Here is a 90,013-nt window from a genome sequence, read left to right on the forward strand (position 1 = left end):
GCCAGGTCGGTGGGGGTGAAATCCAGATCCATGGACTCGGTCCGTTATTGGAGTATATCTACAATAGAAGAAGCCGCAGGCCGCTAGGTCAAGCGCCAAGGAGGATTTGATGCCCAATAGCGAGCCCTTCCGCCTGTCCGAGACCGACGGCGTCCTCAGCGGCCCGGTGCGCCGGCCGGCCAATGCGTCGAAGCTGGCGGCCGGCTCCATCCACGACGACGCCACAGCCCAGCGCCTCGGCTTTCGCGGCGGCACGGTGGCCGCCAACATCCACTTCGAACAGTTCCCGCCGTTGCTCGAGGCGGCCCTGGGCGCAGCCTTCGCCCGCACCGGCGGCCTGTCTCTCTACTTCCTGACCCCCACCACGGATGGCGAGCCGGTCCAGGCCTTCGCCCGCCTGGAGGCGCCCGGCCGCGCCGAGGTCTGGATGCAGAACGCAGACGGCGGACGGGTCTGCGAAGGCACAGCCGTCCTGGCCGGGCCTGACGAGTTCTCGGCCCTGCGCGGGCGCCTGAAGGGCGTGCGACCGGCTCAAGACCTGCGCATTCTGGCCGGCGTGAGCGTCGGGGATGAGGTGCGTGATGTCCCGGCCCGGGTGGACAGCGCGCGCGGCGCGCCCCGCCTGGCCATGATCACCGAGGATCTGCCTCGCTATCACGGCGGCGAAGGCTTCGCAGGTCGCGTGGCCCCGCCCGCAACCGCCATCGACGCCCTACGCGCCGTCGAAGGCCCGCTGTTCGCCAAGGTGCAGGACTTCGTCGGCATGTTCGGCGCGATCGAACTGCAGATGCTGAACGGCCCCATCCTGGCCGACCATGACTACCTGGCCTCAGGCCGGGTCCTGGCCCTGTCGGAGTCGCCGAAGACCGAGATCGTCTGGTACGAAGCCTCGCTGACCGACCCGAAGACCGGTCAGAGGGTCGCCCAGATGATCCTGATGTCCCGGGTGCTGAAGGCGTCCTCGCCCCTCTGGGCTTGAGGCCGTCCGCGCATCACGGCAACCATGGCGGCCGGAGGTGGCCATGCTCAGGCTCGACGGCGGCGGACAGACCCTGCTCATCTGGCTGGACGCCGGACGGCCAAAGCTCGCCTATTGGGGACCGGGCCTGCCACCCGACCTCGACGACAGCGCCGTCGAGGTCCTGGCCCAGGCGACCCTGCCCTCAGGCGGCGTGCTGGACGCCGGCGAGGCCCTCGACCTGTTCCCGGAGGCCGGCAACGGCTTCACTGGCCATCCGGCCCTGATCGCCCACCGCGCGGGCGGCGGCTTCGTCAGCCAGATGCGCGCCGCCGGCTATGAACTTACCGCGGACGGGCTCAGCATCGAGCTTGCGGATCCTGCGGCGGGTCTGGCGGTGCGGCTCAGCCTGTCGCTCGACCCCGCCACCGGCGTCGCCGCCTTCCGCGCCCGCCTGACCAACACCGGCGACGACGCCCTGGCGCTCGATTGGATGAGCCCTTGCGCCCTGCCGTTCGCGGCGGGGGAACTGATGATGTTCGACGGCCGCTGGGCCCGCGAGTTCCAGACCGTGCGCCAGGCCCTGCCCACCGGCCTGGTGCTCAAGGACAACCGCACCGGCCGCACCTCGCACCACGCCCCGCCCTACATGCTGGTGGGGGAGGCGGGCTTCAGCCAGGCGACGGGCGAGGTCACCGGCGCCCACCTGGCCTGGAGCGGCGACGCCCGCATGCTGGCCGAACGCCTGCGCGATGGCCGTATCCAACTCCAGGGCGGCGAACTCTTCCTGCCCGGCGAGGTCAGCCTGGCGCCCGGCGAGACCTATGACACCCCGATCCTCTACGCCGCGCGCTCCGGCGCCGGCCTGAACGGCCTGTCGGACCGCTTCCATCCCTTTGTCCGCGAGGTGATCCTGGGCGGGCGGCTGAAGGCCAAGCCCCGGCCGGTGCACTTCAACACCTGGGAGGCGGTCTACTTCCGCCACGACCTCACTGAGCTCAAGGCCCTGGCCGATCTCGCCGCCGAGGTGGGGGCCGAGCGCTTCATCCTCGACGACGGCTGGTTCAAGGGCCGCAATGACGACACCACCAGCCTGGGCGACTGGATCCCCGACGCCGCCAAGTATCCCGACGGCCTGACGTCCCTGATCGATCACGTCCGCGGCCTCGGCCTGGAGTTCGGCCTGTGGGTCGAGCCGGAAATGGCCAATCTCGACAGCGACCTCGTCCGCGCCCATCCCGACTGGCTTTTGCATGTGGACGACCGCGCCCAGCCCGTGGGCCGGGGCCAGTATGTGCTGGACCTCACCCGTCCGGAGGTCGCCGACCACCTGTTCGCCCGGCTCGACGCCCTCTTGGCCCAGCACGAGATCGGCTACCTCAAATGGGACATGAACCGGGACCTGACCCATGCGGCCAGCCGCGGACGTCCCGCCAGCCGTCGCCAGACCCTGGCCGTCTACGCCCTGATCGACCGGCTGCGCGCCGCCCATCCGGACGTCGAGATCGAAAGCTGCGCCTCCGGCGGCGGCCGCGCCGATTTCGAGATCCTGAAGCGCACGGATCGCATCTGGACCTCGGACTGTAATGATCCGGTCGAGCGCCAGACCATCCAGCAGGGCTTCTCGATCTTCTTTCCGCCCGAGGTCATGGGCGCCCATGTGGGGCCGGCCGCCAGCCACACCACGGCGCGGCGCACCAGCCTGATGCTGCGCGCCTACACCGCCCTGTTCGGCCACATGGGGATCGAGGCCGACGTCCGCGACTTCCCGGACAAGGACCGGACGCGCCTGGCTGAGGCGATCGCTCTGCACAAGCGCCTGCGACCCCTGCTGCACGGTGGCCGGGTCCTGCGTCAGGACCCGGCCGACCCCGGCGCGGTCGCCGGGCTGGTCGTGGCTGAGGACCAGGCCCTGGCCAGCTACGCCCAGCTGGAGACGTCCCCGCACGCGACCTCTGCGCCCCTGCGGTTGACCGGCCTTGAGCCTAAGCAGACCTACGAGGTGACGCTGCTCAATCAGCGTCCCGCCCCGCCCAATCGCTTCACCCCGGACCTCCTTAAAGGGCAGGCGGTGCGCACGACCGGCGACCTGATCCAGGCCTTGGGACTGCCGCTGCCCGTCCTGCGAGCCGGCGAGATCGCGGTCTTCCAGCTGACGAGGGTCTAGCGGCGCTTGATCTCCGCCACGCCGGCGCTGATCGCGCCGAGGATCATGCCGATGGTCAGGGGCTCGATCTTGACCCGCGTCGCGGTCCCCGCCGCGATCCGGGCGCCGGCCGCCGCCGTAATCCCCATGCACAGCTCGACAATCGCCTCGGCCTCGGCCTCCACGATGTCATGCGCGCGGGCCAGTCGCCGGGACAGAAAGCGCACCGCCGCCCGGCGGTCGGCGCGGTTCTCGACCTCGAAGGCCGCCACCACGCCCGGATCGCTCATCAGCCGCTCGATCAGCAGCCCCCGCTCCTCGGACTGGCGTAGGGACAAGGCCGTCATGCGGCGCACCATGTCCTCGAAGTCCGCAGACGCCGTATTCTCGATCGCCTGGGCCGCGTGCAGCCGCTCGTACTCCCGCCGCAGCACCGCCTGCAGCAGGTCGAGCCGGCTTGGGAAGTAGTGATAGAGCAGGGCGGGGCTGACCTCAGCGCGCGCCGCCACGCCCTCCATGGTCAGGCCGGACAGGCCCTGGTCGATCACCAGGCCCGCGGCCTGGTCCAGGATCGCGTTGCGCCGATCTTCCGGCGCCAGACGCGTCCGACGCTTTGGAGCCGCCGCCATCTAGCTGATCCGATAGGGCACGACGGTGCGCTCGTCGCCGGGCACCCAGATCGGCCGGTCCACCGGCGGGAAGGCGCGCTGTGGACAGTCGTTGCGCTCGCAGATCCGGCACGAGACCCCGATCCGCGCGGGCCGACCATTGATGTCCACCCCTTCGGAATAGACCAGGGCGTCGGCGTACTGAAGCTCGCAGCCGAAGCCGAGCACATAGCGCCGGTCCGGCTCCAGGAAGGCGCCTGAGCGCTTCACCACGCTGCGCGCCACGCAAAGATAGCGCGCGCCGTCCGGCATTTCCGCCACCTGCACCAGGAACCGGTCCGGATGGCCGATGGCGTCGTGGACGTTCCACATCGGACACGCCCCGCCGAAGCGGGCGAACTGGAAGCGCGTGGCGCTGTGCCGCTTGGTGATGTTGCCGGCGTGGTCCAGGCGCACGAAGTAAAAGGGTATGCCCCGCGCGCCCGGCCGCTGCAGGGTCGAGAGCCGGTGACAGACCTGTTCCAGGCTGGACTGGAACCGCCGCGCCAGCTGCTCGACATCGTGCCGCAGCTCCCGCGCCGCTCCGGCGAACCGGCGATAGGGCAGGACCAGGGCGCCCGCCGCATAGTTCCGCAGCCCCACTCGGCAGACATCGCGCGCCGCCTGGCTGTGCAGGCCGGACGCCGCCAACTCGGCGTCGACCAGCCCGCCCAGCTCCGCCGAGACGATGTGGAAGGCCATCTGGAAACAGCGTGTCGCCGCCGGCTGGGCGGCGTTCAGCACCAGGGTCTTGGTCGCGGCGTCATAGCGGCGCATCAGGTCGCCAGAACCGTCGCGGACCACGGTCAGGCCCATGGTCTCGCGCAGATAGGTGTCCAGCACCGCTTCCAGATGGACGCCCGCGCCCCCCAGGTTCAGCCGCTCGGCCAGGGCCTCGGCGGCCAGGTCCAGCTCATGCAGATAGTTGTTCTTGTAGTGGAAGAAGTCCCGCACCTCCTCATAGGGCAGGAGGGACGAGGCCGCCGCCGTCTCGTCGACCGCCACGGCGGCGTCAGCCTGGCGCAGCCGGTCCTCGAGCCGCGCATAGGCCCGGTGCAGTTCCAGGAACCGGTGGGCGAAGACGGGCGCGGTGGCCGCCACATGCTTCAGCTCGGTGAAGGACAGGGCGCCTGGCGCATCGTTCAGGCCCGCCGTGGCCTCCCGCAGGTCGGCGATCAGGCGCTGGTCATCGTCGGCGTCCAGGGCCGAGGCGTCCACCTCGAAGGCCTTGATCATGGCCAGCAGCACGCGGGCCGAAACCGGGCGCTGGTTGGCCTCGATCTGCGACAGGTAACTGATCGACAGGCCCAAGAGACCGCTGGCCGCGTCGAGGGTCCAGCCGCGCTCCTGGCGCAGCCGCTTGACCTTCGGGCCGATGAAGAGCTTGTCCGCCATCAGTTTCGCAATTTTGCAGTTTCACAAGTTGCGCTGCGAGCGCGTTCACACCTTGGCCCATTTCCGCGGGCCATGCAGCAGGAAATTGCTGACTTTTTTGCCGTGCCGGTGCGTAAGGTGTTTCGCAGCTTCACACGGCAAGCGAAATTTCGCGGCCGCATCGAGACGGGAGATTTCTATGGCGACGGCGACCCGGTCCATGGCGACCATCACCCAACTTTCCGAACTCTACGGCCTGACCCCGCGCGCCATCCGCTTCTACGAGGAGCGTGGCCTGGTCGAGAGCGGTCGCGACATGTTCAACCGCCGCCTCTACGACATGGACGCCCGCGAGCGCCTGCGCGCCATCGCTGAGCTGCGCCGCGCCGGCCTGGGCCTGGAAGAGATCGAAACCATCCTGAGCCTGGAAGACGGCGAAGCGCGCCACGCTCAGATCCTGGACGCCCTGGACCGCCGTCGCGCCCAACTGGAAGGCGACCTGAACGTCCTGCGCGTCGCCATCGACCGCTACCAAGGCCAGACCCAGCGGGTCGCCGCCTAAAAACGGGCCGGCAGGGGCTGGAGATCCGGCGAGACCCAGCCCCGCCGCGCTTCGACCGAGAACAGTCGGTCCTTGCTCCAGTAGGTGAGCAGCCAGCCCGAACCGCCGAGTTCGGTCTCCATCAGCCTATCGACCACCTCGTGCAGCGGCCTGTCCCCCCAGGCCGCCAGCACCGCTTGCGCCGCATGGATCGAGGCCAGGGTGATGGTCTCGTGATAGCCGGAGCTGTCGCTGTTCTCGACGCCGGTTGCGGTGTTGTAGGCCCGGATCATGTCCGGCATGGCGGCCGGCAGGTCGAGATCCGGCCGCGCCCGCAAAAGCCAGAGCGCGGCGGCGAAATGACCCGCATGGGTCCATTCAGCCTTGGGCAGGCTGCGGTCGCTGAATCGCAGGCCCAGATGGGCCACGGCGTCGTCATCGGGGTAGAACTTGGTCATCGGGTGTTCCTTGGTTGGAAGAGGACCCCGGACAGCGGACACGAAAAACCCCGCCGGCCGGGCGGGGTGGCGGGTTCGGATCCTGTGCTGAAAATCTAGGCCAGGACCTGCGCGCGCGCCAACGCCGCCGAAGACGGGCGTTGCTGCTGCTGATTTCTGCGCGCGGCGTGAACCATGGCCCAGGTTTGCCGTTCTGCGCCCCGGTCGTCAATGCGGTCCCGGTCCAGGTAGGCGACATGTCCAGGCCGCAACCCGGCGCCACCTTCGCGACAAGGGCGCGCAATACGCTCGCAACACGAAGCGCCGAGAGGTGAGTCCGTTCGCTTCGGCGCAGTAAGAGGTTCCGCTTGAAATTCTCCCCGACCCCTCCGCCGTTCTCCGCCAGCCTGCGTCAGCTGCTGATGGCGGGCGTTGTCGCCCTGGCGGCCTCGCCGGCCCTGGCCCAGACCACACCCGCCGCACAGGCCAAGACCCCTGTCGAGGCCGATGACGTCACCGAGGTTGAGGGCATCACCGTCACGGCGTCCGGTCGGCTGCCCGGCGCGGTGGTCGGCGACATTCCGGCCGAAGTGACCCTGACGCCGCGCGAGATCCGGGCCTATGGCGCGGCCAATGTCACCGAGCTGATCGCCGCCCTGGCGCCCCAGACCACCACCTCGCGCGGCGGCGCGGCCGGCGGACGGCCCGTGGTCCTGGTCAATGGCGCGCGGGTCTCCAGCTTCCGCGAGATCCACGACATCCCGACCGAGGCCATCGTTCGGGTCGACATCCTGCCGGAGGAGGTCGCGCTCAAATACGGCTACCGGGCCGACCAGAAGGTCGTGAACCTGGTCCTGCGTCGCCGCTTCAACGCCCTGACCGCCCAGGCCGGCTACAAGTTCGGCACGGCCAGCGGCGGCGCCGACGTGTCCGATATCGACCTGAACCAACTCACCATCCGCGACGGCTCGCGGCTGATGATCGACGCCAAGGCGAGCGACCAGAACCGGCTCTTGGAGACCGACCGCAACCTGGCGGCGCCCCGGTCCGACGCCGCCTATCGCACCCTGATCCCGGACCAGCAGACCTGGGCGCTCAACACGGTGCTGACCAAGCCTCTCTGGGAAGGCGGCGCGGGGACGGTCAATCTCAGCCTGGAGTCCGCCGACACCACCAGCCTGCTGGGCCTGAACACCGTGGCCTCAGGGCCGCTCACCCGCGACGGCTCCGTCGTCACTGGGCATCTCGGCGGGGCGCTGAACGGCGGCTTCCAAGGCTGGCGCTGGTCCGCCACCGCCAATCTCGACCGCACCGAGACGGACAGTGCGACCCAGCGGATCCTGTCCGGCGTGGGCTATCGCGACACCTCGAACTCGGTCTCCACCAGCTTCGACAGCCAGGCGGACATCAGCGGCTCGCCCTTCCGGCTGCCGGCCGGGGCGGTGAACACCATCCTGACCGTGGGCTACGAGTCCACCAAGCTGGAGAGCGACTCGGTGCGCGCCGGCGTCGCCCGCTCCGGCGAGCTGTCCCGCGACACGGCCAGCGCCAAGTTGAACGTCGACCTGCCCCTGGCCAGCGTCCGCAACGACGTCCTCGCCGGGCTCGGCGACCTGACGGTCAACCTCAACCTGGCCAGCGACCAGCTCTCCGACTTCGGCAATCTGTCCACGGTGGGCTATGGCCTCAACTGGTCGCCGGTGAAGCCCGTCCGCCTCATCGCCTCGGTGACCCGCGACCAGGGCGCGCCCACCCTGCAGCAGATCGGCGACCCGGAGCAGGTGACGCCCGGCGTCCAGGTCTATGACTTCCGCACCGGCCAGACGGTGGTGATCTCCCGCCTCGACGGTGGCAATCGCGCCCTGGACGCCCAGGAGGGCAGGGTGATGAAGCTGGGCCTCAACCTCACGCCCTGGTCCAAGGTCAACCTGACCTTCAGCGCCGACTATATCGACAGCCGGACCGACAACCTGATCTCCAGCTTCCCCAGCGCCTCGACCCAGGTGGAGGCGGCCTTCCCGGACCGGTTCATCCGCAGCGCGGCGGGCCAGTTGATCCAGATCGACGCCCGGCCGGTGAACTTCGACCGGCGCGACACCTCGGAATTGCGCACCGGCTTCAACTACCGCCGCAGCTTCGGGCCTCAGCCGAACTTCCCCCGCGGCCCGATGGGCGGCGCCGGTGGCGATGGGCCGCCGCCGGGAGGTCCCCCTCCGGGCGGTGGCCACGGATTCGGCGGACCGGGATTTGGCGGGGGCGGCTTCGGTGGTCCGGGCGGCTTCACCCCACCGCGCGGCATGGGCATGTTCCAGATCGGCCTCTATCACACGGTCAAGTTCACGGATGAGATCACCATCCGGCCGGGCCTGCCCAAGCTCGACCTGCTGGACGGCGCCGCCATCGGCTCGGGCGGCGGCACGCCAAAGAACCAGGTCGATCTCCAGGCCAACCTGACCCGCAACGGCCTGGGCGCCTCGCTGCAGGCGCACTGGGACGAGGGAACCCGGGTCGTGGGGTCCGGCGCCATCGGCGCCCAGGACCTCAGCTTCTCGGACCTGACGACGGTCAATCTGCGTCTGTTCGCCGACCTGGGCTTCCAGCCGGCCCTGCAGAAGCACCCCTTCTTCCGGCGCTCGCGGCTGGTGGTCTCCATCGACAACCTGTTCGACGAAAAGCAGACCGTCACGGCCAGCGATGGCACGACCCCGGTCACCTACCAGGCCGACTATCTCGACCCTCGGGGGCGAACGGTGAAGGTGTCCTTCCGCAAGCTGTTCTAGGCGCCTGCGCTCGGGGTCGCTTGCAATACGATACTGACTATGCGAGCTCTGTGGCTAACCAGAAAATAGGGAGAGCCGCCTTGCGTCCGAGTCCGCCCGAGCGTGTCGCCGAGTATCGCCGTCTAGGCTGGTGGCGAGGGGAGACGGTGGACGCCCTGTTCCGCCGCGGCGTGGCTGTCCAACGCGGCGCCGAGGCCCTGGCGGACGCACCTAACCGCGAGGCGTTGGTGGGCTCTGCGCCCCGCCGCCTGACCTGGGACCAGGCGGACGCCGCCGTCGACGCCCTGTGCCATGCCCTTGCGGGGCTGGGCGTGGGCCGCGGCGACGTGGTGGCGACCCAGCTTCCTAATCTGGTGGAGGGCGTGCTCGCCTTCCTGGCCTGCGCGCGGATGGGGGCGATCCTCAGCCCGGTCGCCATGGCCTATCGCGGCCACGAACTGCGCCAGATCCTGCCGGTGGTGGAGCCCAAGGTCTATCTGACGGTCGGCGCCTTCCATGGCTGCGACCACGCCGCGATGCTGACCGAGCTGAAGCGGGAAGGGGTGACCGCCGCCGAGATCATCACTCTGGCCGATGAGGCGCCGGATGGCGCCCATCGCCTGTCGGACCTGATCGCCCAGGCGTCCACCGCGCCCTATCCGACCACGGCCGACCTCGACGCCGCCGAGGGCCTGACCATCTGCTGGACCTCCGGCACCGAGGCCATGCCCAAGGGCGTGCCGCGGCACCACGACCACTGGGTGGTCAATGGCGAAGCCCTGGTGGAGGCGGCCGGCCTGATGCCCGGCGACACGGTCCTGAACCCGTTCCCGCTGATCAATATCGCGGCCATCGGCGGCATGCTGATGACCTGGCTGCAGTGCCAGGGCCGGCTGGTCCAGCACCATCCCTTCGACCTGCCGATCTTCCTGCGCCAGATGCAGGAGGAGAAGGTCGCCTACACCGTCGCCCCGCCAGCCGTGCTCAACATGCTGCTGCAGAACGAAGCCCTGCTGTCGGCCACCAACCTGTCGGCCTTGCGCTGCCTGGGCTCGGGCTCGGCGCCCCTGTCGCCCTGGATGGTCAAGGGCTGGCAGGAACGCCACGGCGTCACGGTCATGAACGTGTTCGGCTCCAACGAGGGCTGCTCGCTGTTCTCCACCGGCGAGGCCATTCCGGACGCCGAGCAACGCGCCCGGTTCTTCCCGAGGTTTGGCGCGCAGGGCGTTGAATGGCCTGCGCAATTCCCGGCCAAGATCCGCACGCGCCTGGTCGATCTGGCCACGGGGCAGGAGATCACCCAGCCGGGGATCGAGGGCGAGCTGCGCATCAGCGGCGCCATGACCTTCGACGGCTACTACAAGGCCCCAGACCTGACCCGCGCCGCCTTCGACGACCAGGGTTTCTTCCGCACCGGCGACCTGTTCGAAATCGCTCCGGACGGCGGCGGCCGCTTCTATCGCTTCGTCGGCCGCTGCAAGGAGATCATCATCCGCGGCGGCCAGAACATCTCGCCGGCCGAGCTGGACGTCCTGGTGGAAAGCCACCCCAAGGTCCGCGAGGGCGCCTGCGTCGCCTATCCCGACGAGCGCCTGGGCGAGCGGGTCTGCGCGGTGGTGGCCCTGAAGCCCGGCGTTGAGGCCCTGACCCTGGACGAGTTGAACGCCCACCTGAAGGCCCACGACATCGCCACCTTCAAGCTGCCAGAAAAGCTGCGAATCGTAGAGGCCCTGCCGCGCAATCCCCTGAACAAGGTTCTGCGGCGGGATTTGGGGGGCGTGGCTGCGTCCTGAGCGGACAATTGATCCAAAGCAACTTGGCTGGCGGCGAATGCAGCTTGCGCAAGCGGACTCGTTCCGCGACTTTCAGGCCCCGATATTGAAAGGGCTCTGACGAGACGCGATGGCCGCTCCGAAGTTCATTCGCACCTGTTCGATCTGGCGGGCGCTGGAGGTTGTCGGCGACACCTCGGTCCTCTTGATCCTTGAGGCGAGCTGGATCGGCGCCCGTCGGTTCGATGAGTTCCGGGCCCGCACCGGCCTGCTGCAGACCCTGCTCAGTGATCGCCTCAAGCGGCTGGTGGCCGCCGGCGTGCTGGAAAAGGCCCTCTACAGCGAGGCGCCGCCCCGCTTTGAATACAGGATGACCGCCAAGGGGCGCGACCTCTACTGGCCGGCCCTGATGATGCTGCGCTGGGAGCGCCGCTGGGCGCCCCAGGAGGGCAAGCTGCAGCTGCGCCTGCGCCACCGCACCTGTGGCCACGTCTTCGAGCCGGTGCCCACCTGCCTGAAGTGCGGCGACGAGATCAGCGCCCGCGACGTGGACTGGACCGAAGGCCCCGGCGTCGGCTGGATGGCCGCCCGCTACAGCCGCCGCCGCCAGCAGCGCCATGCCGCCGAGGGCGCCTCGGGCATGATGGTCGACGTGGCCCAGATCACCGGCGACCGTTGGGCGAGCCTGGTCCTGCGCTCAATCTTCACCGGCCTGCGCCGGTTCGACGAGATTCACCGCGACACCGCCATGGCCACGAACATCCTGTCGGAGCGCCTGTCCTGGCTGACGGCCCAGGGTGTGATCCGGGTGCACGAGCTTGGCGGCCGCCGGTTCGAGTACCGGCTGACCGAGAAGGGCGTCGACTACTATCCCGTCCTGCTCATGCTGATGCGCTGGGGCGATCAGTACTATGTCTCCCCAGAAGGCCCGCCGCTGCTCCTGCGCCACAAGGCCGACGGCCACGACCTCGAGCCGGCCGTCACCTGCTCCTGCTGCAGCCAGCCGGTCGAACCCCACGACGTGACCTTCGAGGTGGTCGAGGCGGCGCGGGTGCTGGAGCCGGCCGAGTGACCCAAGGTGTCATCCCGGTTTCGGCGTAGCCGAAGACCGGGACCCATAGACACCGATCTATCCGGAAAGCCCCGCGCATCTGGGTCCCGCACTTCCGCGGCTCCGCCGCTCCATGCGGGATGACACGTGGGAGCGCGCTCTAGTCACTTTCATAACGATACGAAGTCCGCTAGACCTCCGCCCAAGGGAGGACAGGCATGACCTATCGAGTCGTCCAATGGGCCACCGGGGCCATGGGGAAGAACTGCCTGCGGGCGGTGATCGACCATCCGGCGATGCAGCTGGTCGGCCTCTACGTCTATGGCGACGACAAGGCCGGCCGGGACGCGGGCGACATCGCGCGTCGCCCGCCCACCGGCGTCATCGCCACCCGCGACATCGACGAGATCCTGGCCCTCGACGCCGACGTGGTGATCCACTGCGCGCGCCTGGCGCCGCCCTATGGCAGCCATGACGCCGAGATCCTGAAGCTGCTGGCTTCGGGCAAGAACGTCATCAGTATCAATGGCTACTCCAAGCCTTCTCATGCTGAGCCGCAGCGCCTGGCGGCCCTGGAGGCGGCCTGCCGGCAGGGCGGCTCGACCCTGATGGCGGCAGGCCTGAACCCCGGGTTCGCGGGTGAGCAGCTGGCCGTGGTCGCCTCGGGCGTCTGCCAGCAGCTGGACCATATCGAGGTGGTCGAGAGCGTCGACTGCCGCCCGGTCCGCAATCCGGATTATGTATTCAAGATCCTGGGCTTCGGCTCAGATCCTCAAACGGTGAACCCCAATGATCCGGCCTGGGGGCCGGCCAGCTCGCTGAACGGCATGTACACCGAGGTGCTCGCCGCCATGGCCGAGCACCTGAACCTGCCCCTGGAGCGGGTGGAGACCGACCATCGCGTCTTCCCGGCCACCGAGCCTCTGAGCATCGCCGCCGGCGCGATCGCTGAAGGCGCTATCAGCCACATCAACTGGCGCTGGCGCGGGATCGTCGCCGGTCAGACCCGCCTGACCATGTCCATCCAGTGGTACATGGAGACCGCCCATCTGCCCGACCCGCACCCGTCGCTCTGGACCATCCACATCGAGGGCCAGCCCGGCGTGCGCCTCGCCGTCGAGCTGGAGAAGCGGAAGGGCGACACCAGCCCGACCTCCGCCGAGCAGATCGCTGTCGCCGGTTCGGTGCTGAACGCCATCCCCGTCGTCACCGCGGCGGCGCCTGGCCTGCTGACCCGACCCCTGGCGACGCCGTTTCGCGGCGACCTCCTCTAGGTCGCTTGCATAACGAAACGATCCGTGGATGATCAGCTTCGGAGGACGCGCATGACGGACAGGATCGCGGAGAGCGCCAGGCTGGATGGCCGGGCGGTGATCGTAACCGGAGCAGGGAAGGGGCTGGGCCGCGCCTACGCCCTGGACCTCGCGGCCCGTGGCGCCATGCTGGTCGTCAACAACCGCTGGGTCGACCGGACCCAGCCCTCCAGCGCCGACGCCGTGGTGGATGAAATCCACGCGGCCGGCGGCCAGGCCGTCGCCAACTACGAGCCCGCCGAGGCGCCCGACACCGGCGAGGCCCTGGTCGCCCAGGCCCTGGCCGAGTACGGCCGGCTGGACGCCGTGGTCTCCAACGCCGGCGTGCCGGAGACCCAGCGCCTGCACCGCCAGACCCGCGAAGGGTTCCAGCGCATCTTCGACATCAACTTCTTCGGCGCCTTCCATCTGGTTCAGGCCGCATGGGGGGAGCTCTCCAAGGCGCCCGCCGGCCGCATCGTGGTCAGCGCCTCGTCCGCCGGCCTGCATGGCGGCGACGGCATGGCCGCCTACGCCTCGTCCAAGGCCGCCCTGATCGGGCTGGTGAAGGGCCTGGCGGTGGAGGGCCGCCCCCGCAACCTGATGATCAACGCCATCGCCCCCTATGCGGTGACCGCGATGACCGAGCAGCACCTCGCGCCTGGCCTGGCCGAGCGCATGGACCCCGCCGACGTCGCGCCCCTGGTCGCCTGGCTGGTCAGCGAGGCCTGCGATGTCAGCGGACAGACCCTGGTCAGCGGCGGCGGCCGGGTCCGCGCGGCCTTCTCGGTCGAGGGCCAGCCGGTGCAGTTCTCGGAGGGCCAGGTCGGCGGCGCCGTGCGCACCGCGCTTCAGGCCGGGCCGCGCGAAACCTATCCGGACGCCCACCAGGCGTTCGCGGCCTTCATGGACGGCCGGGCGGCCTTGGCCCCCGACCCGACGCTTGTATAGTCGAACCCACAATCAGATTGGGCCGCGCGGGCGGCCGGGCGAGGAAACCATGGTCTACATTCTGGGCGGCTGGCAGAGCGATTTCGCCAACAACTGGGCCCGCCAGGGCATGGAGATGGCCGACGCATTCTCGGAGGTCGTGGGCGAGGGCCTGAACGCCGTCGGCCTGGACGCCAAGGACGTGGAGACCGGCCACGTGGGCAACTTCGTCGGCGATCTGTTCGCCGGCCAGGGGCTGCTGGGCGGCTTCTTCGGCCTGGTGCACCCGGACTTCGACGGCCTGCCCACCGCCCGGCACGAGGCCGCCTGCGCCTCGGGCAGCGTCGCCATCCTGGCCGCCGCCTCCGAGATCGAGGCTGGCCGCTACGACCTGGCGTGTGTCCTCGGCATGGAGCAGATGCGCAACGTCTCCGGCCAGAAAGCGGCCGAGAACCTGGGCGCCGCCGCCTGGGCCGGCCACGAATATCTCGACGCCAAGTTTCCCTGGCCCAAGGCCTTTTCCGACCTGGCCGAGGAATATGACCGCCGCTACGGGCTCAAGTACGAGCACCTGATGCGCATCGCCGAGGTCAACTTCACCAACGCCAAGCGCAACCCCAACGCCCAGACCCGCAGCTGGCAGTTCAACGAGAAGAGCTTCACCGCGGACGACGAGGCCAACCCCGTGGTCGAGGGCCTGACCCGCAAGCAGGACTGCGGCCAGGTCACCGACGGCGCCGCCGTGGTCTTCCTCGCCTCGCCAAAGCGCGCCGCCGAATACGCCGCCCAGCACGGGATCCCGCTGGAAAGCCTCCCGCGCATCAAGGGCTGGGGCCACCGTTCCGCGCCCATCTCCTATGAGGCCAAGATCCGCGCCAGCCAGGGCCAGGACTATGTGTTCCCGCAGGTCCGTCGCGCCATCCTCGACGCCCGCACCCGCGCCGGGGTCACCGACATTGACCAGATCGACGTGGTTGAGACCCACGACTGCTTCACCACCACCGAATACATGGCCATCGACCACCTGGGCCTGACGGCGCCCGGCGAAAGCTGGAAGGCCATCGAGGCCGGCGACATCGAGATCGGCGGCCGCCTGCCGATCAATCCCTCCGGCGGCCTGATCGGCCTGGGTCACCCCGTGGGCGCCACCGGCGTGCGCATGGCGCTGGACGCCTTCAAGCAGGTCACCGGCCAGGCCGGCGACTACCAGGTCGAGGGCGCCAAGACCTGCCAGACCCTGAACATCGGCGGCTCGACCACCACCACGGTCAGCCTGGTCGTGGGGGTCTGATCGTGGCCGATGGGATGAACCCGGCGAATGCGCCGTTCCGCGAGGCGAACCTCCTGCCGGTGGACCTCGACATCGAGCGTCGCGCCGACGGGACCATCCTGATCCGCTCGAAGGTCCCGCTGAAGGCCTACGACGCCAACATCCCGGCGGCGTTCGCCAAGCGGGTCGAGATCAGCGGCGACAAGCCGGCCCTGGCTCAGCGAGGCGTCGACGGCGAGTGGGTGTTCACCAGCTTCGCCCAGCTGAAGCGCGACATGGACGCGGCCACCCAGTGGCTGATGAATGTCGAGCAGGCAGGGCCGGTGCTGATCCTGGCCGGCAACACCCCGGCCTTCGCGGTGATGAGCTTCGCGGCCCAGGCCAGCGGCCGCGCCGCCTGTCCGGTCAGCGTCACCTATGCGGCCCTGGGCGGCGACTATGGGCGCCTCGCCCACGTCATCGCCAAGGTGAAGCCCGCCGTGGTCTTCGCCGAGGACAGCAACCTGGCCAAGGGCGCGCTGGAGACCCTGGACCTCAGCGGCGCGCGCATCGTCACCACCGACCCCTCCAAGATCGCCAAGCCGGCCACGGCCTATGCCGACCTGCTGGCCACTCCGGTCACGCCGGCCGTCGCCGCCTCCATCGCGCGCCTGAAGCCCGACGACCGCGCGGCTTTGATGCTGACCTCCGGCTCCACCGGCCTGCCCAAGGTCGTGCCGATCACCTTCGACAACCTGGTCGCCAACGCGGTGCAGTGTCAGCAGACCATCGGCGAGGCGGCGGGCTGGCATGAGAACATGCTCGACTGGCTGCCCTGGCACCACGCCGCCGGGGCCTTCGTCCTGCGCACCACCCTGATGGAGGGCGGGACCCTCTATATCGACGACGGCAAGCCGGCGCCGGGCCTGTTTGAGACCTCCATCCGTAATCTGCGCGACGTCTCGGTCAGCTATTTCAACAACGTGCCCCTCGGCTACACCATGCTGGTGGACGCCCTGGAGCAGGACCCGGTCCTGCGCGCCAATTTCTTCAAGAAGATGCGGCTGATGCTCTATGGCGGCGCGGGCCTCAGCCAAGCCGTCTATGACCGGCTGCAGGCCGCCGCTGTGGCCGAGACCGGCCACCGCATCATGATGACCAGCGGTTACGGCATGACCGAAACCGTCTCGGCCTTCATGGTCATCCACTTTCCGACCGACAAGGTGGGCATCGGCCTTCCGGCCCCCGGCGCGACCCTGAAACTGGCCCCCGTCGGCGACCGCTATGAGGTCCGCGCCGCCGGCCCCATGGTCACCGCAGGCTATCTGGACGAGCCGGAAAAGACCGCCGCGGCCTTCGATGAGGAAGGCTTCTACCGTACCGGCGACCTCGCCGTGTTCCATGACCCGGAAGATCCCGGCCAGGGCCTGGCCTTCGCGGGCCGCGCGGCCGAGGAGTTCAAGCTCTCCAGCGGGACCTGGGTCTATGGCGGGGGCCTGCGCGACGGCCTGATCAAGGCCCTGTCGCCCCTGGTCCTCGACCTGGTGCTCTGCGACGACGGCCGGCCCTATCTTGGCCTGATGCTGTGGCCCACGGCCGGCGCCGATCCCGCCGAGATCGAGGCCCGCCTGCGCGCCTTCAACGGCGCCCAGCACGGCGGCGCGGCCCGCATCAAGCGCGCCCTGCTGCTCAAGGACCCGCCTAGCGCCAACGCCCACGAAATCTCCGACAAGGGCACCATCAACCGCCGCGCCGTCATCGACCGCCGCGCCTCAGAGGTCGACCGCCTCTACGCCGATGCGCCGGACGCTGGGGTGATGCAGCTCTAGACCGACCCAGGGCGGGCCCTAGCGCGCGGCGAGTTCCTCGCGCACCTGGGACGCATAGACGTCAGGCATGGCGTTCAGCGACATGATCATGAACAGGACTGCGGTGCGCCCGTCGGCCTCTGACATCGGGACCACGATATCGGCCTGGTCCTTCACGGAGGTGACACCGGATTGGCGGTAGGACAGCCGGCCCACCAGCTTGCCGTTTCGCATGACGTTGTAACCCTGGACCACGCGGCGCGTCATGGGACGGTCCAGACCGAAGCCGGTGGGCAGGGCCTCGTAGGCCTGTCCCTCATAGATGAGGCGCGCCCTCAGAATTGACTGGTCGACGGCGTCCGGCGTGTTGCGGCTGATTGTGATGGACAAGGGCCCCCCGCCGAGATGGGCCTCGGCGAACGCCGGCAGCGCCACTTCCATCGCAAACTGGTTGTCGGGCTTGCCCTGGAACTCGCAGCCATAGACCTGGGCCTTGTTCTGCGAGAAGTCGATGTTGAACATCGAGCGCCCTTCCATCCGGATGACGCACTTGCCGGTGAGCAACGGGGTCGTGTCGCCAGCCAGATACTTGAAGCTGTTGGTCAGGCGCGTCTTGGTTTTGCCCAGGACCTGGAGGCTTGCGGTGCTGCTGCGCACGAGAAGGGAGCGATCCGCGGCGGCCGAGCCGGTCTCCATGAAGCCGGCCTTTGCGCCGCCGAGCTTCAGAGCCTCCACTTGGGTTGAGAATTCGGACGCCGCCGCCATCGCAGCGCTGGTCCAGGTCGCGACGGCCAGCACGCCGCCAATGACCGATACGGTCTGAGCAAGAACTTTCATCCCCAGCCTTCCTCCCGAACGCCTGGAAGGAAGGTCTTGCATGCGGGACGGATCTTGTCACCGAGCCTTGCAGGTGCGGTGGGTCGAGCGCCGCGCAGGCGTCGGGCGTCGGGCGTCGGGCGCCGGGCGTCGGGGGCGCTCCCCGTCTACTCCGTCGCCGGCGGCGGAACCTGCCGGTACCAGGACAGCTGCTCACTCGTCGCCAGCAGCTTGCCGCCCCGCGACCAGTAGCTCGACCGCTCGTCCGAGGCGCCGCCGCCGCCGACCCGGCCCTCGTATTCAACCAGGATGAAGTCGTCCTTCAGCGCCGCCAGCTCCTCGGTCGTGGCGTGCAGATACACGGTCAGGGACAGGGTCGTGGTCATGACCCGCTCCAGCGCATACATCGACCGGGGCGGGGAGTTGTCGGTGACCATGGCCAGCAGGGCCTTGTCCCAATGCCCCTGCCGGGGACGCACCCAGGCCAGGGACCGGCTGTCGGGACCGGGCTTGGGCGGAAAGCCCTCATGGGTCCGCCGCTCGAAGGCCCGCGCGCCGAAATGGATCATGCCGCCCGGATGCACCGGCGCGGGCAGGCTCTCGGGCTCCGGCGCCTCGGGCAACTTGGCGAAGGCGAAGGGCGGGGTCTGCGGCCGGCGGGCCATCGTCACCATGCCGTGCACGCCGACGCTCTCCTCGCCGACCCCGCGCATCTCGACCTCCCAGACCCCGATAGAGCCCCCCTGGCGCAGACAGCGCGTCCGCACCTCCAGGTCGCCCGAGGGCAGCCGCGCGGCATAGGTCAGGGTCATGGACAGCGGCTCGCCCACCGCGCCGGCCTCTGCCGCCAGGGTGCGCACGCACAGCCCCAGCGCATACCCGCCCCAGAGCCCACCCCCCGGATTGCGCCAGGACTCCGCCGCATGGGTGATCCATCGGCCGGGCTCTTGAGGCTCAAGCGTGATGTCATAGGCGGGGTTGGTCGATGCGAGCTCAGACATGGCGCAGGGTTTTAGCCGGGGAGGGCGGGGAGGCAAGGAAATGCGGCCAATCCTTCCCACGGTGGTGCTTGGTCTGACGTCCGAAAGTCTGACCACGAAAAACACGAAAAACACGAACGCGCTGCCGCTCCCGCCCGCGCACCCCGGCGAAAGCCGGGGCCCAGGTCGTAGGGCGCGGAGGTCGTCACCTGGTTCCCGGCCTTCGCCGGGATGAGCGAAGTAGGGCTCCCGTTCGTGTTTTTCGTGTCGTTCGTGGTTCGAGAATGGGGCTTTGCCGGAAGGCGCCGCGCGCCAAGGTCCGGCTCAGCTTGGATCCCCGCCTGCGCGGGGATGAGCGGTGGGAGGAGGGACGCGCTTTGTGTCCTTTGCTGTCTTTGTGGTCTTCGTGTCCTTCTGAACGGCGGTTCCGCGTCCAAGGCGGCCGAAGTCCAGCGCATCTGGGTCCCGGGCTTCGGCTGCGCCGAACCCGGGATGACACCCCAAGAATCCTAAGTCATTGAATCTATTATTTGCACCACCCGCGGAACCCGTTCGTCCATGTTGACGTCAAACGCCCGGTGCGATTTCGGTCGCGGATTCGGCGCACCCGTGAGACCCTGAACCCTCGGCACAGCGCCCGCCTGCCGGGTCGCACCGCGCCCTTGCCCCTTCGCCATCGCTTGCATAGAAAGACCCACAAGCCGCCCTGCATGAGGGCGAATCCTTGGGGGGAGACCAATGCCTGATTTCGCCATTGTGCTGGCGGTGAACGCCGGCGTCATCCTGGCCCTGTTCGTCCTGGCCTGGGCGATCTGCGTGGCCATGAAGGATGTGACGCCCGTCGACAGCCTGTGGGGCCTGGGCATGGGCGTGGTGGCGGTCTCCACCTTCATCCAGACCGGCGGCGACACCCAGCGCGGGATCGTCATGACCGCCATCGCCGTGGCCTGGTCCCTGCGCCTGGGCGGCTACATGCTCTGGCGCTGGCGCGATCACGGCCCCGATGGCCGCTATGTCCGCATGCTCGATAAGGCCAAGGCCGAGCGCGGCTGGGGCTATGGCTACGCCGCCTTCCGCCTGGTGTTCATGCTGCAGATGCCGCTGCTGTGGCTGGTGTGCCTGCCGGTCCAGCTGGGCCAGATCCCCAACGAGCCGGCGACCCTCGGCGCCCTGGGCGTCGCGGGCGAGGTCCTGGCCATCTTCGGCATCCTCTATGAGACCCTGGCCGACTGGCAGCTGGTCCAGTTCAAGAAGAACCCGGAGAACGCCGGCAAGGTCATGGACAAGGGCCTGTGGCGCTACAGCCGGCACCCGAACTATTTCGGTGACGCTTGTGTCTGGTGGGGCCTGTGGCTGATCGCGGCCGAGACCAATCTGGGCCTGTTCTCCATCGTCGGCCCGATCTACCTCGTCTACACCCTGACCCGCTGGAGCGGCATGCCCACGGTCGAGGGCCGGATGCGCCGCCGCAAGCCGGACTACGAGGACTACGCCCGTCGCACCTCGGCCTTCATCCCCTGGCCTCCGAAGCCGGAGTAAGCGCCGATGCTGCCCGCCCATATCGCCGAGCGCCTGCGCCTGCCGGCCATGGCCGCGCCCATGTTCCTGGTCTCTGGACCCGACATGGTGCTGGCCGCCTGCAGGGCAGGCATCATCGGGACCTTCCCGGCCAACAACGCCCGCACCCTGGACGAGCTCGACCAGTGGCTGGGGACGATCAAGGCGACCCTGCCGGCCGACGCGCCGCCCTGGGCCATGAACATCATGGTCCATCGCTCCTACGCCCGCTGGGAAGAGGAGCTGGAGCTGGTCATGAAGCACCAGCCCCCCATCGTCATCACCGCCCTGGGCAGCCCCAAGGCCGTGGTCGAGGGCATTCAGTCCTATGGCGGTCTGGTGTGGGCCGATGTGAATAGCCTGACCTACGCCCAGAAGGCGGCCAGTGTCGGCGTTGACGGCCTGGTCCTGGTCGCCGCCGGCGCCGGCGGCCATACCGGCCCGATTTCTGGCTTCGCCCTGGCGCCCGCGGTCCGCGAGGTGTTCGGCGGGACCATCATCCTGGGCGGCGGCATCGGCACCGGCCGGGCCATCCGGGCGGCGCGGATGCTGGGGGCGGATCTGGCCAATCTCGGCACCCGGCTGATCGCCTGCGAGGAATCCATGGCCGTGCCGGACTACAAACAGATGCTGATCGAGGCGACGGCTGAGGACATCGTCCTGTCCGCGGCCCTGACCGGCGTGCCCGCCAACTGGCTGAAGAAGAGCCTGATGGCCGCCGGCTACGACGCCGAGGGCCTGAAGACCAAGGCCGAGATCAACCTCGGCCGTCCCGAGGACACCGCCAAGCGCTGGCGCGACGTCTGGTCGGCGGGGCAGGGGGCCGGCGAGGTCCGGGCGGTCGAGCCCCTGTCCAAGATCGTCGACGAGCTGGCCAAGGACTACGCGGCGGCGGCTGTCGCTTGACATTGAACCTCCGGCCCCGGAGGTTCCCGCCCGCATGGCCGACCCCCGACCCTCCCAGGCGCCGCTGACCCAGCTGGTCCAGGCCAACTCCGCGACGCGGGCCCTGAACATCCTGGGGGATCGCTGGACCCTGATGATCCTGTACCTGGCCTTCCAGCGGGTGCGGCGGTTCGACGAGTTCCAGGGGCGGATCGGTCTGGCCCGCAGCCTGCTAATCGACCGGCTGCGCCGGCTGTGCGCCGCCGGGATCTTCGAGAAGGTCCGCTATCAGGAGCGGCCGGCCCGCGACGAGTACCGGCTGACCGAGATGGGCGCCGATCTCTACAGCCTGGCCCTGATGATCATCCGCTGGGAGAAGCGCTGGTTCTTCGACCCCACGAACCCGGCCCACCGGCTGAAGCACAGCTGCGGCAAGGAGTTCACGCCCCAGTTTCGCTGCAGCGCCTGCGGCGACGAGGTCGGCCCCAGGGACGTCTATGTGCAGGAGGGCCCCGGCGCCGGCTTCGAGCCCTCGCCGCCGCCCCGCGCCCAGCGCCGCTCCATCGTGCCGACCGAGGCCCTGAACGACGGCAATCCCATGCTCGACCGGGCCTTCCAGGTGCTGGGCGACCGCTGGACCAGCCACGTCATCGCCTCGGCCTTCCTGGGCCGGCGGCGGTTCAATGAATTCCAGGCCGCCCTGGGCGTCGCGCCCAACATCCTGTCTGATCGGCTGGGTCGGCTGGTGGACCTGGGCGTGCTGCGGCGTGAGCTCTATCAGGAGCGGCCTGAGCGCTGGGAATATCGCCTGACCGACGAGGGCCGGGACCTCTATCCCCTGGTCGCCGAGCTGAACCGCTGGGGCGACCGCTGGCTGGCCGGCGAGGCGGGCGCGCCCTTGATCACCCACCACAGGGCCTGCGGCGCGGTGCTGGCGCCTCGGATCGCCTGCGACCAGTGCGGTGAGACGGTGACGGCGGACTCAGTCTCGCCCGGGCTCTAGAACTCTTCCCAGGTGTCCGACGGGCGCGGCGCCGGGGCGCGGGCGCCGACGGCGACCTTCTGCCGGACCGGGGCCCGCGGCGCAGGCGTCCGGACCGAAGCGCCGGCCCGGAAGCGGCCCACCAGGGACGACAACTCGCCAGTCTCGCCACGCAGGGCGTGGACGGAAGCTGAGGTCTGCTCGACCATGGCGGCGTTCTGCTGGGTCATCTGGTCCATATGATTGACCGCGGTGTTGACCTGCGACAGGCCCGCCGACTGTTCCTGGGCCGAGGCGGCGATCTCGATGACCACGGCGTCGATCCCGGCCACATGGCCAACGATGCGGTTCAGGGCCTCGCCGGTCTGGCCCACCAGCTCGACGCCGGAGGCGACCTGGGCGGTGGAGGCGGTGATCAGACCCTTGATCTCCTGGGCGGCCTGGGCGGAACGCTGGGCGAGCGCGCGGACTTCGGAGGCGACCACGGCGAAGCCCTTACCGCTCTCGCCGGCCCGGGCGGCCTCGACCCCGGCGTTCAGGGCCAGCAGGTTGGTCTGGAAGGCGATCTCGTCGATGACGCCGATGATCTGGCCGATCTGGCTGGACGAGGCTTCGATCTCGCTCATGGCCTTGACCGCGCGCTCGACGATCTCGCCCGAGGTCTGGGCGTCGGCGCGGGCGGTGGCGATGACCTTGTTGGCTTCCTGCGCGCCCTCGGCGGTGCGGCGGACGGTGGCGGTGATCTGGTCCAGGGCCGCGGCGGTCTGTTCCAGGCTGGCGGCCTGCTGCTCGGTGCGGCGGGACAGGTCGTCGGTGGCCTGGGTGATTTCCTGGGCGCCCGTGTCGATGGTCTGGGTCGAGGCGCTGAGGGTCTGGATGGCCTGTTCCAGGTGTTCGACAGCGACGTTGAAGTCGCGCTTCAGGGCCTCGTATTCCGCGGCCACGGTGTCGGTCATGCGGGCGGTCAGGTCGCCCTCGGCCAGGCGCGACAGCTGCCGGGCCATGGTCTCGACGACGCGCTTCTGCTCGCGGCCGGCGGCTTCGAAGGCGGCCTCGGTCTCCTGCAGGCGGCGGTCCAGTTCATCGCGCGACTTCGCGGCGAGGTCTTCCAGCCGCTGGCGCTCGATGGCGTTCTCCTTGAAGACCAGGACGCTGCGGGCCATGTCGCCGAGTTCGTCGCGGCGGTCAGTTCCGAACACCGCGACCGTGTGGTCCCCGTCAGCCAGCCGGCGCATCACCTGCTCCAGGCGACGGATCGCGCCGACCACCAGATGCTCGAAGAAGGCCGTCCCGACCAGGGCGCCGACGATCACCATGACCGCAACCGCGCCGTCCAGCATCATCGCTGTGCGATAGAGGGTGTCGGCCTTGTCGCCGCCGGTGTGCACCTCCTTCAGGATCGACATGTTGATGGCGATCACGCCCAGCATGGCCAGGACGCCCATGGCCCAGGAGGTGCGCATCCGGGCCTTGATGGTCTGCAACATAGGGTGGCTCTTCCAAGCAGAGTACGACTGCTGGAAGGCTCACCGATTCAGGTAAACGAGCGTTAACGGGCGGGCGCTTCCGGCGCGCGTCATCCCGACGCAGTCGGCTCAGACGGCGGGGCGGGACAGCATCTCGCGGACTTCGTCGGTCATCGGCTGGCCGGCCTTCATGGCGGCGCTGATCCGGCCGTCGAAGTACTCGCGCCATTCCTTGATCAGCAGGCCCTCGAACTCCAGGCTGCCGGCATAGGGGATGGCCACGTGCTCGCCGGTGGTCAGCCAGAACTCGTCGACGCCTTCCATGAACAGGCGATTGTCGTTCTCGGCGTGGTCGAAGATCCGCCACTTGTTGGTCTTGATGATCGGCGCCATGCCTTGCAGGGCCTTGCGCATGGCGGCCTTGCCGCGGATCGCCGGGGCGTAGCCCGAGGAGTTGCGCCAGATGATGTCGTCGGTGACGTGAACCAGCACGCCCTCGATGTCCTGCTTGTGCCAGGCCGCGATGACGGCTTGCAGGACGGGATAGAGGCGGGGCGCGGTCATGTCGGTGTCCTTGGCTTGAGCCAGAGCAGGGGCGAGGGCGAGGGCGGGCAGGGCCGCGGCGAGGGTGCGTCGGTCGATCATTTCGCCTCGCCCAGCAGGTCGAGCACCTGCTTGCTGAACGCCTGGCCGGCCTTGTGCTCGGCGGCGACGTTGAGATCCACATAGTCGCGCCAGCCGGTGATCAGGCCGTCGCGGAATTCGAGCACGCCGACATAGGGGGTGGCGACCCGTTTGCCGTCGGCGGTGGTGTAGTCGTCGACGCCTTCGATGAAGAGCCGATCCCCGGTCTCCGACCAGTTGAAGATCCGCCACTTGATGTCGTGCATGTCGGCCTGGAAGCGCTCCAGGAGCTTGCGGGCCGTGACCTTGCCGCGAACCGGCGGGAGGCTGACGGCGGCGTAGTGCCAGACGATGTCATCGGCCATGAAGCCCATGACCCGATCGATGTCCTTGGCCTGCCAGGCCTCGATCACCTGGGTGAGGATGTCGTAGCAGCGGCCCATCGTCGGTACTCACTCAATCTGCAGATATGGAAACGGCCGGGCGACGATGCGCCCGGCCGCGCCATAAGCCTAGAACGCGGCGGAGAACTCAACGCCGACGGTGCGCGGCGCGCCGAACGAGGACATCTCTTCCTGGAAGAAGGCGATGATGTTCGTGCGGTACAGCTCGTCGGTGATGTTCTTGCCCCACACCGAGACACTCCAGTTCTTGTCCTCGGAGGTCAGGGTCAGGCGGGCGTCGAGCGTGCCATAGGCCTTTTCCCAGGTGGTGTTCTCAGGCGCCCACGGCATCTTGCCCTGCCAGCGATAGGAGATGCGGGCGCTGACCGCGTCTTCCCACAGGCCGGCGTCGGTGGTGACTTCGGCGCCGACGGCCGACTGGTACTTCGGCGTCCGCTGCATCATGTGGCCGGAGTTGTTCACGCCGGCGAACACGAAGGTGTCGTAGGTCGCATCCACATAGGAGCCGCTGGCCCACGCCTTGAACCAGTCGTTCGGGGCGTATTGCAGGTCAGTCTCCAGGCCCTTGATCGTCGCGCCAGGAGCGTTGCTGATCACGTTGCAGAGGCAGGAGGACAGGGTCTGCTGAACCTGCAGGTCCTTGTACTTCATGTAGAACAGGGCCGAGTTCCAGCGCACGGTCCGGTCGAACAGCTCGGTCTTGTAGCCCAGCTCGTAGTTGGTGACCGTTTCCGGGTTGTACGGCGTGCGGGCCGCGAACGCGTTAGAGGCGCTGTTCTGGAAGCCGCCGCCCTTGAAGCCGACGGAGATGGTGCCGTAGGCCATGGTGGTGTCGTTGGGCGTCCAGCGCAGGGTGGCCTGCGGCGTCAGCTTCTTCCAGTCTTCACCGTAGGGCGTGGCGAAGTTGGTGGTCAGCGGGGTCAGCGGCGCGGTGTCGGCCGGGTTCAGCCGATCGCCGGTGGCCACGATGATGCCCTGTTGGAAGCCCCACTTCTTGTCCTTGGTGTAGCGGGCGCCGACCTCGAGCTTCAGGGTGTCGGTCATCTTCCAGCCCAGTTGGGCGAAGATGGCCATGTCGCGGTTGTGGCCCTGGTCGTTCCAGTGGGATTCGCCCGACAGGGTCGGCAGGACGGTCGATTCACCCCAGTAGCGGTTGTACTGGTGGACCTTGCTCTTCTGATAGTAGGCGCCCACGATCCAGTCGATCGCGCTGTCGGTGTTGGTCGAGGCCAGGCGCAGTTCCTGGGAGACCTGTTCCACTTCCTCGTTGAAGTTCACCGGCTCGGCGAACAGCAGCGGACCGGCGACATTGTAGCCGTTTGCCGGGCCCAGGCCCGTCTGGTCGTACAGGGTGAAGGACTGGTTGTTCCGGTAGCCGGTGATGCTGGACAGCCGGATGCCCTCGGCGATGTCCTTCTCGACCTTGCCGATGACATTGTAGGTCTCGTGCCGGGCGCCCTGCGGCGTCGGCGCGATGTCGCCCTTGAACAGCGGCCAGATCGGCAGGCTCTCGCGGACGTCCAGGTGGCCGCGCTTGGCGGCGATCAGGGCGCGCGTGGTGGACCACGGCGTGAAGCTGGCCGGCAGGGTGGTGCTCTTCAGACCGACGCGGTTCACGCCGTCATTGCTGTCCTTGGAGTAGTCGACGATCAGGTCGGCCGTCAGGTCGCTGCCTTGCGGGCGGTAGGACAGGTAGAGGCGGCCCTGGAGCGAATCCAGGTTCTCGACCTCGGTGTTGTGCAGGATGTCCTTGGCGTAGCCGCCGCGGTTGATGGTCTGGAAGGCGAAGCGGGCGTTCAGGCTGTCGGTGATCGCGCCGTTCAGGAAGCCTTGGGTCTGACGCAGATCGTAGTTGCCCAGCGTGACCGTGACCTTGCCAGAGCGTTCCGAGGTCGGGCTGTTGGAGATGATGTTGACCGCGCCGCCGGCGACGTTCTTGCCGAGCAGCACGCCCTGCGGGCCGCGAACCACTTCCACCCGGGCGACGTCATAGAAGGCCGAGTTCAGGTTGCCGGAGCGGGCCACGAACACGTCGTCCACAAAGGTCGAGACCGATTGGTCGGCGGTGGGCGAGCTGAGGCGGGTGTTCACGACGCCGCGGATGTTGATCTCGTTGGACTGCGGCGAGTTCGCCGTGAACGAGATGCCCGTCATGTTGTGGGCGAGGTCCTCCAGGCTGAGGACCCGATCCTTCTGCAGGCTCGCGCCGGTGACGGCGGTGATGGCCAGAGGCGCCTGCTGGACGTTCTCTTCCCGCTTCTGGGCGGTGACGATCAGCTCTTCGAGTTGGGTGTCGCCCGCGGCGGCCATGGCCGGCAGGGCGAGGGTCATGCCCGCGAGCAGGGCGATGACGGAAGTGGTGTGCTGAAGCTTCAAGTTGGTTTCCCCCTTTGGGTCGCCGTTCCGCGTCGGCTGGCCCGTCGTTGTGCGTCCGCGACGGCGGACGATGTGCGGCAGTTCGGAAAGAGGGTGAACGATTGCCGGAGCAAGGCTTGCATAAGGCCACTTGCCGATGAGCGTCTCCGACAGGTCGGCGCGCAGCTCGCAACCCATTCGGGCTCCGGGCGACAGCTTCCCCCCTTGGGTATTCTTTCTTCTATTCCTCCCAGCTTAGGTCAGGTTTTTTAGTCTCGTCAAGCAAGTCACCCCTGCCGTAAGCTCCCGGTCCGGTGTGGCGCGCGCAACCTGAGGGCGGCGCGGTCTGCTGGATTCGGGAGTTCGAGAAAGCACTTGCCAACAGTCGGTACTGTTACGCAAGTTAATTCGGCGCGAGGCCCCCGCGGAGAGGCGGCCGATCACTTAGGGAAGGAATCGTCACCCATGGCTGCAGCGCTGTCGGACGCCGAAAAGATCGCCAAGGGCCGTGAAATGGCCGAGGCCTGGAAGGCCATGGACTGGCGCAAGGTCGCCGACATGTTCACCCCCGACGGGGTGCTGCATTCGATGATGGTCGAGCCGGTGGTGGGCCGCGAGGCGGTCTACAAGCGCGTCTCCGGCCTCAGCGACGGCCTGGAATCGATCACTCTGAACCTGCGCAACCTCGGCGTGGTGGACGGGACCCTGTTCATGGAGCGGGTCGACGAGTTCGTGATCCGCGGCAAGGCGGGCTCGGCCCCGGTGGTCGGCGTGCTGGAGTTCGAGGGGCCGCTCATCAAGGTCTGGCGTGAGTACTACGACCGCGCACACCTGCTGAAGGCCATGGGCCTGGTGGAAGACTTCGACGCGAAGACCCGGTGATGCCCCCGACTGAGATCGACTCCGCTGAGCTTCAGGGCCTGCTAGACAAGCAGGCCATCAACGAGGTGCTGATGCGCTACAGCCGCGCGGTCGACCGTGGCGACGAGGCCCTCTTGCGCGCCTGCTACCACGACGACGCCGTCGAGGATCACGGCGGGTCCTTCCTGGGGGCGGCGAGCGACTACATCGCCGCCATCCTGCCGGCCCTGCACAGTGATCGGCTGATGACCCACACGGTCACCAATGTCCTGGTGGAGCTGGAGAGCCCGATCCTGGCGCGGTCGGAGTGCTACTACCTGTCCTTCGCCCGCTATCCGGCCGCCGAGCCGCCGTTCGAGACCCTGACCCTGGCGCGGGCCATCGACCGGATGGAGAAGCGGGACGGGGTCTGGCGCATCGCGCGGCGGACCCTGCGCTGGGAGTGGAACCGCGAGCAGCCCATCGCCGAGACCTGGGCCCGCGGCGGCATTGGCGATCCAGCCATCCTGCTGCATGGCGGCAAGATGCCGAACGATCCGCTTTACGACGCCTGAACCCTCTCCCCGCATGCGGGGAGAGGGAGCGCTCCGGGCCCTTGTTCAGCGGCCGTGGGCGCGCAGTTGGGCCGACTTGGCGCTGTCGATGTACTCGTCCAGGCGGGTGATCACGCCGTTTTCCATCTTCACCACCACGCAGGCGTCCATGGCCCACTTGGTCCCGTCGGGGAGGGTGGCTTCCAGGACGTGCTGCTGCATGAAGCCGTCCGGCAGGGCCTCCAGGCGCAGGACCCGGTAGTTGCGGTCGGGCAGGGCGCGGATGAACCAGTCCAGCACCTTCATGTTCTGGTCGACGGTCTGCTCGATGCCGTCGTTGTTGTGCCAGAGCTTGGCGTCGGGGTGATAGCAGGCGCGCACCGTGGCGGTGTCGCCGGACTGGATGGCGCCGACGAACTTCTTAGCGAAGGCGATATAGTCTTGCGGGGTCATGATCGGGCTCTCGCTTTAGCGGCCGGTAGTGACGCGTTCGCCGGCCAGAGACCGGCGCATGGCCATTTCCAGGGCCTTGGGGTCGCGGGCCAGCTGGGCGCGCACATCAATGGCCATGAAGTCGGTATCGACCTCGCTGGCGCCCTTGCGGATGGCGTCCAGGCCGGCCTTGGCGATGGCCGAGGGCGGCTCCTTGTAGCCTTCCACATGGCTGGCCATGCGGGTGTCCACCGAGCCCACGACAAGGGCGGTGACCGAGGTGTTCTGCGGCGCGAGCTCGGCGCGGACGCAGGTGGTCATGGCGCGCCCGGCGAACTTGGAGGGCGAATAGCCACCCATGCCCGGCACAGCGACAATGCCGCCGGCCGACAGGACGTTGGCGATGGCGCTCTTCGGATGCTTGGCCAGGATCGGGGCAAAGGCGCGGCACATGGACAGCGGCCCGAAATAGTTGGTCTCCATCTCCGCGCGGGCGAAGGAGAGGTCCGGCGCCTTCATCAGGGTCTGCATGGAGAACTGCCCGGCGTTGTTGACCAGGATCGAAACGTCCTGGCAGCGGGCGGCCGCGGCCTCGATCTGCTCGGGCTTGGAGACGTCGAGCTCGACGGGGACGACCTTGTCGCCGAACTCGTCCACCAGGTGCTGGGCGTTTTCGACCTTGCGGCTCCCCACATAGACCTTGGCGGCGCCCGCCTCGATGAAGGCGCGCACGAAGGCCTCGCCGATGCCGCGGTTGCCGCCCGTGACCAGGGCCACGCTGTCCTTGATGTCCATCTCGGACCTACTCCCTAATATGACTTCTCGTTCAATGCGTTGCGGGCTGGTGTTCAGCCCATCGGCGGCAAGACCCCGTCGCGAATGAAGGCCCGGTCGGCCCAGACGCTATGGGTGCCGCTGGAGATCTTGTGTGGCAGGGCGATGCGGACGACGGGGCCAGCCTCGAAGTTCTTGCAGTCCACCAGGATGCACTCCGACGTCCCGGCGTTCTCGTCGATGATGAAGCTGACCAGATAGCCGTCGTCCTCGTCCTTGGCGCCGATCCGCGGCACGAACGGGCTCTCGCTGGCGTAGCGGCCCTCGGGCAGCTGCAGCGACCAGGACTCCCCGGTCTTAAGGTCGTGCTTCACGAAGCCGTTGAACAGGAACCAGCCCGGCTTGGTGGTGGTGGAATAGGCGTAGCGGTAGGGGCGGCCGGCATAGCGCTGGTTGAACATCCCGAACTCCAGGATGCGGTCGTCCAGGTGCTGCTCGCGGGTCTCGCCGGTCTTCATGTTGAACCACCAGCGGTGCAGCTTGGGCCGGAAGCTGTGCTCGTCCACGAAGGCCATCATGTGCCCGAAGCCGTCCGGCGCGTCGGCCAGGGGCCGCGGCGTCGGGTTCTCCTGGAAGTAGGCGTCCATGACGATCTCGTCGCCGTCCTCATAGGCGTTGAGGAAGTGCAGGATGTAGGTCGGATCGGCCTCGAACCACTTGATGTCTTTGGTCTCGCCGCGGCGCGGGATCACCGCGAAGCGCGAGGGGATGCCTTTGTGATGGCGCACGGCGTGGACGCCGCGCTTCAGCAGCTCCTCATCCCAGAACACCGGCAGGTCGTTCAGGATCGCGTAGTTGGCCGTGAACACCATGTCGTGAGGCAGGCGCGGGCCGGGCAGAGGGACCGGCACGTAGTGGACCAGCTTTCCGGTCTTATCGACGACGCCGTAGTGCATGTAGGGCGCGTGCTTGGAGTAGTTGAAGAACAGCAGCTCGCCCGTGGCCTCGTCGATCTTGGTGTGGGCCGAGACGCCGTCCAGCGGCCCCCAGCTGGCCACGCCGCCCTGCTCCAGGGTGTTCGGATCGAGCCAGTAGGCCTCGCCGCACTGGTAGAAGGTCGAGACGATCTTGCCGCCATGCACCACCACGTCGGTGGACGAGGAATCCTTCAGGCCACCATGGGCGCCGAAGCCCGGGCGCAGGGAGACTTCGGGGCCGTCCATCAGTCCGCCCCAAAGGGACTGGCGGGCTTCCTGCTCGGCCTGGAAGCCGCGGGTGCGCACGAAGCGGTTGCGGTAGTCGGCCTTGCCGTTCTTGAAGTCGATCACGTGGATCATGCCGTCCCCATCAAACGGGTGATAGCGGCCGAGCGGCTGGTGGATCTGGTTTTCGGTGTTGCGGACGTAGACGCCGTCGATGTCCGTCGGGATCTGGCCCTCGATCACGTCGAGATCCCAGGCGTCGACCTCCTCGTGCTGCGGCGTCCAGGCCCCGTTCAGATAGGGGTGGTTGCTGGGCTGCAGCGAGGACTGCACCAGGGGCAGACGCTCCATCTTCATGGGGGCTCTCCGAATCTCACACGCGGGCCGCCATCATGAAGGCGCCCTTGAACTGAACCTAGCAGCATGGTCTTGTTGTGCAAGTGACTGGATCGGCGTCAGGGCGAATTCCCGCCCGGGCGAGACGAAATCCGGCCTGCTTTCGGAGGACGACCATGAACAGGTTTGCGGGCGCAATCGCCCTGGCGCTCACCCTTGCGATCTCGGCGCCGGCCAAGGCCGCGGACACCGACGCCAGCCGCATCGCGGTGGCCAAGGAGATGATCGCCGCCTGGAAGGCCGCGGACTGGAAAAAGGTCGGAGACCTGTTCGCCGAGAACGGCGTCCTGCGCTCGATGATGCTGCCGGAGTCCACCGTGGGTCGCCAGGCGATCTATGAGCGCATCGCCGCCCTGGGCAAGGGCGCGCCGGGCGGTGTGACCCTGGACGTTGTCCACATGGGCGTCATCGACGGCCAGGTGTTCATCGAGCGCGTCGACCGCTTCGTCTACAACGGCAAGCCGGGCGCGGTGCCGGTGGTGGGCGTGCTGGATATCCGGGACGGCAAGGTCCAGGAGTGGCGCGAATACTATGACCGCGCCGAGCTTCTGAAGGCCCTCGGGGCCGGCGGCTAAACGCGCTCGAACACCATGGCGGCGCCGACCCCGACGCCGCCCGTCGCCGAGACTACGCCGGTCTCGGCGTCCAGCTGGGCCATGTCGTCCAAGAGGCTGGTGGCCAGCACAGCGCCGGTGGCGCCCATTGGGTGCCCCATGGCCAGGTGGCCGCCATTGGGGTTCACCCGGGCCGGATCCAGGCCGTAGCGCTTGTCGAACAGGGCGGCGACGGCGGCGAAGGCCTCCATGAACTCCACCGCGCCGATCTGCGAGAGGCTCAGCCCCGCGCGGGCCAGGGCCCGTTCCAGGGCGGTGAAGCCGGCGGTCAGCTGTAGGACGTGATCATCGGCGGCCTCGGCGACACTGCGAATGCGGGCGACCGGCTTCAGGCCCAGCCGCTTGCCGGCGGCTTCCGAGCCCACCAGCAACAGAGCCGCGCCATCGGCGATGGGCGGGCAGTGGGCCACTGTGTGCACGTGCTTGACCTCGCCGAAGCCCGGCTTGTGCGACAACAGGATCTCGTCGAAGCCCTGCGCGCCGGCCTGGGCGAAGACCGGGCCGAGACGGGCCAGGGTCGCGCCGTCGCCGAAGTCGCGGACATTCTCGTCCCGGTCCAGGGCGATGGAACCGTCGGCGGCCTTCACCGGGATTACTCGGCCGGCATAGCGCCCTGCGTCCCAGGCCTCGGCGGCCCGGCGGTGCGAGCGCAGGGTGACCGCGTCGAGGTCGGCTCGCGACAGGCCTTCCTGGGTCGCCACAAGGTCGGCGCCCAGCCCCGGCGGGGCCCAGCCCATCGGTCCGGCGATCTGCATATCGCTGTAGTAGTCGGCGTTGTCGGTCATGAAGGCGACCTGGGACATGCTCTCCACGCCGCCGGCCAGGGCCAGTTCCGCTTCGCCGGTGGCGACGCGCCGCGCGGCGTCGGCCAGGGCGTTCAGTCCCGAGACGCAGAAATTGTTGATCGTCACCGCCGGCAGGCTGTCTGGCAGGCCGGCCTGAACCCGCGCGGCCAGGGCGATGTGTCCCCCCTGGCGGCCCACCTGGGTGACGCAGCCCAGGGTCAGGTGCTCGGCGGCCCTGACGGCGTCGGGCCCGTTGCGTTCGGCCAGGGCGTCGGCCAGCTGGGCCACCAGGCGCGCCGGCGTCACACCCGCCAGCGACCCGTCGGGACGGCCCTTGCCGCGCGGCGTGCGCACCGCATCGTAGATGTAGACCGACATCGCGAGACTCTCCCCAGGCGCGCCCCGTCCCGGACGCTGGTGGGTCTTGTAAACGAAGTCGATCCTGATTGGCGAGGGGACGACTTCGCGTAAGGACAGGCTTCGACTTGCGATCATCCGCCCGGTCCATAAGATCAGGCCACCGCACGGCGCATCAGAACGCATGGCGGACCAGGGAGCCCGATGACCATTCGTTCGCCCACGCGAAAGTTCGAAGCCCGCCGCGCCGAGATCGTGACCTCAGCGGTGGCCGTTCTGAATCGCAAGGGCGTTCGGGGCATGACCCTGGGCGAGGTGGCCGAGAAACTGCAGATCGCCCCCAATGGCCTGATCTACTATTTCAAGAACAAGGACGAGCTGGCGCGGGCCTGCTTCCTCAATGGCCTGGAACGCCTGAGCGGCATGCTGACCGAGGCCCAGGCCGGGGCGTCGGTGGCTGAGCGCGTGCAGCGGTTCCTGCAGGGGCATTTCGCTTTCCGCCGTGAGGTGGTGGAGGGACGGGCTGAGCCTCTGCCGGTGTTCAGCGACGTACGGGCGCTCAATGCGCCCTGCGTCAACGCCGCCTATGTGGACATGTTCCGCAAGGTGCGCGGCCTGCTGGAAGGGCCGGAGACGTCGGGCCTCAGCCGCATGGAGCTGAACGCACGCGCCTATTTGCTGCTGTCCGAGGTGCTGTGGTCCACCACCTGGTTGGTCCGACGCGACCCGGAGGACTATGACCGCGTGGCCCAGCGGGTCGCGACCGTGATCCTGGGTGGGTTTGGCGCGCCGGGCGCCGCCTGGGCGCCGGTCCCCATGGAAGCCCCCCAGATCGAGCTGGCCGACGAGACCGCGGAGATGTTCCTGCGGGCCGGAACCGCCCTGATCAACGAGGAAGGCTATGCCGGCGCCTCGGTGGAGCGCATCTCGGCCCGGCTGAACCTGACCAAGGGCGCCTTCTACCACCGCAACCTGTCTAAGGATGAGCTGATCCAGGCCTGCTTCCAGCGCAGCCTGGATGTGAAGCGTGACGCCATGCGCCAGGCCGAGCGGCTGCAGGTCCCCGCGGGCCAGGCCCTGGCCTCCTTCGCCGTCTGCCTGGTGGAGCGGCAGGTGGCCGAGGAGATGGAGTTGGTGCATCCGACCTCCTTGAACTCCGCGCCGGACAGCCTGGGCCCCCGCCTGCAGCGGCGCTACGACCGGATGTCGGATCGCGTCGCCTCGATGATCTGCGACGGGGTGGCGGACGGATCGCTGCGGCCGGTGGACGTCAATATCGCCGCCCAGATGCTGCTGAGCCTGGTGGCGTCGGCGAGCCGGCTGAAGTTCTGGGCGCCCGGCGTCACGCCCAGCGACGCGGCGGCCCTCTATGTGCGGCCTTTCTTCGACGGCCTGATCCCGAAGGGCTGATCGGCGAAGGCGCGATTGCGTCCCTCACAATTATGGCATAGCGATTGCCATTAAATCCAAACTGGAGATCCGCGATGCGCTCAATCCTGCGTGGCCTGATCGGCCTTGTCGGCGTCCTTGGCCTGTTGATGGCCCTGCGCATCTGGATGGCCCCGGCCGCCGCGGCGGGCAAGCTGGGCCTTGTGGGGCAGGGGCCTCTAGGCGAGGCGACCCTGCGCGCCGACGTCGCCGGATTCTTCGGCGTCGCCGGGGGCCTGGCCCTCTATGCCGCGATCCGCAACCGCGCCGGCCTGCTGACCGCGCCGCTGTTGCTGATCGCCGCCGCCCTGGCCGGTCGGATCGTCACCCTGGCGGCGTCCGGTCCCGGCCCGGACACCCTGGCCCCGATGCTGGTCGAGGCCGTGCTGGTGGTGATCCTGGGGGCGGGCCGCCGCCTGCTGCCCCAGGCCTAAACCTGGTCAGTTCTGACCGAACTTGACCTCGGTCCCGCCCACCGGCAGCTCGATGGTCATGCCATCCTTGGCCAGGCGCCAGTCCAGATAGCCCACCTTATCGATCCCCTTGGTGAAACCCTCGGGCGTGAAGAAGGGCAGGCCGGCCTGGGTCAGGTGGTAGAGCACCAGCTGCTTGACGCCGGCGGCCTTGGCCAGCTCGGCCGCCTCCACCGGGCTCGTGTGGTAGGTCGTGGTGTCGGCCATGATCGAGGCGATGCGGTCATTGCCCAGCATCTTCAGCCCGCCGGACATCTGGCGGGTCATGTCATTGTTCTGGGCCTCGTGGATCAGCACGTCCGCGCCCTTGGCCGCTTCCGCCAGCGGGGCCCATTTCACGGTGTCGCCGCTGACCACCACCGAGCGGCCCTTATAGTCAAACCGATAGGCGTAGGCGGGCGTCGCCGGGTGATGCTCCACGCGGATGGCGGTGACGGTCAGGCCGTCCTGGCTCCAGGCCAGCTTTTCCTGCACGGCCTTGGGATCCGGCGTAGCCGGCAGGGCGATGGTCTTGGCCTTCAACAGGCCCAGCGGGATCGGCAGCTTGATCCCGTCATGCTCGTGGTGTGCGTTGCGGAAGCCGTGGTCGGGGCCATAGGCCTGATTGAAGCCCGCGGCGAGGGCGGCGACGCCCGGAGGTCCGACCACCTCGAGGGGCGCGGCGCGGCCGGCCACCCAGCTCTGCATGTTGAACTCGCCCAGGTCGCCGATGTGGTCGGAGTGCAGGTGGGTGACGAACACCGCCCGCACGGTCGCCAGGGGCATCCGCCACAGCTGCAGGTTCTCGGTCGACTCCGGCCCCACATCGACCAGGTACAGCGCGCCACCGGCCTGGACCGCCACGCAGGGCTTGGCGCGGTCCTTGATCGGCAAGGGGCCGCCCGAGCCGCAGATGGTGACCTTCAGGCTGTCGGGGGCCTGGGCGGCGGCGGCGCCGGCCGTCAGCAGGGCCAGGGCCGCGCAGGCGGCGGAGATCAGGGTCTTGGCGCGCATGAAGTCCTCCCTCGGCTTTATCGCCGGTTTGCGCAGAATATGGCAGTCTGCGTGCAATAAGTCGAGAGCGAGGTGGGCTTGTCCGCACCCTGGAGTTGGCGCTTAGCTGGCGTCGGGCGCGGAGACGCCGCGCTGGGAGGACGTCATGGAATTCGAACCCATTCTGCAGCCAGTGATCGTACTGGTGCTCTGGTCGCTGTTGATGCTCGTCTGGCTCTACGCCACGCGCATCCCGGCCATGAGCAAGGCCAAGATCAAGCTCGACCCGACCGCAGGCAAGAGCGCGCTCGCCGCCCTGCCGGCGTCGGTGCAATGGAAGGCCGACAACTACAATCATCTGATGGAACAGCCGACCCTGTTCTACGCCACCGCCCTGGTGCTGGCCCTGGCGGGGGAGGGGCATGACCTGAACCTGACCCTGGCCTGGGCCTATGTGGGGCTGCGGGTGGTCCACAGCCTGGTCCAGGCGAGCGTGAACGTGATCATGCTGCGCTGGGCCCTGTTCATGGTCAGCTCCGGCGTGCTGGTGGCCCTGGCCGTGCGCGCCGCCCTGGTGCTGTTCGGGCTGGGAGACTCCGGGCTCGACGGGTAGGGCAGGGCGAGATCAAGGGAGACAGGCATGTCGCAGTCCGTCGCGCATGAGCGGATCGCCGAGGTGGGCGAGACCGGCCAGGGCAAGTTCCTCAACGCCGTGCGGATCGGTCCGCATCGGATGCTGGCCGACGAGCCTGTCTCGGTCGGCGGCGACGGCCTGGGCCCGGACCCGTACGAGTTCGTGCTCGCCGGCCTCGGCGCCTGCACCTCCATGACCATCCGGATGTACGCGGAGCGCAAGGGCTGGCCCCTGCTGCGGGTGGCGGTGCGGGTGCGCCATGCCGAGCGCATGGCCGCGGGCGCGCCCAAGGACGTCTTCGAGCGCGTCATCCACCTGGAGGGCGACCTGTCGCAGGAGGAGCGGGACCGTTTGATGGACATCGCCGAGCGCTGCCCGGTCAGCCGCACCCTGTCGGCCGGCTCCACTGTCACCTCGCGCCTGGCCGACGACCCGCCGCCGGGAGAGGGCGCGGGCTGATGGAGCGCCAGATGATCACGGTGGCGGAGGAGTTCTTCGCCAAGGGCTGCGGGCGCTGCGATCGGTTCGCGACCCCGGACTGCTCCACCCGGCGCTGGATCGACGGCCTGAAAGCCTTGCGCCGGATCGCCCTGGAGGTCGGCCTGACCGAGACCGCCAAGTGGGGACACCCCTGCTACATGCACGCCGATCGCAACATCGCCCTGATCGGCGCCTTTCGGGACGACTTCCGCCTGACCTTCATGAACGCGGCCCTGCTCAAGGACCCCGGGGGCGTCCTGACCCGCCAGGGGCCGAACACCCGCCACCCGGATATGATCGTCTTTCGCGACAACGCCGAGGTCGCCGGGCTGGAGCCGGTGATCCGCGCCTACCTCGCCGAGGCGATGGCCTATGCGGAGGCTGGCGCGAAGCCGCTCCGGGACGAGCATGAGCGCGAACTGCCCGACGAGCTGGTCGAGGCCCTGGACGCCGACCCGGAGCTGGCCGAGGCCTTCAACGCCCTCAGTCGGGGCCGTCGCAACAGCTATGTGGTGAACCTGAACACCGCCAAGGCCTCCGCGACCCGGATAGCCCGGATCGAAAAGTTCCGCAGCGCCATCCTGGCCGGCAAGGGCGCGAACGAGCGGTGACCTCCCCGGGAGGGGGATCATCTCGTCAAATTGTGCGGAGAAGAAGAATGGTGGGTGTACAAGGATTCGAACCTTGGACCCGCTGATTAAGAGTCAGCTGCTCTACCAACTGAGCTATACACCCGTCCCGACTCCAGGCTCTTTGCCCGGCGGCGAGGGCGCGGAACATACGCGATGCTTCGCCCTTTGCAAGCCGGTTGGGAAAAAAAGATGGCGCGGCGGAATCTGACGGGGGCGGTGGACTTCGCCTACCTTGAAAACTTTGCGGCGAACGACGCCGGGGTGATCGAGGAAGTGTTGAATTTATTCAGGGAACAGGCCGGCATCTGGTCGTCCATGCTGGACGCCTCCGCTGAGGGCTGGCGCGACGCGGCCCACACCTTGAAGGGCGCGGCGCGCGGGATCGGGGCCAATCACCTGGGCGAACTGTGCGCGGCGGCGGAGGCCGATGGTCCCCAGCACCTGGCGGACGTGCTGCACGCCCTGGACCTGGTGCTGGCCGACATCGCCGCCTACCAGCACGAACAGGCCCTGCAGTCCCTGAAGACGCCGCGCTAGAGTCCGTCCTTGGCGCGTGATGGCCGCCGAAACCGCCGACCACTTTCGGCTATCACGCGCTAGATCCCCGCGCCGTTGTCGATGGCCTGCAGCGCCGCCTCGTGAGCCTCGGCCTCGGCGGTGATCCAGTTGATGAAGGCCTTCACCTGCGGCAGGCGACCCTTGGCCTTGGGGTGGACCACGTAATAGGCGAAGTCCACCGCGGTCGCGATCTGCAGCGGCGCGATCAGCCGGCCGGCGTCCAGGTCTGCCTGGGCCAGGGTGCGCTTGGCCAGGGCGACACCGCGCCCGTTCACAGCCGCCTCGATCACCAGGCTCGACTGGTTGAAGCGCGGACCGCGCGCCCCGTCGATGCCGCGCAGGCCGCGCGCGGCCAGCCACATGGTCCAGTCCGGGCAGCTGTCGTCGGGATCCGGCGAGCCGTCGTGCAGCAGCACATGGTTGGCCAGGTCAGCGGGATCGTTCAGGGGCGTGGTCGCCGCAAGCTCGGGGCTGATCACCGGGATCACGGTCTCGCCGATCAGGCGGCGGACCTCCAGGCCCGGATAGCGGCCGGCGCCATAGCGGATCGCCACATCCACCTCGCCGGTGGACAGGTCGACGAGCTCCAGGCCGGCGGAGAGCCAGACGTCCACCTGCGGATGCTGGGCCTCGAACTTGCCCAGGCGCGGCACCAGCCACTTGGCGGCGAAGGAGGGCGCGGCGGTCAGGGTCAGCCGGCGGCCATCCACCGCCGCGGTCAGCATGGAGGCGGCCTCGGCCAGGCGGTCAAAGGCCTCCCGCAGGGCGGGGAGGGCGGTCTGGGCCGCGTCGGTCAGCAGCAGCCCCTTGGGCGTGCGCTTGAACAGGGCTGCGCCGACATAGTCCTCCAGGTTCTGGATCTGCTGGCTGACGGCGCCGGGCGTGACCGACAGCTCGTCGGCGGCCCGGGAGAAGTTGAGATGGCGGGCGGCGGCCTCGAACGCGCGCAAGGCGTTGAGAGGCGGCAGACGACGTCGCTCGGCGTTACGTTCCACGAGTTTTCCTGACAGCCCCGGCAGAAGTCCTTGGGTTGCGAATTGGGGCTCAGCGACCCAGTTTGCAAGCCTGCGGTGGTGTATCGGCCCAATCCCTTGCACGGCAAGGCTTCGGGCGCGGATGCAAACCGCGTTGTGACCCTTATAGCGTTTAGAGAAGCTAAAGCCTATGACCTCTCGCCGCACGACAGATCGCGCCACCGGGCTGGTGGTGCTGAGCGGCCAGGCGAGCGGCCGCGCTGGCGCAGTGTGGCTGGTGGGCGCCGGACCCGGCGACCCGGAACTTCTGACCCTCAAGGCCCTGAAGGCCCTGCAAGGCGCCGAGGTCGTGGTCCACGACGGCCTGGTCTCAGATGAAATCCTCGACCTGGCGCCGGCCCAGGCTCGCCGCATCAGCGTCGCCAAGCGCAAGTCGCGCCACGCCTATCCGCAGGACGAGATCAACCGGATGCTGGTGGCCTTCGCCCAGGAAGGCCTGCGCGTCGTGCGGCTGAAGGGCGGCGACCCCTTCATCTTCGGCCGGGGCGGCGAGGAGCTGGAGGCCTGCCGCGAGGCGGGCGTCGAATGCCACGTGGTGCCCGGCGTGACCGCGGCCCTGGCGGCCTCGGCTGACGCCGGCGCGCCGCTCACCCATCGGGGCCTGGCCCAGGCCGTGACCTTCGTCACCGGCCATGCGGCGGCGGGCGCCGATCCGGACCTGGACTGGGCGGCGCTGGCCAGGCCCAACCACACGGTGGTGATCTATATGGGCGTCTCCACAGCGGCGGGGATCGCGGCGCGCCTGATGGGCGCCGGCCGATCGGCCGCGACGCCGGCCCTGATCGTCGAGAACGCCAGCCGCGCCGACGAGCGCCGCCTGACCACCACGCTAGGCGGCCTGGCCGAGATGGCCCAGGCCGTGCGCGGGCCCGCCCTGCTGATCGTGGGCGAGGCTATGGCCTTGGCCCAGGCCGGCGAAGGCCTCAGCAAGTTTGCAATCAACGAGGAGCCCCGGGCTTACGGGGACGAGCGAGTGTCGAAATGAGAGCCTTGACCGCCAATAGACTATCCGACGGCGAGGTCGTGTTCTGGAAGGCCGGCCAGTGGGTCGAGCGCTTCGCTGACGCCGAGCTGTTCGGCGCCGACGCCCAGGCCGCCGCTGAGGCCGCCGAGGGCCACGCCAAGGCCCAGCCGACCGTCGTGGTCGAGCCCTATCTGATCGACCTGATCGAGAGCGAGGGTCTGTGGGCCCCGCTGTCCTATCGCGAGCGCATCCGCGCGCTGGGGCCGACTAACCATCCGGCCCACGGCAAGCAGGCCGAGGGCGGGGCGGTGATCGACGCCCTGCGGCACGCCCATGGGGCTGCGCGCTCCACGGGCCGCGTTGACCTGATCAAGCGCAAGTAGGGGGACGCGCATGTACCAGTACGACAGCATCGACCGGGAATTCCTGGCCGACCGGGCCCAGGAATTCCGCACCCAGGTGGATCGCCGCCTGAAGGGCGAGATCACCGAGGACCAGTTCAAGCCCCTGCGCCTGATGAACGGCCTGTACCTGCAGCTGCACGCCTACATGCTGCGGGTCGCCATCCCCTATGGCTCGCTGAACCCCACCCAGATGCGCAAGCTGGCCGAGATCGGCCGCAAGTACGACAAGGGCTACGGCCACTTCACGACCCGGACGAACCTGCAGTTCCACTGGATCAAGCTGAAGGATACGCCGGCCATCCTGGACGAGCTGGCCAGCGTCGACCTGCACGCCATCCAGACCAGCGGCAACTGCATCCGCAACGTGACCTCGGACCCCTATGCCGGCGCCACCGCCGAGGAACTGGACGACCCCCGCGTCTGGTCCGAGGCCATCCGCCAGTGGTCGATGCTGCACCCGGAATTCTCGTTCCTGCCGCGCAAGTTCAAGTTCGCGGTGACGGCCTCGCCCAAGGACCGCACGGCGGCCCGCGTCCACGACATCGGCCTGGTGGTGCGCCGCGCCCGTGACGGCCAGCTGGGCTTTGAGGTGATCGTCGGCGGCGGCATGGGCCGCACCCCGCACGTGGGGCCGACCATTCGCGAGTTCCTACCGGCCAACCGGCTGTTCTCGTACCTGGACGCGATCCTGCGCGTGTACAATCGCCACGGCCGCCGGGACAACAAGTACAAGGCCCGGATCAAGATCCTGGTCTCGTCGCTGGGGTCCGAAGAGTTCGCCCGCCAGGTCGAGGCCGAATGGGAGAAGATCGGCGTCGCCGGCGACCTGCCGGACACCGAGATCGCCCGCATCCGCGGCGCGTTCGCCCCTCGCAGCTTCGACACCCTGGTCAACCGCTCGGAAGTGTTCGAGCAGGCGAAGGCCGCTGACCCGGCCTTCGCCCGGTTCGCGCGCAACAACCTGAAGCCCCACAAGCGGGCCGGCTATTCCATCGTCGAGATCTCGCTGAAGGGGATCGGCGATACGCCCGGCGACGCCACCTCAGAGCAGATGGAGGCCGTGGCCGACCTCGCCGAGCGCTTCGGCCAGGGCGATATCCGGGTGACGCATGAGCAGAACCTGGTCCTGCCGCACGTGAAGCTGGACGATGCGCCGGCGGTGTTCGCCGGGCTGCAGGCCGCCGGCCTGTCGACCCCGAACATCAACCTGATCAGCGACATCATCGCCTGCCCGGGCCTGGACTACTGCGCCCTGGCCAATGCGCGGGCGATCAACATCGCCCAGGACATCGCCAAGCGCTTCGAGGACCAGGAGCGGGCGGAGCTGGTGGGCGAGCTGAAGATCAAGATCAGCGGCTGCATCAACGCCTGCGGTCACCACCATGTGGGCCACGTGGGCATCCTGGGCGTCGATAAGAAGGGCGAGGAGTTCTACCAGCTGACCCTGGGCGGCTCCGGCGCCGAGGACGCCTCGGTGGGCAAGATCATCGGTCCGGCCCTGCCGTCGGACAAGGTGACCGACGCCATCGACGCCCTGGTGGACGTCTATCTGCGCGAACGCCAGGAGGGCGAGCGCTTCCTCGACACCTATCGCCGCACCGGCGACGCCCCGTTCAAGGAGGCCATCTATGCCGACGCTCGTTAAGCTGACCGAAGGGGCCTTCTCCGTCGTCGACGACGCCTTCACTTGGGTTCCCGATGACGCGGACCTGCCGCGCAGCGACGTGATCATCTCGCTGGCCCGCTTCCAGGCCGAGGGCGACCGCCTGCTGTCGGAAGGCCGCAAGGTCGGGGTCCGGATCGAGCCGGATCAGGAGATCGAGGCCCTGGCCTATGACCTGCCGCGGATCGCGGTGGTGGCCCTGGCCTTCCCGAAGTTCGGCGATGGCCGGGCCTTCTCCTCGGCCCGCCTGCTGCGGGAGCGCTTCGCCTACACGGGCGAGGTCCGCGCCGTGGGCGATGTCCTGGTCGAACTGGGCGGCCACATGGTCCGCTGCGGGTTCGACGCCTTCGAGCCCGCCGACGGGTCGCAGCCGGCCCAGTGGGCCCACGTCGCCACCCGTCACCGTCATGTCTATCAACGCGCCGCCGACGCTCGCACGCCGGCCTACGCCCTGCGGGGAGAGTAGTCCCATGGCCTTCGATCAACTGGACCGTCCCGATCTCGCGCTCCGCCTTGATGCGGAATTGCGACACGCCCACCCGGTCACGGTGCTGGAAAGCGCCATCGAGACCTTCGGCGACCGGCTCGCCCTGGTCTCGTCTTTCGGGGCGGAGTCGGCGGTGCTCCTGCACCTGGCGGCCCAGTTGAAGCCGGATATTCCGGTGCTGTTCCTCGACACCGGCATGCTGTTCGGCCAGACCTTGGACTATCGCCGCAACCTGGCGGCCAAGCTCGGCCTGACCGATGTCCGTGACCTGCGCCCGGCGTTCCAGGACCTGGCGACGGCGGACCCTGAGGCCAAGCTCTGGAAGACCGACACCGACGCCTGCTGCCATGTGCGCAAGGTCCTGCCGCTGGACCGCGCCATTGAGGGCTTCGACGCCTGGCTCACCGGCCGCAAGCGCTTCCACGGCGGCGACCGCATGTCCCTGCCGGTGGTGGAACAGGCCGAGGGCAAGGTGAAGTTCAATCCCCTGGCCAACTGGGGCAAGGAAGAGCTCGACGCCTACATGGCCGCGCACGATCTTCCGGCCCATCCGCTGGTGGCCCAGGGCTTCCCGTCCATCGGCTGCTGGCCCTGCACCAAGCCGGTGGAAGAGGGACAAGATGTCCGCGCCGGTCGCTGGGCGGGTTCCGAAAAGACGGAATGCGGCATACATACCGCCCGCGCGCCCGGCGCCGTCAGCAATGTCGGCGGCGATATCTGACGCGGACCGCCAGTTCGAAACGGATTCACATGACCGACGTGACCGCCGCCCCGGCCAAGAAGGCCGGCGCCTTCTACTATGAGACCGTGACCTGGGTTCAGCACTGGACCGACGAGCTATTCTCGTTCCGCTGCACCCGCGATCCGGGCCTGCGGTTCCAGAGCGGCCAGTTCGTGATGGTCGGCCTGGAGGTCGACGGCAAGCCGCTGCTGCGCGCCTATTCCATCGCCTCGCCCGCCTGGCACGACGAGCTCGAGTTTTACTCGATCAAGGTCCAGGACGGCCCGCTGACCTCGCGTCTGCAGCACCTGAAGGTCGGTGATCAGGTCCTGATCGGCCGCAAGCCCACCGGCACCCTGGTGCTGGACGGCCTGAAGCCCGGCAAGCGGCTCTACATGCTGGGCACCGGCACGGGCCTCGCGCCCTGGCTCAGCCTGGCCCGCGAGCCCGAGGTCTATGAGCGCTTCGAGAAGGTGATCGTCACCCACACCGTGCGCCACGTCAGCGACCTGAACTATCGCGAGCTGTTCGAGGAAGAGCTGAAGACCGACGAGGTCCTGAGCGAGTTGATCGGCGACAAGCTGCTATACTATCCGACCGTCACCCGCGACCCGTTCAAAACGCAAGGCCGCATCACTGACCTGATCGCGTCGGGCCAGATCTTCAGCGACCTGGGCCTGCCCAAGCTCGATCCGGCGGAAGACCGCTTCATGCTCTGCGGCGGCCCCTCGGTGCTGAAGGACCTGAAGATCCAGCTCGAAGCGCTCGGCTATGTCGAGGGCTCGGTGTCCCAGCCCGGCGACTACGTGCTGGAACGCGCTTTCGTTGAGACCTGATCAGATCAGATAGGTCTCGCGCAGGCGGGCGACCTTGGCGTCGGTCAGGCCAAACCGGGCCTTGGCCAGCGCCACCGGCCCGCCGAACTTGTCGTCGACGGCCTTCAGCGCGATCCGCATCACGTCCGGGTCCGAGCCCATCAGCACGTTCAACACTTCCGGCGGCATGCGCGCAAAGGCCTGGGCCTGCGCGGTGGAGACGCCGCTCATCGGCGCCCCCTTGCTGACCTGCTGGGTGTACATGGACGGCGGCGTATAGGTCTGGGTCAGGGCGTAGTCGGCCACGACCGTCTGGCGCGGCACCCCCAGCACCGACAGCACCAGGGCGGCCGCCATGCCGGTGCGGTCCTTGCCGGCGCTGCAGTTCATGGCCAGCGGGGTTTCCCGGCGCACCAGGTGGTCGAACATCTCGGTGTACTGGGGCGTCAGCATGTCGATGAACTGGACATAGCCGTCGGCGAAGGCCTGCACCGCCTCGGCCCGGGTGGTGGCCCGGTACATGGCGTTCAGCGAGGCGCCCATCTCGTAGTCGTGCGCCGCCACGCGGGTTTCCTCGGTCTTGAGGAAGGGCGTCGGCTCGGCGGTGCGCTCCTGGACGCTGCGCAGGTCGCAGATCACCGCCACGCCCAGGCCTGAGAGGTAGGTCATGTCGGCCGGGGTCAGGCCGCTCATCACGCCGGAGCGATAGATGCGGCCCCAACGCACCTGACGGCCGTCGGCGGCGCGGTATCCGCCCAGGTCGCGGAAGTTGCGCCCGCCCTGCAGGGGCAGGATGCGCTCCGCCACGCGGGTCTGCCCGCCCGCCTTGTCGGCGACCAGGAAATAGGGTCGCGGCGCCGCCTGGAGGGACAGCTCGGCGGCGCCGCTGGTGACGCCGGACCGCATCTCCCGCATGAACAGGCGAGGCGCGTCCGGGTCGGAAGACACGAAGACCGAGGCCGGCGTGGACTTGCCATTCCAGGTGAGCCGCACCGCCTTGGGCGACAGGCGCACAGCCTTGGCCTCCAGGACGGGTCGGGCGGCCAGGGCTTGAGGGGCGGCGGCCAGGGCCGCGGCGGTCAGCAGGAAGGAACGACGATCCATGGGCCCGGCTCCGATCAGAACTTGATGTTCATTTCCGCGCCGAAGGTGCGCGGGTCGTTGAAGATGGCGTAGGTCCCGAGCGCAGCGTTGGTGTTCTTCAGGAACATGTGGGCCTCGTCGAGCAGGTTGCGCGACCACAGGGACAGCTGCAGCTTGGCGCCGGTGTCGCTGATCTGGATGTCGGTCAGAGACAGGCGGGCGTTCACCAGGAACGAGCTGTCGCTGAGCGTCGGGTCGGTGGTGCCGGTGTACTGACCGTCGGCGTAGTTGGCGTCCAGGTGGGCCTTGAAGGTCGCGCCGAGCGCGGGGCGCTCATAGTCGATGCTGACCCCGCCGGCGTTCTTAGGCGTGTAGAGCGGATAGATCACCGCCTGGGTGTTGGTGAAGGGGTTGAACGCCTTCGACAGCTCGACCTTGGTGTAGGCGTAGTTGGCGCTAAGTGTCAGACCCTCCGCCGGGGTGACCGTGAAGTCGAGCTCAACACCCTTGGTCTTGCCGGTGGCGGCGTTGGTGGTTTCCAGCGTGCCGCGGTTGTTGTTCAGGATGATGACGCTGAAGTCGACCTGGGCGTCCTTGATCTCACCGTAGTAGGCCGCGAGGTTCAGGCGGGCGCGGTTCTCCCAGAACTGGGTCTTGGCGCCCAGTTCGTACATGGAGACGGTCTCGGGATCGAAGGCGCGATAGGTGAGGGAGCGGGAGTTGGCCCCGCCCGACTTGTACCCGGTGCTCCAGCGGCCATAGAGGTTCACGTCCGGCGTGACGTCGTAGGCGACCGTGACCAATGGGTCGAAGCGGCTCCAGGATTCGTCCAGGGGCACGCGGCCGACAATGACCTGCTTGCTGGCGTTGACGTAGGAGGGCAGGGCGCCGTTGACGGTGTCGAGGGAGCCCTTCTTCTGGTCCTTGGTCAGGCGTCCGCCCAGGGTCAGGTGCAGGTCCTGCAGGCCCGCCGGGGTCCAGACCACCTGGCCGAACACGCCGTAGCTGTCGGTCACCACGTGGCTCGCCCGGTCAAAGGGCACGGTGTTCAGGTCGATCGACAGGGTGGTGTAGCCGGTCCCGGTCGCGTTCCACTGCATGGTGTTCGGGGTCTGGGCGTTATCCCGGACCTTTTCGTGGAAGTAGAGGGCGCCGAAGACGTATTCCAGTTGGTCGGTGTGGCCGATGACCTGGAATTCCTGGCTGTATTGCTCCTGGTAGACCTTCGCCATGCTGTAGCGGGAGAAGGCTGCGCCCGGCGCATAGACGGACAGGAACTGGGCGCCATTGTCGTACTGGGTCTGGTCGAGCTTGCGATAGGAGCTGATCGACTTCAGCGTCACCGTATCGGCGGCGTCCCACTCCAGGTTCAGGCGATGGCCCCAGGTCTTGCCCACGCTCAGCTGCAGCGGCACGCCGATGTTGGCGGTGTCGGCGCGATCCGTCTGCAGCGGCATCAGGGGCGCCAGGGCCAGGGCGCCCTTCTTCACCAGCTGCACATTGTAAGGCGTGGTGCCGTCATAGGCGTTGTCAAAGGCGTAGTCGGCCGAGAAGCTGTCGGTCGGCCGCCACAGGGCCTGCACCTGGACGCCGCGCTTGTCGTAGCTGTTGAAGTCTTCCTGGCCCGAGGTGGTCGGGTTCTTGATCGTGCCGTCGCGCTTGGTGACCAGGCCGTCCAGCTTGATGCTGATATTGTTGACCTCGGGCAGGTCGATATGGGTCTCGGCCTTGTAGGCGTTGTAGTTGCCGTAGCCGAGCGTGGTGTTCATGTGGAACTCGCCGCTGGGCTTCTTGGTGACGATGCTGAGCGCGCCGCCCTCGGTGTTCCGCCCGAACAGGGTGCCTTGCGGTCCCTTGAGCACCTCGATCCGCTCCACATCGTAGAGCGCCGAGCCCAGGCCCTGGGCGCGCCCGAGATAGACGCCGTCCACATACACCCCGACCGCCTGATCGCGGGCCGGCTGGTTGGCGTCGCCCAGGGCGCCGATGCCGCGCATGCCGAGCGTCAGGGCCGAGTGACGGGCGAAGAACGGGGCGACCCGCAGGGACGGGATGGCGCCGTCGCTCAGGTCTTCGATGGTCTGGACGTGCCGAGCCTGCATCTGGTCAGCGCCCATGGCGGAGATCGCAATGGGCGTGTCCTGGAGGTTGGTCTCGCGCTTCTGGGCGGTGACCACGACCTCTTCCAGGCCGACAGCCCCGTCATCAGCGGCGGCGTCCGCCGCATGGGCCTGGCCCGCCACGGTCAGGGCGGCCGTACCCGCCAGCAGACAGGCGCGCAGCGCCCTCGAACCTTGAACCGCACGCATCTTGATACCCCCAGCAAAGTCACCCACGTCGCGTCGTGGTCGGCAGGGGCGTAGCGGCGGGCGGTGAAGCTAGAACGACTGTTATGTGGCGGATTCACGAAGGTGGCGCCGGCGCCCGTCGAGGCTTGCATAACGTCTGGGCAAGATGGACAGTGCGGCTTCATATCGTGCGCATGAGCAGTTGCGCTGGCGGTGGTGGATTCTAGGTCTTGATTTCAAAAGAGTTGAGTGATCCCAGCCGGCGGCTGGTGACCGCCGCGGCGCGGCTGTTGGCGGATCGTGGGCGCCCGGGCGTCTCCGCCCGGGCCGTGGCCGCGGAGGCCAGGCTCGCCGCCAGCGCCATCAACTACAATCTCGGCGGATTAGAACAGTTGTTATCCACCGCCCTGGAGGTCGGGTGCGAAGAGGCCGCCGCCTGGCTGGCCCGGTGCGAGCCGCAGGTCGCCAGGCTGCCCGCGACCCCGGATGGTGCGGCGCTGGCCCTTGAAGCGGTGATCCTGGCCTGGACCGGCGAGGCGCGAGATCTGGCGCTGCTGTACCAGGAGGCGGCCGGGACCGAGGTCGGGGCGCGTTGGACCGGGCTGTGGGCCGACTTCTGGGCGCGCACGGCTGAGCGCTGCGGCCTGGGGGCGGTGGAGGGCCGGCTACTGCACGCCGCCTTCGAAAGTGAAGCCCTGTTCCAGCTGTCTGGTTGGTCACCCGTCCTGGAGGCCGCAGCCCTGAGGGAGCTCTGCGGCCAGTTCGGCGCCCTGTGGCTGGGCGCGTCGCCTGGATTGGTCACGGGCGCGTGCCGAATTGCTGAGGAGGGGGCCGGGGCGCGGCCTGAGGGCTCCCTGGCGGCCCCGGCGCTGCGCATTGCAGACGCCGCCGCCGAAGTGGTGGCCGAAAAGGGGCTCGCCGGCCTGACCCACCGGGCCGTGGCCATGCGAGCGGGCGTGACCACCGGGGCGGTCACCCACCATTTCCGAACCATCGAGGATCTGGTGGCCGGCGCCATTCGCGGCCAGGTCTCGGCGCTGTCCCGGGTCACGCCGGGCGGACAGGCGCCGGCGACGCCGGACGGCTTTGTGGACGCGCTGTTCTTTCACGCCCGGGCTGACCGCCCCTCCATCCCGGTGCTCAGCCGGCGCGGTCTGTTCCTGGCGGCGGTGCGACGCCCGGACCTGGCCCGGGCGGGGGCGGTGATCCGCTTCGCGCACGGCGGCACGACCCGGGACAGCCTGGTGCGGCTGTTCAGGGTTGAGGCGGATCAGGGGGTGGTGGTGGCCGGCGTGCTGGCGCGCCTGTTGTCGGCGCTTTGGTCGGCTTGCGCCGGCCAGGCCGACCCTGCCGAGGCGCGGGCGATCCTGGCCGAGGCCGTGATCCGCCGTCCCCTCGACCGGCTAGGCGCGCGCTAAGGCCTCACCGAAGGGCGAGGTCGAGAACGAAGGCGACCCGTTCCGCCACTGTGCCCTTCGGCAGGTCGATGGGTCGGTAGCCCAGCCGGGTCAGGTTGCGCCGGATCCGGGCGTGCACCCGCGCCGCCTCATCGAAGTCCTGGGTGCGCTCGGCGTCCTGCACGTAGATCTCGGCCCAGGGCGGGGGCGTCAGGACGCAGGTGTTGTAGCGACGGCTGCGCGCCGCCTGCGCCAGCCAGGGTGGGTCCAGCCCGTCACCCGCCAGGCTGTCGGGCAGGCCGCGATCAAAGAACACCGGGCGCGCCTCGCCCAGATGGGCGTCGTACTTGGCGAGGTCGATGCGCCCGCAGAGCTCGCGATAGGCGCCTTGGTCAGCGCGGATGTCGACGCCCCGGGCGGCGTGCTCGCGGATCACGGCGCGGTGGGTCTCATCAACGCAGAGCTCGCCTGCTGCGCGAAGGGCCGCGATCAGGGTCGTCTTGCCGACGCCCGGCGCACCGGTGAACAGGAAGAAGTTGGGCTTTTGCATGGGGGCTCCTGCAGGACATGGCTGTTCGCGCCGGGAAACCCGGCGGGCGAGGTCGTCCTGGGGAGGGTTCGGGCGGCCCGGCTCTAGCCGGGCGGGCAGCCCTTGAATTCGCCGGCCTTGGTCACCGTCAGGTTGGCGAGGTTCACCGAGCGCAGGTTCTGCATCGACTTGGCGCCCATGCCGGTGAACAGGTCGATGCGCTGGCCCTTGATCGCGCCGCCGGTGTCGGAGGCGTACCAGTAGCCGTCATGGGTGGAGCCGTCCGGCAGCGGCAAGCCCACGGTTTCCTTGATGAACAGGATGGTCCGCTTGGGGATCAGCCGGGCGTCGATGGCCGCGGTGCGCATCGCCACGACCTTGCAGCCGAGGGAGTCGAACACGCCCACGCCACGGGCGCCGGCGTGATACAGGCTGGCCTTCAGCCGGAAATCGGGCGCGGAGGGCAGGGTGCCGGTCAGAGCCGTGATCAGCAGGTCGCCAATCGGGTCCGGGGCCTTTTCGGAGGGAGAGTCCGCCTGTGCGGCGCCGGCGAAGGCGAGGAGCGGAATAGCGGCCAGGGCGGCGAGGCGGCGTCGCATTGACGGCGTCCTCCTTCGTCGTTGATCTGTCAGCGGCGGGCTGTCTAACCGGACTCTTGGCCCAGGGCAACCCAGGCCGTTTCGCCTGTAACGAGAAGTGTTCCTACAGCGAAGCTCACAGGTGCCCCAGAACCCCTCGGTTGCCGCAAGGTCCGGCTAGGGTATTAGGCCCCGATACGTCCCCTTCTGCGGAGCCCGCATATGCGCATCTACGGCGACTCGATTTCCGGCAACTGTCTGAAGGTGAAGTGGACCGCCGATCACCTGGGCCTCACCTATGACTGGGTCGAGACCAGCGTCCTCAAGGCCGAGACCCGGACGCCGGAGTTCCTGGCCCTGAACCCGGCGGGGCAGGTTCCGGCGGTGGTGCTGGGCGACGGCCGGCCGCTCGCCCAGTCCAACGCCATCATCCTGCATCTGGCCGAAGGCTCCGACCTGATCCCCGCGGACGCCTATGACCGGGCGCGCATGTTGGAGTGGATGTTCTGGGAGCAGTACAGCCACGAGCCCTATGTGGCGGTGGCGCGGTTCCAGATGCACTATCTGGGCAAGCCGGCCTCTGACCTCGATCCGAAGCTGGTGGAGCGCGGCCATGGCGCTCTGGCGCGGCTGGAGCAGGGCCTGGGCGCCTCTGCGTTCCTGGTCGGGGATAGGGCGAGCCTGGCTGACGTCGCCCTGGTCGCCTACACCCGGGTGGCGCACGAGGGCGGTTTCAACCTCAACGACTATCCCGCCGTGAAGGCCTGGGTGGCCCGGGTCGAGGCGGCGCTCAAGATCGTCTGAGATCGCGCAATGCGGCGCTTGCCTTGACGGCGCGGCAAGGTCAAATCGCGGCCATGCTGACCCGTCTTCGCGCCGCCGCGCTTGTGTTCGCCCTCATCGCCCCCGCCCAGGCCTTCGCCTGGGGCGGCATGGGGCATCGTATCGTCGGCCAGGCGGCCATGCAGGCCCTGCCGGCCGAGATGCCTGGGTTCATGCTTAGCCGGCAGGCCGTCGAGGCGGTCGGCGAGTTCTCCCGCGAGCCGGATCGTTCGAAGTCTTCGGGCAAGACCCACGACACCAACCGCGACGCCGCCCACTTCATTGACCTTGACGACAACGCCCGCGTTTTCGGCGGTCCCCTGGTGAGTGAGCTGCCGCCCACCCGGGCGGAGTATGAGAAGCTGATGCAGGCCATCGGCCAGGACAGCTGGAAGGCCGGCTATCTGCCCTACGCTATCGTCGACCAGGCCCAACAGCTGGCCAAGGATTTCGCCCACTGGCGGGCCGAAACCTACGCCATAGCTCACGAGAAAGACCGCAAGCGGGTCGCCTGGATGAAGGCCGACCGGGCGCGACGTGAGGCCCAGATCCTCCTCACCATCGGCTACATGTCACACTATGTGGGCGACGGCGCTCAGCCCCTGCATACGACCCTGCACTACAACGGCTGGGGGCCGTTCCCGAACCCCAATGGCTACACCCAGGCCAAGGTGCACGCCGACTTCGAAGGCGCCCTGGTGGTGACCACGACGACGACCGACCTGATCCGGCCGAAGATGGCTGAACCCTCCGTCTGTGAGGGTGACCTCATGGTCTGCGTTGGGACCTGGCTGGCGGCCTCCACCGCCCAGACCATCCCCTTCTACGAGATGGAGAAGGCCGGCGGCCTGAAGCCGGGCGACCCGCGCGGCGTCGCCTTCGCCCAGGCCCGGCTGGCGGTCGGCGCCTCGGAGCTGCGCGACCTGATCCTCTGGTCGTGGAAGGCCAGCGACACCCTGGCGGTCGGCTGGACGCCGGTGCCGCTCACCGACATCCTGTCGGGCAAGACCCCGGCCTATCCCTATCTCTACGGGATCGATTGATGCGGGCGGTCCCCCAGTTCGGGACGCAGACGCCAGGGCTTTCCTATCCCGATCGGCCGGCGGCGTTCGGCGTCGCCCAGCGGGATGGCCTGATCGCGGTGGTCGAGGTTGAGACGCCGGGCCAACCGACCTGGCGCGACCTGCCGGGCGGCGGGATTGATCCTGGCGAGACGGCTGAGCAGGCCCTGGTGCGGGAGTTCGGCGAGGAAGCGGGGCTGATCGTGCGCCCGACCGCCTGGCTCGAGCGGGCGGACCAGTTCTTCCTCAACGACCAGGGCCGCGATTTCAATGTCCGCGGCAGCTTCTTCGAGGCCGAGATCCTGGGGGAGGACGCCGCGCTGCACATCGAGCCGGACCACCGGCTGATCTGGCTGCCGCCCCTGCAGGCCATCGCCGCCATGCGCCGTGAGGCCCATGCCTGGGCGCTGGCGGTCTGGTTGCGGCGCGCTTCGACCTAGGCGGAGCGGTCAGGCGGCCTTGGCGGACCTCTTCGTGGCCGTGCGTCGGCGGGCGGGCTTGTGCGCCGCCGGTTTGGATTGCCGCGCGGACACCTCCTTGCGGGCCTCCTCCCGCAGACGGGTCGAGTTCTTGTCGCACTCGGCCAGGATCTCCTCCAGTTCCTCGTCGGACAGGTTCTCGATGCCGATGAAGCTGTTGTGCGCCTCGGAGATGCGGATCAGCTCGTCGAGCTTGGCGTGCAGGGCGTTCGAATCGCGGTTCTGGGTGTTCTGGATCAGGAACACCATCAGGAAGGTGATGATGGTGGTCGAGGTGTTGATCACCAGCTGCCAGGTGTCCGAGAAGCCGAAAAGAGGACCGGACACCGCCCACAGGATCACCAGGGCGCAGCAGGTGATGAAGACCATTGGCCGTCCGGTCCAGCGGGCGACAGCGGTCGAGAAACGGGTGAAAGTCTTGGAGATGCGGCTCATCGGTCTCTTGCTCCCCGCATTGCGCGGCGCCGCTTGAACGGTTAGTCGGACGCCACGTTCCCGACATCCAAGGTCCCGGAGATCCCATGAGCCAGGCCCGCATCATCGACGGCAAGGCGCTGTCCGACCGCATCCAGGACGAGGTGACCGCCGAGGTCGCCAAGCTGAAGGCCGAGCATGGCCTGACGCCGGGCCTGGCAGTCGTGCTGGTGGGCGAGGACCCGGCGAGCCAGGTCTATGTCCGTTCCAAGGGGGAACGGTCTAAGGCGGCGGGCATGCATTCGGTCACCCATCGCCTGCCGGCGGACGTGGCCCAGGCCGAGCTGATCGCCCTGGTCGAAAAACTGAACGCTGACCCGGCCATTCACGGCATCCTGGTCCAGCTGCCCCTGCCCAAGGGCCTGGACGAGAAGGCGGTGATCACCACCATCAGCCCGGACAAGGACGTCGACGGCCTGCATGTGGTCAACGCCGGGCGCCTGTCCCAGGGCCTGCCCGCCCTGGTGCCGTGTACGCCGGTCGGTTCGATGGTGATGCTGCGCGACGTGCTGGGCGACAACCTGGCCGGCAAGCGCGCCGTGGTCGTCGGCCGCTCGATCCTGGTCGGCCGACCCATCGCCCAGCTGCTGCTGCAGGCCGACTGCACCGTCACCATCGCCCACTCGCGCACCGTCGACCTGCCCGCTGTCTGCCGCGAGGCCGATATCCTGGTGGCCGCCGTGGGCCGGCCGCGGATGATCCAGGCCGACTGGATCAAGCCGGGCGCCACTGTGATCGATGTCGGGATCAACCGGGTGCCCTTCGACGACCCGATCAAGGCGGCCGAGGGCAAGACCAAGCTGGTGGGCGACGTGGCCTACAAGCCCGCCCTGCAGGTGGCCGGCGCCATCACCCCTGTGCCAGGCGGGGTCGGCCTCATGACGGTGGCCTGCCTGCTGCAGAACACCGTCACCGCCGCCAAGCGGATCGCCGGGCTGGAGTAGAGCTCTAGCTCGCCGCCGCGTCGTTGGTCAGGCCGACGGTGCGGGTCAGGACGTCGGAGACCGCCTTGTCGAAGGCCGCGACGATGGCCGAGACGCGGTTGTCGCCGGCGCGAACCTCGGCCGACAGGGTCTCGTCGCGGACCACAGCGCGGTCCTGGGCGCGGACGATCACCACATGCACGTCCACAGCCACCTTCGGCGCCGCCTTGCCGCCCTGGTCATAGACCGCTTCGAACCGCTGGACGTCCAGGCGCAAGGAGTAGTCGGCCTTGGCCGGCTCGCCCCGGGCCACCAGGCGCGCCGCGCCCTGGTTGGCGCTGAAGGCGCGGGCGACGGCTTCGTCGAACAGCACCGAGGCCGGATCGGCCCAACGGCTCTCGGCGATATAGGCGACCTCCGAGCCGGTGACCGTCAAAATCCGGTCGCCCGCCGCGGCGCCGACGAAGGACCCGTTGGCGCGGGCGACGCCGCGCCGGACCTCCGCCGCGGGACCCGATTGGGCGACGGCGCCGTCGAAGCGGTAGAGCAGGGCGGGCTTGGTCTTCGGAAAGACCGTGACGCAGGCCGACAGGGCGACGGCGACGGCCGCGATCCCGGCGATCCGGAACAGGCTGCGGGTCGGGTTCATGGCTTGACCTTCTTTTCCTCGGCGGGCGCCTTGCCCACCAGGCCTCTCGGATTGGCTTGCAGCTCGCGGGCCAGGCGATCCAGCGACTCGGCGGTGTTCTGCAGGGACTGGGCGGCGGCGGTGAGCTGGGGCAGGCCGTTGGACGCGAACTCCGAGGTCGGCCCTTCCAGCTTGCCCATCATGGAGCGCAGGTCCCTGGCCGCGGCGCGGGTCTCCTCGGCGGCGTCGCCGAAGTTGCGCACCGTGCGCTTGCCGTCAGTGTCGACCACGTCCTGGGTGGACTTTGACAGGGCCGAAATCTGCTGGGCCGCCACGTCAATGTCCTGAACCGCCTTCTGGAAGTCGGCGATCACCTGCTTGCGCTCGCGCAGCTCGCCGGTGAAGGCCTGGGTGTCGTTCAGCGCGGCGTTGAAGGTCTTGATGTTGTCGTCGGACAGGACGCGGTTGACCCGGTCCAGGGCCTCGATGGTGCGGGTCAGGACGTTGCCGCCGCCTTCCAGCAGGTCGGACAGGGCGCTGCGCTGGCTGCGCAGGATCGGCACCTTGTCCTTCGGGAACAGGTCCTTCAGCAGCGGCTTGGACGGCGTGCCGGCGGTGATCTGGATGTAGTTCACCCCGGTGATGCCCTGGGGCTCCAGGGTGGCGTAGGAGTCCTCGCGGATCGGCACGTCGGAGGTCACGCGAGCCGTGGCGATCACCTGGTTGGGGTCTTCCCGGCGCAGGGCGATCTTGGTGACCTCGCCCACCTTGATGCCGTTGAAGTGCACTTCGCCGCCCTGGGAGATGCCGCGCACCGGACCCTGGAAGACGATGTCGTAGTTGTCGTAGTCGTGGGTGAACTGGAGCCGGGCCAGCCAGACGACGAAGATCACCAGACCCACGAAGAGGATCATGGTCGACAGGCCCACCAGGGCGTAGTTGGCGTCTTTTTCCATCAGGCGGGGGTCCGGCTGGCCTGGGCCGCGGCCGCGGCGCGGCCGCGCGGTCCCAGGAAGTATTCGTGAATCCACGGGTGCGTGGAACGCTCGAGCTCGTGCACGGGCGCCGCGGCCACCACATGCTTGTCGGCCAGCACCGCCACCCGGTCGGTGATGGTGTAGAGGCTGTCCAGATCGTGGGTGATCATGAAGACGGTCAGCTCCAGGCTGCGGGACAAGTCCAGGATCAGGTCATCGAAGGCCGCGGCCCCGATGGGGTCCAGCCCGGCGGTGGGCTCGTCGAGGAACAGGAGCTCCGGATCGAGGGCCAGGGCCCGCGCCAGGCCCGCGCGCTTGCGCATGCCCCCCGATAGCTCCGAGGGCTTCAGCCCGCCGGCTTCCGGCGGCAGGCCGACCATGGCGATCTTCAGGTCCGCCAGTTCGCGGATCGCCTGGCGGGTCATGTTGGTGTGCTCGTACATCGGTGTGGCGACGTTCTCGCGCACTGTGAGGTTCGAGAACAGCGCGCCCTGTTGGAAGAGAACGCCCCAGCGGCGGGCCATGGCGGCGCGTTGCTTGCGGGTGGCTCGCGTCAGGTCCTGGCCGAACACCCGGACGCGGCCGCCCTCGGGCCGCTTCAGCCCGATGATGCTGTTGAGCAGCACCGACTTGCCCGAGCCGGACCCGCCGACCACGCCCATCACCTCGCCCTGGCGCACAGTGAGGTCCAGGTCCTTGTGAATGACCCGGTCGCCGAACTGGGACAGGAGCCCCTCGACCTCGATAGCTGGGGCGGCGGCGTTGCGGCTCACAGGTCCAGCTCCATGTAGAGCAGGGCGAAACCGGCATCGATGACGATGATGGCGAAGATGGCGTGGACCACGGCGGCGGTCACCCTGCGGCCAAGGGATTCCACATCGCCGCCAACCTCGAGGCCCTGGCGGCAGCCGATGCCGGCGATGACCGCGGCCATCACCGGGGCCTTGGACATGCCGATCCAGAAGTGTGTCGCGCCGACATTGTCGAGGATGCGCTGCAGGAAGAAGGAGGGGCCCAGGCCCAGCTCCGACCAGGTGACCGCCAGGCCGCCGAGCAGGCCGGCCAGGGTGGCGACAAAGGTCAGCAGCGGAATCGTGATCAGCAGGGCGGCGAAGCGCGGGAAGACCAGGGCCTCGAACGGATCGACCCCCAGCACCTTCATGGCGTCGACTTCCTGGTTCATTTTCATCGAGCCGAGTTCGGCGGCGAAGGACGAGGCCGACCGACCCGCCAACAGAATGGCGGTGATGATAATGTTGAACTCGCGCAGCACGGCGATGCCGATCAGCTCGACGACGAACACCTCGGCCCCGAACTGGCGCAGCATATTGGCGCCCAACAGGGCGACCACGGCCCCGATGAAGAACGAGGTGGTCACCACGATCGGGATGGCGTCCAGGCCCGCGCGCTCGGCCAGGGACACCAGCGCCGGCCAGCGGACGCGCTTGGGATTGATGATGACCAGGCCCAGCACCGCCAGCAGGTGACCGGCGAAGACCAGGGTCTCGAACAGCTCGCGCACCAGGTCGATGACGCCGCGGCCGATGCGGATGGACATCTGGTAGAAGCCGCGGGGCGCCGGGCGCCGGGCAGGTCGGGGGCGGGCGGCCTCGGTCACCAGGGCCAGCAACCGCAGGGTCTCGGTGCGCCCCTTGACCCGCTCGGTGGGCAGTTCGCCGCCGGCGGCCCTGACGATGGCGAAGGCTCCGGCGGTGTCCAGGCGGCCCACGGCGGTCAGGTCGAAGACGGTGTCGTGGCGGCCCGCGACCTCGCGCGCCAGGGCGTCGCCGGCGCCCTTCAAGGCGCCGTTGGTCCAGTCGCCTGTCAAAAGGACGGCGCCGTTCGGGCTCACGCTATAGTCGGCGGTGTTTTCCATCGGCCTGCGCGCGAACGATCCCGGCAAGGTTACAAGGCGAGCCGACCGTGCGGTGAGGCCGGCTGGCAGGTCAAGCCTAGCAGAGCCTGTCCCCAGGGCCGAACGCCTTCTGGCGAAGGTTGTTCCAGCGCGCCCCCGAGACGCGCTATGAGGGGTGCGGCCCATCTTTCGCCCCAGTCGGCGGGGAGCCTGGGGGCTGTTCAGTGGTTACAGGCCGGGAGCGTCTTATGACCCGCCAGATCGATTTCGCCGGAGCCTCCGGCAGCGTCTATCGCTATTCCAGCATCGAGGAAGAACGCCATCTTCCGCCTGCGGGGGCGAACTATGTCATCGCTCAGGTCCAGGATCAGGCGGCGCGAATCCTGTTCGCCGGGGAGACCGAGCGGTTGTCCGACCGCGAGTGGGAGGCCGCCCTGGCCACGGTGCGGGCCGAACTACAGCACCAACACGCCGGCGACGCCGAGGTATTCACCCGCCTGAACGTCCGCAGCGCCGTTCGCCGGGCTGAGCGCGAGGACCTGATTCAAGCCCACGCACCGCCTCTGAACGCCGGCTGAGGGCCGCGCGGGTTGATCCTCGCGAGCGCAATCTCCGCAAACTGAACCTTGGGTTGGTGGTCCTCGCCGCGTTCGTGGGCGAGGGTCTGCGCCAACTGGGGGGAAGGCATGGCCAAGACGGGACAGCGCGGGCTCTGCGCCGCGGCCGTGCTGTTGGCCGGGCTGGTCTCCGCATGGCCGGCCGCCGCCCAATCCTATGATCCCTACGCCACCCTGGGCCGCTCGCGACCACTCGACCGGCTGATGGAGTATGAGCGCGGCGGTTGGAGCCGGCAGGTTCGGATCGAGGGCAGGACCCTGGTCGTCAAGGCGCATCCCCGCGACCCCTCCTTGCTGATCCAGCGCAATGTCGGCGCGGCCTTCCTGCAGGGCGCGGCCGAGGGATTGAGCCTGGGCGTCGCGCCCGCCGCCCTGGCCGACGATATCTACAGTCGCGCCGCGACCAAGGTGCTCAAGACGGCCGGATGCCGGCTGGTGGCCATGCGGCCCCTTGACGGACGGGTCAGCTGGGAGGCCGAATACGCCTGTCCATCGGGCGTCAGGATCGGACGTTAGAAGAGGGAGCCAGACGCTTGATCTCCTTGATCGCCTTCGGGCTGGGTTACGCCATGACACTGGCGGTGGATGTGGCCCTGGTCATCGCCGGGGCGGCCTTCGCGGCCGAGGCCCTGTGGTGGCGCTTTGCGCGCCGCGTCAGGCCGAAAGCCCGCTGATCGCGACGCCCGCGATGGCGCAGGCGATGAGGGTCGGCCCCATGCCGACCTTGAACCGCAACATGGCGACCGTGGCCGCCGCCGCCAAGCCGATGGCGGGCAGGTTGGCCGAGGCCAGCACCGGCAGGTCCGGTCCGACGCCGTAGAGCTTGGCAGGCCAGCTCTGGCGGAACAGGGTGTGCAGCCCGAACCAAAGCGCCAGATTGGCGATCACCCCGACCACTGCGGCGGTGATGGCGCTCAGCGCCGCGCGCAGAGCGCGGTTGTCGCGCAGTTGCTCCACATAGGGGCCGCCCAGGAAGATCCACAGGAAGGACGGCGCGAAGGTCACCCAGGTGGTCAGCAGGGCGCCGAGCGCGCCGGCCAGCAGCGGGGGCAGGGGGCCGGCGTCGCGCCAGGCCGCCAGGAAGCCCACGAACTGCAGGACCAGGATCAACGGGCCGGGTGTGGTCTCGGCCAGGCCCAGGCCGTCGGCCATCTCGCCGGGGCTCAGCCAGCCAAAGCCCGAGACCGCGGCTTGGGCCACATAGCTCAGCACCGCATAGGCGCCGCCGAAGGTGACCACGCCCATGGTCGAGAAGAAGGCCGCGATCCGCGTCCAGACGCTGTCCGGTCCCAGGATCAGGACCAGCAGCGCGAGCGGCGCGAGCCACAGTCCGCCCCAGAGGCCCAGGACCCGGATCCAGCGGCCCGGTCGCGGGCGGGTATGCTCAAGCTCGCCGCGGGCGAACATGGCGTCGATCAGGCCGCCCGGATCATCGGTGGGTTCGGTCCCGTGCGCGCCCTCCGGCAGGTGGCGGTCGAGCGCCCAGCCGGCCAGGCCCGCGCCCAGGACGATCAGGGGAAAGGGGACCTGGAAGGCCCAGATGGCGATGAAAGCTGCGACCGCCAGGGCGAGCATGCTCCGTGACTTCAGGGCTCGCCGGCCGATCCTCAGGATCGCCTCGGCCACCACGGCCAGCACCGCGGCCTTGACGCCGAAGAAAAGGCCGGCCGCCAGCGGCGTCTGTCCGAACAGGGCGTAGGCCATGCTGAGGCTCAGCATGACCAGGGCGCCGGGGGCGATGAACAGCAGGCCGGCGATCAGCCCGCCCGCCGTCCGGTGCATCAGCCAGCCGACATAGGTGGCCAGCTGCTGCGCTTCAGGCCCCGGCAGCAGCATGCAGTAGTTGAGCGCATGCAGGAACCGACGCTCCCCGATCCAGCGCCGCTCCTCGACCAGGACGCGATGCATCATGGCGATCTGGCCGGCCGGCCCGCCGAAGGACAACAGACCGATCTTCAGCCAGACGCCGAAGGCTTCGCGCAGGGAGGGCGGTTGCGGATCGGTCAGGGGATCAGGACCACTTTCACGCACTCACCATGGTGCTGGGCCGCGATGGCTTCGTTGATGGCGCTCAAGGGGTAGGTCTTGATGAGCTTGTCGAAGGGCAGGCGGCCGGCCCGGTAGTGGTCGAGCAGTTCGGGTAGGAACTCGTCGGGATCGGAATCGCCTTCGATCACCCCCTTGACCGTCAGGCCGAAGGTGATGGCCGCCCCTAGGTCGCCGGGCATGGGCGTGCCGGGCGCCGGGACGCCGACAATGGCCAGGACGCCCTTGGAGCCCAGGGCCCCGAAGGCGCCGTTCAGCACGGCGGGCAGGCCGGTGGTGTCAAAGGCGTAGTCGACGCCCGCCGGCAGTATGGCCCGCACGGCCGCCGCCAGGTCTCCCTGCGCCTTGGGGTCGATGACGTGGGTTGCGCCGAGCTCCAGGGCCAGGTCGCGGCGCCCGGCCAGGGGCTCGACCAGGATGATGGTCGCGCACTTGCGGATCTTGGCCCCCATGACGGCGGCGAGGCCCACGGAGCCGCCGCCCAGGATCAGGATCGACGAGCCTTCGCGGGCTTCCAGCGAGCGCATGACGCCGCCGGCGCCGGTCTGGATCCCGCAGCCCAACGGCCCCATCAGCTCCAGGGGCACATCGTCGGGCGCCTTCACCACGTTGCGCTCATAGGTCAGGGCGTAGGTGCCGAAGGAGGATTGGCCGAAGAAGTTGCCGGCGATCGGCCCATCGGCGTTCTTCAGGGTCATGGAGCCGTCGGTGCGCACGCCCGCATAGTTCAGCATCGGCATGGTCCGGCAGTAGGCCGCGTCGCCGTCGCCGCAGCGGTCGCACGCCCCGCAGGAGCGGAAGGTGATCAGCACCTTGTCGCCGACCGCGACCTTCTTCACCGCCGAGCCGACCTTTTCGACCACGCCCGAGCCTTCATGGCCGAACACCGCCGGACGCGGGAAGATGCCCTCGGCCTGCTGGAAGACGAGGTCGGTGTGGCAGAGGCCGACGCCGGCGATGCGCACCAGGATCTCGTCGGGCCGCGGATCGTCCAGCTGAACGGTCTCGACGGAAAATCCAGCTTGGCCCGTGCGGGCGACGGCGGCGGTGATGTCCATGTCAGGCTCCCTGTTACCCCGATCCGGTGGGGCTTTTGTGACGAGCCTAGAGGGATGACGTGGCGGAGGGGGAGGGGTTTGGCGCCGGCCCGTTTGACGTCAACATGGACGAAGGCCTTTGGCGTCTGGGGTGATCCAGCTCGACCAGAACAAAAGATAATTAAAACAATATATTGAGCGGCATTAGACCGCTTCGAGGTCGATGGTGCGGCTCTGTGGCGGGGTCAGGCCGGTGCCGTTGAGGCAGGCGTCCTCCAGGTCCACGGGGCGAAGCCCGGAGCGCAGTTGCAGCGGGCGCAGGTTCGCGTCGCGGAATCGGGCGTGGGCGAGGTTGGCGCCTCGGAACGAGGCCCCGCGCAGGTCCGCGCCGGTGAAGTCGGCCTTGCGCAGGTCGGCGCCGGCGAAATTCGCGCCGGACAGCTGAGCGCCAGAGAAGTCAACCCGGTAGGCCAGGGCGTTGCGGGCGGAGAGGCCTGGCAGCATGCGGTCCTTCAGGTGCGCCGAGGCCGGTCGCAGGTCCAGCCCGTCCAGGCGCGCGGGTTCGCCCTCGCGGCCCTCCGTGCGGACCCAGCGCTCCAGGCTGTCGATGGTCGCCAGGATCAGGGGGAGGCGCGCCTCGGCCTCCGGGGTCGTGTCGAGCACGCAGCCTTTCAGGGCCGAGGTCGGGATGTTCAGGCGGCTGACGTCTATGCCGGTCATCACGGCGCCGTTGAAGCGCGCGCCCTCGAGCCGCGCCCCGGCCAGGTCGGCGCCGTCCAAGATGGCGCCGCTGAAGTTGGCGTTCTTCAGATTGGCGAACCGCAGCTTGGCGCCGCGCATGGCGCAATTGGTGAAGTCCACCTCAAGGGCGACGGCCTCAGACAGGTCGGCGCCGTCCAGACGCGCGCCCTTCAGGCTCGTGCCGATCCACTTCAGGCCCGCCAGATCGTCATGCACCGCGAGCACGGCCGAGCGCATATCGGCTTCATCGAGGTTCGCCCCGGCGAGCTTGCAGCCGGCGAAATTGGCCCCGCGCAGGTCGGCGCGGAACAGGATCGCGGCGCGGAAGTCGCACCCCGCCAGGTTGGCGCAGTAGAGGGCCGCGCGGGACAGGTCCGTGCCGATGAAGCGGGTGTCGGCCAGGTCAGCGCCGGTGAAGTCGACGTCGGCCAGGTTGCGCTGCACGCAGTCCATCTTGCGGGCGATGACCATGCGGGGAATGGCGCGCGCGCCGCCGGGCAGGCCGCGCGCAAAGGTCTCGTGCGCCCGCACCAGCCGCTCAAACTGCTCGGCGGTGAGGGTGACGCCCTTGAACTTGAGGCCTGCCATGGCGTGACGCATCACGCACTCCTAGAGCGCCAGGCTTGAGAAACCTTGAAAATCACGGTTCCGCGCGTGCGTCCTCCACTTTGAGCTGGGAACATCTCGCGGAGAGTTCACCATTTCGGGCAGGAGCCGGACCTTATCTCGAGACCAAACGCCACGGATGGGTACCCCGCAGCGCGAACTGCCTCTAGTGTTTGATTCATTAAGCGCGTGGAGTCGCCCAGTTTATTGCTATCGCTCAGCGTCAGGGCTGGGTTTTCATGTACCCGATTTGGGAATAGTCGATGTCGAACCTGCCGCATCAAGTTGTGAGATTGGCCCTCAACTTCAACCTGGTCAGCGCCGACTTGCTTTCGAGAGCCCTTCCACTCGACTTTGGGCCGGGCCTTGTGTTCCTGGAAATCAACTACGAGAACCTGCAGAAGCAGAAGTCTCCGCTGGAGCCGCGACGGCCGGTGTCGGCCTACCGCATCGCGCGCGAACTGCGTCTGCCCTACGAGACCGGCCGCCGATATGTGAACCAGCTGGTCGATGTCGGCTGGTGTGAGCGTCTGGATCGGGGGTTCATCGCGGCCGCTCAGGGACCCGGGGAGGCTGCGGTGTCCAGCACCGTGCCTGCAGTCTGGGAAGCCGTCTGGCACTATGTGGACGCCCTCAACCGCGCGGGCGTGGAGATACCCGTCGGTGGCTTCAGTTCGCCGTTCAACGTCAAGTCACGGGTGGCGCTTGAGGCCAGTCTGCACTTCCTGAATTTGCTGAGGATCGGCTGTGACGTGTTTGGCATCGACGCCCACGACGCCCTGCTGATGTACGCGATCCTGACCGCCAACACCGCTCATGTGACCGCACGCCTGAGCGCCGCTGACCTGGCCGCCGATGTCGGCGCCCCCATTCCGGACTCGCAACGCCGCCCGGTGTCGGCGTACCGCCTCGCCCAGGACCTGCGCGCGCCCTATGAGACGATCCGCCGGCACGTCCGCCGCCTGGTCAAGGCGGGGCTCTGTGTGGACGCGCCGGACGGCGGCGTCATCGCGCCGGCGCGAGCTCATGACCGCCCTGAGATCCGACAGGGCGTCACCGCGATCAACGCTGAAGTGGCGAGGTTCCTGAAGGTGATCGCCGACATCACGCCTCTGCCGCTTGAGGAGCCGCAGGTGGAACCGGTGTTGCGCTCGGCCTGAGCCGTCCCCTCAATGGGGCAAGGCGCTCAGGTAAGAGGCCAGGCCCGCGATCTCGGCCTCCGTCAATCCCACCGCCTGCGCCCGCATGGGGCCGGTGGTCAGCGCCTGGACGATGCGCGATGGCGGTGTCCGGGCCAGGGCGGCAAGCGTCGGGATATTCGGCTGACCAGACCCATGACAGACCGCGCACCTGGCCTGGAAAAGCTGCTGGGCTTTTTCGGCGCTGACCGTCTGGCGCGCAGGTAGGGCCGCAAACTGGACGTCGCCGAGACTGCGGGTGTCTGGTTCGCGTGCGGCTCCACCTGCGGGACGAAGACCGAAGGCCTCGATGCGATCGGTTCCGACGAAGACCAGGCCCTTGGCGATGGTCGGCTCGTTGTACTTGCCCCCGGTTCCAAGAAGCCCCGGCGCGCTTTTCCACAGCAGGGTGAGGTCGCGGGCGTCGAAGGCGTAGAGCACGGGCCGGGGCGCCTTGGGCCCATAGAGCGGCGCGGATCGCGGGGCGTCGGTGTCCAGCACCCAGACAATCGCGCCGCGGGCGCCTCGGCTGGTGACGACGGGCGAGCCCGGATTGTGCAGGGTCTCTGTGGTCTGCTGGCGGTCCATGGCGAGGTAGGCTGGGCGACCCGGCGCCGCCACCACCTTCAGCCGCACGAGGCCCGGCGGGACGCTGACGCTGAGATTGTCCGGCCGCTTGCTGCTGCCGGAGACGAACAGGTAGGTCGCGCTGCGAGCGTCGCGGTACTGGGCGGCAGTGCTGCGGCTCTTGGCCTGGTCGACCATGCCGTGGGTTTCGGAATAGGGCGCGAAGACGCTCAGCGGCCCCGGCTTGCCGAACTGAGGCTGTGGGTCGGGGGCGAGCAGTGAGCCGTCCGTCGCCGGGTCCTGGCTGCAGGCCGGCCGCTTGACCCGCGACCCGGGCAGGGCGTCCCGGTCGAGCAGGTAGGCGACCCCTTGCTTGGCGCCCGCCAGGCCGAGCAGGCGCGGCGTGCTGGTCCGGGACGACGGCAGGTCGATGACGAAGGTACCGCTGCTGCCCAGGTCGATGTCCATCGACTGGGCCTGGCAGTAGTTGAAGGGGGTGTAGGTCCCCGCCAGGGTCAGGCCCTCGACCCCGTCGCGAAACTGCAGGATCGACTGGCCCCAGTCGCCGGGGGTGTCCGGAAAGACGCCGGCGACCCCGCCGTTCCTCTGGGTATTGAGAATGCTGGCGCCGGTGGCGATGGAGACGCGGCCCTGGGCGTCCAGCGCCGGGCCGCCGGAGGACCACATGCCGCCTTGGGTTTCGGACGTAACCGGCGTGGTCGAGAAGGCCGAGGCGATGCCGGGGCTGCGGGTGTCCACCGAGACCAGCCAGCCGCTGGCCTCGTCGCCGCCGAAGGCGACATAGAGCCTGGCGCCGTCCGGGCTGAGGTTCAGGGCTCCGCGCTGGATGAGGGGATTGTCGGGATAGCGGGTCGTTCCGTTCCGGTTCACGCCTGGACGGTTGAGGGTCTCGGCGTTCAGCGTCACCGGCCAGCCCGGCAGCGTCCGGCCGCTCGACAGGTCCAGGGCGTGCGCCTGCCAGCCCGCCTGGACATCGCAGGCGGTCACATAGATCCGGTTGGCGGCGCGATCGATCACCGGGGTGGAGAGATTGCCGCCGATGCTCAGGCAGGGCCGGGGCGTGAGACGGGCGCTCCAGAGGATCTCACCGGCGGGCAGGGCTGTGGCCTGCGAGGCGTTCACCGCATAGACGAAGCCGATATTGGTCGCCGCGAACACCACGTCGTGGCGGCCGCGCTGGGTCTCGGTCGCGATGTCGAGCCCGCCCGCATAGAGCGGGGTGGCGAACAGCCGGGGCGGGAGGCCGCCAAGCCCATGCAGCCGCGGGGAGCGCCAGACGAGCCCGAACCCGTGGCCGGCGACGGCGTCCGGCGTGAGGATCCGCTCATGGGCGTTCCAGCCGGTGCGGGCGGCGTCCTGGTGGTAGGTCAGCTTGTCGTCCGGTCGGTCCGCCGTGGGCGGCTCGGCCATGCCGAACAGGGGCAGGATGGCCGCCAGGGCGGCGCCCAGGCGCAGGGTGTTGCGAAGGCGGGTCACGGCGCCGGCGCCCCTGCCGTCCAGAGGATCGCGTTGAGGATCAGCCGCTGCAGCTGGGGCTGGTCCAGGGCGTCGAGGTAGTGGAGGCCAGTGTAGCCGAAGGACCGCCCGCCGCCCGGGCGCTCATACACCCAGGCGACCGGCCGGCTCACCTGCTGCTTCGGGTCGGGCAGCGCGCCATGAAGCTCGCCCGTCATGACGGGCGTGACGCCCGATCCCGCATAGCGCAGGGTCGGATAGACCTCGTCCTTCAGGGCGAAGGGGGAGACCCCGCGGGTCACCGGGTGGGACGCGGGCGTGAAGGCGATCAGCTCATCCGCGCGGTCGGGCATGCCGTAGCGCGCCGCGCCCAGCCATTGGGGCAGCGGCAGATCATCTCCGGGGCTGAGGGTGGAGGCTTGGTGCAGGGTCACGAGCCCGACGCCCTGGTCCATGAGGGTCGCGAAGCGCGAGCGCAGGACCGGATCCCGCAGGGGGTGGCGATCAAGCCCGTCGAAGTACCAGACCACCGTCCGGGCCCGGTCGAGGGCGTCCGGGGCCGTGGGCCAGCCCTGCGGATAGGCGACCACGTGCAGACCCTTGGGCAGGTCCGGAGCGCCGCGCACCAGCTCGGCCAGGTGAGGGACGCCGGCGGGGAAATCATGCTGGCGGGCCCCGTGGCTCTTCACCCCGCCGATGATCACCACCTCATCGCGGGGCGGCGCCGGATCCTGGGCGTGGGCGGCCCCCGCCAAGCCCAGCAGCACTGCCGCGAGTCCCGCCCGCCAGGCTCTCAAGCGCCGCCTCATGTCCATTCCCCCGTTGCGCGCGAACCGTCCGGTTCATCTGCGTCAGGCGGGCATGCTAGGGGCCGCTTGGGCGTCCGCGCTAGACGGGCGCCCGATGTAATGGCGATTACTTTGCATGTAATTGCAATTACTTAAGGGCGGGACCTTCAGCGGCGAGGCGCTCGACGGCTCAGGCGTTGGGGGCTGACTTCCAGGTCCACAGGGCGAGCGCCGGGAAGGCCGCCAGCTCGAGGATCAGGGGCTGCAGCAGATCTGGACCGGTGACGACGGCGAGGCCGGTGGAAACAAGGCGGACGACGCCGCCGACGAACACCATCCCGCAGATCGCCAGGACGGTCGATTTCAGCGCCGCCGGCTTCCAGGTCGCGGCGCACAGCGTGAGGCCCAGGCCAAGCCAGACCCCGCCCAGGAAGCGCACATGACTGTCCCGAACCGCGAACAGGCCTGGGTCTGTCACGGCCAGAAAGTCGGTCCCGCCCTGCCAGCCCAAGGTCCGGATTCCGCCAAAGCCGACATTCAGGCCCAGGAAGATCACCGCAAGGCCGGCCAGCAGATAGACGATGCGCAGCGCCACACTCATCGAGGGCTCCATGAAAAATATGATACGCGTATCAATTAAATGGTGAGGCCCTAGGGGTCAAGCTGTGCGACCATCAGGCCGTGGAGGGTGCAATGGAATCACAGCCGCTAGGCCGGGGGCGGGGACGTCCGGAACGATCGGGGGATGAGCGCGCCAGGATGCGGGCGCGGATCGAGGCCTGCGCCCGCGACCTCTTTTATCGAGAGGGCTATGAGGCGGTCTCTATGCGGAAGATCGCGGCTGGCCTGTCGTGTTCCACGAACACGCTCTACGCCTACTTCGACAGCAAGATGGACATCCTGGCCGCCGTTTGGGCGGACATCTTTGGGCAGGTCTTCGCCGAGCTGACGCCAGGCGTAGCAGCGCAGGAGACCGCGGCCGGACGTGTCCAGGCCTTCTGCGAAGGCTATGTGCGCGGCTGGCTGGTCCGCCCGGAGGAGTACCGGCTGGTTTTCATGTCGGGCGGGGTGACCCAGGCGGATGTCAGCGCCTTCCTGGCGGACGAGCGCCTGGCCGGCGCCTTCGAAGCTCTGCTGGACGGGCTCGCCGCGCACCATGGTGTGACCACGGAGGACCCTGAGGTCTTGCGCCGCCGGGACTACCTGCTCACCGCGATCCACGGCGTGCCGCACTGCCTGATCACCATGAGCGGCCACCCCTGGCCCCCCGCAGACGATCTCGTCCGGATGGCGGTGGACGCAGCCCTGCGCTGACGCCGCCGCGACTGTCGGGGCGGACGACTGGGCGAAGATTTTATCAGGATTGGCGGTCCATCGGAGCCCTGGGCTCGCGAAGGAATGGTGGATGCGACAGGGATTGAACCTGTGACCCCCTCGGTGTGAACGAGGTGCTCTCCCGCTGAGCTACGCATCCGCCGGAAGGGGTGCGCCTATAGCCCGGTTGTTCGCGGCTCGCAAGCGGTCAAAAGCGTCTCGCAGGCTTCGATGAGCTGGTCGTAGTGATCGATGAGGATGTCGGCCCCGAGCTCGGTCACCGGGATGTCGGTATAGCCGAAGGAGACCAGCACCAGGGGCGCGCCGCAGGCCTTGGCGCATCCGGCGTCCGGGGCCGCGTCGCCGACCATGATGGTCCGGTCGAGGCGTCCGCCGGCCAGCTCGACGGCGGTCGCCAGGTGGCGCGGGTCGGGCTTGCGGGCCGGGGACAGGTCGGCCCCGACGATGGCGTCGAAATAGGGGGCGAGGTCGAGGGCTTCGAGAATCGGCCGCGACAGCGGGGTGATCTTGTTGGTGCAGACCGTCAGCCGGGCGCCGCGGGCCTTCAGCTCGGCCAGGGCCTCGGCCACGCCCGGGAAGGGACGGGTCAGGTCGGTGCTGTGCTGCTCGTAGTGGGCGAGGAAGCGGGCGAACAGGCCGTCCATCTGCTCCGCCGTGGGAGTGAGGCCCTGGGCCGCGAAGCCCTGTTCCAGCATGCGCCGGGCGCCGTGGCCGATGAAGGACCGCGCGGTGTCAAACGGCAGCAGAGGCAGCCCCTCCTGCGTCAGGATCAGGTTCAGGGTCCCGACCAGGTCCGGGGCGGAGTCCACCAGGGTGCCGTCGAGATCAAAGGCGATGGTCGCCCCATCCAGGACAGAAAGCTCGGGCATGGGGACGGTGCGCTCCAATGAAACCGCTCGCCGTTTCAGGTAAGAGCCGCGAGATTGCAACGAACGACTTCGATTCCAGGATCAGATCCCATGACCGCACGCGCCGCTGTCATCCTCGCCGCCGGCCAGGGCACGCGTATGAAGTCGCCTGTCCCGAAGATGCTGCACAAGGTGGGCGGCCGCACCCTGCTGGACTGGGTGATCGACACGGTGGAGGCCTCGGGCTGCGAGCGCATCGTGGTGGTGGTGGGCAATCACAGCCCCGGCGTCCGCGACCTGGTGGTCAAGCGGCTGGGTGAGCAGGCCGTCGCCGTGCAGGACCCGCCGCTCGGCACCGCCCACGCCGTGCTGGCGGCCAAGGAGGCCCTGGCGGACTTTGACGGCGACGTGCTGGTGACCAATGGCGACTGTCCCTTGCTGCGGCCCGCCGACCTGGAGCCGCTGTTCGCCCTGCGCGCCCAGGGCGCGGCCCTGTCGATCCTGGGCTTCAAGCCGGCGGACGCCCTGCTGTACGGGCGGCTGATCCTGGGGGCGGATGGCCACCTGATCCGCATCGTCGAGCCCAAGGATGCGACGCCCGAGGAACTGGCGGTCAAGGCGTGCAACGCCGGCATGTACTGCGCCGACCGGGCGCAGATGTTCGCCTGGCTGTCCCGCGTGGACAACAAGAACGCCAAGCAGGAGTACTACATCACCTCCATCGTCGGCCTGGCCACGGGCGAGGAGAAGCTGGTCAAGGTCGCCTTCGCGCCGGAGAGCGCGGTGATGGGTTGTGACACGCCCATGCAGCTGTCCCAGGCCGAGGCGATTTTCCAGACCCGGGCGCGGGCCCATCACCTGGCCGAGGGCGTGGCCATGCTGGCGCCGGAGACGGTGCACTTCTCCTGGGACACCAAGATCGCAGCCGGCGCCCAGATCGAACAGTTCGTGGTCTTTGCGCCGGGCGTCAGCGTCGAGACCGGCGCGGTGATCCGGGCCTTCAGCCACCTGGAGGGGGCCAAGGTGGGCCTGGGCGCCCTGATCGGGCCCTATGCCCGCCTGCGCCCCGGCGCCGACATCGGGGCGGAGGCCCACATCGGCAACTTCGTCGAGGTCAAGAAGGTCAAGGTCGGCGAGGGCGCCAAGGCCAACCACCTGTCCTATCTGGGCGACGGCACGGTGGGGGCCAAGGCCAACATCGGGGCCGGCACGATCTTCTGCAACTATGACGGCTTCGACAAGCACGACACCCATGTGGGCGAGAACGCCTTCATCGGCTCCAACTCCGCCCTGGTCGCGCCAGTGACCATTGGGGCTGGGGCCATGACCGGGTCCGGTTCGGTGATCACCAAGGACGTGGAGCCGGACGCCCTGGCCCTGGAGCGGGCCGAGCAGGTGGTCAAGCCCGGCTGGGCGGGGCGGTTCCGGGCCGCCAAGCTCGCCAAGCGCGCGAAGAAATAACTGCCAAGCCGCGCTCGCCCCGCTATTGGAAATAGATGACCGCTGACGATCAGAAACGCGCCGCGGGCGAGGCGGCCGCCGCCCTCGTCCAGCCCGGCATGGTCGTCGGCCTGGGGACCGGCTCGACCGCGGCCTGGTTCGTCAAGGCGCTGGCGGCGCGCGGGCTCAAGGACATTGTGGGCGTCCCGACCTCTGTGGCCACTGCCGATCTCGCCACGGGCCTGGGCCTGAAGATCAAGCAACTGGACGAGGTCTCGACCATCGACCTGACCGTGGACGGCGCCGACGAGGTCGGTCCGGCCCTGTCGTTGATCAAGGGCGGGGGCGGGGCCCTGCTGCGTGAGAAGCTGGTCTGGGAGAATTCCCGCCGCTGCGTGGTGATCGCTGACGCGGCCAAGCGGGTGGCGATGCTGGGCAAGTTCGCCCTGCCCATCGAGGTCGTGGGCTTTGGGCACAAGTCGACCATGGCGCGGATCTGCGACGTGCTGGCCGAATTCGATATCGGCATGGCGCCGCGCCTGAGAAGCCGCGACGGCGCCCCGGTGAAGACTGACAGCGGCAACCTTATCTATGACGCGGCGTGCGGGCGGATCGAGGAGCCCGCCGCGCTGGCGGCGGCGCTGAAGAGCGTGACCGGCGTTGTCGATCACGGCCTGTTCCTTGACCTGGCCGATATGGCCCTGGTGGGGACGCCGGACGGCGTCGTCACCCTGGAACCCTGAGGAGTTATTCGTGGCGGACTACGACTACGACCTTTTCGTCATCGGCGCAGGCTCCGGCGGCGTGCGTGCGGCCCGGGTGGCGGCGATGTCCGGCGCCAAGGTGGCGGTGGCCGAGGAATACCGGGTGGGCGGCACCTGCGTGATCCGAGGCTGCGTGCCCAAGAAGTTCATGGTCTACGCCTCTGAATTCGCCCACTACGCCCAGGTGGCGGAGGGCTATGGCTGGTCCAAGAGCCAGGCGGTGTTTGACTGGCCGACCTTCCTGGAGGCCAAGGACCGCGAGATCGCCCGGCTGTCGGGCATCTATGTCACCAACCTGCAGAACGCCGGCGCCGAGCTGCTGCACGGCAAGGCTCGCGTGGTCGGCCCCCACACCCTGGAAATCACCGGCGAGACCGGTCAGGTGCGCAAGGTCACGGCGGGCAAGATCCTGGTCGCCACCGGCGGGCGGCCGTTCAAGCCGGCCGAGATCCCCGGCATCGAGCACGCCATCACCTCGGAAGAGGCCTTCCACCTGCCGCAGTTGCCCAAGCGGGTGCTGGTGGCTGGTGGCGGCTATATCGCCGTGGAGTTCGCCGGCATCTTCGCCGGGCTGGGCGTGGACACGACCCTTGTCTATCGCGGGGCCAACATCCTGCGCGGCTTTGACGACGACGTGCGCACCCACCTGACCGAAGAGATGAAGAAGCGCGGGATCAAGGTGGTGCTGGGGACCCAGCATGACCGGATCGAGAAGACGCAGACCGGCCTGGTCAATCACCTGACCAACGGCCACGCCATCGAGACCGACGTCGTTATGTTCGCCACCGGCCGCAAGCCCTATGTCGATGGCCTGGGGCTGGAGACGGCCGGGGTGGAGCTGACCGAGGGCGGCGCCGTGGCGGTGGATCAGTTCTCCAAGACCAGCTCTGACCACATCTGGGCTGTGGGGGACGTCACCGACCGGATCAACCTGACGCCGGTGGCTATCCGCGAGGGCGCGGCCTTCGCCCAGACCGAGTTCCACAACAACCCGCAGAGCTTCGACCACGAGATGGTGGCCCTCGCGGTGTTCTCTCAGCCGCCGGTCGGCTCGGTGGGCCTGTCCGAGGCCGAGGCCCGCAGGCATCACGGCAAGGTGGACATCTACCTGTCCCGCTTCCGGCCGATGAAGACCACCTTCTATGGCGGCGACGAGCGCTGCCTGATTAAGCTGGTGGTGGCCGCCGACAGCGAGAAGATCCTGGGGTGCCACGTGGTCGGGCCGGACGCGCCGGAGATCATCCAGATGGCCGCCATCGCCCTCAAGATGGGCGTGACCAAGCCGCAATGGGACTCGACCTGCGCGGTGCACCCGACCCTGGCCGAAGAGCTGGTGACCATGCGTGACAAGCACGTGCCGGTGGGCGCGTGACACAAACCGCGGCGGCCAGCCCCGATCGGCTCTCCGCCTGGTGCGGCGGGGTGTTGGCGGTGATCTTCGCCCTGGCGGCGCCCGCCGGCTGGCTGGGCCCGCTGGCCTTTGCGCCGCTCGCAGCCCTGGCCGGCCTTTTGATGCTGCGGACGCTGAGCCTCGAGGAGCAGGATCGGCCCGCGGGGATCGCCATCATCACGGTGCTGTTGTGGGCGGTCAGCTCGTCCATCTGGAGCCCCTTTGCGCCCGACGGCCTGGGGGAATCCACGGCGGCGAAGCTGTTGGCGGAGACCGTGCTGTTCACCGCCGTGGTGACGGGCGCGCGCCGGGCCGCGGCAGGCGGCGGGGTCGGCCACCTGCGGGTCTTCGCCTGGTCGTCCGTGATCCTGGGCCTGGTGCTGCTGGGCGAGGGCCTGACCGGGGCGGCGGGCTACCGCGCCCTGCGCGATGTTCTGCACGATCCCATCCGTCCGGACCTCGGCATCAAGAACGTCGCCCAGGGCCTGTTCGGCCTGACCCTGTTTGCGCCGGCCGCGATCCTGGCGGCGGCCCGCTATGGCGGCGGGGTCTGGCTGGGCCTGCCGATCCTGGCCGGGATCATCTGGCCGAGCCTGGCCTTCGGCTATGACGCCACCTTGCTGGCCCTGGGCGTTGGCGGGGTGTCGGGCCTGATCGCCTGGATCTGGCCGCGCTGGGGCCCGCGACTGATCGCGGGCGTGGTGGCCACCCTGTTCCTGACGGCGCCGGCCCTGGTCTGGGGCGCACGAAGCATCGGCCTGTGGCGCAAGCTGGAGGCGGTGCTGCCGCTCTCCTGGTCCGAGCGCATGGGATACTGGCGCCATGCCGCCGACTGGATCAGCGACCATCCTGCCCGTGGCTGGGGCCTGGACGCCAGCCGGGCCTTTGGCCCCGGCATCGTGCTGCATCCCCACGACGCGCCCCTGCAGATCTGGCTGGAGCTGGGCCTGATCGGGGCGGTGGGCGCAGCCGTGTTCTGGGTGGCGGTGATCGCGGGCCTGGGCCGGCGCGCGCGAGACCCGGCCGCGGCGACGGCGGTCGCCACCGCCGCCATCTACCTGACCTTCGGCGCCTTCAGTTTCGGAGTGTGGCAGGAGTGGTGGCTGGCCCTGGGCGCGCTTGCCGCCGCCGCCTGTGTCTGCCTGCTGCGCGCGCCCTTGCGGCGTCCGACCCCGGCCGCCACGTCAAGGTCGACTGTGGCCGTCTTTACGGAGTAGAAGGCCCGGCCCGCGCTTGCGGGCGCGGAAGAGAAGCATGACTGAGCACTGGAATCCGGCGTCCTGGCGCGCCAAGACTGCGAAGCACATCCCCGAGGACTATCCGGACCTGGAAGCCCTGACGCGGGTCGAACAGACCCTGCGCGGCATGCCGCCCCTGGTGTTCGCCGGTGAAGCGCGCCGGCTGAAGCAACTGCTAGGCGACGTCGCCGAAGGCCGCGCCTTCCTGCTGCAGGGCGGCGACTGCGCCGAGAGCTTCAAGGAATTCCACGCCGACAACATTCGCGACACCTTCCGCCTGATCCTGCAGATGGCGGTGGTGCTGACCTTCGCTGGCGGCAAGCCGGTGGTGAAGGTGGGCCGGATGGCCGGCCAGTTCGCCAAGCCGCGCTCCTCGCCGACCGAGACCGTCGATGGCGTGACCCTGCCGTCCTATCGCGGCGACAACATCAACGGCATGGAGTTCACGCCGGAGCAGCGCACGCCGGATCCGCAGCGCCTGCTGCAGGCCTACGCCCAGGCGTCCTCGACCCTGAACCTGCTGCGCGCCTTTGCGGGCGGCGGCTATGCCGACCTGTACAACATCCACCGCTGGACCCTGGGCTTCGTCAACGACAGCCCGCAGGGCGCGCGCTATCGCGAGCTGTCCGAAAAGATCAGCGAAGCCCTGACCTTCATGGCCGCCGTCGGCGTGACGCCGGAGACGGCGCCGGATCTAAAGCGCGTGGAGTTCTTCACCGCCCACGAGGCCCTGCTGCTGGGCTTCGAAGAGGCCATGACGCGGATCGATAGCACCTCGGGCGACTGGTACGACACCTCGGCCCACATGGTGTGGATCGGCGAACGCACCCGCCAGCTGGACGGCGCGCACGTGGAGTACTTCCGCGGCATCCGCAATCCGATCGGCTGCAAGGTCGGCCCGACGATGGAGCCGGACGAGGTCCTGCGCCTGATCGACGTGCTGAACCCGAAGAACGAGCCGGGCCGGCTGACCCTTTATGGCCGCTTCGGCCACGACAAGGTCGCCGACCGCCTGCCGCGTCTGCTGGAGGCCACCAAGAAGGATGGCCGCGCCGTGGTCTGGGCCATCGATCCCATGCACGGCAACACCCTGACCGCCGCCAACGGCTACAAGACCCGGCCCTTCGACCGGATCCTGTCGGAGGTGAAGTCCTTCGTGGAGATCTGCAAGGCTGAGGGCGTGCACCCCGGCGGCGTCCACCTGGAGATGACCGGCCAGAACGTCACCGAGTGCTTGGGCGGGGCTCGCGCCTTGGCCGAAGGCGACCTCGCCGACCGCTACCACACGCACTGCGACCCGCGTCTGAACGGGGAACAGGCGCTGGAGCTGGCCTTCCTGGTGGCTGAGAAGCTGAAGGAAGATCGCCTGGCGGAGGCTCTGCGCGCGGCGCTCTAGGGCGCGGCGCTTTCCCTCGGCTTATTTGACGAAATTTATACGAATCCCGCGATCGTCCCTGAAACGACGCGGGAGACGTGAGCATGCGTGCGTTCAATAGGTTGTCGATCGCCGGCAAGCTCGGGGTCGCAGCAGGCCTGGCCATCGGGCTTCTGCTTTTCATCGCCGCTGGGGTGATCTCCTGGCAGACGCGCAGCGTGGTCGCCAAGAGCAACCGCACCCTGGCCGATGCGGTCGCGACCAACGCCGTCGGCGAGGTCCGGTCAGAAATCGCGGCCGCGGACGCGGCGACCCGCGCCCTGGCCGGCGCTATCGGCGAAGCGAGCGGAGCGGGGGTCTCGGGGCGCTCGACCGTCCTTTCCATGGTGCGGCCTGGGGCGTCCGCCGCCAGCTCGGTCATGGGCGCCTGGTTCATGGCGCAGCCAGACGCCATCGGCCGCGACGCCGAGCACGTCGGAGACGCAGCGACAGCCTCCAACGTCAATGGCCGGATGTCCGCCTACTGGGTGAACCACGACGGCCAGATCGTGCTTGAGCCCGAGACGGACGGCTCTGATTTCCAAGAAGCCTACTTCACGGACCCGGTCGCGACCGGGCGCCCCATGCTCACGGAACCCTATTTGGAGACCTTGAGCGGGGCTCAGGTTCCCATGGCCTCGATCGCCTATCCGGTTCGCCGTGGCGGAGAGCTGATCGGGGTCGCTGGGCTGGATATGTCGCTGGCCGATCTTTCGGCGCGGTTCGGCGCCATGAAGCCCCTGGGTGTCGGGCGGGTTCTGCTCCTGTCGGGCGCCGGAAAATGGATCGCCCATCCCGACGCCGCCCGCCGCATGCAGGCCTATGGCGAGGCGGATGAGCGTGCGATGCAGCAGGCCTTGGCGGGCCAGACCCCTGCCGCCGCCAGCCGGTTCAAGCTGGGCGGAAAGGCCTACGAGCGCCTGTTCCGGCCCGTGCGGTTCGACGATCTTGGCGCGACCTGGGTGGTCGTGGTCGATGTGCCGCAGTCCGCCGTGACCGGCGCGGCTGACCGCCTAGCGGTCACGCTCATGCTGGGCGGGGTGGTGATCACGGGCCTGGTGCTGGGCCTGCTGTTCTACATGAGCGGCGCCCTGGTGGGCGGGCCGCTTGGGCGGCTGACCGTGGCGGTGAAGCAACTGAGCCGGGGCGCCTACGATCAGGCCGCGCCGGGTCTGGAACGCCGCGATGAGGTCGGCGCCATCGCCAACGCCCTGGAAGGGTTCCGCCGCGATCTGGCCGAGGGCGTTCGCCGTCGGGCGGAGCAGGAACAGGAGCGTGCGGCTGCGGAGGCCGAGCGCGAGGGCCACGCGCGCGAGAGCGCCGCCGTGGCGGACGCCCAGGCCGAGGCGGTGCGGGCGATTGGCGAGGGCATGTCCGCCCTGGCCGGCGGCGACCTGACCCAGAGACTGGACGCGGCCCGGTTCCAAGGCGCGACCCGGCAGATTCCGGGTGACTTCAACCTGGCCATCGGCGCCTTGGCCGACGCCATGGCCGGGGTGCAGGCGGCAGCCTCCCAGATCCGTCACAACTGCGCCGAGATCAGTCGTGCCGCGGATGACCTGTCGGCCCGGACCGAGCGACAGGCGGCGGGCCTTGAAGAGACCGCCGCGGCCTTGGACGAGTTGACCGTCACGGTGAACAAGAGCGCCGAGGGGGCTGGCCGCGCGCGCGACGCGACCCAGGTGGCCCGTCAGGCGGCCCAGAAGAGCGGCCAGGTGATGGAGCAGGCCGTCCAGGCGATGGCCGGCATCGAGCAGTCGTCCCACGAGATCACCCAGATCATCGGCGTCATCGACGAGATCGCCTTCCAGACCAATCTCCTGGCCCTGAACGCGGGCGTCGAGGCTGCGCGGGCCGGGGAGTCGGGCAAGGGCTTCGCGGTGGTGGCCTCAGAGGTTCGGGCCCTGGCTCAGCGCTCAGCCGAGGCGGCCAAGGAGATCAAGACCCTGATCCAGAGCTCCACCGGGCAGGTGGAGCAGGGGGTTGGCCTGGTCGGCCAGACTGGCGAGGCCCTGCGCGAGATCCTGGGGCAGATGGAGTCCATCAACGAACTGGTGAGCGAGATCGCCGCCTCGGCCCGCGAACAGGCCACCGGCCTGGCCGAGATCAATGTCGCCGTGAACCAGATGGATCAGGTCACCCAGCAGAATGCGGCGATGGTGGAGGAAACCACTGCCGCCAGCCGCGCCCTGGCGGACGAGGCCGGCGAACTGGATCGGCTGGTCTCAGGCTTCAAGGTCGGCGCGGCCGTTCGGGCCCAACCGCCGGCCGCGGCGCCGGTTCGCGCCGTTGTCGGCGGACGTCCGACCTCCACGGCGCCTCGCGATGGTTGGGAAGAGTTCTAGACCTCGGGGCGGGCCAGGGCGTCCAGCCTGGCCCGGATATGGGCCGCCTCGGCGGGCGTATTGGCCAGCGCGATAGCCTGGCCGAAGGCGGCGCGGGCGTCTTCGGTGCGGCCCAGTTGGGTCAGCAGATGCCCCCGCAGGCCGTGGAAATGGAAATAGGCCGAGAGCCGGCCCTCGAGCGGTTCGACCAGGGACAGGGCGGCTTCCGCGCCCTGCACCTTTGAGACCGCCACCGCCCGGTTGAGGGTGATCACCGGTGACGGCTGCATCCGCTCAAGCGCCCCATAGAGCGCGGCGATGTGGGGCCAGTCAGTGTCCGCCGGGGTGGCGGCCCGGGCGTGCAGGGCGGCGATAGCGGCCTGGATCTGATAGGGGCCGGGGCGGCGATGACGCATGGCCTTGTCGATCAGGGCCAGGCCCTCGGCGATCATCGGCCGGTTCCAAAGGTTGCGGTCCTGGTCCTCCAGCAAAACCCCTTCGCCCTGGTCGTCGTAGCGGGCGGCGGCGCGGGCGTGCTGCAGCAGCAACAGGGCGGTCAGCCCCATGATCTCGGGCTCTGCCGGATAGAGACGCAGCAGCAGGCGGGACAGTCGGATGGCCTCGGCGGCCAGGCCGGCGCGGTCGTCCTGGGCCGCGGGGCCGGCGGAATAGCCCTCGTTGAAGACCAGGTAGATCATGGCGGCCACCGCCCCGACCCGCTCGGCGCGCTCAACGGGGCCCGGCGCCTCGAAGGGGACGTCGGCCTTGGCGATCCGACCCTTGGCGCGGGTGATCCGCTGCTCCATGGCGCTTTCGCCGACCAGGAAGGCGCGGGCGACCTGGCGCACGGACAGCCCCGAGACGATCCGCAAGGCCAGCGCGATCTGCTGGGTGGCCGGCAGGTCCGGGTGGCAGCAGACGAACAGCAGGCGCAGGATATCGTCGCGATAGTCCGCAGCGTCCAGGCGCTCGGCGACGCCGGCCTCGGCGTCCTCCAGGTCGGAGAGCTGGGCCTCGTCGGGCAGCTCGGTCTGGCGGCTGGACTTGCGCACCGCATCGACCCCGGCGTTGCGGCCGACCAGGATCAGCCAGGCGGCGGGATCGCGGGGCGGACCATTGCGCGGCCAGTTGCGCAGAGCCCGCAGGCAAGCCTCCTGGAACGCCTCCTCGGCGGCGTCGAGGTCGCGGAAATAGCGGAGCAGGGCCCCGATCGCCTGGGGCCGGGCGGCGGTGATCGCCGTCTCGATCCAGGCGAGGTCGTTCAAAGCTTCAGGGTCCCGTCGCGGATCGTCAGGACCGGGCGGATCTCATAGGAGCCCAGGCCGGGATTGGCCTTGGCGAGGTCGCGGGCCAGCTTCAGGGCGCCGTCCAGGTCGTCGCAGTCGACCACATAGAAGCCCAGCAACTGCTCCTTGGTTTCAGCGAAGGGGCCGTCCAGCACAATGGGCTCGTCGCCGTTCTTGCGCAGGGTGGTGGCGGTGGTGGTCGGCATCAGTCGGGCGACCGGTCCCATGCGGGCGGCCTGGACATAGGGTTCCTGGACCGCCCACAGGGCTTCCATCACCTTGTCTTCCTCGGCCTTGGACCAGGCGCCCACCGAGGCTTCGTCGTTGTAACAGAGGATGGCGTACAACATGGGCGTCTCCAGGTCGGGCTTGCGCCTCTGCTGGAACGACGCACGGGGCCGGCGGGCGCCGACAGGCCCCGCGGATTTTTTCAGCTGATGCGGCGGGCCTTCATGGGGACCGGCGTCTTGAACATCTCGCCCTTCATCACTCCGACCCCGGCGGTGGGCGAGCGCGGCAGGCCCATCATCTTCTGCACCACGTCCATGCCCTGGACCACATAGCCGAAGGCCGCGAAGCCGGCGTTGTCGCCCTTGGCCTTGGGATTGGCGTCCAGATAGGTCTGGTCGCCCACGCAGATGAAGAAGTCCGAGGTCGCGGTGCCCGGGGCGTGCCGGCCCAGGGAGATGGCCCCATCGGTGTGCGACAGGCCCGTCTTCGTGGTGCTCTCGTGCGGGATGGGCTTGAGCACGTACTTCGGGTCGTTCTGCAAGCCGCCCTGCAGCATGCCGTAGTCGGTCATCCCCGGCGGGTGCGAGGCCCGGTAGAAGGTCGCGTGGCTCATCCGGCCTTCGTCGACATAGCGCAGGAAGTTGCCGGCGGTGATCGGCGCCTTGTCCTTGTAGAGCTCCAGGATGATCACCCCGTGGACGGTGGTCAGCGCCACCCGGACGCGCCCCTTGGGCGTTGGCGGCAGGGGCGGCGGACCGGCGGTGATGGTTGCCGCGGCTGGCGGCGGAGTCGCTGCGGCCGGAGCCGGGGCGGGGGCAGGGGGCGTCACCGCGGGGGCTGTCGGCGGCGCGGCCTCCAGCGTCTGGGCGAGGGCGGGCGCGGCGGTGAGCGCGGCGGCGGCGGCGATGAAACTGCGGCGATCCATCAGGAGAGCTTAGCGCCCAGAACCCCTCACCCCAACCCTCTCCCCGCACGTGGGGAGGGGGAGGCGTTCGTCAGTGCGCGGCCATCCGCAGGCGGGCGTCCTTGCGGGCGCCGATGGCGTCCTTGATCTCGCCGGCCATGCCCAGGCCAAATCGGGGCATGTTGTTGTAGACGTTCTCGTAGGCGCCGGCCTTCACGACATAGGTCTCGTGCCAGATGCCGACGTCGCCGTTGGAGCCCACGGCCTTGTTGAAGGCCTGCCAGGCCGGCAGGTGGGCGGCGTCTCGGTTGCGGGCGTAGGCCTCCAGGTCGTCGAAGCTGCGCCAGTACTGGACCACCAGGATGTCGGGGAAGCCCGCGTGGGTTCGGGCGTGCAGCAGGCCGAGCTCGGGCTTGTGGCCCAGTTCGATCAGCATCTTGGGCATGGCGTTGGCCACCGGCCACCACCGCCAGAACTTCCAGGGCTTGTTGATGCGCATGCCGATCAGGAAGACCACGAAGTCGCCCTCGAGCTCGGCGCAGACCCGGTTGGCGATGATGTCGGCCATGTCGGCCTCCCGTGAATTTACGGCGTACGCTATAGGGTCGTGGCTGATGCGCAAGGTCCGGCTACCCAAATCCAGCCTTGCGGCGCAGGGCCTGAGGCGCCAGTTTCCGCCCCTTCTTTGACAACAGGTGATCCATGACCCCCTCGGAGGTCCCCGCGTCCTCCCAGGCGGAAGGGCGCATCTCGTCTGTCCGCGCCGACCTGTTCGACCTGTGGGGTCTGGCCTGGCCGGTGGTGCTGTCGCGCCTGGGCATCATGGCCATGGGCCTGTGCGACGCCATCGTCGTGGGCCGCTATTCGGCGCGTGAGCTCGGCTACCATGCGTTGGCGTGGGCGCCGACCAGTGTCGTTGTGACCATGTCCGTCGGCCTGCTGGCCGGCGTCCAGGTGATGACCGCCCGCGCCGTGGGGCAGGGACGGCGCAATGACACCGGCGCGGTGTTGCGGCGGGGGCTGAAGTACAGCCTGTGGATCGGCGCGATCTCGACCCTCATCACCGTGCTGGGCGGGCCGGCCTTCCTGCATGTGCTGGGCCTGGAGAAGGACCTGGCGGACGGGGCGACCCGACCGCTGATCGTCTTCGCCTTCTCCCTGCCGGGCTATGCGATCAGCGTCGCCGCCAGCCTGTGGCTGGAGGGCCTGTCGCGGCCCAAGCCCGCCGCCGCCCTGATGTGGGTGGCCAACGGCGTGAACCTGGTGGTCGACCTGTTGCTGGTGCCGGGGACCTTCGGCCTGCCGGCCCTGGGCGCGACGGGCGGGGCCTGGGCGACCACCATCGCCCGGACCTTCCTGGCGGTGGGGCTGCTGGCCTACATCGCCCGCATGCCGGAGGCGCGTGAGCTCGGGGTCTTCACCAAGCCCGAGAAGAACCTGGCCGCCGAGACTGAGCAGCGGCGCATCGGCTTTGGAGCCGGGGCGTCCAACTTCTTCGAGGTGGCGTCCTTCGCCAGCATGAACGTCTTCGCCGGCTGGATCGGCGGCTTGGCGGTGGCGTCCTGGGCGATCACCCTGAATGTGGCGGCCATCGTTTTCATGGTCCCGCTGGGGCTGTCCACCGCGGCGGCGGTGATGGTCGGGCGCGCCTATGGGGCCAGGGACTATCGCGCCATCGACCGGGCGGCCGTGGTCGCCTTCGGGGTGACGGCGGTGTTCGGCGTGCTGGCGATGCTCATCGTCGGCCTGGGGGCGGGCCCCATCGCCGCCGGCTATACCGGCGACGCCGCGACCCTGGCCCTGGCGGTTCCGGCCGTGGCCCTGTCGGCCCTGATGTTCGTGCCGGACGCGCTGCAGGTGGTCTGCGCCCAGGCGCTGCGGGCCCGTGGCGATGTCTGGGTGCCCACCATCACCCACCTGGCGAGCTATGTGGTGGTGATGGCGCCGCTGGCCTGGTTCCTGGCCCTGCCGATGAAGCTGGGCCTGGCCGGGATTGTCTGGGCGGTGATCGCGGCCAGCTTCCTGTCGGCCGGCCTGTTGCTCACCCGGTTCTGGAGATTGAGCGTAATCAACGCTTAAGCCTGTTGGTGAACCGCGGATTCAAGGCTCGGCGCTAGAACCCGGGCATGACCTCGACGCGCAACCGCGACATCGCCCGCTCAATCCTGGCCGGCCTGGGCCTCATCCTGGCGATCGCCATGCTGGGCCCGTTCCAGGGCGTGGAGCACGATCTGGTGCCTTGGGACAAGGCGGGCCACTTCCTGGCCTTCTATGTGACCACGGCCCTGATGTACGTGGCCTTTCCCACTCGCAGGCGCTTCGACCTGTCGTGCCTGATGGCGTTCATCGGCGTGGGCAGCGAGATCGCCCAGTACCTAGTCGGCCGCGATTGCGCCTTCGGCGATGTGCTGGCCGACATGTGCGGCGCCTTCGCCCTGTACCTGCCGGTGCTGCTCGACGACCTGCGGCGTCCGGCCCAGCTGGAGCGCCGCCGTCGTGGGGCGAGCGCCGTCAGCCAGATTGTTGAGGCCTGATCAGGCCTTCGCGGCCTCGACCCCCAGGATCCAGCCCTCTTCCGCCTCGGCCGCCGCCAGGATCTCCGGCGTCGCGCCAGCGGGCGGGCCGAACACCGCCCCCAGCTTGCCGGCCTCGTCCAGGCGGGCGAAATGCTCAGCGGTCACGCGCACTTGGGCCAGGTCCTTCACCTCGCCCGGACCGGGCTGGGCCTTGTAGAGCGACGGCCAGACCTCGGTGGTGACCACGTCAACACCAGCCAGATCAGCCTCGGTCAGCGGCTTGAACCCGAACTCGAAGGGCCAGGCCTTGACGCCCTCGCCACGGGTCAGCTTCAGGCGGCGCACGAAGGGAATGCCCAGGATCGCCTGACCGCCCACGGAGCCGTTGTAATAGAGCTTCCAGATCGAGGCTGCGCCCTTGGCGGCCTGGTCGGCGTAGCGGTACTCGGGCAGGTCGTCCGGACCATGCTCGCGAGTGCGCTTGGGCTGCAGGGTGGTCAGGGCGTCCTTCGGCGGACAGCCCCAGAACGGGAAGGGCCCGCCGGTCATGCGGCGGTTGATCTCCGAGCCGACCCCGAAGCGGTTGTTGGTGTTGTCGGCCTTGTCCTTGACCATCTTGTCCAGCTGGTCCCAGGCCGCGCGCCAGGGCGCATCGCCGGGCAGGCTCAGGGCCTGTTGGAAGCCGCGCGGAAAACCCAGCGGGAAGTCAAAGCCCAGCAGGCAGCGCTCATTGCGCTTCTTGAAGTCGTCCAGCAGGGCGTTGAGCTTCTTCTCGGCCTCGGCCCGGGTGGGCGGATTGAAGGCCTCGAAGGTCAGCCGGAAGCGGACGTCGCGCTTCAGCACCCCGATCCACACCGAATCCGCGCCGGTGGACGGCTTGGCCGCGGCGCTCCAGTCGACGATCACATAGGCGCTGAACAGTCGGGACACGGGTACAGGCTCCGGGGAAGGACGAAGCGGCTTTTAGCCTCTCCGGCTTCCCCGGCCAACGCCCGTCAGGCGCTGGAGCCCCTAGAGTTTCACCAGCATCTTGCCGAAGTTCTCGCCCGCGAAGAGGCCCAGGAAGGCTTCGGGCGCGCGCTCGATGCCCTCCTTGACGGTCTCCTTCCACTTCAGCTTGCCGGCGGCGTGCCAGCCGGCCAGGTCCTTGGCGAAGTCGCTCATCATGTCCCAGTGGTTGGAGACGATGAAGCCTTCCAGGCGCAGGCTCTTGCCCACGGCCAGGATGATGTTGCGCGGGCCGACCGGCGGGGTGGTGGCGTTGTACTGGCTGATCATGCCGCACAGGGCGAAGCGGGCGAACGGATTGGCGACGGTGATCGCCGCCTCCAGGTGGTCGCCGCCGACATTCTCGAAATAGACGTCGACGCCTTCCGGCGCGGCTCGCTGCAGGGCCGCCGTCAGGTCGGCCTCGGCCTTGTAGTCGATGGCCTCGTCGACCCCGAGCTCCTTCAGGAAGGCGACCTTCTCAGCGCCGCCGGCCGAGGCGATGACCTTGTGGCCCTTCAGCTTGGCGATCTGGCAGACCATGGAGCCGACGGCGCCCGCGCCGCCGGAGACGAACACCACGTCGCCGGGCTTGAGGGCGGCGATGCGCAGCAGGCCGGCATAGGCCGTCAGGCCCGGCATGCCGGCCACGCCCAGGAAGGCCTGGGGCGGCAGGCCGTGGGTCTCCAGCTTGGTGACGCTCGAGGCCGGAGCCGTGAAGCCCTCGCGCCAGCCGAACATGGACTGGACCAGGTCGCCGACCTTCAGCGACGGATCGTTGGAGGCGACCACCTCGCCGATGGCGCCGCCTTCCATGGCTTTGCCGAGCGCGAAGGGCGGGGTGTAGGACTTCACGTCGTTCATGCGGCCGCGCATGTAGGGGTCGACGGTCATCCAGGTGTTGCGGACCTGGACCTCGCCGGGACCCGGCGCCGGCAGCTCGACGCTGGCCAGCTCGAAATTGTCGGCGGTCGGCAGGCCCACAGGGCGGCTCTTCAGGCGGATCTCGCGGATCGTGGTCATGGTGTCCTCCCACATCTGTTTACGCCGTAAGCGGCGCTCGAACGGCTGTTTAAACCCTGCCTCAGGTGGCGTCGAGGGCGTCGCAATGCTAGGCGCGGACCCAACGGAACTTGGAGCGGTCACATGGGTGAGTCCTTGCGCGGCGGCGTGATCGGGGCGGGCGTCTTCGGCGGCTACCATGCGCGCCAGTACGCCAATGCTGAGGGCGCGACTCTGGTGGCGGTCTATGATCCCGTCCTGGCCCGCGCCGCCGAGGTGGCGGACCGCCATGGCGCCCAGGCCTTTGACGACCTGGACGCCTTCCTGGCGGCGGTGGATGTAGTGACGGTGGCCTCGCCGGCCATCTATCACGCCGACGGCGCGGTCGCGGCCCTGAAGGCCGGCAAGCCGATCTATGTGGAAAAGCCCCTGGCGGTGTCCCTGCGCGACGCCGACCGGATCATAGACGAGGCCGCCGCCCGCAAGCTCGTGGTCGCCTGCGGCCACCAGGAGCGTGTGGTGTTCGGCGCCATCGGCCTGTTCGACATCCCTGAGGCGCCCCTGCGGCTGGAAGCCGTGCGCCAGGGGCCGCAATCCGAGCGCAGCCTGGATGTGTCGGTGGTGCTGGACCTGATGATCCACGACCTGGACCTGGCGCTGGCCCTGTCGCCGGCCGAGCCCCTGGCGGTGGAGGCTGAGGGCGTCAGCGCCTATAGCGGCGGCTGGGACCAGGTGAGCGCCGAGGTGACCTTCGCCAACGGCTTCACCGCCCTGTTCGACGCCTCGCGCATGGCCGAGGGGCGCAACCGCACCATGAAGCTGGTCTATCCCTCCGGCGAACTGGAGATCGATTTCGTGGCGCGGACCTTCCGCAACACCACGGGCTATCCGCTCAATCCCGACTTCGCCGAGACGCCCGGCGCCAAGGACCCCCTGGGCGCCAGCGTCGGCGCTTTCCTCGGCGCCGTGCGCGGAGATCTGGCGCGCCCGGTGGTGACGCCCCAGGAAGCGGCGCGGGCGCTGGATCTGGCGCTGGCGGTGGAGCAGGCGCTGGAGGGGTAGGTTCCTTCCCACACCTTAGGGGTGGCAATCCAGGCGCGAGCCACTAGCTTCACCTGAACATCTCAGGGAGCCCGCCATGACCACCGCCTACGACTTCGCCTTCAAGTCCATCGACGGCCAGCCGCTGCCGTTCACGACCTTCAAGGACAAGGTGGTGCTGGTGGTGAACACCGCTTCGGCCTGCGGGCTGACGCCGCAGTATGACGGGCTGGAGAAGCTCTATTCGGACTACAAGGACCAGGGCCTTGTGGTGCTGGGCGTGCCCTGCAACCAATTCATGGGCCAGGAGCCGGGGACCGAGGCCGAGATCAAGGCCTTCTGCGAGACCCGCTTCAACATCGACTTCCCCCTGACCTCCAAGGAAGACGTGAAGGGCGACACCGCCCATCCCTTCTACAAGTGGGCGCTGGAGACCCTGGGCGAGTCCGCCGATCCGGCCTGGAACTTCCACAAGCTGCTGGTCGGCAAGGACGGCCAACTGATCCGCGCCTTCGGCCCCCGCACCGAGCCCCTGGCCGACGACATCAAGACCGCGGTTGAAGCCGCGCTCTAGTCTTCCAAAATGCGGCTGGTCTTCCGAGTGTCCGGCATCAGGACATAGACGACCAGGGAGGCGGCGATCACCGCGGTGACGTAGGTGTAGAAGCCGCTCTCCATGCCGCGGTGCTTGAACCACAGGCCCACGGCCTCGGCCGAGCCGCCGAACAGGGCGTTGGCGAAGGAATAGGGCAGGGCGACGCCCAGGGCCCGGATCTCGGCCGGGAACAGCTCGGCCTTCACCACCCCGTTGACCGAGGAATAGAAGGCGACCAGCACCATGCCGGCGCAGGTGAGCGCCAGGGCCGGCGCGATCTCGTGGGTGCGGGCCAGGGTCGAGAGCAGTGGCCAGGTCAGCAGGGTTCCTGCGATCCCGAAGGCGATCAGGATGGGCCGGCGGCCGATGCGGTCGGACAGGGCGCCCAACAGCGGATTGACCGCCATGAACACCACCAGCCCCACCGCCGTCATCCAGGTGGCGTCGGTCTTCGAGAAGCCCGAGGTGTTGACCAGGAACTTCTGAATGTAGGTGGTGAAGGTGTAGTAGCCGAGCGTGCCACCGGCGGTCAGGCCCATGACGATCAGGCTCTCGCGCGGGTGGCGGACGATCAGTTTCCAGGTCGTCGCCCGGTCTTCCGACTTGCCGGTGAAGGCCGGGGTCTCGTGCATGGTCCGCCGCAGCCAGAACACCAGCACCGCGAGCCCGCCGCCGATGAAGAAGGGGATGCGCCAGCCCCAGGCTTGCAGGTCCTCCGGCGACAGCAGGGCCTGGAGCGCGATCAGGGTGCCGGTGGCCAGGAGCTGGCCGGCGATCAGGGTGGTGTAGAAGATCCCCGACCAGAAGCCGCGATTATGTCGGGAGGCCATCTCGGCCATGTAGGTGGCGCTGGTGCCGTATTCGCCGCCCATGCTCAGGCCCTGGAGAATGCGGGCGGCGGTCAGCAGGATGGGGGCGGCGACCCCGATGCGGTCATAGCCGGGCGCCAGCCCGATGATCAGCGAGCCGGCGCACATCAGGCTGATGGACAGGGTCATGGCGGCCCGGCGCCCGACCCGGTCGGCGTAGAGGCCCATCAGCCAGGCCCCCACCGGCCGGGCCAGGAAGCCTACGGCGAACACCGCCGCGGCGCTCAGCAGCTGGGCCGTGCGGTCGCCGGCCGGAAAGAAGACCTTGGCGAAATAGAGGGTGAAGGCGGCGTAGACGAACCAGTCGAAGGTCTCGACCGTATTGCCCGCCGACCCGGCCAGGATGGAACGCAGCCGCGTGCGCGAACGGTCCGGCGCCATGTGTCTCCCCCCAAAGATTGGCCGGGATAGGACCGGTTTTCGTGCGGGCGTTCAACCGCCGCCTTGACCCTGCCCCTGCGGCAAGGTCAGTGAGGGGCATGACAGAGGCCCGGCCACGGGCCCGATCGGGAGAAACGTCATGAGCCGTCACCTGAACACCGCCCTGGAAGCGGTGCGCTTCATTCGCGCCCAGAAGGTTGAGGGCCGCGCCAAGTGGCGGCGGACGGACGAGGCCGACGGGATCGCCGACTACAGCCTCTATCATGGCGCCTGCGGGGTGATTTTGCTGCTGCTGGAGCTGCACGCCGCTGGCCAGGACCCAGGCGCCCTGGACGAGGCCATCGCCGCCGGTGAGGAGGTGGTCGAGTACCTGGCCAAGAAGGATCGGCTGTCGGTGTCCATGTCGACCGGTTGGCCCGGCTACGCCTTCGCCATGTCGGAGCTCGCGCGAGTCAGCGGCCGGGAGGATTTCCGCGCCTGCGCCGTGCGTTGCCTGGAAAAGCTCCATGCCCAGTCGACACCGCGCGGGGCCGGGATCGGCTGGATCGAGACCGCGCCCTTCGCCGACATCACCGGCTTTTCCGACGACCGCGAGATCTATGACCAGTCGGTGGGCGCGGCCGGCGCCGGCCTGCTGATGATCTACGCCCACCGCCAGGGCCTGCACGCCGAGGCTTTGAATTGGGCCAAGGCGGTGGCCGAGCGCCTGCTGGAGGTGGCCGAACCGGATCCCGACGGTCTGCGCTGGCGGCTGATGAACGACATGCCGTTCCCTTTCACCGCCCCCAACTTCGCCCACGGTGGAGCGGGCGTCGGCTACTTCCTGATCCAGCTGTTCCGCGAGACCGGCGACGCCCGCTATCTGGACGCCGCCCGCGAGGCCGCCCGCTACACCATGAGCCGGTCCAAGCCGATGGGGCAGGGCAAGTTGGTGGTGCACACCGAGGAAGCCCGTCGACCGATCTTCTATCTCGGCGCCTGCCACGGCCCGGCCGGCACCGGCCGGCTGTTGCTGGAGCTGCACGAGATCACCGGCGACGCCCATTGGCTGGAGGAGGCCAAGGCGCTGATGGAGGGCCTGACCGCCACCGGCGCGCCACGTACCCGGTCCGCGGGCTACTGGAACAATTTCGGCCAGTGCTGCGGCGACGCGGGCGTCGGCGAGTTCGCCCTGCTGATGGCCGCTCGCACCGGCGACGAGAGCTATCGTGAGCTGGCGCAAGCCTGTGCGGACGTGATCGAGGAAGCCTCCGACCTGAAGCCCGATGGCCGTCGCTGGGTCCAGGCCGAACACCGCGAGCGTCCCGACTTCCTGCAGGCCCAGACCGGCTACATGCAGGGCGCCGCCGGCATCGCAAGCTTCCTGTTGCACCTGGCCACCACCGAGGCGGGGGCGCCGGTGAAGATCGCGCTGCCAGACTGGCCCTCGGCCTGATCCATGACATCTGACGAGCCCCGACTGATCGGCCTGATCGGCGGGATCAGCGCCGAGAGTACGGCCTACTACTACCAGACGCTCAACCGCCTCGTGCGGGAGCGGCTGGGCGGGCTGCATTCGGCGCGGGTGCTGGTCTGGTCGGTAGACTTCGCCCCGGTGGCCGAACTTCAGGCCAAGGGCGACTGGGAGACCGCGGGCGCGCAGTTCGCCGAGATCGCCCGGCGGCTGGAGGCCGCGGGCGCCGAGGCGATCCTGATCGGGGCCAACACCATGCACCTGGTGGCCGAGACGGTTCAGGCCGCCATCGGGGTTCCGCTGATCCATATTGGCGAGGTGACGGCGCTGGCCCTGCGCGGCCTGGGTGCGCGGCGGGCCCTGCTGCTCGGCACGCGCTACACCATGGAGATGGGGTTCTACCGCGACCGTCTGGCGGCCCATGGCGTCGAGGCGGTGATCCCCGGCGAGGCGGATCGGGTCCGGCTACACGCCATCATCTATGACGAGCTTTGCCAGGGCGTCGTGAGCGAGGCCTCCAAGGCCGAGGTGCTGGCGATGATCGACCGCGCGGGGTCGGTGGATGCGGTGGTCTTTGCGTGCACGGAGATCGGCCTGCTGCTGAGCCCGGAGGATCTGGCGGCGCCGGTGGTGGACACCGCCATCGTCCATGCCGAAGCCGCCGTTGGGTTCGCCCTGGAGGCGGATGGGGTCTAAGGTCAAGGTTTTATAAATTCCAATGGCTTGAGCGCCGATTTTCGGACTGTTGGGACGCGCGGAACCGGTGATCACGGCGGGGGTTTAGCTGCCAACCCCAAGCCGGAGAAAATTCCTATGGCCGCGACCTCGAAATCTTCATCCAAGTCCTCCGCCAAGTCCGCCTCCAAGCGCCGCACACGCCGCACTGGGCGCCGGGACCCGCTGGCGATCAGCCTGCTGAAGAAGGATCATCGCGAGGTGGAGGGCTGGTTTGACGAGTATGAGCAGCTCGATGACGAGGGCGAGAAGCTGGAGCTTTTCAACAGGATCGCCCTGGCTCTGAAGGTCCACACCCGCATCGAGGAGGAGATCTTCTATCCCGAGACCCGCGCCGACGTGGAAGAGGACCTGCTGGACGAGGCCTATGTCGAGCATGACGGCGCCAAGAAGCTGATCGCCGAGATCGAGGCCATGGCCCCGGACGCGCCGCTGTACGACGCCAAGGTCAAGGTGCTGGGCGAGTACATCAAGCACCACGTCAAGGAAGAGGAGCAGGCCGGCGGCATGTTCGCCCAGGCCAAGCGGGGCGACGAGGACCTGGACGCCATGGGCGAGCGGCTGCAGGCCCGCAAGGAAGAGCTGATGGCCGAGCTTGGTGGCCCGCGCGCGCACTAGCGGGGGTAAGGGTTGCCCCAATCTGCGACCTTATTGCGCCCCGGTCAGTCCTCTTCCCAGGGGGGCAGGTCCAGGCGACCCTGAACCGGCCCCTCCGGCTTTGGCGCGGGTTGGCGCCGGGGCCTGGGCTCTGGTGGCGGCTCAAGCCGGAAATCGTCGACGGCGGGCGAGGGGGGCTGAGGCTCGGGCTCCGGCTCGGGCGCAGCCGGCGGCGGTTCGGGCGGCGCCGGGGGTGGCGGC

The 90,013-nt window shown here is 68.8% G+C and carries 90 protein-coding genes, 2 tRNA genes and 1 pseudogene (1 of these 93 running past the window's edge); 51 read left to right on the forward strand and 42 right to left on the reverse strand.

Annotated elements, in window-relative coordinates; all coding sequences use genetic code 11:
- Positions 1 to 32, reverse strand: partial view of an acyl-CoA dehydrogenase family protein gene (locus tag ACFQ27_RS03185; protein WP_374346350.1) — the start only. It extends 1,132 nt beyond the left edge of the window; the window shows 32 of its 1,164 coding nt (coding positions 1-32); the start codon lies at positions 30 to 32; the stop codon falls past the left edge of the window.
- A 77-nt stretch (positions 33 to 109) separates the two neighbouring features.
- Here ACFQ27_RS03185 and ACFQ27_RS03190 point away from each other — a divergent pair, with 77 nt between their 5' ends.
- Together ACFQ27_RS03190 and ACFQ27_RS03195 are read left to right on the forward strand one after the other, a co-directional pair.
- On the forward strand, positions 110 to 979 hold the full coding sequence (locus ACFQ27_RS03190) for a hypothetical protein (RefSeq protein ID WP_377352441.1): 870 nt from the start codon (positions 110 to 112) through the stop codon (positions 977 to 979).
- A 43-nt stretch (positions 980 to 1,022) separates the two neighbouring features.
- Positions 1,023 to 3,125 (forward strand): alpha-galactosidase, encoded by a 2,103-nt coding sequence (locus ACFQ27_RS03195; RefSeq protein ID WP_377352443.1) that lies wholly within the window; start codon positions 1,023 to 1,025, stop codon positions 3,123 to 3,125.
- Here the strand turns inward: ACFQ27_RS03195 and ACFQ27_RS03200 are convergent.
- Both ACFQ27_RS03200 and ACFQ27_RS03205 read right to left on the reverse strand, forming a co-directional pair.
- Positions 3,122 to 3,733 carry a TetR/AcrR family transcriptional regulator gene (locus ACFQ27_RS03200; protein WP_377352444.1) on the reverse strand — a complete coding sequence of 204 codons (612 nt, stop codon included), beginning with the start codon at positions 3,731 to 3,733 and terminating at the stop codon, positions 3,122 to 3,124. The genes ACFQ27_RS03195 and ACFQ27_RS03200 overlap by 4 nt on opposite strands.
- Positions 3,734 to 5,146, reverse strand: a complete 1,413-nt coding sequence (locus ACFQ27_RS03205) for a helix-turn-helix domain-containing protein (RefSeq protein WP_377352446.1) — start codon at positions 5,144 to 5,146, stop codon at positions 3,734 to 3,736.
- A gap of 178 nt (positions 5,147 to 5,324) precedes the next feature.
- Between ACFQ27_RS03205 and ACFQ27_RS03210 the strand changes: the two genes are divergently transcribed.
- A complete protein-coding gene (locus ACFQ27_RS03210; protein WP_377352448.1) occupies positions 5,325 to 5,687 on the forward strand; it encodes a MerR family transcriptional regulator in 363 nt (120 codons plus the stop codon).
- Here ACFQ27_RS03210 and ACFQ27_RS03215 read toward each other — a convergent pair.
- Positions 5,684 to 6,124: a hypothetical protein gene (locus tag ACFQ27_RS03215; RefSeq protein ID WP_377352450.1), complete on the reverse strand. Its 441-nt coding sequence runs from the start codon at positions 6,122 to 6,124 to the stop codon at positions 5,684 to 5,686. The genes ACFQ27_RS03210 and ACFQ27_RS03215 overlap by 4 nt on opposite strands.
- Positions 6,125 to 6,471: 347 nt before the next feature.
- Between ACFQ27_RS03215 and ACFQ27_RS03220 the strand changes: the two genes are divergently transcribed.
- The 7 genes from ACFQ27_RS03220 to ACFQ27_RS03250 all read left to right on the forward strand — a co-directional run bounded on the left by ACFQ27_RS03220 (position 6,472) and on the right by ACFQ27_RS03250 (position 16,985).
- Positions 6,472 to 8,883, forward strand: coding sequence for a TonB-dependent receptor plug domain-containing protein (locus ACFQ27_RS03220; RefSeq protein ID WP_377352452.1), 2,412 nt, complete (start codon positions 6,472 to 6,474; stop codon positions 8,881 to 8,883).
- Positions 8,884 to 8,963: 80 nt separating this feature from the next.
- Positions 8,964 to 10,655, forward strand: a complete 1,692-nt coding sequence (locus tag ACFQ27_RS03225; protein WP_377352454.1) for a class I adenylate-forming enzyme family protein — start codon at positions 8,964 to 8,966, stop codon at positions 10,653 to 10,655.
- A 109-nt stretch (positions 10,656 to 10,764) separates the two neighbouring features.
- Positions 10,765 to 11,706: a winged helix-turn-helix transcriptional regulator gene (locus tag ACFQ27_RS03230; protein WP_377352455.1), complete on the forward strand. Its 942-nt coding sequence runs from the start codon at positions 10,765 to 10,767 to the stop codon at positions 11,704 to 11,706.
- A gap of 197 nt (positions 11,707 to 11,903) precedes the next feature.
- Entirely contained in the window at positions 11,904 to 12,959 is a 1,056-nt protein-coding gene (locus tag ACFQ27_RS03235) for an NAD(P)H-dependent amine dehydrogenase family protein (protein WP_377352456.1), read from the forward strand.
- Between the two features lie 51 nt (positions 12,960 to 13,010).
- The gene (locus ACFQ27_RS03240) at positions 13,011 to 13,928 is read left to right on the forward strand and encodes an SDR family NAD(P)-dependent oxidoreductase (RefSeq protein ID WP_374346336.1); all 918 of its coding nucleotides are present in this window, start codon (positions 13,011 to 13,013) and stop codon (positions 13,926 to 13,928) included.
- Positions 13,929 to 13,977: 49 nt separating this feature from the next.
- Positions 13,978 to 15,198, forward strand: a complete 1,221-nt coding sequence (locus tag ACFQ27_RS03245) for an acetyl-CoA acetyltransferase (protein ID WP_374346335.1) — start codon at positions 13,978 to 13,980, stop codon at positions 15,196 to 15,198.
- A 2-nt stretch (positions 15,199 to 15,200) separates the two neighbouring features.
- Positions 15,201 to 16,985, forward strand: a complete 1,785-nt coding sequence (locus ACFQ27_RS03250) for an AMP-binding protein (RefSeq protein WP_377352457.1) — start codon at positions 15,201 to 15,203, stop codon at positions 16,983 to 16,985.
- An 18-nt stretch (positions 16,986 to 17,003) separates the two neighbouring features.
- Here ACFQ27_RS03250 and ACFQ27_RS03255 read toward each other — a convergent pair whose 3' ends face one another.
- Positions 17,004 to 17,801, reverse strand: a complete 798-nt coding sequence (locus ACFQ27_RS03255) for a hypothetical protein (RefSeq protein ID WP_377352460.1) — start codon at positions 17,799 to 17,801, stop codon at positions 17,004 to 17,006.
- A 146-nt stretch (positions 17,802 to 17,947) separates the two neighbouring features.
- Positions 17,948 to 18,781 (reverse strand): thioesterase family protein, encoded by an 834-nt coding sequence (locus ACFQ27_RS03260; RefSeq protein WP_377352461.1) that lies wholly within the window; start codon positions 18,779 to 18,781, stop codon positions 17,948 to 17,950.
- Between the two features lie 717 nt (positions 18,782 to 19,498).
- Between ACFQ27_RS03260 and ACFQ27_RS03265 the strand changes: the two genes are divergently transcribed.
- Genes ACFQ27_RS03265 through ACFQ27_RS03275 form a run of 3 tightly spaced genes read left to right on the forward strand, consistent with a single transcriptional unit; the run spans position 19,499 to position 22,205 of the window.
- Entirely contained in the window at positions 19,499 to 20,299 is an 801-nt protein-coding gene (locus ACFQ27_RS03265) for a DUF1295 domain-containing protein (protein ID WP_377352463.1), read from the forward strand.
- Positions 20,300 to 20,305: 6 nt separating this feature from the next.
- Positions 20,306 to 21,223, forward strand: coding sequence for an NAD(P)H-dependent flavin oxidoreductase (locus ACFQ27_RS03270; RefSeq protein WP_377352465.1), 918 nt, complete (start codon positions 20,306 to 20,308; stop codon positions 21,221 to 21,223).
- A gap of 34 nt (positions 21,224 to 21,257) precedes the next feature.
- Positions 21,258 to 22,205: a winged helix-turn-helix transcriptional regulator gene (locus ACFQ27_RS03275; protein ID WP_377352466.1), complete on the forward strand. Its 948-nt coding sequence runs from the start codon at positions 21,258 to 21,260 to the stop codon at positions 22,203 to 22,205.
- Here the strand turns inward: ACFQ27_RS03275 and ACFQ27_RS03280 are convergent.
- The 4 genes from ACFQ27_RS03280 to ACFQ27_RS03295 all read right to left on the reverse strand — a co-directional run bounded on the left by ACFQ27_RS03280 (position 22,202) and on the right by ACFQ27_RS03295 (position 27,054).
- The gene (locus ACFQ27_RS03280; protein ID WP_377352468.1) at positions 22,202 to 23,671 is read right to left on the reverse strand and encodes a methyl-accepting chemotaxis protein; all 1,470 of its coding nucleotides are present in this window, start codon (positions 23,669 to 23,671) and stop codon (positions 22,202 to 22,204) included. The genes ACFQ27_RS03275 and ACFQ27_RS03280 overlap by 4 nt on opposite strands.
- A gap of 108 nt (positions 23,672 to 23,779) precedes the next feature.
- Positions 23,780 to 24,295: a nuclear transport factor 2 family protein gene (locus ACFQ27_RS03285; protein WP_377352470.1), complete on the reverse strand. Its 516-nt coding sequence runs from the start codon at positions 24,293 to 24,295 to the stop codon at positions 23,780 to 23,782.
- Positions 24,292 to 24,717 (reverse strand): nuclear transport factor 2 family protein, encoded by a 426-nt coding sequence (locus ACFQ27_RS03290; protein ID WP_377352472.1) that lies wholly within the window; start codon positions 24,715 to 24,717, stop codon positions 24,292 to 24,294. Before ACFQ27_RS03290 ends, ACFQ27_RS03285 begins: the two co-directional genes overlap by 4 nt.
- 69 nt (positions 24,718 to 24,786) lie before the next feature.
- Entirely contained in the window at positions 24,787 to 27,054 is a 2,268-nt protein-coding gene (locus tag ACFQ27_RS03295) for a TonB-dependent receptor (protein ID WP_374346325.1), read from the reverse strand.
- Positions 27,055 to 27,498: 444 nt separating this feature from the next.
- Here ACFQ27_RS03295 and ACFQ27_RS03300 point away from each other — a divergent pair, with 444 nt between their 5' ends.
- A complete protein-coding gene (locus ACFQ27_RS03300) occupies positions 27,499 to 27,915 on the forward strand; it encodes a nuclear transport factor 2 family protein (RefSeq protein ID WP_374346324.1) in 417 nt (138 codons plus the stop codon).
- Complete coding sequence (locus tag ACFQ27_RS03305; RefSeq protein ID WP_377352473.1) at positions 27,915 to 28,448, forward strand: nuclear transport factor 2 family protein; 534 nt, start codon at positions 27,915 to 27,917, stop codon at positions 28,446 to 28,448. Before ACFQ27_RS03300 ends, ACFQ27_RS03305 begins: the two co-directional genes overlap by 1 nt.
- Before the next feature lie 45 nt (positions 28,449 to 28,493).
- Here ACFQ27_RS03305 and ACFQ27_RS03310 read toward each other — a convergent pair whose 3' ends face one another.
- Genes ACFQ27_RS03310 through ACFQ27_RS03320 form a run of 3 tightly spaced genes read right to left on the reverse strand, consistent with a single transcriptional unit; the run spans position 28,494 to position 31,192 of the window.
- Positions 28,494 to 28,880: a nuclear transport factor 2 family protein gene (locus ACFQ27_RS03310; protein WP_377352474.1), complete on the reverse strand. Its 387-nt coding sequence runs from the start codon at positions 28,878 to 28,880 to the stop codon at positions 28,494 to 28,496.
- A 15-nt stretch (positions 28,881 to 28,895) separates the two neighbouring features.
- Entirely contained in the window at positions 28,896 to 29,654 is a 759-nt protein-coding gene (locus tag ACFQ27_RS03315) for an SDR family oxidoreductase (protein ID WP_377352475.1), read from the reverse strand.
- 53 nt (positions 29,655 to 29,707) lie between these two features.
- A complete protein-coding gene (locus tag ACFQ27_RS03320; protein WP_377352477.1) occupies positions 29,708 to 31,192 on the reverse strand; it encodes a carotenoid oxygenase family protein in 1,485 nt (494 codons plus the stop codon).
- 155 nt (positions 31,193 to 31,347) lie between these two features.
- Between ACFQ27_RS03320 and ACFQ27_RS03325 the strand changes: the two genes are divergently transcribed.
- Complete coding sequence (locus ACFQ27_RS03325) at positions 31,348 to 31,806, forward strand: nuclear transport factor 2 family protein (protein ID WP_374346319.1); 459 nt, start codon at positions 31,348 to 31,350, stop codon at positions 31,804 to 31,806.
- Here the strand turns inward: ACFQ27_RS03325 and ACFQ27_RS03330 are convergent.
- A complete protein-coding gene (locus ACFQ27_RS03330) occupies positions 31,803 to 33,008 on the reverse strand; it encodes an acetyl-CoA C-acyltransferase (RefSeq protein WP_374346318.1) in 1,206 nt (401 codons plus the stop codon). The two genes, ACFQ27_RS03325 and ACFQ27_RS03330, sit on opposite strands and share 4 nt — an antisense overlap.
- 183 nt (positions 33,009 to 33,191) lie before the next feature.
- Between ACFQ27_RS03330 and ACFQ27_RS03335 the strand changes: the two genes are divergently transcribed.
- Both ACFQ27_RS03335 and ACFQ27_RS03340 read left to right on the forward strand, forming a co-directional pair.
- Positions 33,192 to 34,397, forward strand: coding sequence for a TetR/AcrR family transcriptional regulator (locus ACFQ27_RS03335; protein ID WP_374346317.1), 1,206 nt, complete (start codon positions 33,192 to 33,194; stop codon positions 34,395 to 34,397).
- A 74-nt stretch (positions 34,398 to 34,471) separates the two neighbouring features.
- A complete protein-coding gene (locus tag ACFQ27_RS03340; RefSeq protein ID WP_377352479.1) occupies positions 34,472 to 34,849 on the forward strand; it encodes a hypothetical protein in 378 nt (125 codons plus the stop codon).
- A gap of 6 nt (positions 34,850 to 34,855) precedes the next feature.
- Here ACFQ27_RS03340 and ACFQ27_RS03345 read toward each other — a convergent pair whose 3' ends face one another.
- Positions 34,856 to 35,881, reverse strand: a complete 1,026-nt coding sequence (locus ACFQ27_RS03345; RefSeq protein ID WP_377352480.1) for an MBL fold metallo-hydrolase — start codon at positions 35,879 to 35,881, stop codon at positions 34,856 to 34,858.
- A 145-nt stretch (positions 35,882 to 36,026) separates the two neighbouring features.
- Here ACFQ27_RS03345 and ACFQ27_RS03350 point away from each other — a divergent pair, with 145 nt between their 5' ends.
- The 3 genes from ACFQ27_RS03350 to ACFQ27_RS03360 are packed head-to-tail and all read left to right on the forward strand — an operon-like array spanning position 36,027 to position 37,585.
- Positions 36,027 to 36,473 carry an MAPEG family protein gene (locus ACFQ27_RS03350; protein ID WP_377352482.1) on the forward strand — a complete coding sequence of 149 codons (447 nt, stop codon included), beginning with the start codon at positions 36,027 to 36,029 and terminating at the stop codon, positions 36,471 to 36,473.
- Between the two features lie 27 nt (positions 36,474 to 36,500).
- Complete coding sequence (locus ACFQ27_RS03355; RefSeq protein ID WP_374346313.1) at positions 36,501 to 36,953, forward strand: OsmC family protein; 453 nt, start codon at positions 36,501 to 36,503, stop codon at positions 36,951 to 36,953.
- Positions 36,953 to 37,585, forward strand: a complete 633-nt coding sequence (locus ACFQ27_RS03360; protein ID WP_377352483.1) for a YdeI/OmpD-associated family protein — start codon at positions 36,953 to 36,955, stop codon at positions 37,583 to 37,585. The genes ACFQ27_RS03355 and ACFQ27_RS03360 overlap by 1 nt, the downstream gene beginning before the upstream one ends.
- Positions 37,586 to 37,633: 48 nt before the next feature.
- Here ACFQ27_RS03360 and ACFQ27_RS03365 read toward each other — a convergent pair.
- Positions 37,634 to 37,709: transfer RNA gene (locus tag ACFQ27_RS03365), tRNA-Lys, on the reverse strand.
- Between the two features lie 86 nt (positions 37,710 to 37,795).
- Between ACFQ27_RS03365 and ACFQ27_RS03370 the strand changes: the two genes are divergently transcribed.
- On the forward strand, positions 37,796 to 38,143 hold the full coding sequence (locus ACFQ27_RS03370) for an Hpt domain-containing protein (protein WP_377352485.1): 348 nt from the start codon (positions 37,796 to 37,798) through the stop codon (positions 38,141 to 38,143).
- A gap of 59 nt (positions 38,144 to 38,202) precedes the next feature.
- Here the strand turns inward: ACFQ27_RS03370 and gcvA are convergent, their stop codons facing one another.
- Positions 38,203 to 39,159: a transcriptional regulator GcvA gene (gene gcvA, locus ACFQ27_RS03375; RefSeq protein ID WP_377352486.1), complete on the reverse strand. Its 957-nt coding sequence runs from the start codon at positions 39,157 to 39,159 to the stop codon at positions 38,203 to 38,205.
- A 169-nt stretch (positions 39,160 to 39,328) separates the two neighbouring features.
- Here gcvA and cobA point away from each other — a divergent pair, with 169 nt between their 5' ends.
- From cobA to ACFQ27_RS03405, 6 genes are read left to right on the forward strand one after another with little or no spacing between them, the layout of a single operon-like run.
- Positions 39,329 to 40,183, forward strand: a complete 855-nt coding sequence (gene cobA / locus ACFQ27_RS03380) for a uroporphyrinogen-III C-methyltransferase (protein WP_377352487.1) — start codon at positions 39,329 to 39,331, stop codon at positions 40,181 to 40,183.
- Complete coding sequence (locus tag ACFQ27_RS03385) at positions 40,180 to 40,545, forward strand: DUF2849 domain-containing protein (protein WP_374346307.1); 366 nt, start codon at positions 40,180 to 40,182, stop codon at positions 40,543 to 40,545. Before cobA ends, ACFQ27_RS03385 begins: the two co-directional genes overlap by 4 nt.
- Positions 40,546 to 40,555: 10 nt before the next feature.
- Positions 40,556 to 42,211, forward strand: a complete 1,656-nt coding sequence (locus ACFQ27_RS03390; RefSeq protein ID WP_377352489.1) for a nitrite/sulfite reductase — start codon at positions 40,556 to 40,558, stop codon at positions 42,209 to 42,211.
- A complete protein-coding gene (locus tag ACFQ27_RS03395) occupies positions 42,195 to 42,695 on the forward strand; it encodes a DUF934 domain-containing protein (RefSeq protein WP_377352490.1) in 501 nt (166 codons plus the stop codon). Before ACFQ27_RS03390 ends, ACFQ27_RS03395 begins: the two co-directional genes overlap by 17 nt.
- Before the next feature lie 4 nt (positions 42,696 to 42,699).
- A complete protein-coding gene (locus tag ACFQ27_RS03400) occupies positions 42,700 to 43,437 on the forward strand; it encodes a phosphoadenylyl-sulfate reductase (RefSeq protein ID WP_377352492.1) in 738 nt (245 codons plus the stop codon).
- A 29-nt stretch (positions 43,438 to 43,466) separates the two neighbouring features.
- A complete protein-coding gene (locus ACFQ27_RS03405) occupies positions 43,467 to 44,273 on the forward strand; it encodes a ferredoxin--NADP reductase (protein WP_377352493.1) in 807 nt (268 codons plus the stop codon).
- On the opposite strand, the gene ACFQ27_RS03410 is transcribed toward ACFQ27_RS03405, so the two are convergent.
- The gene (locus ACFQ27_RS03410; protein WP_377352495.1) at positions 44,274 to 45,356 is read right to left on the reverse strand and encodes a tyrosine-protein phosphatase; all 1,083 of its coding nucleotides are present in this window, start codon (positions 45,354 to 45,356) and stop codon (positions 44,274 to 44,276) included.
- A gap of 14 nt (positions 45,357 to 45,370) precedes the next feature.
- Entirely contained in the window at positions 45,371 to 47,644 is a 2,274-nt protein-coding gene (locus tag ACFQ27_RS03415) for a TonB-dependent receptor (protein WP_377352497.1), read from the reverse strand.
- A 224-nt stretch (positions 47,645 to 47,868) separates the two neighbouring features.
- On the opposite strand from ACFQ27_RS03415, the gene ACFQ27_RS03420 reads away from it, so the two are divergent.
- Positions 47,869 to 49,041: a TetR family transcriptional regulator gene (locus tag ACFQ27_RS03420; RefSeq protein ID WP_377352499.1), complete on the forward strand. Its 1,173-nt coding sequence runs from the start codon at positions 47,869 to 47,871 to the stop codon at positions 49,039 to 49,041.
- Positions 49,042 to 49,045: 4 nt separating this feature from the next.
- Here ACFQ27_RS03420 and ACFQ27_RS03425 read toward each other — a convergent pair whose 3' ends face one another.
- Entirely contained in the window at positions 49,046 to 49,570 is a 525-nt protein-coding gene (locus tag ACFQ27_RS03425; protein WP_377352501.1) for an AAA family ATPase, read from the reverse strand.
- Positions 49,571 to 49,653: 83 nt separating this feature from the next.
- A complete protein-coding gene (locus ACFQ27_RS03430) occupies positions 49,654 to 50,148 on the reverse strand; it encodes a 3D domain-containing protein (protein WP_377352502.1) in 495 nt (164 codons plus the stop codon).
- A gap of 201 nt (positions 50,149 to 50,349) precedes the next feature.
- Here ACFQ27_RS03430 and ACFQ27_RS03435 point away from each other — a divergent pair, with 201 nt between their 5' ends.
- From ACFQ27_RS03435 to ACFQ27_RS03445, 3 genes are read left to right on the forward strand one after another with little or no spacing between them, the layout of a single operon-like run.
- On the forward strand, positions 50,350 to 50,931 hold the full coding sequence (locus ACFQ27_RS03435) for a glutathione S-transferase family protein (protein WP_377352504.1): 582 nt from the start codon (positions 50,350 to 50,352) through the stop codon (positions 50,929 to 50,931).
- A 53-nt stretch (positions 50,932 to 50,984) separates the two neighbouring features.
- Positions 50,985 to 51,992, forward strand: a complete 1,008-nt coding sequence (locus ACFQ27_RS03440; RefSeq protein ID WP_377352505.1) for a S1/P1 Nuclease — start codon at positions 50,985 to 50,987, stop codon at positions 51,990 to 51,992.
- Positions 51,992 to 52,450, forward strand: a complete 459-nt coding sequence (locus ACFQ27_RS03445) for an NUDIX domain-containing protein (RefSeq protein ID WP_377352506.1) — start codon at positions 51,992 to 51,994, stop codon at positions 52,448 to 52,450. Before ACFQ27_RS03440 ends, ACFQ27_RS03445 begins: the two co-directional genes overlap by 1 nt.
- 9 nt (positions 52,451 to 52,459) lie before the next feature.
- Here the strand turns inward: ACFQ27_RS03445 and ACFQ27_RS03450 are convergent, their stop codons facing one another.
- A complete protein-coding gene (locus ACFQ27_RS03450) occupies positions 52,460 to 52,924 on the reverse strand; it encodes a low affinity iron permease family protein (RefSeq protein WP_377352508.1) in 465 nt (154 codons plus the stop codon).
- Positions 52,925 to 53,010: 86 nt separating this feature from the next.
- Here ACFQ27_RS03450 and folD point away from each other — a divergent pair, with 86 nt between their 5' ends.
- Complete coding sequence (gene folD / locus ACFQ27_RS03455; RefSeq protein ID WP_374346292.1) at positions 53,011 to 53,907, forward strand: bifunctional methylenetetrahydrofolate dehydrogenase/methenyltetrahydrofolate cyclohydrolase FolD; 897 nt, start codon at positions 53,011 to 53,013, stop codon at positions 53,905 to 53,907.
- Positions 53,908 to 53,911: 4 nt separating this feature from the next.
- On the opposite strand, the gene ACFQ27_RS03460 is transcribed toward folD, so the two are convergent.
- From ACFQ27_RS03460 to ACFQ27_RS03475, 4 genes are read right to left on the reverse strand one after another with little or no spacing between them, the layout of a single operon-like run.
- A complete protein-coding gene (locus ACFQ27_RS03460; RefSeq protein WP_377352509.1) occupies positions 53,912 to 54,535 on the reverse strand; it encodes an ABC-type transport auxiliary lipoprotein family protein in 624 nt (207 codons plus the stop codon).
- Entirely contained in the window at positions 54,532 to 55,470 is a 939-nt protein-coding gene (locus ACFQ27_RS03465) for an MlaD family protein (protein WP_374346289.1), read from the reverse strand. The genes ACFQ27_RS03460 and ACFQ27_RS03465 overlap by 4 nt, the downstream gene beginning before the upstream one ends.
- A complete protein-coding gene (locus ACFQ27_RS03470) occupies positions 55,470 to 56,264 on the reverse strand; it encodes an ABC transporter ATP-binding protein (RefSeq protein ID WP_374346288.1) in 795 nt (264 codons plus the stop codon). Before ACFQ27_RS03470 ends, ACFQ27_RS03465 begins: the two co-directional genes overlap by 1 nt.
- Positions 56,261 to 57,367 (reverse strand): MlaE family ABC transporter permease, encoded by a 1,107-nt coding sequence (locus ACFQ27_RS03475; RefSeq protein ID WP_377352512.1) that lies wholly within the window; start codon positions 57,365 to 57,367, stop codon positions 56,261 to 56,263. Before ACFQ27_RS03475 ends, ACFQ27_RS03470 begins: the two co-directional genes overlap by 4 nt.
- 227 nt (positions 57,368 to 57,594) lie before the next feature.
- Here ACFQ27_RS03475 and ACFQ27_RS03480 point away from each other — a divergent pair, with 227 nt between their 5' ends.
- The 3 genes from ACFQ27_RS03480 (at position 57,595) to ACFQ27_RS03490 (ending at position 58,637) form a co-directional block, all read left to right on the forward strand.
- Positions 57,595 to 57,924 (forward strand): hypothetical protein, encoded by a 330-nt coding sequence (locus tag ACFQ27_RS03480; RefSeq protein WP_374346285.1) that lies wholly within the window; start codon positions 57,595 to 57,597, stop codon positions 57,922 to 57,924.
- A gap of 108 nt (positions 57,925 to 58,032) precedes the next feature.
- The gene (locus ACFQ27_RS03485; RefSeq protein WP_377352513.1) at positions 58,033 to 58,479 is read left to right on the forward strand and encodes a hypothetical protein; all 447 of its coding nucleotides are present in this window, start codon (positions 58,033 to 58,035) and stop codon (positions 58,477 to 58,479) included.
- 17 nt (positions 58,480 to 58,496) lie between these two features.
- Positions 58,497 to 58,637, forward strand: a complete 141-nt coding sequence (locus ACFQ27_RS03490; protein ID WP_377352515.1) for a hypothetical protein — start codon at positions 58,497 to 58,499, stop codon at positions 58,635 to 58,637.
- Here the strand turns inward: ACFQ27_RS03490 and chrA are convergent.
- From chrA to ACFQ27_RS03505, 3 genes are all read right to left on the reverse strand, one after another.
- The gene (gene chrA / locus ACFQ27_RS03495) at positions 58,618 to 59,994 is read right to left on the reverse strand and encodes a chromate efflux transporter (protein ID WP_377352516.1); all 1,377 of its coding nucleotides are present in this window, start codon (positions 59,992 to 59,994) and stop codon (positions 58,618 to 58,620) included. The two genes, ACFQ27_RS03490 and chrA, sit on opposite strands and share 20 nt — an antisense overlap.
- On the reverse strand, positions 59,967 to 61,067 hold the full coding sequence (locus ACFQ27_RS03500; protein ID WP_374346281.1) for an NAD(P)-dependent alcohol dehydrogenase: 1,101 nt from the start codon (positions 61,065 to 61,067) through the stop codon (positions 59,967 to 59,969). The genes chrA and ACFQ27_RS03500 overlap by 28 nt, the downstream gene beginning before the upstream one ends.
- Before the next feature lie 183 nt (positions 61,068 to 61,250).
- Positions 61,251 to 62,387, reverse strand: coding sequence for a pentapeptide repeat-containing protein (locus ACFQ27_RS03505; RefSeq protein ID WP_377352518.1), 1,137 nt, complete (start codon positions 62,385 to 62,387; stop codon positions 61,251 to 61,253).
- A gap of 269 nt (positions 62,388 to 62,656) precedes the next feature.
- Between ACFQ27_RS03505 and ACFQ27_RS03510 the strand changes: the two genes are divergently transcribed.
- Positions 62,657 to 63,553, forward strand: a complete 897-nt coding sequence (locus tag ACFQ27_RS03510; protein ID WP_377352519.1) for a hypothetical protein — start codon at positions 62,657 to 62,659, stop codon at positions 63,551 to 63,553.
- 9 nt (positions 63,554 to 63,562) lie between these two features.
- On the opposite strand, the gene ACFQ27_RS03515 is transcribed toward ACFQ27_RS03510, so the two are convergent.
- From ACFQ27_RS03515 to ACFQ27_RS03525, 3 genes are all read right to left on the reverse strand, one after another.
- On the reverse strand, positions 63,563 to 65,635 hold the full coding sequence (locus tag ACFQ27_RS03515; protein WP_377352520.1) for a c-type cytochrome: 2,073 nt from the start codon (positions 65,633 to 65,635) through the stop codon (positions 63,563 to 63,565).
- Positions 65,632 to 66,381 carry a ThuA domain-containing protein gene (locus tag ACFQ27_RS03520; RefSeq protein WP_377352522.1) on the reverse strand — a complete coding sequence of 250 codons (750 nt, stop codon included), beginning with the start codon at positions 66,379 to 66,381 and terminating at the stop codon, positions 65,632 to 65,634. Before ACFQ27_RS03520 ends, ACFQ27_RS03515 begins: the two co-directional genes overlap by 4 nt.
- Before the next feature lie 211 nt (positions 66,382 to 66,592).
- A complete protein-coding gene (locus tag ACFQ27_RS03525) occupies positions 66,593 to 67,003 on the reverse strand; it encodes a DUF4345 family protein (RefSeq protein ID WP_377352524.1) in 411 nt (136 codons plus the stop codon).
- Between the two features lie 158 nt (positions 67,004 to 67,161).
- Here ACFQ27_RS03525 and ACFQ27_RS03530 point away from each other — a divergent pair, with 158 nt between their 5' ends.
- Positions 67,162 to 67,716: a TetR/AcrR family transcriptional regulator gene (locus ACFQ27_RS03530; protein ID WP_374346275.1), complete on the forward strand. Its 555-nt coding sequence runs from the start codon at positions 67,162 to 67,164 to the stop codon at positions 67,714 to 67,716.
- Positions 67,717 to 67,801: 85 nt separating this feature from the next.
- Here the strand turns inward: ACFQ27_RS03530 and ACFQ27_RS03535 are convergent.
- Positions 67,802 to 67,876: transfer RNA gene (locus ACFQ27_RS03535), tRNA-Val, on the reverse strand.
- 16 nt (positions 67,877 to 67,892) lie between these two features.
- On the reverse strand, positions 67,893 to 68,606 hold the full coding sequence (gene gph / locus ACFQ27_RS03540) for a phosphoglycolate phosphatase (protein ID WP_377352526.1): 714 nt from the start codon (positions 68,604 to 68,606) through the stop codon (positions 67,893 to 67,895).
- Positions 68,607 to 68,696: 90 nt separating this feature from the next.
- Here gph and glmU point away from each other — a divergent pair, with 90 nt between their 5' ends.
- From glmU to ACFQ27_RS03570, 6 genes are all read left to right on the forward strand, one after another.
- Complete coding sequence (gene glmU, locus ACFQ27_RS03545) at positions 68,697 to 70,046, forward strand: bifunctional UDP-N-acetylglucosamine diphosphorylase/glucosamine-1-phosphate N-acetyltransferase GlmU (protein WP_377352527.1); 1,350 nt, start codon at positions 68,697 to 68,699, stop codon at positions 70,044 to 70,046.
- A 35-nt stretch (positions 70,047 to 70,081) separates the two neighbouring features.
- Positions 70,082 to 70,768 carry a ribose-5-phosphate isomerase RpiA gene (rpiA, locus tag ACFQ27_RS03550; protein ID WP_377352529.1) on the forward strand — a complete coding sequence of 229 codons (687 nt, stop codon included), beginning with the start codon at positions 70,082 to 70,084 and terminating at the stop codon, positions 70,766 to 70,768.
- Positions 70,769 to 70,778: 10 nt separating this feature from the next.
- Complete coding sequence (gene gor / locus ACFQ27_RS03555) at positions 70,779 to 72,161, forward strand: glutathione-disulfide reductase (protein ID WP_377352530.1); 1,383 nt, start codon at positions 70,779 to 70,781, stop codon at positions 72,159 to 72,161.
- A complete protein-coding gene (locus ACFQ27_RS03560; protein WP_377352532.1) occupies positions 72,158 to 73,396 on the forward strand; it encodes an O-antigen ligase family protein in 1,239 nt (412 codons plus the stop codon). The genes gor and ACFQ27_RS03560 overlap by 4 nt, the downstream gene beginning before the upstream one ends.
- A 37-nt stretch (positions 73,397 to 73,433) precedes the next feature.
- Positions 73,434 to 74,813, forward strand: coding sequence for a class II 3-deoxy-7-phosphoheptulonate synthase (locus ACFQ27_RS03565; protein WP_374346269.1), 1,380 nt, complete (start codon positions 73,434 to 73,436; stop codon positions 74,811 to 74,813).
- Between the two features lie 83 nt (positions 74,814 to 74,896).
- Positions 74,897 to 77,176: a methyl-accepting chemotaxis protein gene (locus tag ACFQ27_RS03570; protein ID WP_377352534.1), complete on the forward strand. Its 2,280-nt coding sequence runs from the start codon at positions 74,897 to 74,899 to the stop codon at positions 77,174 to 77,176.
- Here the strand turns inward: ACFQ27_RS03570 and ACFQ27_RS03575 are convergent.
- From ACFQ27_RS03575 to ACFQ27_RS03590, 4 genes are all read right to left on the reverse strand, one after another.
- Positions 77,173 to 78,420, reverse strand: a complete 1,248-nt coding sequence (locus ACFQ27_RS03575; protein WP_377352536.1) for an RNA polymerase sigma factor — start codon at positions 78,418 to 78,420, stop codon at positions 77,173 to 77,175. The two genes, ACFQ27_RS03570 and ACFQ27_RS03575, sit on opposite strands and share 4 nt — an antisense overlap.
- Positions 78,417 to 78,791, reverse strand: a complete 375-nt coding sequence (locus tag ACFQ27_RS03580; protein WP_377352537.1) for a YciI family protein — start codon at positions 78,789 to 78,791, stop codon at positions 78,417 to 78,419. Before ACFQ27_RS03580 ends, ACFQ27_RS03575 begins: the two co-directional genes overlap by 4 nt.
- A gap of 80 nt (positions 78,792 to 78,871) precedes the next feature.
- Positions 78,872 to 79,597 carry a peptidylprolyl isomerase gene (locus ACFQ27_RS03585; protein WP_377352539.1) on the reverse strand — a complete coding sequence of 242 codons (726 nt, stop codon included), beginning with the start codon at positions 79,595 to 79,597 and terminating at the stop codon, positions 78,872 to 78,874.
- Between the two features lie 70 nt (positions 79,598 to 79,667).
- Positions 79,668 to 80,144: a DUF4188 domain-containing protein gene (locus ACFQ27_RS03590; RefSeq protein WP_377352540.1), complete on the reverse strand. Its 477-nt coding sequence runs from the start codon at positions 80,142 to 80,144 to the stop codon at positions 79,668 to 79,670.
- Between the two features lie 134 nt (positions 80,145 to 80,278).
- Here ACFQ27_RS03590 and ACFQ27_RS03595 point away from each other — a divergent pair, with 134 nt between their 5' ends.
- The gene (locus ACFQ27_RS03595) at positions 80,279 to 81,655 is read left to right on the forward strand and encodes an MATE family efflux transporter (RefSeq protein WP_377352541.1); all 1,377 of its coding nucleotides are present in this window, start codon (positions 80,279 to 80,281) and stop codon (positions 81,653 to 81,655) included.
- Positions 81,656 to 81,702: 47 nt separating this feature from the next.
- Positions 81,703 to 82,110: a VanZ family protein gene (locus ACFQ27_RS03600; RefSeq protein WP_377352543.1), complete on the forward strand. Its 408-nt coding sequence runs from the start codon at positions 81,703 to 81,705 to the stop codon at positions 82,108 to 82,110.
- Here ACFQ27_RS03600 and ACFQ27_RS03605 read toward each other — a convergent pair whose 3' ends face one another.
- Positions 82,111 to 83,022 carry a cobalamin biosynthesis protein CbiG gene (locus tag ACFQ27_RS03605; RefSeq protein WP_374346259.1) on the reverse strand — a complete coding sequence of 304 codons (912 nt, stop codon included), beginning with the start codon at positions 83,020 to 83,022 and terminating at the stop codon, positions 82,111 to 82,113. It lies immediately after the preceding gene.
- Between the two features lie 81 nt (positions 83,023 to 83,103).
- Entirely contained in the window at positions 83,104 to 84,102 is a 999-nt protein-coding gene (locus tag ACFQ27_RS03610) for an NADP-dependent oxidoreductase (protein WP_374346258.1), read from the reverse strand.
- 123 nt (positions 84,103 to 84,225) lie between these two features.
- On the opposite strand from ACFQ27_RS03610, the gene ACFQ27_RS03615 reads away from it, so the two are divergent.
- Positions 84,226 to 85,143, forward strand: a complete 918-nt coding sequence (locus tag ACFQ27_RS03615; protein ID WP_377352545.1) for a Gfo/Idh/MocA family protein — start codon at positions 84,226 to 84,228, stop codon at positions 85,141 to 85,143.
- 76 nt (positions 85,144 to 85,219) lie between these two features.
- Positions 85,220 to 85,696: a glutathione peroxidase gene (locus tag ACFQ27_RS03620; protein ID WP_377352546.1), complete on the forward strand. Its 477-nt coding sequence runs from the start codon at positions 85,220 to 85,222 to the stop codon at positions 85,694 to 85,696.
- Here the strand turns inward: ACFQ27_RS03620 and ACFQ27_RS03625 are convergent.
- Positions 85,693 to 86,967 (reverse strand): MFS transporter, encoded by a 1,275-nt coding sequence (locus ACFQ27_RS03625; protein ID WP_374346255.1) that lies wholly within the window; start codon positions 86,965 to 86,967, stop codon positions 85,693 to 85,695. The genes ACFQ27_RS03620 and ACFQ27_RS03625 overlap by 4 nt on opposite strands.
- 139 nt (positions 86,968 to 87,106) lie before the next feature.
- On the opposite strand from ACFQ27_RS03625, the gene ACFQ27_RS03630 reads away from it, so the two are divergent.
- The 3 genes from ACFQ27_RS03630 to ACFQ27_RS03640 all read left to right on the forward strand — a co-directional run bounded on the left by ACFQ27_RS03630 (position 87,107) and on the right by ACFQ27_RS03640 (position 89,773).
- A complete protein-coding gene (locus tag ACFQ27_RS03630) occupies positions 87,107 to 88,402 on the forward strand; it encodes a lanthionine synthetase LanC family protein (protein ID WP_377352548.1) in 1,296 nt (431 codons plus the stop codon).
- A 3-nt stretch (positions 88,403 to 88,405) separates the two neighbouring features.
- Positions 88,406 to 89,116 (forward strand): aspartate/glutamate racemase family protein, encoded by a 711-nt coding sequence (locus ACFQ27_RS03635; RefSeq protein ID WP_377352549.1) that lies wholly within the window; start codon positions 88,406 to 88,408, stop codon positions 89,114 to 89,116.
- Between the two features lie 117 nt (positions 89,117 to 89,233).
- A complete protein-coding gene (locus ACFQ27_RS03640; RefSeq protein WP_377352551.1) occupies positions 89,234 to 89,773 on the forward strand; it encodes a hemerythrin domain-containing protein in 540 nt (179 codons plus the stop codon).
- Between the two features lie 44 nt (positions 89,774 to 89,817).
- Here ACFQ27_RS03640 and ACFQ27_RS03645 read toward each other — a convergent pair.
- Positions 89,818 to 90,013: pseudogene (locus ACFQ27_RS03645) on the reverse strand (M56 family metallopeptidase); the annotation flags it as partial.

The organism is Phenylobacterium conjunctum (assembly GCF_042679085.1).
In the GTDB taxonomy this organism is placed as follows: Bacteria; Pseudomonadota; Alphaproteobacteria; order Caulobacterales; family Caulobacteraceae; genus Phenylobacterium; species Phenylobacterium conjunctum.

Coding starts and splice junctions, on each gene's coding strand:
- ACFQ27_RS03190 (WP_377352441.1), top strand. CDS start 110: ATGCCCAATAGCGAGCCCTTCCGCCTGTCCGAGACCGACGGCGTCCTC.
- ACFQ27_RS03195 (WP_377352443.1), top strand. CDS start 1,023: ATGCTCAGGCTCGACGGCGGCGGACAGACCCTGCTCATCTGGCTGGAC.
- ACFQ27_RS03200 (WP_377352444.1), bottom strand. CDS start 3,733: ATGGCGGCGGCTCCAAAGCGTCGGACGCGTCTGGCGCCGGAAGATCGG.
- ACFQ27_RS03205 (WP_377352446.1), bottom strand. CDS start 5,146: ATGGCGGACAAGCTCTTCATCGGCCCGAAGGTCAAGCGGCTGCGCCAG.
- ACFQ27_RS03210 (WP_377352448.1), top strand. CDS start 5,325: ATGGCGACGGCGACCCGGTCCATGGCGACCATCACCCAACTTTCCGAA.
- ACFQ27_RS03215 (WP_377352450.1), bottom strand. CDS start 6,124: ATGACCAAGTTCTACCCCGATGACGACGCCGTGGCCCATCTGGGCCTG.
- ACFQ27_RS03230 (WP_377352455.1), top strand. CDS start 10,765: ATGGCCGCTCCGAAGTTCATTCGCACCTGTTCGATCTGGCGGGCGCTG.
- ACFQ27_RS03235 (WP_377352456.1), top strand. CDS start 11,904: ATGACCTATCGAGTCGTCCAATGGGCCACCGGGGCCATGGGGAAGAAC.
- ACFQ27_RS03240 (WP_374346336.1), top strand. CDS start 13,011: ATGACGGACAGGATCGCGGAGAGCGCCAGGCTGGATGGCCGGGCGGTG.
- ACFQ27_RS03245 (WP_374346335.1), top strand. CDS start 13,978: ATGGTCTACATTCTGGGCGGCTGGCAGAGCGATTTCGCCAACAACTGG.
- ACFQ27_RS03255 (WP_377352460.1), bottom strand. CDS start 17,801: ATGAAAGTTCTTGCTCAGACCGTATCGGTCATTGGCGGCGTGCTGGCC.
- ACFQ27_RS03260 (WP_377352461.1), bottom strand. CDS start 18,781: ATGTCTGAGCTCGCATCGACCAACCCCGCCTATGACATCACGCTTGAG.
- ACFQ27_RS03265 (WP_377352463.1), top strand. CDS start 19,499: ATGCCTGATTTCGCCATTGTGCTGGCGGTGAACGCCGGCGTCATCCTG.
- ACFQ27_RS03270 (WP_377352465.1), top strand. CDS start 20,306: ATGCTGCCCGCCCATATCGCCGAGCGCCTGCGCCTGCCGGCCATGGCC.
- ACFQ27_RS03275 (WP_377352466.1), top strand. CDS start 21,258: ATGGCCGACCCCCGACCCTCCCAGGCGCCGCTGACCCAGCTGGTCCAG.
- ACFQ27_RS03280 (WP_377352468.1), bottom strand. CDS start 23,671: ATGTTGCAGACCATCAAGGCCCGGATGCGCACCTCCTGGGCCATGGGC.
- ACFQ27_RS03285 (WP_377352470.1), bottom strand. CDS start 24,295: ATGATCGACCGACGCACCCTCGCCGCGGCCCTGCCCGCCCTCGCCCTC.
- ACFQ27_RS03290 (WP_377352472.1), bottom strand. CDS start 24,717: ATGGGCCGCTGCTACGACATCCTCACCCAGGTGATCGAGGCCTGGCAG.
- ACFQ27_RS03300 (WP_374346324.1), top strand. CDS start 27,499: ATGGCTGCAGCGCTGTCGGACGCCGAAAAGATCGCCAAGGGCCGTGAA.
- ACFQ27_RS03305 (WP_377352473.1), top strand. CDS start 27,915: ATGCCCCCGACTGAGATCGACTCCGCTGAGCTTCAGGGCCTGCTAGAC.
- ACFQ27_RS03310 (WP_377352474.1), bottom strand. CDS start 28,880: ATGACCCCGCAAGACTATATCGCCTTCGCTAAGAAGTTCGTCGGCGCC.
- ACFQ27_RS03315 (WP_377352475.1), bottom strand. CDS start 29,654: ATGGACATCAAGGACAGCGTGGCCCTGGTCACGGGCGGCAACCGCGGC.
- ACFQ27_RS03320 (WP_377352477.1), bottom strand. CDS start 31,192: ATGAAGATGGAGCGTCTGCCCCTGGTGCAGTCCTCGCTGCAGCCCAGC.
- ACFQ27_RS03325 (WP_374346319.1), top strand. CDS start 31,348: ATGAACAGGTTTGCGGGCGCAATCGCCCTGGCGCTCACCCTTGCGATC.
- ACFQ27_RS03330 (WP_374346318.1), bottom strand. CDS start 33,008: ATGTCGGTCTACATCTACGATGCGGTGCGCACGCCGCGCGGCAAGGGC.
- ACFQ27_RS03335 (WP_374346317.1), top strand. CDS start 33,192: ATGACCATTCGTTCGCCCACGCGAAAGTTCGAAGCCCGCCGCGCCGAG.
- ACFQ27_RS03340 (WP_377352479.1), top strand. CDS start 34,472: ATGCGCTCAATCCTGCGTGGCCTGATCGGCCTTGTCGGCGTCCTTGGC.
- ACFQ27_RS03345 (WP_377352480.1), bottom strand. CDS start 35,881: ATGCGCGCCAAGACCCTGATCTCCGCCGCCTGCGCGGCCCTGGCCCTG.
- ACFQ27_RS03350 (WP_377352482.1), top strand. CDS start 36,027: ATGGAATTCGAACCCATTCTGCAGCCAGTGATCGTACTGGTGCTCTGG.
- ACFQ27_RS03355 (WP_374346313.1), top strand. CDS start 36,501: ATGTCGCAGTCCGTCGCGCATGAGCGGATCGCCGAGGTGGGCGAGACC.
- ACFQ27_RS03360 (WP_377352483.1), top strand. CDS start 36,953: ATGGAGCGCCAGATGATCACGGTGGCGGAGGAGTTCTTCGCCAAGGGC.
- ACFQ27_RS03370 (WP_377352485.1), top strand. CDS start 37,796: ATGGCGCGGCGGAATCTGACGGGGGCGGTGGACTTCGCCTACCTTGAA.
- cobA (WP_377352487.1), top strand. CDS start 39,329: ATGACCTCTCGCCGCACGACAGATCGCGCCACCGGGCTGGTGGTGCTG.
- ACFQ27_RS03385 (WP_374346307.1), top strand. CDS start 40,180: ATGAGAGCCTTGACCGCCAATAGACTATCCGACGGCGAGGTCGTGTTC.
- ACFQ27_RS03390 (WP_377352489.1), top strand. CDS start 40,556: ATGTACCAGTACGACAGCATCGACCGGGAATTCCTGGCCGACCGGGCC.
- ACFQ27_RS03395 (WP_377352490.1), top strand. CDS start 42,195: ATGCCGACGCTCGTTAAGCTGACCGAAGGGGCCTTCTCCGTCGTCGAC.
- ACFQ27_RS03400 (WP_377352492.1), top strand. CDS start 42,700: ATGGCCTTCGATCAACTGGACCGTCCCGATCTCGCGCTCCGCCTTGAT.
- ACFQ27_RS03405 (WP_377352493.1), top strand. CDS start 43,467: ATGACCGACGTGACCGCCGCCCCGGCCAAGAAGGCCGGCGCCTTCTAC.
- ACFQ27_RS03410 (WP_377352495.1), bottom strand. CDS start 45,356: ATGGATCGTCGTTCCTTCCTGCTGACCGCCGCGGCCCTGGCCGCCGCC.
- ACFQ27_RS03415 (WP_377352497.1), bottom strand. CDS start 47,644: ATGCGTGCGGTTCAAGGTTCGAGGGCGCTGCGCGCCTGTCTGCTGGCG.
- ACFQ27_RS03425 (WP_377352501.1), bottom strand. CDS start 49,570: ATGCAAAAGCCCAACTTCTTCCTGTTCACCGGTGCGCCGGGCGTCGGC.
- ACFQ27_RS03430 (WP_377352502.1), bottom strand. CDS start 50,148: ATGCGACGCCGCCTCGCCGCCCTGGCCGCTATTCCGCTCCTCGCCTTC.
- ACFQ27_RS03435 (WP_377352504.1), top strand. CDS start 50,350: ATGCGCATCTACGGCGACTCGATTTCCGGCAACTGTCTGAAGGTGAAG.
- ACFQ27_RS03440 (WP_377352505.1), top strand. CDS start 50,985: ATGCTGACCCGTCTTCGCGCCGCCGCGCTTGTGTTCGCCCTCATCGCC.
- ACFQ27_RS03445 (WP_377352506.1), top strand. CDS start 51,992: ATGCGGGCGGTCCCCCAGTTCGGGACGCAGACGCCAGGGCTTTCCTAT.
- ACFQ27_RS03450 (WP_377352508.1), bottom strand. CDS start 52,924: ATGAGCCGCATCTCCAAGACTTTCACCCGTTTCTCGACCGCTGTCGCC.
- folD (WP_374346292.1), top strand. CDS start 53,011: ATGAGCCAGGCCCGCATCATCGACGGCAAGGCGCTGTCCGACCGCATC.
- ACFQ27_RS03460 (WP_377352509.1), bottom strand. CDS start 54,535: ATGAACCCGACCCGCAGCCTGTTCCGGATCGCCGGGATCGCGGCCGTC.
- ACFQ27_RS03465 (WP_374346289.1), bottom strand. CDS start 55,470: ATGGAAAAAGACGCCAACTACGCCCTGGTGGGCCTGTCGACCATGATC.
- ACFQ27_RS03475 (WP_377352512.1), bottom strand. CDS start 57,367: ATGGAAAACACCGCCGACTATAGCGTGAGCCCGAACGGCGCCGTCCTT.
- ACFQ27_RS03480 (WP_374346285.1), top strand. CDS start 57,595: ATGACCCGCCAGATCGATTTCGCCGGAGCCTCCGGCAGCGTCTATCGC.
- ACFQ27_RS03485 (WP_377352513.1), top strand. CDS start 58,033: ATGGCCAAGACGGGACAGCGCGGGCTCTGCGCCGCGGCCGTGCTGTTG.
- ACFQ27_RS03500 (WP_374346281.1), bottom strand. CDS start 61,067: ATGGACATCACCGCCGCCGTCGCCCGCACGGGCCAAGCTGGATTTTCC.
- ACFQ27_RS03505 (WP_377352518.1), bottom strand. CDS start 62,387: ATGCGTCACGCCATGGCAGGCCTCAAGTTCAAGGGCGTCACCCTCACC.
- ACFQ27_RS03510 (WP_377352519.1), top strand. CDS start 62,657: ATGTCGAACCTGCCGCATCAAGTTGTGAGATTGGCCCTCAACTTCAAC.
- ACFQ27_RS03525 (WP_377352524.1), bottom strand. CDS start 67,003: ATGAGTGTGGCGCTGCGCATCGTCTATCTGCTGGCCGGCCTTGCGGTG.
- ACFQ27_RS03530 (WP_374346275.1), top strand. CDS start 67,162: ATGCGGGCGCGGATCGAGGCCTGCGCCCGCGACCTCTTTTATCGAGAG.
- gph (WP_377352526.1), bottom strand. CDS start 68,606: ATGCCCGAGCTTTCTGTCCTGGATGGGGCGACCATCGCCTTTGATCTC.
- glmU (WP_377352527.1), top strand. CDS start 68,697: ATGACCGCACGCGCCGCTGTCATCCTCGCCGCCGGCCAGGGCACGCGT.
- rpiA (WP_377352529.1), top strand. CDS start 70,082: ATGACCGCTGACGATCAGAAACGCGCCGCGGGCGAGGCGGCCGCCGCC.
- ACFQ27_RS03565 (WP_374346269.1), top strand. CDS start 73,434: ATGACTGAGCACTGGAATCCGGCGTCCTGGCGCGCCAAGACTGCGAAG.
- ACFQ27_RS03570 (WP_377352534.1), top strand. CDS start 74,897: ATGCGTGCGTTCAATAGGTTGTCGATCGCCGGCAAGCTCGGGGTCGCA.
- ACFQ27_RS03580 (WP_377352537.1), bottom strand. CDS start 78,791: ATGTTGTACGCCATCCTCTGTTACAACGACGAAGCCTCGGTGGGCGCC.
- ACFQ27_RS03585 (WP_377352539.1), bottom strand. CDS start 79,597: ATGGATCGCCGCAGTTTCATCGCCGCCGCCGCCGCGCTCACCGCCGCG.
- ACFQ27_RS03590 (WP_377352540.1), bottom strand. CDS start 80,144: ATGGCCGACATCATCGCCAACCGGGTCTGCGCCGAGCTCGAGGGCGAC.
- ACFQ27_RS03595 (WP_377352541.1), top strand. CDS start 80,279: ATGACCCCCTCGGAGGTCCCCGCGTCCTCCCAGGCGGAAGGGCGCATC.
- ACFQ27_RS03600 (WP_377352543.1), top strand. CDS start 81,703: ATGACCTCGACGCGCAACCGCGACATCGCCCGCTCAATCCTGGCCGGC.
- ACFQ27_RS03610 (WP_374346258.1), bottom strand. CDS start 84,102: ATGACCACGATCCGCGAGATCCGCCTGAAGAGCCGCCCTGTGGGCCTG.
- ACFQ27_RS03615 (WP_377352545.1), top strand. CDS start 84,226: ATGGGTGAGTCCTTGCGCGGCGGCGTGATCGGGGCGGGCGTCTTCGGC.
- ACFQ27_RS03620 (WP_377352546.1), top strand. CDS start 85,220: ATGACCACCGCCTACGACTTCGCCTTCAAGTCCATCGACGGCCAGCCG.
- ACFQ27_RS03625 (WP_374346255.1), bottom strand. CDS start 86,967: ATGGCGCCGGACCGTTCGCGCACGCGGCTGCGTTCCATCCTGGCCGGG.
- ACFQ27_RS03630 (WP_377352548.1), top strand. CDS start 87,107: ATGAGCCGTCACCTGAACACCGCCCTGGAAGCGGTGCGCTTCATTCGC.
- ACFQ27_RS03635 (WP_377352549.1), top strand. CDS start 88,406: ATGACATCTGACGAGCCCCGACTGATCGGCCTGATCGGCGGGATCAGC.
- ACFQ27_RS03640 (WP_377352551.1), top strand. CDS start 89,234: ATGGCCGCGACCTCGAAATCTTCATCCAAGTCCTCCGCCAAGTCCGCC.